Genomic DNA, 115,343 nt, shown 5'->3' on the forward strand with positions numbered 1-115,343 from the left:
CGCCGCGCTCATGGTGTCCGCCCCCCGGCCGGTCGCCCGTTCCCTCGGTCCAGTCGGTCCTACCCGCGCCGCACCCCGGACGATGCGGACCGCGCGGGCCGGCCGCGCCGCGGAGCCACCTTTCGGCCAGCCCGCGGCCGTACCTGGAAACACCCTCCGCCGCCTGTCATGCTCGTCGCTCCATGACATGCCCGATTTCCTCTGCACAGTTCGTCGATGTGGTCGGACCAGCCGGAGGCACTGGTGACTCCACCCACGCGTAAACGCGCGGGCTTCCTACGTCGGTGGCTAAGCCGCCGCGCAGAGGACCAGCCCGGCCCTGTTGAGGACGTTCGTCGCGCCGACGTGGTCCGCGTTCGCCGCGAACCCGCACGCCGTGCATTCGAACCTCGCTTGGGTGACGCGGTTCCCCTTCGCGACGTGCTCGCACTCGGGGCACGTGCGGGAAGTGTTGCGCGCGTCCACCGGGACCACGAGGCGACCGGCACTCTCAGCCTTGTTCGCCAGGATTCCGAGGAACTGCGCCCAACCCGCGTCGAGGATGCTGCGGTTGAGGCCGGCCTTCGCGGCAGCCCCGTTCGGCAGGAACACGCCGGGCTGCTCGGGATCGGCCTTGGGCGCGGGGCTTTTGATCATGCCCGCCGTGTTGAGCCGCTCGTGCGCGATCACGTCGTGGCCGGTGATGAGCGTGCGGGCGGTCTTGTGGTGGAAGTCGGCGCGCTGCCGCCGGATCTTGGCGTGCAGCTTGGCGACCTTTCGGGCCGCCGCGCGGTGGTGCTTGGTGCGCTGCCGGGTCCGCTTCGGGAACCTGGCGAGGTTGCGTTGTGCCACGGCCAGCTCCTCAGCCATCGCGGTGAGGAATCGCGGGTTGGCGACGTGTTCGCCGTCCGAGGTGGTGAGGAAGTGGGCGACACCCATGTCGATGCCGACAGTCGCCCCGGTGGGCGGCAGTTCCTCTGCGGGCACGTTGCCGCAGGACAGGACGATGTACCAGCGGGCTCCCTCCCGCTTCACCGCGATCGTCTTGACCCGGCCGCGCACGGGCCGGTGCTGGTGCACACGGACGTGTCCGACACCCTGGATGCGGACGCGGGTGACGGGATCGTGGGGGGTGGAGTCCCATCGGCAGCCATCGCCGTCCTTGGGGAAGGTGACGGTGTCGAAGTGCCCTGCGCCCTTGAACCGGGGGTAGCCCGGGGCCTGCCCGGCCTTGACCCGGCGGAAGAACGCCTGGAACGCCTTGTCCAAGCGGCGCAGGGTGGCTTGCTGGGAGGAGAACGACCAGCGGCCCTGCCGCTCCGGATCGAACGCCCGGATCTCCTTGAGCTGGGCGGACTGTTCCCCGTAGCGGACGGTGGTCTTGGAGGTGTGCCGGTAGGCGTCCCGGCGTTCCTGGAGGGCGCCGTTGTACAGGGAGCAGTGGTCCCGCAGCATCTCGCCGAGCGCGGCCGTCTGACGGGACGTGGGGCGCAGGAGGAACTTGTACGCGCGGATCACGAGCCGTCCCCGCTCTTCGACGGGCGTTCCCACTGGGTGTCGATGTACTTCTCGACCGTGGCCGCCGACACGGCGCCGACGGAGGCGGCGAAGTACGACGACGACCACAGGGTGGGCATCCGTGACTTCAGGTGCGGGAACTCCTCGCGCAGCACGCGGGATGTGAAGCCCTTGAACTGGTTCGCCACGTACGAGGCCGACGACTTCGGGTCGTGCTTCACGAACAGGTGCACGTGGTCGGGCATCACCTCAAGTGCGATGACCTCCCACCCGCGTTCGTCGGCCTTCTGCCGGATCAGCTCCTCCAGCCGTTCCCCGACCCGTCCGCCGAGGACCGGACGGCGGTACTTCGGGCACCACACCACGTGGAGCCCGAGGTCATACACACCGCCGGAGAATCGGCGAACCTTCCTGGTCACAGCCACACGACGACTATACACACACCGCATGTCTAGCGCGGCAGAAAGGCCGGCTCAGGTGAACAGTGCAGATCCGTACACCCAGTTGCGGTCAGAGCAGGACTCAGAGGCCATTCCCCACCCCGCTGAAGCGGGGCGTCCCCTGGCTAGGTCCTGATGGATTTCCAGCTACTCGGCCCGGTGGGGCTCCGGGTGGACGGTCGGCGGGTGGAACTCGGCTCGGACAAGGAGCGCGCCCTGCTGGCCCTGCTGGCGTTGGACGTGGGCCGGCCGGTGGCGCTGGACGTGCTCGTGGACCGGCTCTGGGACGGTGAGCCTCCGCCGCGCGCCCGCGAGAGCGTGCACAGCTACGTCTCGCGACTGCGCAGGCGGCTGCGGCCGTCCGGCCCGTCGTCCGGTCCGTCGTCCGGCGCCGCGCCCCGCATCGTCAGCCGGGCCCACACCTACACGCTGGAGACCGCCCACGAATGCGTCGACTGGCACCGGTTCCGTCATCTCGTGACCCGGGCCGGCGCCCTCGCCGCGAGCGGTGACGACGAACGGACGGCCGCCGTGCTGGAGCGCGCCGAACGCCTGTGGCGGGGCGAGGCTCTGGCGGGGCTGCCCGGCCAGTGGCCCGGGACCGTGCGCCGGACGCTGGCGGAACGGCGGCTGGCCGCCACCGTCTCCCGGATCGCCGCCGCCCTGCGGCTGGGCCGGTTCGCGGAGGTGAGCGCGGAGCTGCGGGCGCTCGTCGACCGGCATCCGGGCGACGAGACCCTGGCGGGTCAGCTGATGCTGGCGTACTACGGCGGCAACCGCTACACCGACGCGCTGCGGGTGCACCAGGAGACCCGCCATCTGCTGATGACGCAGTACGGCTCCCGTCCCGGTGCCGAGCTGAACCGGATCCACCGCGGCATCCTCGACCGCTCCCCGGTCGCCGACCTGGTCCGGGGCAGACAACCACCCGCATCCCGGCGGACCACGCCCCCGGCTCCGCCCCTGCCTCCGTCCGCGCCCGAGCCCGCGTCTCCGCCCGAGCCCGCGTCTCCGCCTGCCTCCGCGCCCGCGTCTCCACCGGCGCCGAGGAACCTGCCGCACCAGCCGCCGCTGGTCGGCCGTCACACGGAACTGCGGGCGCTGAGCGCGGCGGTCGAGGCGGCGGCCGAGGACGGCTCGGTGATCACCCTGGAGTGCGTCAGCACCATCAGCGGCATGGCCGGGATCGGCAAGACCGCCGTGGCCGTGCACGGCGCGCACCGGCTGGCGGAACGGTTCCCCGACGCCCAGCTGTACCTGGACCTGCGCGGCCACTCCCCCGCCGGCGATCCGCTGGGGCCCGGCGCGGCCCTGGCCACGCTGCTCAGGCTGCTGGGCGCCCCGGCGGACACCATCCCCGTCGAGTTGGAGGCTCGTACCGCGCTGTGGCGGACCATGCTGGCCGGGCGCCGGGCCGTGATCGTCCTGGACGACGCGGTGAGCGCCGCGCAGATCCGCCCGCTGCTGCCGGGCGGCTCGCCGTCGTTGACGATCATCACGAGCCGGCGCCATCTGCCCGGCCTGCCGCACGCCCGGCACATCCCGCTGGACGTGCTGCCGACCGACGACGCCATCGCCCTGTTCCGCACGTTCGCCGGCCGGGAACGCACCCAGGACGCCGGACAGACCGCCCTTATCGTGCGATTATGCGGCCGTCTCCCGCTCGCCATCGAGCTGGTGGCGGGCCGTTTCCGCGCTCATCCGGCCTGGACGCTCAGCACCCTCGCCGACCGCCTGACCCGCACCGAGGGCAGGCTGGGCGAGATCCGGGACACCGAGAAGGAGATGGTCCGCGCCTTCGATCTGACGTACCAGACCCTCACGGAGGAGCAGCGCGCCGCGTTCCGCCGGCTCAGCCTGCACCCCGGTCCGGACCTCACGACGGAGTCGGCGGCCGCCGCACTGGGGCTCGGCCCGACCGCGGCGGAACGCATGCTGGAGTCGCTGCTGGCCTGCCATCTGCTGCGCGAACCGGTCCCGGACCGGTACCAGTTCCACGACCTGCTGCGCGAGTACGGCCACTCCAGGTCCCGGGCCGACGACACCGGCCAGGAGCGCGCCGACGTCCTGCGGCGTCTGCTGGACTTCTACGTCGACGCCGCCGACCGTGCCGACCGCGTCGCCTACCCCCGCCGCACCAGGACCGCCCCGCCGCGAGACCGCGTCCACGACCGGCCGCCGCACTGGCCGGACGCCGAGGCGGCGCGGTCCTGGCTGACCGCCGAGCGGGCGAACCTGCTGGCCGCCGAGCACCACGCGCGCAGCCAGGGCGACCCCGGCGCCGCCGCCCGGCTCGCCTACGCCATGGCCGGTCACCTCGACGAGGAGTGCCACTGGCACGATGCCCGGATCGTGCTGGAGAACGCCGTCGACCACTGGTCCCGGACGGGCGAGCAGGCCGCGCTGTGCCGCGCCCTGCTCCACCTCAGCGCGGTCCACGCGCATACCGCCCGCTACCAGGAGGCCGCCGACAGCGGGGACCGGGCCCTGCGCATCGCCCGCGCGACGGGGGACGCGGAGGCGGAGGCCGAGGTACTGCGCACGCTCGGCACCCTGCACTGGCACCTGGGCGACCACCGGGCGGCACTCGCCCGCTTCCAGAAGTCGTACGCCATCGTCGCGGTGTCCGGAGATTCCCTGGCCCGCGCCCGCCTGCACAACAACATGGCGGTCACCCTGCTGTTCCTCGGGGACCACGACCGCGCACTGGAACATTTCGAGAAGGCGCTGCGCGGCTTCCGCGAGATGGGCGATCACGCGGCTGTGGGCAAGACGCTCAACAACATGGGCGACCTGCACATGCGCCGCGGGGACCTGCGGTCCGCCCGGGGCGCACTGGAGGAGGCACTTTCCATTCTCGAACACGGCGGAAACCGCTACGACCGCGCCACGGTACGCGGCAGCCTGGCCGACGTCCTCACGGAAATGGGGGACATCGCCACGGCTCTCCCCCTTTACCAGGAGACGCTCCTGGAATTCCGTGCGCTCGGCGACCGCAAGAGCCAGGCCGACACCCTGATCGGTCTGGGCGAGGCACACCGGAAGGCAGGCGACGCCGAGAGCGCCGTGGGGCACCTCACGCAAGCCCTTGAGGCCGCGCGCGTGATCGGTGCGGCGCACCAGGAGATACAGGCGCTGAGGCGCATAGGACAGGCGCAGTTCGACGCGGGCCGCCCCGGCCCGGCGAGGGAGCACCTCCAAGCCGCGATCGCCCTGGCCGAACGCACCCACGACCTCGACGAGAAGGCACAGGCGGAAAGCGTTCTGGCAGGCGCCCTGCCCGACAGTAATTCAATGCACAACAAGTGACCTGGTCTCGATTTCTCATCCGAGACGATCATCCGATAAGTTCCTCCGCATTGTTGATCGACATGGAAAGGTGCTGTTCGTGAGCACGATGCGGAGGTGGACCGTCGGTGCCAGCCTGTTCGTCACCGTCGGCGTTCTCGGTGCGGCGGCGCCGAGTGCTTCGGCGGCGGAGCTCGTCTCCGTCACCACGGTCGCCCCGGACAGGTGCATCATGATGCGGACCCTCTGAGGGCCGGCTGACGCACCGGGGTGGCGGCACACGCCGTCACCCCACCCAGCTTCAAGGACTGTTGCGGACGGAAGCCGTACCGACCCAGCGGTGACAGGCGCCCACGTCGACGTTGCCGCCGCACACGACGGTGACCACGTGTCGGCCGGCGCAGGTCGTCCAGGACGGCCGGGATCCTCAAGCTCGGGCACGGCCTCTGGCCGTCGTTCGAATCGCTTGCGCTTGCGCGGGGCGTGAGCACAATCGGCGGGTGCAGATCTTGTCGTTCCCAGAAGCAGCCACTCCCGCCGACTTGCGTGTCCAGGTGAGAGAGATCCAAGAGCAGGCATGGCCGTCCGGGTCCGGGCCGGTCGCTGCTGTTGACACCCCGACCCACGATCCTGCACTGCGCCCGTTGTCGATGCTGCTTGTGGACGAGGGGACCGTGCTGGCCGCGCTGGACATCCTGTGCAAAGAGATCGTCCATGCCGGTCGGCGCTTTTCGGCCGGCGGGCTGAGCACGGTGGTGACGAGCAAGCAGGCACGTGGCCGTGGGCATGGCCGGCAGCTGGTGGCAGCGGCGCGGGAGAGGATGCTCGCCCAGAGCCTGGACCTGGGCCTGTTCACGTGTGATCGCCCGCTGCAGGCGTTCTATGAGAGCGCCGGCTGGCATGTGCTTCCGGGAGCCGTACTCATCGGGGGAACACCGCAGGCTCCCTTCCCCAGCGATCAGCCCGGTTTCGACAAGGTCACGATGTCGGACTTCTTCTCGGCTGCGGGCCGTCAGGCGCAGGCGTCGTTCCATCATTCCCGGATCGAGCTGTATTCAGGGGAGATTGACAAGCTCTGGTGATGTCCGGGCGGAACATGATCGAAGGGCCCCACTAGAACCCAAGTTGCGTGGGGTGGGACCCTTCGATCTGCGACTACGGAGCGGAGCTCCAGTCGGGACGACAGGATTTGAACCTGCGACCCCTTGACCCCCAGTCAAGTGCGCTACCAAGCTGCGCCACGTCCCGGTGCGCCGCACACGGTCGGCCGTGTGATCGCGCGGTCAGTACTTTACCCCACGCGCGGGCCCGGGCCGAAGCGGGCGCGGGGGCGCGGGGGCATAGGGGCGTGGGGGCGCGGGACAATCGGCGTATGGATGACACAGGCTCCAGGCGGCAGGCGGGCGTGCGGGACCGGGACGGTGCGGGGCGGGCGCGCAGCGCGCGGCCCCGGGACGGGCTCGGGCGGCCCCTGCCGTACGGGGCGCGGGGCGTGGCCCGGCAGCCCGAGGGGGTCGTGCGCACGCCGGAACGGACCGTCGCCGAGGCCCAGGAACTGCTGGACGCGGGCAGACCCTTCCACGCGCACGAGGTGTTCGAGGACGCCTGGAAGTCGGGGCCCGAGCAGGAGCGGGGATTGTGGCGGGGCTTGGCCCAGCTCGCCGTGGGGCTCACGCACGCCGCACGGGGGAACGTCACGGGCGGCGCCCGGCTGCTGCGGCGGGGCGCCGGGAACGTCGCGGAGTGGGCGGCGCGCTCGGGGGTGCGGCGGCCGTACGGGATGGATCTCGCGGGGCTGGATGCATGGGCGCGGGAGCTGGCCGATGTGGTGGAGCGGGACGGCGGGGCGGTGGATCCGGCGGCGCGGGCGCCCAGGCTGCGGTGAGGCGGCCCGCCGGGGCGGACGCGATGCGGGTGCCGGCCGGGGCGGACGCGATGCGGGTGCCGGCCGGGGCGGACGCGGTGCGGGCGTTGTCAGTGGCGTGCGGCAGACTCGGGGCGTGCGAAAGATTCATGTCATCGGTATCGGCGCGGGCGACCCCGACCAGCTGACCCTGCAGGCGGTCAAGGCGCTGCGCGGCACGGACGTCTTCTTCGTCCTGGACAAGGGCGAGGTGAAGGACGACCTGACCCGGCTGCGCCGGGACATGCTGGACGCGCACCTGCCGCAGGGGTCGTACCGGGTGGTCGAGGCGCGGGATCCGGAGCGGGACCGCAGCGCGGGCGGGGCGGCCTACTCCCCCGCCGTCGGGGACTGGCGCAGCGCCCGCGCCGGAATCTACGAGCGGCTGATCGCCGAGGAACTGGGCGAGGACGAGAGCGGGGCGTTCCTGGTGTGGGGGGATCCCGCGCTGTACGACAGCACGCTCGGGATCCTGGAGGAGGTGCTGGCGCGGGGCGCGGTCGACTTCGAGTACGACGTCGTGCCGGGCATCAGCAGCGTCTCGGCGCTCGTCGCCCGGCACCGCGTCGGCCTGAACCGGGTAGCCCGCCCGGTCCAGATCACCACCGGCCGGCGGCTCGCGGAGGGGTTCCCGGAGGACGTGGACGACGTGGTCGTGATGCTGGACGCCCACCGGACTTTCCGGAAGTACGCCGACCAGGACATCGACATCTACTGGGGGGCGTACATAGGCACGCCGGACGAGATCCTCGTCTCCGGTCCGATCGCGGAGGCCGCCGACCGCATCGAGCGGCTGCGGGCCGAGGCCCGCGAGCGCAAGGGCTGGATCATGGACACGTATCTGCTGCGGCGGCACCGCGGACAGTAGTGCGGTGCGGGCGGGCGCCGGTCACGGCGCGGTGAGGCCGAGGCGGGCGAGCACCCCGGCCACGTCGGGCACCGCGGTCACACCGGACGGCAGCGGCGGACGCCGTACGACCACGACCGGCAGGGCGAGTTCGCGCGCGGCCGTCAGCTTGGCGGCAGTCGCCTCTCCCCCGCTGTCCTTGGTCACCACCACGTCGGCCAGGAACTCCCGCAGCAGCGCCCTCTCGTCGGCCACCGTGAACGGCCCACGCGCGAGCAGCACCTCGGTGTGCGGCGGCACGGGCGGCTCAGGCGGTTCCACCGACCGCACGACGAAGTGGAGTTCCGTCAGGTGGGCGAAGGCGGCGAGGCCCAGACGCCCGGTGGTGAGGAACACCCGGCGGCCGAGCGAGGGCAGCAGGCCGGCCGCCGCGGTGAGCGACGGGACCGGGTACCAGCGGTCGCCGGGGCCGGGCTGCCAGCCGGGGCGGCGCAGCACCACCGCCGGCACGCCGGTCTCCGCCGCGGCCAGTGCCGCGTTCGCGGTGATCGACTCGGCGAACGGGTGGGTGGCGTCGACGAGGGCGTCCACGCGCTGTTCGCGCAGCCAGCCGGCCAGGCCCGGCGCGCCGCCGAACCCGCCGACGCGCACCTCTCCCGCCAGCGCGCCCGGCCGTTTCACGCGCCCCGCGAGGGATGTGGTGACGCGCGTGCCGGGGCGTGCGGTGAGGACGGCGGCCAGTTCGCGGGCCTCGGCGGTGCCGCCGAGGATCAGGACGTGCGGGGACATGCCAGGAGCGTACGAGGTCCGCGGGCGGACCAGGGCAACGGCCCGCCCGAGGGTGCCGCCGACACGGGCGGGCGGCCGCCCGGGATGGACGGCCGCCCGCGATCACGCTGTCGTCAGCCCTGGCGGGCCTTGAAGCGCGGGTCCTTCTTGTTCAGCACGTAGGTGACGCCCCGCCGGCGGACCACCTGGGCGCCGGGACGGGACTTCAGCGCGCGCAGGGACTTGCGCACCTTCATGGGTGGACTCTCCTCGTTCTCCGGGCCCCCCGGGGGTCTTCCGGGGAGCCCCAGGGGTTCCCCCGGGGTTTCCTGGCGGTTCCCCGGGGTTCCCATCTGTTCTCCCGGGCGCCGGGCGGCGTCAGTGCCGGGCCGTGGCCGTGGCCGGGCGGCGGCCGTAGCGGCGCTCGAAGCGCTCCACACGGCCGGCGGTGTCCAGGACCCGCTGGTTCCCGGTGTAGAAGGGATGGCTCGCCGACGAGATCTCGACGTCGATGACCGGGTAGGTGTTGCCGTCCTCCCACTCGATCGTCCGGGACGAGCCGGCGGTGGAGCGGGTCAGGAAGGCGACGTCCGCGGCGCGGTCTCGGAAGACCACCGGACGGGTGACGGGATGAATGCGGGGCTTCACGGTGTTTCCTTCCTCGTGGCCGTCCGCCGGATGGCGGAGGTTCGTCAGCGCGTCTCCCGGAACGGGACGTGCGCCGCGGCCACCGGGTCGTACTTGCGCAGGACCAGCCGGTCGGGGTGGTTCTGCCGGTTCTTGCGGGTCACGTAGGTGACGCCGGTTCCGGCCGTCGACCTCAGCGTGACGACGGGGCGCGCCTTGCTGCGTGCCATGCGGGTCATCTCCTTTCACCCACGCCACGGACCAGGAACCGATCTTCTTGATCCGAGCATGTCAATCACAGCCGGTCCAACAACGCCCCCCGCCGTCGCATTCCCTCCCCGAACGTCTCCTCACGGCTGTCGTCCCGGCGGTGATGATCGGGGACGACGTCGAGTCGGACGTGCCGGCGGCGCAGGCGGCCGGGATCACCGGGGTGCTGGTGCGGACCGGCAAGTACCGGCCGGACACGCTCCGGGCGGCCGACGGCACCCCGGACCACGTGATCGACTCCTTCGCGGAGCTGCCCGCGCTGCCGCGCGGGTCAGTGCAGCAGTAGCTGCACACCGCCGACCACGGTCGCCGCGATGACGAGCTGCTCGAAGAGCCGCTGGTTGATGCGGGTCACGGCCCATTTGCCGAGGAACGCGCCGGGTACGACGAACACCGCGAGCGCGGCGTCGAGGAGCAGCGAGCGGCCGTCGATCAGGCCGAGACCGGCGCTGAAGGGCAGCTTGGAGACGTTGACGATGAGGAAGAAGAAGGCCGACGTGCCGAGGAAGCCGAGCTTGCGGAAGCCCGCGGACAGCAGGTACAGCGACATCACCGGGCCGCCCGCGTTGGCGACCATCGTGGTGAAGCCGCCGAGGACGCCGTAGGAGCGGGCCTTGAGGCGGCCGACCCGGGCGGTGACCGGGTCGGGCTCCCGGTCGGCGTCGGCCGTGCGCCGCCGCCACACCGTCACCCCCGCCATCAGCAGCAGGATCGCGCCGATGGAGGTCCGCACGACGGCGTCGTCGGCCCACACCAGGAACAGGGTGCCGACGACCACGCCCACGGCGACGGCCGGGAACAGCCGCCACAGCGTGGGCCAGTGGGCGTGCCGCCGGTAGGTGAGGACGGCGAGCACGTCCCCGGCGATCAGGAGCGGCAGCAGTACGCCGGTGGAGGCGCGGGCGGGAAGCACCGCCGCGAAGACGGCGAGGCTCACCGTGTTGGCCCCGCTCACGGCGGTCTTCGAGAAGCCGACCAGAAGGGCCGCGAAGGCGAGGGCGGCGAATCCCCAGCCGGATATGTGCCACAGCGTCATCGTGTCCATGCGGGCACCGATGCTATGCGCAGGCGTCCGGTGCGGTCAGCACCGTCTCGCCAGTCGGCCCGGTCCGCCGCGTCCACCAGGCCGCCCCGCTCAGTGCCGCTCCACGAGTACCGCGCTGCCCTGGCCGACGCCCACGCACATGGTCGCCAGCCCGCGCCGCGCCCGGGTGCGCCGCATCCGGTGCAGCAGGGTCGTCAGGATGCGGGCGCCGGAACAGCCGAGCGGGTGGCCGAGGGCGATCGCGCCGCCGCTCGGGTTGACGAGGTCCGGGTCGATGCCGAGCTGGTCGACGCAGGCGACGGCCTGGGCGGCGAAGGCCTCGTTGAACTCGGCCTCCTCGATGTCGCCGATGCCCCAGCCGACGCGGGCCAGCGCCCGGCGGGTGGCGGGGACCGGCCCGATGCCCATCACGTCGGGGTGGACGCCGGCCGAGGCGCCGGCGACGTACCGGCCCAGCGACTCCAGGCCCAGCTCGTTCAGGGCCTCCTCGCTGACCAGCAGCAGGCCGGCCGCGCCGTCGTTCATCGGCGAGGCGTTGCCCGCGGTGACCGTGCCGCCCGGGCGGAAGACCGGCTTGAGGCGGGCCAGTTTCTCGGGGGAGGTGTCCTCCCGGATGCACTCGTCGGCGTCGACGACGACCCCGTCCGGGCGCCGCACCGGCAGCAGTTCGTCGTCGAAGTGGCCGTTCCCGCGCGCCGCGGCGGCCAGCCGGTGGCTGCGCAGGGCGAAGCCGTCCTGCCGCTCACGGGACACGCCGTACCGCTCGGCGACCTCCTCGGCGGTCTCCCCCATCGACAGCAGGCCGTGCAGCTCCTTCATCGCGGGGTTGACGAGCCGCCAGCCGAGGCGGGTGTCGGCGGTCTCCATGCGGTGCGGGAGGGCCTCGTCCGGGCGGGGCAGCACGAAGGGGGCGCGGCTCATCGACTCGGAGCCGCCCGCGAGCACGATGTCGGCCTCCCCCGCGGCGATGGTGCGGGCGGCGGCGGTGACCGCCTCCAGGCCGGAGGCGCACAGGCGGTTGACGGTGGCGCCGGGGACGGACTCGGGCAGGCCGGCGAGGAGGGCGGCCATCCGGGCGACGTTGCGGTTGTCCTCGCCGGCCTGGTTGGCGGCGCCCCAGTAGACGTCGTCGACGCGCGCCGGGTCGAGGGCGGGCACGTCGGCGACGAGACCGCGGATCACGGCCGCGGCGAGGTCGTCGGGCCGCACGCCGGAGAGGGCTCCGCGCAGTCTGCCGATGGGGGTGCGGCGGGCGGCCGCGAAGTGGACGGGACGCACGAACGGGACTCCTGACCGACAGCACACGGCGACAATTAATTAGCGATGCTAGTTTTGGACTATAGAACGCCGCCTCGCCCGCTGGGAAGATTCCCGGCAGGGACCTGGCCGACACAGCCGGAGGACCGGATGAGACGAGGAGACATGGCCGACTCCCACGTGCGCGTCCTGCCGGGACGCCGCGGCTCGCTCGCCGTGCGCCTGTGGCCGCGGGAAGGGCCCCGGTACGTGGCGCTGGTGGCGCACGGCTACGGGGAACACGCCGGCCGGTACGAGGAACTGGCCGGCGTCCTGGCCGGGCACGGGGCGGCCGTGTTCGCGCCCGACCACATGGGCCACGGCAGGTCGGCGGGCGAGCGGGTGCTGATCGACGACTTCGAGGACGTGGTCGCCGATCTGCGCACGGTGGCGGAACTGGCGCGGGCCGGCTGCCCGGACGTGCCGGTGGTCCTGGTCGGGCACTCCATGGGCGGGCTGATCGCGGCCCGCTACGCCCAGCGGTACGGCGGCGAGCTGGCCGCGCTGGTGCTGTCCGGGCCGGTGATCGGCGCCTGGGAGCTGCCGGGACGGCTGCTCGCCCTCGACGAGATCCCGGACACGCCCGTCAGCCCGGCCGCGCTCTCCCGTGACCCGCGGGTGGGCGCGGCGTACGCGGCGGACCCGCTGGTCTGGCACGGTCCGATGAAGCGGCCGACCGTGGAGGCGTTCGCCCGTGCCCTGCGGGCCGTGGCCGAGGGCGGCGATGTCGGCTCGCTCCCGCTGCTGTGGCTGCACGGCGAGGACGACCGGCTCGTCCCGCTCGCCGGCAGCCGGATCGGTGTCGAGCGGCTCAGCGGCGGCCGGCTCACCGAGCGGATCCGTCCCGGCGCCCGGCACGAGGTCTTCCACGAGACGGACCGGGCGGAGGCCTTCGCGGAACTCACCCGCTTCCTGGACGGCGTCCTCCCCGGCTGAAGGCGGGCTGCGGGCGAGCTTCATCAGGCGGGCTTCAGGCGGCCCAGGGAGCCGCGTTTGCGCCACTTCGCCCAGGGCACCCGCGCCCTCATGGAGTGGTTGCGGAGCGCCGCCTGCGTGGGCGAGGACCCCGAGTTGTTCTTCCCGGTGAGCACGACGGGACCGTCCCGGCGGGACACCGCGGCCGCGAAACGCGTCTGCACCCGCTGCCCGGTGATCACCGAGTGTCTGGCGTTCGCCCTGGGCAGCGGCCGGACGTCGGGCGTGTGGGGCGGAACGTGCGAGGAGGAGCGCGTGACGATGCTCCGCACCTCCGGACGGCAGACGTCCCCGGACGACGCGAGGAAGAAGGCCCCGCTATGACCGTCGTGAAGAGCACCCTGCCCGAAGAGGCCCGGCAGGTGGTCTGCACCGCGCTCCAGGACACGCTCGTCGACCTGCTCGGGCTGTCGCTGACCGGCAAGCAGGCGCACTGGAACGTCGTGGGACCGAGGTTCCGCTCGATCCACCTCCAGCTCGACGAGATCGTCGCCACGGCACGCGCCCACGCCGACACGGTGGCGGAGCGGGCCGCGGCGCTCGGCGCGCCGCCGGACGGCCGGCCGGAGACCGTGGCCAAGGACCTCGGCCTTCCCGTGCCGGCGCCGGGCTGGCTGCGGGACTCCGACGTCGTCCAGCTGATGGTGGACTCGCTGGAGACCGCGATCGGACGGCTGCGCGAGCGCATCGACGCGACCGAGAAGGCCGACCTGGTCACCCAGGACCTGCTGATCACCGTCACCGCCGACCTGGAGAAGCAGCGCTGGATGTTCGCCGCGGAGAACGTGCCGCGCGGCGACTGACCGCGGTCCGGGCCGGAAGCGCAACGGCGACCGGCAACCACAACGGCCCTCGAACGCGTACGACCCACGCCCACGGGAGGGGCACCCGATGACCGACGCCCTCGAACTCGACGCGCTGTGGGAGGACTTCCACCGCGTGGTGAACATGACCTCGCAGGAGCTCGCCGCCTGGCTGCGGGTCCGCGACGCCGCGGAGGACACGGAACCGCTGCCGGACCGGGCGGGCACCGACACCGGGCGGCACGTCCTGGCGATCCTGCAGAAGCGGCGCACCGACCTCACCGAGCACGATCTCGCGGTGATGCGGAAGGTCGTCGACACGGTGACGTCGGGGACGGACCTCGAGAACGAGCCCCACGCCGAGGACACCCGCGGCCGAAACCGGCTGATGACGCTGGGCCACGACCCGCTGAAGCCATGACCGCGCAGCAGAACGTCGTACGGGAGCTCGTCCGCGCCCACGGGACGACGCTCGCCGAGGAGGCGGGCATCACCCTGAAGGACACCCCGCAGCCGCTGTACCGGCTGCTGGTCCTCGCGGTCCTGCTCAGCGCGCGCATCCGCGCCTCCGTCGCCGTCGCCACCGCCCGTGAGCTGCACCGGGCCGGGCTGCGCGACCCGCGCCGGATGGCGGAGGCCGACTGGCAGGAGCGCGTCGACGCGCTGGGCCGGGGCGGCTACCGGCGCTACGACGAGCGGACGGCCACCCAACTCGGCGACGGGGCGGAGCTGTTGATCGAGCGGTGGGGCGGCGATCTGCGCCGGATGCGCGAGGAGGCGCACGGCGAGGTCGCCGGACTGCGCCGACTGCTCCAGAAGGTCCCCGGCATGGGGCCCACGGGCGCGGACATCTTCCTGCGCGAGGTCCAGGACGTGTGGCCGGAGACCGCGCCGTACCTGGACCGCAAAGCGCTGGCCGGGGCGGAGCGGCTCGGGCTGCCGGCCGACCCCGGCCGGCTGGTGGAGCTGGCCGGTGACGTCCGGCCGGCCGCGCTGGCGGCCGGGCTGGTGCGGGCGGCGCTGGACAAGGAAGTGGCCGAGGACAGTCTCCGCCGCGCCGCGTGAGACACCGGCGCCCCATGAGACGCCTGCGCCACTGAGACGCGCGCCGCATGAGACGCCTGCGCCAGATGAGACGCGCGCCGCGTGAGACACAAGTGCCAGGTGAGACGCTGGCGCCGGCCTGCCGCCGGTGCCGCCCGACGCCGACGCCGCCCGGGAACCCGGCGTCGGCGGATCAGAGCCGCACGGGCAGGTCCAGGACGCGCGTGATGGTGCGCAGGACGCCGTTGTCGTTGTTGGAGGGGGCCAGGTGGCGGGCGCGCGCGACGACGTCCGGGTGGGCGCCCGCCACCGCGAAGGACCACTCGGCGGCGTCCAGCATCCCCAGGTCGTTGAGGTAGTCGCCGAACACCATGGTCTGCGCCGGTGTGATGCCCAGCTCCCGCTGGAGCCGGCGCACCGCGGTGCCCTTGTCGGCGGTGCGGTTCATCACGTCGACCCAGTGCTCGCCGGAGACGACGACCCGGTGGGTCGCGGCGAGGTCCGCCAGCGCCGGGGCGGTGTTCCGGGCGGCCGCGCCGAAGTCGAAGAGGGCCACCTTGACGACGTCGTCGCCGACCTCCGTGGCGTCCTCGACGACGCGGTGCTCGACGTAGTACCTGCGCACCTCGGCAAGGAACGCCTCGTCGGCGCGCTCGACGTAGGCGGACCGCTTTCCGCAGACGACGGCGCCCACGTCCACGCCCCGCGCCGCCAGCCGCCGTACGGCGTGCACAACGCGGGCGGCGACGCCGGGGTCCAGCGGGTCGGAGCTCAGTTCCACGCCGTCCCGCACCACGTGCGCGCCGTTCTCCGCGATGAACACCATGCCCTCGGCGACGTCGGCGAAGTCCCGCGCCAGGGTGGCGTACTGGCGGCCGCTCGCCGGGCTGAACACCACTCCGCGCCGGCGCAGTTCGGTCAGGGTGTCCCACAGCCCGGGCGGGATCCGCTTGGCGTCGTCCAGCAGCGTGCCGTCCATGTCGGTGACGACCAGCCGGATGCCGGCGGCGCCGGCGCCGGCGCGGGGGCCGGGCGCGCCGAGGAGGGGCGAGGGGACGGAGGACATGACCTGCTTCCGGTAGGGGACGGCGTCGGTCTCCTCACCCTATGCGAGGGCTCCGCGGCCCAGGTCAGCCGCCCGGGCGGATCAGTCCGGCCAGGTACCGCCACAGCGACGACCGCCGCCTGGCCGCCTGACCGCCCTCGGCGGGCACCGCAAGCGCCCCGGAGGCCGCAGGCGCCGCGGAGGCGGGCGCCGCGGAGGCGGGCGGCGCGGCCTCCTCCGCCGCGGAGGCGGTCGCTCCGTCCCCGTCGTCGACCAGGTGGATGTCCATGTCCGTCCGCCGCCCCCTTCCACACCGACCGCGAATCGGGGGGACCCTGTCCCAGCGTCCGGGCGGGCCGGATCGCGGGGTACTCACCGGTAGCAAGGAGGGCGGACAGGTGACCGTGGCGAATCCCGGGACAGGCTGATCACCGTCACGGCACAATGACGGCGACGGCGAGAGCGGCGCGAGAAGGAGCGAGAACGTGACGGACAGCCACACCCCGTCGGGCAGGTCGGCCAGGCTGAACACCGGTGTGGCGCACAACGCGCGGGTGTGGAACTACTGGATCGGCGGCAAGGACAACTACGAGGTCGACCGGCAGGTCGGCGAGCAGGTCGCCGGGATGATCCCGGTCATCCGGGACATCGCCCGCGCGGACCGCTGGTTCCTGGGCCGGACCGTGCGGTTCCTCGCCGGGGACAGCGGGGTGCGGCAGTTCCTGGACATCGGCACCGGGCTGCCGACGGCCGACAACACCCACGAGATCGCCCAGCGGATCGCGCCGGAGTCACGGATCGTCTACGTCGACAACGACCCCATCGTGCTCGCCCACGCCCGCACCCTGCTCACCGGCAGCCGGGAGGGCGGCACCGACTACATCGACGCCGACGTGCGCGACCCGGACGCCATCCTCCAACACGCCGCCGCCACCCTGGACTTCACCCGTCCCGTCGCGGTCATGATGCTCGGCATCCTCAACTTCGTGCTCGACGAGGACGCGGCGCGGGACATCGTGCGGCGGATCATGGCCGCCGTCCCCTCCGGCAGCTTCCTGGTCCTCACCCACCCCACCTCCGATCCCGAGGTCGGCGGCGAGGGCCAGGTCGCGGCGATGAAGTTCTGGAACGAGAACGCCACTCCCCCGATCACCGCCCGCAGCGGCGCGGACATCGCCGCGTTCTTCGAGGGACTGCGGCTGCTCGACCCGGGGCTGGTGTCGTGCTCACGGTGGCGCGCCGAGCCCGACTCCCCCGTCGTCGTACCGCAGTACGGAGCGGTGGCCGTGAAACCCTGACGCACGACGCCGGTCCGGCCGAGCCCGTCGAGGAGGACGCATGACCACTCTTGCCGACCCCGTCCCCGGAGGGCGCCCCGGTGACGTCGAGCGGGCCACCGCCCTGAGCGCCGAGCTGACCGGCCGGGGAGTGCACGGTGTCGTGCTGTCCTACGTCGACACCGCCGGCATCGGCCGGATCAAGACGGTCCCCACGGCGAAGCTGGCCGCCGCCGCGGCCTGGGGCGTCGGCATGTCCCCGGTGTTCGACACGTTCCTGGCGGACGACTCCATCGTCACCACCGACGTCCTCGGCTCCCCGGACGGGGATCTGCGGCTGTACCCGGACCTCGACCGGCTCACCGTCCTGGCGGCGCAGCCCGGCTGGGCGTGGGCGCCGGTCGACCGGATCACCCAGGAGGGCGAGCCGCATCCCGGTTGCGGCCGCACGGCGCTGCGCCGGATCGTCGCCGGCGCCGCCGAGCGGCACGGCGTCACCTTCAAGGCCGCCATCGAGATCGAGTGGGCCGTCGGACGGGGAGACCGGCCCGGCGGGGCGTTCGTGCCGGCGGTCACGGGTCCGGCGTACGGCGCCGTGCGTCAGGTCGAGTCGAGCGACTACGCGGCCGACCTGCTGGCGGCGCTCGCGGCGCAGGGCGTGGACGTGGAGCAGTTGCACCCCGAGTACGCGGCCGGACAGTTCGAGGTCTCGGTGGGCGCGCTCGATCCGGTCGCGGCGGCCGACCGCAGTGTGCTGGTGCGGCAGACGATCCGGGCGGTGGCCCGCCGGCACGGTCTCGTCGTCTCCTTCTCCCCGGCCGTCCTGGGGCAGGGCGTCGGCAACGGCGGCCACATCCACCTCTCCGCCTGGCGCGACGGCGTCAACCTGCACAGCGGGGGCGGGCGCCGCTACGGCATGACGGCCGAGGCCGAGTCCTTCACCGCCGGGGTGCTGGCCAGGCTGCCGGCCCTGCTGGCCGTCACCGCGCCCAGTCCCGCCAGCTACCTGCGGCTGAGGCCCTCGCAATGGGCGGGGGTGTTCACCGTCTGGGGCCGCGAGACCCGCGAGGCGGCGGTGCGGATCGTCACCGGCACCACCGGGCAGCGTGAGCGGGCGGCGAACCTGGAGGTGAAGCCGGTCGACCTGGCCGCCAACCCCTACCTCGCGCTGGCCTGCGTGATCGCGGCAGGCCTGGACGGCCTGACGTCGTCCGCCGCCCTGCCCGACGAGGTCACCGGCGATCCGGTCCGGCTGGCCGCCGCGGAGGCGGCGGCCCGCGGTGTGCGCCGACTGCCCGCCTCGCTCGCCGAGTCGGTCGCGGAGTTCCGCGAGGACGAGGTGGTGCGCGCCGCCCTGGGCCCGGTCCTCGCGGACGCCGTGATCGCCGTACGGGAGGGCGAGATCGCGGCGGCCGACGGGCTGGACGACGACGGCGTGGCGGCGGCCTACCGCTGGAAGTACTGACGTGGGCGCGGTGCGGGAGGCGCTGGACGCGTTGGCGTTGACGGATCACCACTGCCACGGCGTGGTCGCCGCCGACCTGTCCCGCGAGGAGTTCGAGCCGCTGCTGACCGAGGGCGGGGTGTGGCCCGGCGTCTCCCCGTTCGACAGCCCCGTGGGGGTGGCCGTGCGCCGCCACTGCGCTCCCCTGCTGGATCTGCCGCCGCACGCCCCGGCCGACGCGTACCTGGCCCGGCGGGGCGAACTGGGCGCGCCCGAGGTCGGCCGGCGTTTCCTGACCGCCGCAGGGACGGACGTGTTCTGCGTCGACACCGGGTTCGCCGCGGACCGCCTGACCACGCCCGCGCAGCTCGCGGCGGCCTGCGGCGGGCGGGCCTACGAGGTGGTGCGGCTGGAGAACGTCGCCGAGGCGGTGGCGGCGCGGGGCGTCGAGCCCGGTGAGTACGGCGCCGCGTTCGTCGCGGCCGCGCGGGAGGCCGTGCGGCGGCCGGGCGTGGTCGCGGTGAAGTCGGTGGCCGCCTACCGCACCGGGTTCGACCTGGACCCGGCCCGCCCGGCGGACGCGGAGGTCACGCGGGCGGCGGGGCGTTGGCTGGCGCGCGGCGGCCGGCTGGCCGATCCGGTCCTGACCCGGCACCTGCTGTGGACCGCGGTCGACCTGGGGCTGCCGCTGCAACTGCACACCGGCTTCGGTGACAACGACCTCCGCATGCACCGGGCCGACCCCACCCACCTCACCGACTGGCTGCACCTGACCGCCGGCACGGTCCCGGTGCTGCTGCTGCACTGCTGGCCCTACCAGCGCCAGGCCGGCTACCTCTCGGCGGTGTTCGAGCAGGTGTACCTGGACGTCGGCCTCACCCTGCACCACGTCGGCCCCGTCCGGGCCCGGGCGGTCCTGGAGGAGGCCCTGGAGATCACCCCGTTCCGCAAGCTGCTGTACAGCTCCGACGCCTGCGGTCTGGCCGAGTTCTACTGGCTGGGCGCGCTGGCCTTCCGCCGGGGGCTCGCGGGTCTGCTGCAGGACCGGGTGGACGCCGATGAGCTGAGCCTGCCCGACGCGCTGCGGATCGCCCGGTGGGCGGCAGCGGACAATGCCCGCCGGATCTACCGTCTGTCCGACCCGTCCTGAAAGTATGATCAAGCAATGTCTGATATGACCGACACCACGCCGGGCTGGCTGAGCCCCGACGACCTCGAGATGGCGCGCGCCCGCATGCCGATCCTGTACGTCGAGGCCGTGCCCGTACGCGTCGACGACAGCGGCGAAGTCACCAGCGTCGGCCTCCTGCTGCGGATCGGACCGGACGGCACGGTCAGCCGGACCGTGGTCTCCGGCCGGGTACTGCACCACGAACGCGTCCGGGACGCCCTGCTGCGCCATCTGGAGAAGGACCTCGGGCCGGTGGCGCTGCCCCGCGTCCCGGCCTCGCTGCAGCCCTTCACGGTCGCGGAGTACTTCCCGACGCAGGGCGTCACGCCCTACCACGACCCGCGCCAGCACGCGGTGTCGCTGGCCTACGTCGTCCCGGTCACCGGCGACTGCCGGCCGCGCCAGGACGCTCTGGACCTGGTCTGGTTCAGCCCGCAGGAGGCCCTGTCGCCGGCGGTGCAGAGCGAGATGCCGGGCGGCCAGGGGGTGCTGCTGAAGCAGGCGCTGGCCCACGTGGGCTGCGCGCTCTGACGGTCAGGCGGTGTCCTCCGCCTTGCGCTGGGTGGTGCCGGCCTCGCCGGTGTCGCGGTGCCATTCGACGACCAGTTCGTCCTTGGCGCCGAAGCGGACGAGGTGACGGCCGACGACGTCCTCCAGCCGGGCGAGGTGCTCGGCGTCGGCCTCCACCGCCAGCAGCAGCGCGTCGTCGGCCGCGGTGAGGGAGCCGGTGCCGTCCTGGAAGACCAGGCTGCCCACGCCCGTCTCCTCGTCCCAGCTCGTGGTGGCGCGCCGGCCCAGGTGGGAGGCGAGCTGTTTGGCGTAGCGGTGCGGACGGTCGGTGCGGACGCGGGCTTCGGAACGGGCCATCGGGGACTCCCTGGTGAGGGCGAACGGTACGCACCGATGGTGCCGGACGGCGGGGCCCGGCAGGCCCCCGCCTCGCCCGTCACATGCGGCAACGCATGGATGCCCGCCGCGTCGCGGTGAGTGCGCCGTGTCGAGCCTGGCCCGCCTGCCGCGCGTCGCGGTCAGTGCGCCACGTCGAGTCTGGCTCGCTGGTCCGCGGTCAGTTCCAGGTCGACGGCGGCCAGGTTCTCCTCCAGCTGGGTCACGGAGGACGCGCCGGCCAGCGGGACGATCGGCAGGTCGCCGCCCGTCTGCCAGGCCAGCACGACCTGGTTGGGGGTCGCCCCGGTTTCCCGGGCCACCTCCCGCAGGGCCGCGAGGCGGGCCGGGGTGCCGGGGTGGTCGTACTCGGGCGGCAGCCGGTCCGGGCGGACGTAGCTGCCCTTGAGGAGGGGCGAGTAGGCGACCAGGGTCAGCGCGGGCTCGGCCCGCAGGTAGCTCAGCGTCTCCGGGCCCACCGCGCCGAGGCTGCCGTCGGGGAAGAGGTCGCCGGGCACGTCGGTGCGGGGCCGCAGGTAGCTGTGCTCGTACTGGAGCACCTCGTAGCCGGGCAGTCCGGCCGCGGCGGCCAGCGCGCGGGCCCGTTCGACGCGCCACACGGCGTGGTTGCTGACGCCGAGGAGGCCGACGGTGCCCTCGGCGACCAGTTCCGCGAAGCCCTCGACGGTCTCGCGCAGCGGGACGGTGGTGTCCTCGATGTGGGCGTAGAGCAGGTCCAGCCGGTCCACGCCGAGGCGTTCGCGGCTGCGCTCGGCGGCCTCGCGGATCACCTTGGCGGACAGGCCCTCGGGGTTGTCGACGTAGCCGGTGCCGGGGGCGAGGGGGCGGGCGCCGAGCTTGGTGGCGATGACGATCTCGTCGCCGACGCCGCGGCTGCGCCGCCACCGGCCGAGAAGTTCCTCGCTGTGGCCGCCCTGGCTGCCGTCGGTCCAGAAGGCGTAGTTGTCGGACGTGTCGATGAAGTTCCCGCCGGCCTCGACGTACCGGTCGAGCACGGCGAAGGACGTCTGCTCGTCCGTCCGGGACCCGAACAGCATCGCGCCGAGCGCGAGGACGCTCACCTCGCGGCGGGTGCGCGGGTCGGTTCCGATGGTGCGGTACCTCATGGTGTTCCCTCCCGTACGTGCCCGGGGCTCCGGGCACGCGGGGGAGTCTTCAGCTTGAAGTGCACGCGAAGTCAAGCCGCTTCGCGGTCACTTGCTGAACGGGCCCTCCAGCGCGGCCCATTGGAGCAGCATGATGGTCTTGGCGTCGTTGATCTCGCCGGTACGGATCATCTCCAGGGCCCGGCGGAAGGGAAGTTCGACGATCTCGATGTCCTCGCCCTCCTCGTCGAGGCCGCCGCCCCGGTGGGTGCGGGTGGCGGGGCCGTAGGCGGCGGCGTAGAAGCTGACGCGCTCGGTGACCGAGCCGGGGCTCATGTAGACGTCGAAGACGTGCCGGACCTCGCCGATGGTGTGCCCGGTCTCCTCCACCACCTCGCGTCGGACGGCGAGTTCGGGGTGCTCGTCCTCGTCGTCGAGGAGACCGCCCGGGGTCTCGATCAGCATGCCGTCGGGGTGTCCGTTGACGTACACCGGGAACCGGAACTGCCGGGTGAGCAGCACGGTTTCGCGTTCGGCGTCGTACAGCAGCATGGTGGCGCCGTTGCCGCGGTCGTGGGTCTCGCGCTCCTGGGTGATCCAGGTGCCGTCGGCGCGCCGGAAGTCGAAGGTGGTGGTGCGCTCCACGTACCAGTGGCTGGACAGCAGTTTCACGTCCCGCACCTTCACGCGCGGGTTGCCGGTCAGGTCGCGGCCGGTCCGGTCGAGGCCGGTGCGGCCGCGGCGGTCGGGGGTGTCGATGCCGGCGGTCATCGGACACCGGTCGCACGGGATGCGGGGCGGGAGTTGCTCATGGTCCGCTTCTATCACGACCGGCCCGGCGGGCTCGCCCGACGACGTCAGGGCGTGGGCAGCGGGAAGAGCATGCAGGTGCTGGTGGCGTGCGCGAGCAGGCGGTCCGATCCGTCGAGCAGGCGCGCCTCGGCGAGTGCCGTGCGCCGGCCGCCGCTGAGGACGCTGCCGACGGCGCGCACCTTGCCGGTGTCGACGGTGACCGGGCGCAGGAACTTCACCGCGATGTCGACCGAGGTGTACCCGGTGCCCGGCGGGAGGGTGGACTGCACGGCGCAGCCGGCCGCCGAGTCGAGCATCGTCGCGTACATCCCGCCGTGGACGCTGCCGATGGGGTTGTAGTGCTCCTCGCCCGGCACCAGGGAGAACACCGCGTGCCCGTGGTCCACCTCTTCGAGGGCCATGCCCAGGGTGGCGGCGACCGGCGGCGCGGGCAGCCGCCCGGCGAGGATGTCCCGCAGGAACTCCAGGCCCGAGGCCCGGCCCACGGCGGCCGCCGTGACCGCCGGGTCCTGCCAGTCGTACGTACGAGACCGCTCCATGTCTCCGCCCTTGCCTTCCCCTGATACCTGACTCTGTTCGACGAAGCTAGCCCCGCCCGGAGCTGGCTGTCAATGACAAAGCCAGGCCGCCTGCCTACGATGACTGCCATGGAGTGGCTGGAGATGAGCACGGAGAACTGCACGGTTCAGCGCACGCTCGACCTGATCGGCGAGAAGTGGACCCTGCTCATCCTGCGCGACGCGTTCAACGGGGTCCGCCGCTTCGACGACTTCCGGCGCCATGTCGGGCTCTCCGACGCGGTCCTCTCCGCCCGGCTGCGCAAGCTGGTCGCGGCCGGGATCCTCCGGACCGCGCCCTACCAGGAGCGCGGCAGCCGCACCCGGCACGAGTACCGGCTGACCGCCAAGGGCCGCGACCTGTGGCCCGTCCTGGTCGCCCTGCGGCAGTGGGGCGAGACGCACGTGGCGAACCCGGAGGGGCCGGTGCTGGACATCAGGCACGACGACTGCGGCGCCCCCGTGCGCGTGGTCGTGGAGTGCGCCGACGAGCGCACGGCGCTGTCCCCGGCCGACGTCACGGTCTCGCCGGGGCCCGCCGCGCGGCCCCAACTCTGAGGCGCTGTACAACCGTTGGGGCCCGGCGGGGGTCTCATGGACGGGACCGCGGTTCGCCCGCGGTTCCTCCGACCGCCGCCGACGCTTCACCAGGGGACCCCATGTTCCGTTCCGCCTCCGGCCGCCGCACGCTCCGCCGGTGCACGGGAGCGATGGGGGCGGTCGCCCTCGTCGCGCTGACCGCAGGACCCGCCGTCGCCGACGATCCCGCGCCCGGCCTGGTGCTGGACGGGATCGCCCCGATCGACGGGGTACGGCCGGGCGACACCGTGCCGGTGCCCGCGAGTTTCACGAACACGGGCGCCGAGGCGCTGGAGAAGGTCTACCTGTCGTACTCCGTCACCCGCGGGCTGAGCCACACCGAGCTGCCCTCCAACTGCCTCCGCTACGAGGTCTCCTCCTTCGACGAGGCGCCGAGCAAGTCGGTCGCGGTGTGCGAGTTCGACCAGCGGGTGGAGCCCGGCACCGTCTACGCGCCCGAGAAGGCGCTGACCCTGAAGGTGCTCGGCCACGCGCTGTACGACGACCTCCGCGTCGTCGTCGCCGCCGACGACCCCGCTCCCGGGGACGGCGCCGCCGCGCCCGTGCCCGGGACCGGCCCGGCGGTACGGCTGACCGAGCGGCCGGACGCCACGCCGGCGCCGGGCGGCTCGGCGGAGCACGCCGACTGGGACGCGGCCGACGTGAAGGTGACCTCGGTGAACACGGCGGACTTCCGGGTGACGGGGGCGAAGCTGACGGGGCGGGTCGGGGAGACGGTGGCCCTGGAGGTGAAGTTCACCAACGACGGTCCGGGCTGGGTGCTGCGGGACCTGGGCACGCCCGCGACCGAGGTGCGCGTCACGATGCCCGCCGGCACGACGGTGACGAAGACCCCCGGCTTCTGCGACAAGGTACGGGCCGGCACGTACAGCTGCGGCACCGCGCAGTCCTGGGTCGACGAGGGCGACGGCGAGACGTACGCCTTCAGGCTGCGGATCGACAAGGCGGTGCCCGGGGCCGAGGGATCGGTGAAACTCGCCGGCGCGGCCCGGCCGTTCGACAAGAACAAGGCCGACGACTCGGCCGGCATCACGCTCGACGTCAGCGGGGGCGGCAGCACAGGTGGTTCCACCGGCGGCTCCACGGGTGGCTCCACGGATGGTTCCACGGGTGGTTCCACCGGCGGCTCCGGGTCCACCGGGTCCACGGGCTCGTCCGGCTCCACCGGCTCGACGGGATCCTCCGGCGGCTCCGGCACGGGCAGCTCTTCGGTGGGCGGCGCCCAGGGCGGCGGTCTGGCGAGCACCGGTGCGGGTTCGGCGCTGCCCCTGGCCGGCGCGGCCGCCGGGGCCGTGGCGGTCGGCGCGGGCGCCGTGCTGGTGGCACGCCGCCGCGCGAACCGGCGGTGAGGCCCGGGCCCGGCGACCAGCCGACCCGGCGGAACAGCCGACCCGGCGGAACAGCCGACCCGGCGGAACAGCCGACCCGGCGGAACAGCCGACCCGGCGGAACAGCCGACCCGGCGGAACAGGGGCTGTCGCCCCGTTCCGCCGGCGGGCGGTCAGGCGCCCGGTACGCGGTCCAGGTCGATGTCCGTGCCGGTGACCCAGTCCGGCTCGGTGACCAGGAGGCCGAGCTCCTGCCGTCCGAGGTCGACGTCGACGACGTACCGGAACCCCGCCGCCTCGGCCGCCGTGCGCGCGGCCTGGTCGCCCGCGGGCACGCCGTGCACGACACGGCGGCACTCCGGGTCCGCGCGCAGCACGGCGTCCGCGAGGACACGCAGCAGGCCGGGCAGCAGCGCGCGGGGGCAGTCGTCGCCGACCCGCACCTCCACGTCGTGCGCGCTGACGGGGTAGCTGTCGCGCAGCCGTCCCGCGGCGCAGCGCTCCAGCCGTACCTCGACGCGCACGCCTTCGCCGGCCACCAGGAGGTCGGCCGAGTGGCGTCTGCGGGACTCCCGCAACACCTCCCAGCCCTCCCCGAGCGCCGGTCCTGCGGGAAGCGCGGGCACCGTGATCATGTCAGTTCTCCTCGGTCGCCAGACGTCGGATGACGGTCTTGTCGAGCTTGCCGGAGGCGTTCCTGGGCACCGCGGGAACGAGCTTGAGACGCCTGGGCAGCTTGTAGCGGGCCAGCTGGTCGCCCGCGTAGGCGCGGATGTCCTCCAGGGTGATCGAGGTGTCCCCGGCGACGGTGATCACCGCGGCGACCGCCTCGCCCCACTGGTCGTCGGCGACCCCGACCACGGCGACGTCCACGACGCCCGGCATGGACGACACGACGCGCTCCACCTCCGCCGGGTAGACGTTCTCGCCGCCGCTGATGATCATGTCCTTGAGCCGGTCGACGATGAAGAGGTAGTCGTCCTCGTCGAGGTAGCCGATGTCGCCGGAGTGGAACCAGCCCTCGTCGTCGAAGGCGGCGCGGGTGGCGTCGGGGTCGTTCCAGTAGCCGGCGGTGACGTTGGGGCCGCGGACCACGACCTCGCCGGGTTCGAAGGGCTTGACCGGCTCGTTGGTGACGCTGTCGACGACCCGCACCTCGGTGTAGGGCATGGGGATGCCCGCGGAGCCCAGCTTGTCGAGGGTGTGCTCGGCCGGCAGGTGGGTGGCGAACGGCGCGGTCTCCGTCAGGCCCCAGGCCTGCTGGAGCGAGATGCCGTGGTCGGCGTACTGCTGGACCAGCGAGGGGGGAACCGGCGCGCCCGCGACGACCACGGCGCGCAGCTCGCTGAGGTCCCGGTCGAACGCGCCGGGGACGCGGGCCAGCGCGGTGAACATCTGCGGGACGCCGAACATGGAGTTGACGCGGTGGGTGACCAGGTCGTCCAGGCACTGCTCCGGGTCGAAGGCGCGCCGCACGACGACGGTGCCGCCGCGTACCAGGGTGCGCAGCACGAAGCTGTTCAGGGCGCCGATGTGGAACAGCGGGGCGGCGGCGTAGGTGACGTCGCCGCGCCGGGTGTCCAGCCGCATCTCGACGTTGACGGAGTTCCACCAGGCGTTGCCGTGGGTGAGGACGACGCCCTTGGGGGTTCCCGTGGTGCCGGAGGTGAACATCAGGATCGCCGGGTCGTCGGCGCCCTTCGGCACCAGCACGGTGCTCGGCGGCGCGGCCTCGATCAGCGGGGACCACGGCTCCCAGCCCTCCGCCTCGCCGGCCGGGACCTCGGAGTCGTCGTCGATCAGCAGGAAACGCGTCAGCCCGGTCGCCTCGCGCACGGCTTCGACGCCGGCGCGGTGGCCCTCCTCGCAGACCACGACCCGGGCCCCGCTCTTGGCCAGGACGCGCTCCAGCTCCGGCTCGGCGAGCCGGAAGTTGACCGGGACGTACACGGCGCCGATCCGGAAGACGGCCAGCATCGTGACGAGGAACGACGTGCTGTTGAGCCCGAGGTAGGCGACGCGGTCGCCCTCCCCGACGCCGCCGGAGGCCAGCACGCTCGCCAGGCGCGCCGCCCGGTCGTCGAGTTCGGCGTAGGTGAGGTCTCCCCCCGCGTAGCGGACGACCACGCTGTCGCCCTGGTGGCGTGCGTTGCGGGCGACCGCGGCGGCCGGGTTGAGGTCGACCCGCAGGCCGGAGTTGCGGGGGTGGGGTCTGGTCACGGTCGGCTCCTGGTTGAGCTTCGTCGAGTCGGAGGATCGTCGGGGCCTCGACGGCATCGGGTCATCAGGGGATCGAGGGGTCAGCAGGTCAGGGGTCGGCAGGTCATGTCGACGGGGATCGCGTCGACGGGGATCGGCGGGACGCGTCGTGCGGGGACGCGTCCGCCGGGGTGGGCCGTCAGCCGCTCGTCCGGGCGGCCGGGGCCGTCACAGGTGGTCGCCGCCGGCCGCGGCGGCGAATCCGCGGACGCCGATACCGCCGTCGACGGAGATCGCGTGGCCGGTGATGGGGCCGCTCTGGTCGCGCGCCGCGAGCAGCACGTACGGGCCGGTGAAGTCCCGCGGGTCCGTGCTGGAGTCGTGCAGCGGAATGGGCGGGGGCGGGGTGTCGGGGCCGCGCTTGGCGAAGGACGCGCCGATCGAACGCCCGTCCAGGGACAAGGACTCCGGGCCGCGCAGGTCGGTGTTCATGCCCCCGCAGGCGACGCCGTTGACGCGCACCTTGGGGGCCAGCTCGTAGGCGAGTTCCCGCATCAGGCCCAGGCACGCGTGCTTGCTGGCGGTGTACAGGGGCCCGCCGCCGTTGACGTAGAAGGAGGCGTTGGACAGCGTCATGACGATGCTGCCGCGGGTCTTGACCAGCTCCGGCCAGGCCGCCTCGGCGGCCAGCAGGTAGCCCTTGACGTTGATGGAGAAGATCTCGTCGAACGCCGTGTCGAGCTCCTTGGCGCCGAGCCTGGTCAGCTGGCGCTGGTAGTCCCACACTCCGGCGTTGGCGACGAGCGTGTCCAGCTTGCCGAACCGGTCGACCGTCTCGGCCACGGCCCGGTGCAGCGCGTCGGAGTCGCGCACGTCGGCGGTGACCGGGTGGACGCGGGACGGGTCGGCGGCGCCGCGTACGACGTCGTCGAGCTGGTCGGCGTCCCGGCCGAGGACCGTGACGGACGCCCCCTCGTCAAGGAAGCGCTCGGCGACGGCGCGGCCGATACCGGAACCGCCGCCGGTGATCAGGACGGCGTACCCGTCCAGCCAGCCGCCGCTCATCGCTGCTCCGCCAGGAAGCCGGTGACCAGTTCCTCGAACTCCCGCTGCCGCTCCAGCTGCACCCAGTGGCCGCAGCGGCCGAAGACGTGCAGTTGCACGTCGCGGATCTGCTTCAGCATGAGCTGGGCGCCGTCGAGGGTGATGGTGCGGTCGTCGCGGCCCCACAGCAGCAGCGTGGGCGCCTTGATCTTGTGCAGGTCGCGCCACAGCGGGTCCATGCCGCCGCGCTTGGCGAAGGCCGCGTTGTAGAGGTGATAGAAGGCGATGTGGCTGTCGTCGAGGGACGCCTCGTAGCGGGCGCGCACCACGTCCTCGCCGAACTGCTTGTGGTCGAAGACCATGGTGCGGATGAACGCGGCCATCTTCTTCTCGCTGGGCCCGCCGCCGTTGTAGTAGCGGAACATCTCCTTCTGCCCCTCGGTGGGGGTGGGGCCGAAGGGCAGCCAGCCGCCGCCGGGGGCCATCAGCACCAGGCGCGTGACGCGCTCCGGGCGCTGCTGCGCCATGGCGATCGCGGCCGCGCCGCCGAGGCTGTTGCCGAGGAGGTGGAAGGTGTCGATACCGAGGGAGTCGAGGGCCTGGTACAGGGCGTCGACGGTGATCTGCGTGATCGACCGTTCGGCCAGGTCCTCCTCGGTCGGGCGGTAGCTGGCGCCGAAGCCGGGCTGGTCGGGCAGGACGACGCGGAAGTGCCGGGCCAGCGCGGGGAGGTTCTGGTGGTAGTTGCTGACGCCGGACGCTCCCGGTCCGCCGCCGTGCAGCATCACCAGCACCGGGCCTTCACCGGTCTCGGCCACGGCGATCTCGCCCAGCGAGGTCGCCACGCGGTGGTGCTTGAGTTCGAGGTCGGTCACGACATTTCCCATCGGAGGATTCAGGGGATTCGGAGGAGGGCGGGAGCGGGGCGGGGGCGGCGGCGGGGGTGGCTCAGAAGAACGTGGAGATGTTCTTCGCCTGCAGGATGTTCTGGTCGAGCAGGATCGTCCGGCGCGCCACCCGCAGGCCGTCCCCGACCCGGCGCAGCACGTCGGTGCGGCTGCCGGCGAAGACGTTCTCCTCGCGCTCCAGACGGTTGCGGTAGACCAGGAACGCGGAGCGCACCTGAAGGTCGTCCTCGGTGAAGTGGGGGTGCTCGGCCGGGTCGACGTGCTGGACCATCACGTTCGTCACCAGGTGGCGGGTGCGCGACGGCGGGTCCTCGGACCAGGCCATGCCCGAGTCGAACCGGCGGATGCGCCAGGCCAGGCTGTCCTTGGTCTCGTCGTAGAAGGCCGTGCCGCCGCGCGGGGACACCGACAGCGACTGCTGGCGCCGGAGCCGGTTGGTGCGGGTGGGCGCCCAGTACTCGAGGTCCTCGGCGAGCAGGCCGAGCCAGTCGGCGTAGCGGCCGTCGTCGAGGAGGGCGGCCTCCTCGTAGTAGAACTGCTCGACCTCGAAGTGCGTGTCGCGGTCGGCGCGCCTCCCGGCACGCGACCCGGTCTGCTCGGGGGTTGCGGTGCTCACGGTGTCGTTCGGTCCCTTCTCCACTCGGTGCGGCGCGTCAGCCGCGCATCAGGGCGCGCAGGTTCACGGCGGGGTCGGCCAGCTTCCCGGCGTCCACCGGCACGCGGCGGTCGATCATGCGGCGGGCGGCCCGTACGGCCGTGGAGTCGTCCACGGCGGCGGCCGCGACGACGAATCCGTCGCGCAGGCCGAAGACCGCGAAGGACGGGTCGTCGAAGCCGCCGCGGACGACGGTCGACTCGGCCGCGTCCATGTGGCCGACCGCTTCGACGTGGCGGCCGTGCCGGTCCGTCCAGAACCAGGGGGCCGTCGGTGCGGGCGGCGCGGCGCCCAGCAGGGTGGCGGCGGCGCGGGCTCCGTCGTGCCGGGCGGCCTCCCAGTGCTCGGTGCGGGGCAGCAGGACACCGTCGTGGCGGGTGCGGGCGGGGTCGCCGACCGCGAGTACCGCCGGGTTGGAGGTGACCTGTCCGGCATCGACCACGATGCCCCGGTCGACCTCCAGGCCGGCCCGCTCGGCAAGTTCGGTGTGCGGGACCATGCCGACGCCGAGGACGACGGCGTCGTACGACCGGGCCTCGGACTCGCCCGCCAGGCGGGCCTCGATGCGCTCGCCGCGGTCCGCGAAGGCCTCGACGCCCGCCTGGAGGGCGGTGATCCCGTTCCGGGCGTGCAGGCCGTGCAGCCAGCCGGCCAGGTCAGGGCCGAGCGCGACCGCCAGCGGTACGGCCACCGGGTCGACCAGGGTGACCTCGCAGCCCAGGCGGAGGGCGGTGGAGGCGACCTCGGCGCCGATCAGGCCGGCGCCGACGACCAGGATGCCGGCGCCGGGCGCCAGCGCGGGGCGCAGCCGGTCGGCGTCCTCGGCGGTGCGCAGCACATGGACGCGGTCGCTGCCGATGCCGGGGATGGGCGGGCGGGCGGCGGCGCCTCCGGTGGCGAGGACGACCCGGTCGGCCGGCAGCACGGTGCCGTCCGAGAGTTCGACCTTGCCCTCGGCCGGGTGCAGGGCGGTGACGGCGGTCCTGTTGACGAGGCGGACGCGCTGGTCGTCGTACCACTGCGGGGGCTGGAGGGCGATCTGCTCGGTGTTCTTGACGCCGAGCAGGAAGTCCTTCGACAGCGGCGGCCGGTCGTAGGGGAACTCGCCGGGGTCGACGATCGTGATGTCGCCGTCGAAGCCGCCGGCGCGCAGCGCGCCGGCCGTGCTGACGCCGGCGATGCCGCCGCCCGCGATCACCACGCGTTCGGTCACGGGGTCTCTCCCGGGAAGAGCCAGACCTCGCCGTCGCGGACCTCGACGCGGTGCGGGCAGGCGTTCTTGGTCGCGGGCAGCCCCTGCACCTCGCCACTCTTGAGGCAGAACTTGCTGGAGTGCAGCGGGCACTCGACGTACCCGTCCTCCACCCAGCCCTCGGCGAGCGAGGCGGTCTCGTGGGTGCAGGTGTCGTCCAGCGCGTACACGCTGTCGTCGGTGTCGCGCAGCAGGGCGATGTTGTCGGCCGTGCCGGTCACCGACTTGTCGATCGCGATGCCTTCGCCCTGGGGGATGTCGTCCAGGGCCGCGACGCGGATGCCGTCGCTCATTTCTGCTCCTCGTCGCGGTTCTCGTGCCAGGCGGGGGTGTTCATCAGTTCGCGCCAGCGCCCGTAGAAGTTGCGGCCCGCCGCGTCGCTGTACAGCTCGCTGGTGGTGCCGGGGTAACGGCCGTCCTCACGCTCGGTGCCCATCCCCATCTGGTAGTTGAGGGCCACGTTGTTGGTGATGAAGCCGTGCGAGATCGCCTGGACCTCGCTCCAGTTCTCGCCGTCGTCCTGCTCGAAGATGCCGCTGGGTCCGAAGGTGCGCAGGTTGTACAGGCGCTGCGCCTCCCGCACCTCCTCGGGCATCGACTTGTCGACGATGGTCCAGGCCCAGACCTCCATCTTGTCGGGGCCCTTGGGGTGCCAGACCCGGATGGAGCCGTTGACCGGCAGGTAGGAGAAGTTGGGGAAGACCGTGGCGTGGCCGTTGGTCAGCGGGCCCTCGACCCGGGCGTCGCCGAGCCGCTCGCGCAGCGCGTCGTAGTCCATCCACTTGTGCACGGTCTGGGCGTCGAAGCGGTTCTTCGGGTGCACGGGGAAGCCGGCGCCGTTGCCGTTGGCGTCGGAGTACTGGCGGCCGGTGCGGTGCACGACCTCGTCCTTGGGCTTCTTGCCGGCGGGCGCGAGGACCATGAGCGCGGAGGCGTGGCTCATGATCACGTGGTACCAGTCGGTGGCGAACTGCTCGGCCGCCAGCTTCCAGTTGCCCTCCAGGACCCACTTGTGGACCCCGCCGACGACGACGGTTCCCTGGTCGTCGTGGTCGAGCATGGCGTCCATGTACCAGGCCATGTCGCCGAGCGACTCGCGCAGCGGCACCGGCTCGGGGTTCCACGTGCCGAAGATCAGGCCGTGGTACGTCTCCACGTGCGGCACCTCGACCAGGCCCCACTTGCCGGAGTCGAAGGACTCCCCGTAGGCGTCCTGGTTGGGGACGCTCACCAGCGCGCCGTCCAGGTTGAAGGACCAGCCGTGGTAGGTGCAGGTGAAGTTGCGGGTGGTGCCGGCGTCGGCGCGGCAGACGCGGGCGCCGCGGTGGCGGCAGGAGTTCAGGTAGGCGCGGATCCTGCCCTCGCGGTCGAGGGTGACGATGACCGGGTCCTCGCCCATGTACGTGGTGAAGAAGTCGCCGGGCTTGTGGAACTGGTCGGTGTGCGCGAGGAACAGCCAGCTCGGGGCGAAGACGCGGCGCAGCTCCTGCTTGTACAGGTCCTGGTCGGTGAAGACGACGCGGTCCAGCAGTCCGCCCTCGTTGTCGACGAGGCCGGAGACGTCGATGTTCCGTGCCAGGTCTGCCGGGCGCCGCAGGGCGCCGCTCGGGGCCGTGGTGGCCGCGCCCCGGGGTTCGATCGTCGAGGTCATGGCCCCAGGGAACAGCAGCCTCCCGGCGGTGAGCCATGCGTCGTTCCGCAGGACGGCACGCGCGCTTACGCGGGGTGGGTGACGCGGGGGAGCGTGGCCGCATGCTTGCCGCCACCGCCGTATCCCAGAGCGCGACCGACCCGCTGGCCGGGCTGGTGCTGGGCGACGTTCCCCCGCCCGGGCCCCGGCCCGGCTGGTCGGTCGTCCGGGTCGCCGCCTCCTCGCTGAACATGCACGACCTGTGGACGCTGCGCGGCGTCGGTCACCCGCCGGACCGGCTGCCCATCATCCTCGGCTGCGACGCCGCCGGCTGGGACGAGGACGGCAACGAGGTGCTCGTGTATCCCGTCATCGCCGACCCGGACGCCGGGATGGGCGACGAGACCCTGGACCCGGGGCGGGCGCTGCTGTCGGAACAGCACGACGGCGCCTTCGCGGAGTTCCTGTCCGTCCCCACCCGCAACCTGATCCCCAAGCCGTCCTGGCTGTCCTTCGACGAGGCCGCCTGTCTGCCGGTCGCCTGGGGCACCGCGTACCGGATGCTGTTCACCCAGGCGCGGATCCGGGCCGGCGACCGGGTGCTGGTGCAGGGCGCGGGCGGCGGTGTCGCCTCGGCCGCCATCAGGCTGGCCGTGGCCGCGGGCGCCGTCGTGTACGCCACCAGCCGCAGCGAGGAGAAGCGGGCCGAGGCGCTGTCGTGGGGCGCGCGGGCCGCCGTAGCGACCGGCGAACGGCTGCCGGAGCGCGTGGACGTGGTGATCGAGACCGTCGGCGAGGCGACCTGGTCGCACTCGCTGAAGTCCCTGCGCCCCGGTGGCACCGTGGTGATCGCGGGCGCCACCAGCGGCATGAACCCGCCCGCCGACCTGGGCCGCGTCTTCTACCTCCAGCAGCGCGTCCTCGGTTCCACCGGCTGCACGCGCAGCGAGCTGGTGGCCCTGCTGAAGATGATGGACGCCACCGGCGTCCGTCCGGTCATCGACCGCACGCTGCCGCTGGCCGAGATCCACAAGGGCTTCCAGCTCATGATCGACGGCCGGCTCACCGGAAAACTCGTCGTCCACCCCTCCCCCTCGGCCCCCTGAGGAGCACCGTCATGACCGCCGCCGTTGTCGGCCTGTCCCACTCCCCCCTCATCGGCAAGAACGACCCGGCCCCCGACGTCGTCGCGGCCGTGGACGCCGCCGTCGAAGAGGCGCGCGCCTTCGTCCGCGCGTTCGACCCGGAGCTGGTCGTCCTGTACGCCCCGGACCACTACAACGGCTTCTTCTACAAGGAGATGCCGCCCTTCTGCCTGGCCACCGAGGCGCACGCCGTCGGCGACTTCGGCTCGTCCGCCGGTCCGCTGTCCGTGGACGCCAAGGCCGCGCAGGCCCTGGCGCGCGGTGTGCTGGACCGGGGTGTCGACCTGACCGTGTCGGCGCGGATGACCGTCGACCACGGCTTCACCCAGCCGCTGGAGGTGCTGTTCGGCGGCATCGCCGAGGTCCCCGTCGTGCCCGTCTTCGTCAACGGCGTCGCCACCCCGCTCGGCCCGGTGAGCCGTATCCGCGCCCTGGGCACGGCCGTCGGCGAGGCCGCGGCCGACCTGGACCGGCGGGTGCTGTTCATCGCCTCCGGCGGTCTGTCCCACGACCCGCCGGTACCGGTGCTGGAGGGCGCCCCGCCGCGGGTCGCCGACGCCCTCATCGAGGGGCACCCGCCGACGCCGGAGCAGCGGGCCCGCGGCGAGGAGCGCGTCATCCAGGCCGGCCGGGACTACGCGGCGGGCTCCACGCGGATGATCCCGCTCAGCCCGGAGTGGGACAACCTGGTGCTGGACACGCTGGCCGACCGCGGACGGCTGCCGGAGGTGGACTCCTGGACCGTGGACTGGATGGCCGCCGAGGGCGGCGGCTCCGCGCACGAGGTGCGTACCTGGGTCGCCGCGTTCGCCTCCCTCGCGGCCACCGGCGCCTACCGGATGACCTCGCGCTTCTACACGCCCGTCCCCGAGTGGATCGCGGGCTTCGCGGTGGCGACGGCGCAGCAGGAAGCGAGCTGACGACCACGGACGCCGGAGTGACCGAGGAGGCCGTGCGCCGGCTGGAGGCCGCGGCCGCCGAGCGCCGGCCCTGCGCGCCGGTCCGCGACCTCCTCGGGCGCGAGGACGTCGCGGCCGCGTACGCGGTGCGGCGCCAACTCGGCGTGAAGGGGCGGACTTCGGCGTCCTGTTCGCCGGACATGGACGTGTCCGGCGTCGCCGGGCGGGCGCCCGTGTCGCGTCTGCTGCAGCCGAAGGCGGAGGCGGAGATCACCTTCGTGCTCGGCGCGGAACTCGGGGGGCGCTCGGCCCGATGGCCGTCGTCGCCCCCGGCGTGACCGTGCGCGCCGAGATCTCCGGTCTCCGGACTCGGCACGGTGACCGCCGCTTTCACGGACTCCGGGGACCCCGCGGACCGGTAACGGTCATGGCAGGGGGTCCTGTCCCGGTGGTGGCGTCAACTTGGCGGGACGATTTCCGCCCGGTGAACGGGTAGCGGACGGCATCGGCCGACTGAGAGACCGGTCACATCGGCCGGGCGGACCGCCGCCCGGCCGGGTTCGGGCTGGGTTCCGTCGGGGGTTCCGGCAGGGTTCGGGCGGGGTTCCGTCGGGCTGGGCTTCGGACGGAGCGGCCGGGATTCCGATGGAGTTCCGGCCGGAGTTCCAAGGGGGACTCGGACGGCCGACGCGGCGGAAACGGCGCAGCGCCCGGCCGCCGGGCGCGAAGCGGCCCCGGCGGCCGGGCGGAGTACGCACGTCAGTCGGAGTACGCACGTCAGTCCTGGTCAGCCTTCGTCAGTCCACGTCGGTCCACGTCGGTCCACGTCGGTCGATGGCTGGGGCCGCGGGGTGCGGGTGCCGGCGCGCGGGATCATCCCGTCGGCAGGGCGGTGCGCAGGCCGGTCGGGTGGGCGGCGCGGGGGCGAGGGCCGCGGACCGTCCAGGCGCGGGAGGCCGCCGCGGCGATGCGGCGCATGTCGGAGCTGAGGCGGCGCGGGTCGAACTCGCCGACGCGGCCCGCCACCGACAGTCCCGCGACCGCGCGGCCGCCGTGCCCCAGGACGGGGACGGCCACGCAGTTCAGACCGTGCTGGCTCTCCTGGTCGTCATAGCTCACGCCGGTGCGGCGGATCCGCTCCAGTTCGGCGGCGAGCGCGTCCGGGTCGGTGATCGTGTGCTCGGTGAACCGCTGCAGGGGCGTGGAGGTCACCTGGGCCGCCGCGCGGGAGTCGTAGGCCAGCAGCACCTTGCCGACGGCCGTGGCGTGGGCGGGCAGCCGGCCGCCGATGCGGGAGGGGACCGGCGCCGGCCGGTGACCGTAGAGCTTGGCCAGGTAGACCACGTCGGTGCCGTGCAGGACGGAGAGGTGGACGGTCTGCCGGCTCAGTTCGTACAGGTCGGTCAGGAAGGGCAGGAGCACGTCGCGGATGCCCTCGTACCCCGGGGCGTACACCGCGCGCCCCAGGTCGTGCAGGCGTTCGCCGAGCCGGTAGTCGGTGCCGACCCGCTCCACGACCCCGTTGCGCTCCAGCATGCCGAGCACCCGGTGCGCGGTCGACTTGCTCAGCTGCGCCCGCCGGGCGAGCTCGCTCACGCCTACCCCGCTGCTGGCCCGGTCGCCGAAGGCGATGAGGAGACTGATCGCCTTGTCGACGGCGGCCCGGTCGTCCCGGGACGTGCTGGCGACGGGGGAGGTCATGGTTGGCTCACCTCAGTTTCGAGGGGTCCGCGTCAATTTGAGTACACGGTGTGGAAACATTTACGTGACACAGGATGCGAGCCGGGCGGCGGTTCGTCAACAATGACAACATGCACATTAAAAGTGACGCCCTGGCCCGCGAGAACGAGCTGGTGGCCCGCAACGTCCGGCGCTTCCGGCTGGAGCGGGCCATGTCCCTGGGTGACCTCGCCCGCCGCTCGGGCCTGTCGAAGCAGACCCTGTCGAAGATCGAGCAGGGGTCCGGCAACCCCACCGTGGAGACGCTCTCCCTGCTGGGCGCGGCCCTCGACATGCCCGCCCGGCGCCTGCTCACCGAGTGGGGCACCCCGGTCTACGTCCAGCGGCACACGGAGGGCGAGTGGAGCGACGCCCGCGGCTGGTCGGAGCGCCTGCTCGACGAGACGTACGGCTCCGGTTACGTGCGCACCCTGTCCCTGCGCATCGAGCGCACGGCCGGCGAGCCGGCGGTCGTCGAGCCGCACTCGCCGGGCACGCTGCACCACATCTACGTGATCACGGGCAAGGTGCGCACGGGCCCGGTCGTCGAGCCCGTGGACCTGGTCGCCGGGGACTTCGCCCGCTTCCCCGGCGACGTCCCGCACCGGCTCGCGTGCCTCAGCGACCGGGCCACCCTGCACATGGTCACCACGGTGCCGCAGATCCGCCGCGCCAGGCCCACCGTCGTGAAGGGCGCCGCTCCCGGGCAGGACGGATAGCGACGCTCTCACATGAGGTCGTCGAAGCGGTGGGTGCCGGGGCCCGCGACGGTCCGGGCGCCCCCGGGCAGGCGGACGTCGGCCTCGGTGCCCGGCGGGACCTCCACCGTGAGGGCGAACCTGTCGCCGTGCCGCTCCCAGGCGGAGCGGATGGTGCCGTGCGGGCAGTCGTGCCGGGCCGACGCCGAGGTCAGCCCGCCGCCGGGCCGCGGGGCGATCACGAACCGCCGGTATCCGGCGCTTTCCGCATCGATGCCGTCGGGCTCGTCGGGCTCGTCGGGCTCGTCGGGCAGGCGTATGCCGGCGACGTACCGGTGCAGGAAGGAGACGACCGCGCCCTTGCTGTAGTGGTTGTAGGACATTTTCGGGCGGCCCTGTTCATCGACGCCCTCCCAGTCCTCCCAGACGGTGGTCGCCCCCTTGTCGATCATGGCGAGCCAGGAGGGCGGCGTGTCCCGCAGCAGGAGCTCGTAGGCGAGGTCGAGGTGGCCGTGGTCGGCGAGCACCGGCAGCAGCAGCGCGGTGCTGAGGAAGCCGGTGGACAGGTGGGTCCCGGCCGCGCGGACCAGTTGCGCCAGCCTGCCGGCCGCGTGGGCGCGCAGGTGGGGCGGGACCAGGCCGAAGGCGAGGGCGCGGACGAGGGTGGCCTGGGTGTCGGGGACGGTGGCTCCGTCGGCGCGGACGTACTCGTGGCGCCAGGCGGCGCGGGCGCCGTCGGCGATGCGGCGGTAGCGGGCGGCGTCGTCGCGGCTGCCGAGGAGGGCGGCGACACGGGAGAGCAGGCCGGCCGACCGGCAGAGGTAGGCGGTGGCCACGTCGCCGCGGTCGCGGGCGGGGTCCAGGTCGGGGGCAACGCCGGGTTCGAGCCATTCGCCGAAGTGGAAGCCGGTGTCCCACAGGAACTCCTCGTGCGCCGCCGGATGCGGGCGGGCGGCGGCCCGGTCCGGGTGACGGCGGGTGCGCGCCTGCCCGGCGGCGTACTCGACCCAGGCGCGCATGGACGGGTACTGCTCGCGCAGCAGGTCCAGGTCTCCGTAGGCGCGGTAGATCTCCCAGGGCACGATGACGGCCGCGTCGCCCCAGCCCGCCGAGCCGTTCATGCCGCCCTCGGCGGACGCGCGGCGGCCGGCCTCGCCGGCCGGGTCGGGCACGAAGTTGGGGACGACGCCGTCGGCCCACTGGTCGGCGGCCAGGTCGCGCAGCCACTTGGCGGTGAATCCGGCGACGTCGTAGAGGAAGGCGGCGGTGGGCACGAACACCTGCCAGTCGCCGGTCCAGGCGGCCCGCTCGCGCTGCGGGCAGTCGGTGGGCACGTCGCACGCGTTGCCGCGCAGGCTCCACACGGCGGCCTCGTGCAGCCGGTCGCCGCGTGCGTCGCTGCAGGTGAACCAGCCGGTGCGGGTCAGATCGGTGTGGACGACGACGCCGGTGACGTCGTCGGCGGTCAGCGGTCCGGGATGGCCCTCGACGCGCACGTAGCGGAACCCGTGGGTGGTGTGGCGGGGTTCGAACGCCTCGCCCGGGCGGCCGGCGGAGACGACCGTGTCGACCTGGCCGGCGGGCAGCGGGCGGCGGGTGGCCCAGTCGAAGGCCCGGATGTTGTCGGTGGTGACGTCGCCGTCCTCGTCCAACGCCTCGCCGTGGACGAGGGTGAGGCGGGTGCCGGCCGGGCCGAGGCCGGTCAGCCGGACCCAGCCGTTGATGTTCTGCCCGAGGTCGACGACATGGCGGCCCGGCCGCGGTTCGCTCACCCGTACCGGCCGGATCTCCGCCACCCGCCGTACGGGCGGCGCGGTGGGGCCGGTCAGGCGGGTGAGGTCGGCGTACAGGCCGCCCTCGGCGGGGCGGGCCTTGTCCCAGCCGCCGTCGTCGAAGTCCGGCGTCGCCCAGCGCGGGTCGTGCGCGCGCAGGTCGGTGCGCTGGCCGTCCATCAGGTCCGCGGCGAGGACGGCGCCGCGGGCGCTGCGCCAGTCGGTTCCGGTGCCGATCGTGGTGCGGGCGCCGTCGGTGTGCGTCACCACGAGCTGCACGAGCAGGGCGGTACTGGTGCCGAAGCCGTCCGCCTCGCGGGCGAAGCCGTGCCGGCCCCGGAACCAGCCGTCGGAGAGCACCGCGCCGATCGCGTTGTCGCCGGGGGTGAGCAGGCCGGTGACGTCGTACGTCTGCACCTGGAGGCGGGAGCGGTAGGCGGTGAAGCCGGGGGTGAGTTCGGCGTCGCCGACGCGGTGGCCGTTGAGGAAGAGCTCGTAGACGCCGTGCGCGGTGGCGTACACGCGGGCGGTCCGTACGGGCCTGCCGAGGCCGAAGACGTGGCGCAGGAGGTGGGCCGGGCGGTGGCCGGGCTCGGCCGGCGTGGTCTCCGCGGGTTCGATCCAGTGCGCCCGCCAGTCGTCGGGGCGGAGCAGGCCGGTCTCCCACCAGGACGGCTCCGACCAATCGCTCTCGCCGAGGTCGGTCCACACCTTCACGCGCCACTCGGTGCGGGTGGCGGACGCCGGGGCGGGACCGCCGTAGCGCACGAAGGTGTTGGCGGGTGAGTCGACCCGCCCCGAGTCCCACTCGCCCGCCCGGACGCGGTGGGCGAGCTGGCGTGCGGCGCCGCGCGGCAGCCGCCAGGAGAGGCGGGGCCTGGGCTCGGACGTGCCGAGGGGGCGGTCGAGGTGGTCCACACGCAGGTGGGTGGGGCGGGTCGGGGGCACGGCGGGTCCTTCCGGTGTGCGGTGGCTCAGGCGGCGGGCGCGGCCGGCGTAGGGACCGGAGCGGCCGCGGCCGCCGGCGCCGTCTCCGAGGGGCGGCGCAGCCGCGGGATGGCGAGGGAGACGAGCAGGCCCGCGGCGACGACGGCGGCCATCGCCAGGTAGGCGTGGGTGAACGCCCGGTCCTGGTAGAAGGCGGTGCCCTGCACCACGGTGGAGTCGGCCGCCAGCACGGTGAAGAGGAGCTGGCTGGTCAGGGTGAGGAAGACCTGGGTCAGCAGGGAGGACATGCCGTTGGCGGCGGCCTGCTCCTCCGGCGAGACGACCGACACGATCATGGCCTGCTGGCCGGACATCAGGATGCCGCCGCCCAGGCCCATCACCACCCCGGTCACGATGATCTCGGTTGCGTCGCGGTGGAGGAACGCGGCCAGCACCATGCCGGCGGTGAGGATCGCCAGGCCGAGGTACCAGACGGTGCGGGGGCTGACCCTGCGGACGGCGTTGCCCACGGCGACGCCCGCGGCGAAGGTGACCAGTCCGGCGGGAATGCCCACCACCGCGTTGTGGGTGGTGGTCCAGCCCAGGCCGTCGGAGACGTGCGGGATGGCGGGGAACAGGGCGAGGAAGATCAGGATCGTCTGCGAGGCGAAGTAGGCGGCCTGCGGCACGGAGGATCCGATGAGGACCGTCGCCACCGGACGGCGTCCGAGCATCCGCAGGTCGAGGATCGGCGCGGCCACCTTGAGCTCCAGAACGGCGAAGACGGCGAGCGCGGCCGCTCCCCCGGCCAGCGAGCCGACGACTCCCGCGGAGGTCCAGCCCCGGTCGCGGCCCTGTCCGAGCGCGAAGACGACAAGGGCGAGGCCGCCGCCGAGCAGGCAGGCTCCCGGCCAGTCGAGCCGGCCGGCGGCGGCCCGGCGCGGCGTCTCCGGCACGCACAGCAGCATCGCGACGGCAACGACGGTCGAGCCGACGAGGAACCACAGGGCGCCGCGCCAGCCGAAGGCGTCCAGCAGCCAGCCGGACAGCAGCGGGGTGAGCAGGGCGAGCACGCCCACCGAGCCGGCCACGGTGCCCAGCGCGACGGCCACCTTCCGGGCCGGGAAGAGGTCACGGACCGAGGCGAGCACCAGGACGGCGACCGGTCCGTACAGGCCGCCGATCACCCGGCCGGCGACCATGGCGGGATAGCTCGGGGCGAGGACGGTGATCACGTCGCCGATCAGGCCGGCGGCCGCCAGTACGAGCATGACGCGGCGCTTGCCGTAGGTGTCGCCCAGCCGCACCGCGAACGGCGTCGCCACGATCGTGGCCAGGGTGAACGCCAGGCTGAACCAGGCGATCTGCGTGGTGTGGAAGTGCTGGGCGATCTGCGGCTGCGCGTTGGCGGCGACGATGCCCGCCACCACCAGGAGCTGGCCCGGCCAGATCAGCGCGGTGAGCCTGCGCAGTTCGGTCGCGTTCCAGCGCTCGGTGCCGGTGGTGGAGGTGGCGGCCGTCGGGCCGGTGGCGGTCGTGGCGGGCGTCTGCGGGCGCGCCGGGTCGGACGAAGTGTTCATGGTCGCTCCGGGGGGAGGTCGGCGCATCGTCACGCCGAGGTTTCCGGACGATGATGCGCACTGAAAACCGAGTGCACTAGGTTTTTGAGGAGTGATCCAGGTCACACAGCCGGCGGGGCCGAATGCCACCCGGGCGTTCTCCGGCCCCGCCGAGTGGTTACGGTGAGCCTCATGACGAGCAGCACCCGGGGCCCGCGCGGCAGTTACTCGGTCGGCATCGCCAGACGCCAGAAGATCGTCCAGGCGGCGGCGGAGCGGTTCGCGCAGGAGGGGTACCACCGCACCGCGCTGAGCCGTATCGCCGAGGACGTCGGCATCACCGAGGGCGGACTGCTGCACCACTTCCGCAGCAAGAAGCACCTGCTGCTGGCCGTCATGGAGCACCGCTTCGCCACCGAGGCGGAGTGGTGGGCGGGGCTGCCGGAGGACGCCGCCGGGACGGACGTGCTGCGCGCCATGGTCGCGGCCACCGAACGCCACCTGGCCGAGCCGGGCCTCATCGAACTGTTCGTGCTGACCTCGGCGGAGGCCGCCGACCCGACCAGCGCCGCGCACGCCCTCTTCGCCGACCGCTACCGGCGCGCGGCAGAGGAACTCGCCGAGCTCTTCCGGCGGGCCGTGGAGCGCGGCACGCTGCGCGAGGACACCGACTGCGCGGCGGTCGCCCGGGAGTGCATCGCCGTCAGCGACGGCCTGCAACTGCAGTGGGTCATCTCCCAGGGCTCGCTCGACCTGGCCGACGCCGTACGCCTGCACGCCGACCGCATCGCCCGCACGATCACGCCGGACGGCCGGGGGCTGTGACGTCCTGCCGGTTATGTTCCCGGACCCGGCCGGGGCCGGTCAGGCCACCTCTCCGGACACGCACAGCGCGGCGGCCCACGCAGCTCCCTGTGTCGTAGCTGACCCCGCATCCGGCCGCACCGGCCGGACTTTCGAGTGATCCCAGCTCCCCCGCTCCCCGCTGTCGTGCGACGTCTCACCCGTCCCCGCACGCCGAGGCCGCACTCCCGCGCCCCTCGCCGGCCCCGGCCGTCGTGCAGCCCGTCGCGCACCGGCCCGTCGGCCCGTCGGCCCGTCGGCCCGTCGGCCGGTGGCGTCGGCGCGATGCGCTCGCCGGAAAAGCACTTCGCCGACACGCCGTCACCGCGCGAACGCACCCCGTGCGGACGGGCCGGCGGGGTCCGAGCCCAGTTGGGGCGCGACCAGGTGCCGCACGTCGTGCAGGATCTGTTCGTACTCCTCGCGGTGGAACTCGTACGGCAACTCCAGGCGCAGCTCCGACACCTCGGCGGGACGGGGTCGGCGGTGAGCTGTTCCAGGATCTGCTCGGCGGTTCCTACCACGTCGGGCGCGAGCAGGGTCCGCTTCGGGCCCTTGGACGCCAGCGTCGGTTCGTCGTGCACGAGGTCTCAGCGCGGTGCGTCCGCAGGATCCGGCGCCGCGGCGAACGGGCGTCCCGGCACGGCGGCCAGGAGCTGTCTGGTGTACGGCTCGGCGGGACTGTCGAAGACGGTGCGTACGTCGCCGGACTCGACGACCCGTCCGTCCCGCATCACCAGCACCCGGTCGCTGATGTGGTGCACGACTCCCAGGTCGTGGGAGATGAACAGCAGCGTCACGCCCGTCTCGCGGCGCAGGTCGTCGAGCAGGTCGAGGATCTGCGCCTGCACGGAGACGTCCAGCGCGGACACCGGCTCGTCGCAGACGACGACATCGGGGGCCGGTGCCAGGGCGCGGGCGATGGCGACCCGCTGGCGCTGTCCGCCCGAGAGGTCCCGCGGCCGCCGTGCCAGCACCGATGCGGGCAGCCCCACCTGTTCGAGCAGGGCCGCAGTCCGCGCCCGGCGCGCGCGCCGGCCGCGCACTCCGGCCCGCGCGACCGCCTCCCCGATCACCCGTTCCACGTCGTAGCGGGGGTCGAAGGAACCGAGGGGGTCCTGCTGCACGGCCTGCACGCGCCGGCGCAGCGGCCGCCGCTCCTTCTCCGGCACCCGCGTCCACGCCGAGCCGTCGAAGCTGACGGTTCCCTCGTCCGGTTCGGTCAGGCCGAGCAGGATGCGGGCGACCGTGGTCTTGCCCGAACCGGACTCGCCGACGATGCCGAGGGCCTCGCCGCGGTGCAGGGTCAGGGACACGTCGCGCACGGCGTGGTAAGGGGAGCCGTCGGGCGCCCGGTAGCGCTTGGTGAGGCGCTCGGCCACGATCAGGGGCGCCCCGGGAGCGGGCGTCTCGGAGGTGCCGGCGGCCGGGGCGTCGGGCGTCCGGGCAGGCCGGTCCTGGACGGTCAGCGGGTGGTGGCACACGCTGCCGTACGGGTCGCGTTCCGGCAGCGCGGTGCGGCAGTCGTCGTCCGCGCGGGCGCAGCGGGCGGCGTAGGCGCAGCCCTCCGGCTGTGCGGGGGTGCCGGGCGGCAGGGGTGAGGACAGCCGGGTGCCCTTGGCGTGGGTGGCGGGCACGGCGTCCAGCAGGGCGCGGGTGTATGGGTGGCGCGGGGTCTTCAGCACCTGGCCGGTGGGGCCCTGTTCGACGACGCGTCCGCCGTACATGACGGCCACCCGGTCGGCGAGGCCGGCCACCACCGACAGGTCGTGGCTGATCAGCAGCAGGGCGGTGCCCTGGCCGCGGAGCTTGTCGAGCAACGCCAGGACCTGCGCCTGCACGGTGACGTCGAGCGCGGTGGTCGGCTCGTCGGCGATCAGCAGGTCGGGCCCGGCGGCGACGGCCGAGGCGATGAGGGCGCGCTGTCTCAGCCCGCCGGACAGCTCGTGCGGATACTGCCGGGCCCGCCGGGCGGGCTCGGGCACTCCGACGTCCTCCAGGAGGGAGACGACGCGGGCGGGCACGTCGGCCCGGGGCAGCGACCGGTGGACGCGCAGCGGTTCGGCGATCTCGTCCCCGACGCGGCGCAGCGGATCCAGCGAGACCAGGGCGTCCTGGAGGACGAACCCGATGCGGCGCCCGCGCAGGGACCGCCAGCCCGGTTCCCTCAGCGTGCGCAGGTCCGTGCCGTCGAAGTCGAAGCGGCGGGCGGTGACCGCGGAGCCGCGGCCGGCCAGTCCGGCCAGCGCGCGGGCGGTGACGCTCTTGCCGGAGCCCGACTCGCCGACCAGGGCGAGACACTCGCCGCGGTCGAGGGAGAGGGAGACGTCCCGGACCGCGTGGAGGGGGCCGAAGGACACCTGGAGTCGCTCGACGTCGACGAGGCTCATCCGTCGGTCCTCCGGGTGAAGCGGGCCTGGGCACGCCGTCCGACGACGTTGACGGCGAGGGCGGTGCCGGTGATGGCCGCGCCGGGGAAGACCCCGGTCCACCAGGCCGTGGCGAGGAAGTTGCGGCCTTCCGAGAGCATGGTTCCCCATTCGGGTGAGGGCGGCTGCGGACCGAGGCCGAGGAAGCTCAGTCCGGAGGCGGCGATCAGCGAGGACCCGAAGCCGACGGTGGCGAGCACCAGCATCGGGCCGAGGGCGTTGGGCACGATGTGCCGCAGGATCAGCAGGGGGCGCGGCAGGCCCAGCACGGTGGCGGACTCGACGTACCCGGAGGTGCGCACGACCAGGGTCTCGGCCCGCACGATGCGGGCGTAGCCGGGCGAGAAGGCGACGGCGATGGCGATCGCCACGTTGACCGAGCCCGGCCCGAGGACGGTCACCGCGAGCAGGGCCAGCAGGATCGGCGGCAGGGCGAGCAGGATGTCCGCGAGCCGCATCAGCGTCCGGTCGGCCCACCGGCCGCCGAGGGCCGCGGTCAGGCTGAGGACGGCGCCGCCCACGATGGCGAGCAGGGTGGAGCCGAGGCCGAGGAGCACCGAGGTGCGGGTGCCGTACAGCACGCGGGTGAAGATGTCCCGGCCGAGTTGGTCGGTGCCGAACCAGTGGCCGGGCCCGGGTCCGGCCAGCGCGTGCGCGGGGTCGGTCTCGATGGGCGAGTCGGAGGTGAACAGCGAGGGGAAGGCCGCCGCGAGGGCGATGAGGATCAGGGCGACCGTGGCGATCAGCGGCACCGGTCGGACGGTGCGCGGCCACGGCCGCCCGCGCGGCGCGCGCCGGAGTGCGGCGACGGTGGTGGCGACGGTCATGGGTTCAGGGGCCTTTCTCGCCGGCGGAGGATGATCTCTCGTCGGCGGCGGACTGCGGAGGAGCCGGAGGAGGAGGGCGGCAGGGGCGCCGGGCGAGCGCAGGCGCGGCGGCGCGGTGCACGGAATGCGGGGCACGGGGTGCAGGGCGGCCCGGGCGCGCGGTGGTCCGGCCGGGTGGTCGGGGATGCGCATGTCACCGGGTCCTGAGCCGGGGGTCGATGACGGCGTACAGCAGGTCGATCAGCAGGGACAGCAGCACGAACACGGACGCGGACAGCAGCACCAGCCCGATGACCAGCGGGATGTCCTTGTTCGTGGCGGCCTGGAGGGTGAGCGCGCCGATCCCGGGCCGGCCGAAGACCGTCTCGACGAGGACCGCGCCGCCCAGCAGCGACCCGGTGAGCCAGCCGGTGAGGGTGACCAGGGGGATCGCCGCGTGCCGCAGGGCGTGCCGGAGCCGTACGGCGGTGTCGCCGAGGCCCCGCGCCCGCGCGGTCACCGCGAACGGCTGACCCAGCGCCGTCTCCAGTCCCTCCCGCAGCACCTGGGCGAGAACCCCGGCCAGGGACAGCGCGAGGGTCACCGCCGGGAGCACCAGGGAGGCGAAGTCCTGGGCCCCGGCTACGGGGAAGATCCGCAGCCGGAAGGAGAACGCCGTCAGCAGCAGGATGCCGGTCCAGTACGACGGGGTGGACACCGCGAGCAGTTCGGCGAAGGAGGCCAGGCCCCGCAGGGCGGGGCGGCGGCCGGCCGTCGCCACGGCGAGGACGACGGCGCCGGTGACGGCCAGCAGCAGGGCGAACAGGGCGAGTTGCACGGTGGGCCACAGCTGCTCGCCGATCAGGCCGGCGACCGGCCGTTGCAGCTGGTACGACTCGCCCAGGTCACCGGTGAGCAGATTGCCCAGATAGTGCAGGTACTGCACGGCCACCGGCCGGTCCAGCCCGTAGGTGCGGGTGATCTCCGCCCGCACCTCGGGCGAGGCCGCGTTGCCGGGGCCGAGCATCACCGACACCGGGTCGCCGGGGATGAGCTGGAGCGTCAGGAACGCCAGGGTGGCGGCGCCGAGCAGCACCGCCAGCGCGGCCGCCAGGCGCCCGGCGATCGATCTCAGCAGACCGGGGACGTTCACTTGCCGATCCACGCGTCGTAGAAGTTGACCCAGGTGTTGGGGTCGGTCTTCAGTCCGTGCACCGAGGTGGAGACGCCGGCGACGGACGTGCGGACGTACAGCGGGATCTCCGTGGCGAGTTCGACGACCTTCTTCTGGGTGTCGCCGTACAGCTTGCGCCGGACGTCCTTGTCCAGGGTGCCCTGCGCCTGCTCGGTCCACTTGTCGATGTCGGCGTCCTTGTAGAACGTGGCGTTCTGGCCGCCCTTGCGCGGGTCGCTGGCGCTGTTGAAGTACAGGCGCAGCACGTCCGGGTCGAAGCGGGCCCAGCTGTAGTCGGCGATGCCTTCCTGGCCTCCGTAGACCTTCTTCAGGTAGGTGCCGATGTCGAGACGGGGGCGCTTGATCTCGATGCCGAGCTTCTTCAGGTCGGCCTGGATGGCCTGGCCGAGGGTGTCGCGCTGTTCGCGGATGTACTCCTGCGGCATCAGCGGCCACTCGATGCTCAGCCGCTTGCCGTTCTTGGTGCGGTACCCCTGCGCGTCGCGCTTCTTCCAGCCCGCCTCGTCGAGGTACCCGGCCGCGAGCTTCGGGTCGTAGTCCCAGGTGTCCTCCAGGGACTTGTCGTAGTACGGGGTGGTGGGGCTGACGGCGCTCCAGGCACGCTTGTAGACGCCGAAGTAGACGCTCTTGACGGCGGTGTCGATGTCGATGCCGCGCTGGACGGCCCGGCGGACCCGGATGTCGTCCAGCGGCTTCTGCGTGGTGTTGAGGACCAGGGCGTAGTTGGCGCCGGGCGACTGGGTGGTGAGGGTCCACAGCTGCTGGTTCGCCTTGACCGTCTTGACGTCGGCGGGCGGGATCGGGTCGGCGGCCTGGACCTGGCCGCTGGTCAGGGCACCGACCCTGGTGGCGTCCTGGGAGAGGAAGCGGATCGTCAGCTTCTTGAGGTAGGCCGGGCCTTCGTGGCCGGCGGTGGCGGGCGCCCAGTCGTAGTCGGGGTTGCGGGTCAGGGTGACGCTCTGGCCCTTGGTGTAGCCGGTGAACTTGAACGGGCCGGTGCCCACGTCGGCCGCTCCGCCGGCGCTGAGCCTGCTGCCGTACTTCTTGATCGCGGCCGGGGAGTAGAAGCCGAGGTAGGGGGTGCTGGCCGCCTGGAGGAAGGAGGCGACCGGCGACGAGAACCGCACGGTGACGGTGTGGTCGTCGACGACGGTGGTGCCGGTGTAGGGGCCGAGGAGGCTGGAGGCGTACTGGGACTTGGTGGCGGGATCGACGATCCGGTCGAAGTTGACCTTGACGGCCTGGGCGTCGAAGGGTGTGCCGTCGGTGAACTTCACGCCCTCGCGCAGATGGAAGGTGAAGGACTTCAGGTCGTCGGACACGGTCCACTTGGTGGCCAGCCAGGGGTGGAAGTCGCCCTTGGCGTCCTGGGAGACGAGCGAGTCGAAGACGTTGCGCTGGATGGCGCCGGTGATGTCCTGCGGGCTGGCGTGGATGTCGAACGACACCGGTTCGGTGTCCACGGCGTAGGTGAGCGAGCCGCCGCCGACCGGCTTGCCGGCCGCGTCGGCCTTCCCCGGCTGGGAGGCGCCGGAGCAGGCGGCGAGGAATACGGAACCGACGGCGGTGAGGACGATCGCTCTGGAACGGTCGAGGGGCATGAGGGAACTCCGGTGGGTCGCGGACGGGCGCGCGGCGGACTGCCGACTGGCTGTGACGTGGGGGAATGACGTTGAACGTAATGCGGCGGCCCGGCCCGCACGCCCCTAGCGAACCCCTAGGGAACCCGTACGGGGTACCGGGGCACGGACCGGCGGTGCGCGATCCGCCAACCCTTCGGGGTGCGGACCAGGACGTCGACGTAGTCGCCGTTGTGGACGCTGCCGTCGGGGAGCACGGCGAGGTAGCGGCTGTGGGCGCGGACCGTGCCGTACGGGTCGGCCGGGTCGACGCTGAAGACCGTGTCCAGCGTGTGGTGGTCGGGGGACTGCTCCCCGAGGGCGGCGTTGAACTCCCGGATGGCCGCCAGTCCGTGGAACTCGCGGCCCGGGCCGGCCAGGACGATCACACCGTCCTCGGTGAACACCTCCTCCAGGGCCGCGGTGTCGCCGTTGTCGAAGACGTGGGCGAACCGCGCGAGCAGCCGGCGCAGTTCCTCGATGTCCTCGGGGGTCAGGGCGGAGGTCAGGGTCAAGATCGCTCCTCGGGAAGTGCGCCGCCCGGCGGCAGGCCCGTCCGTGGCGGGGGCCTGCCGCCGGGCGGCGGGGGGTCACTGGTCGGTGTCGGCGAGCTGCCGGATGATGCCGAGTCGGTCGGGCAGCACGGTGTAGCGCACGACCCGGCCGTCGCGGACGGTCAGGGTGCTGATGCTGTGTCCGGTGAACGGCCTGCCGGAGGCCGGCACGCCGAAGATGTCCCCGGCGTGGATGCCCTCGATCCGCCAGAAGACGATCACCCGGTCGCCCTCGGCGACCAGGTCGGTCACCGAGACGCGCAGGTCCTTGACGTTGTCCCACACCCACTGGGCGTGCTGCCGGAAGTCGTCGCGGGTGCCGCTGCCGCCGGGGCCCACCCGGGTCTCGTCGGCGGCGTCCGCGGCGACGATCTCCTCGAGGACGTCGAGCCTGCGGTCGTTGACGAACTCCTCGAAGTAGCGCCTGGCGACGGCCTTGTTGGCCTCGATGTCATACGTGTCAGTGCTCATCGCGCGTCCTGTTCTGCGGGTGTGTGGATGGATGGATGGGTAGTGAGTCTGTGGACATGGGGTGGCGGCCGGGGGTGCGGCTCACTCGGCCGCGGGGCCGGGCGGCGGGGGCAGGATGCCCCCGTTGGCGCTCAGCCCGCCGTCGACCGGGACGGTCACCCCAGTCACGTACGAGGCGGCCGGCGAGGTCAGGAACCAGATGACCTCCGCCTGCTCGCCGGGGGACGCCCAGCGGTGGACCGGGATCCTGCTGGTGATCAGCTCGGAGAAGCGCGGGTCGGCGACCTGCGCGGCGGTCAGCGCGGTCGCGGTGCCGCCGGGCGCGATGGCGTTGATCCGGATACCCTCGGCCGCGTAGTCGATGGCGGTGCCCCGCACCAGGTTGATGACGGCGGCCTTGGTGGCGTTGTAGCCCCAGGTCCCGGGGTCTCCGCGGAGGCCGGAGACGGACGAGGTTGCGACGATCGCACCGCCTCCGGCCGCGCGCAGGGCGGGTACGGCCGCCCGGATGCCGAGGACGACGGAGCGGACGTTGACGGCGAAGAGCCGGTCGAATCGCTCGATCGCGCCGGGCGACTCCAGCGGTCCGGCGCCGCCGGTGCCGGCGTTGAGGACCGCCGCGTCGAGACGGCCGAAGCGGTCCACGGCGAGACGGACTGCTGCCGTGTTGACGTCCTCCTCGGAGACGTCGCCGACGAGTGTGGCCACACCGTCCAGCGCGTCCAGCCCGGCGAGCCCCTCCTTGTCCACGTCCACGGCGACCACCCGGTGGCCGCGCTCGGCGAACAGGCGGGCGGTGGCCGCTCCGATGCCGGACGCGGCTCCGGTGACCAACGCGACCGGCGCCTCCGACGGGGTGCTGTGCGTCATCGTCAGCTCCTTTCCAGTGCTGTGTGCGGGTGTGGGTGACGGCCCTGGTCGCGGGCCGGGCTGTGGTCCTCCAGGGCGTGGAGCCACCGCCGTACCGCGTCGGCGGTGGTGGGGGTGTGCTCCTCGAGGAGGGTGAAGTGGTCGCCGGGGACGTCCTCGGTCTCGTGGGGGACGGGCCAGTAGGCACGCCAGTCGTGGCGTCCCGTCGGGTCGACGACGGTGTGCCGCAGGGGCGTGTCGGCGCGCAGGGCGAGGGTCGGCGCGGCCAGGGCCTGCGGCTGCCAGCCGGCGAAGAGGTTGTTGTAGCCGCCCATCGCGGTGAGGCTGGCGTCGCTCCAGACCATGTCGTACGCCTCGATGCGGTCGACCATGCCGGTGAGCATGGCGGTCATCCACCACTCCCCCATGCCTTCGCGGACGGCGCTGTCGATGGGGTAGGCGTCGACGAGGACGAGTCCGTCGGGGCCTCGCCCCTCCGCCTCCAGGCGGGCGGCGACCGCGTTCGCGAGGCAGCCGCCCATGGAACGGCCGAGGATCACGTACGGGCGGTCGTCGCCGACGGCCCGGCGGACCGTCTCGGCGTGCAGGGCGAGGAAGGTGCCGAGGCTGTCCGGCAGCGGGTCGTCGGGGGCCCAGCCGGGCGAGGGCAGGACGAACAGGTCGCGTTCGCCCTGGAACTCGTGGCCGAAGCGGGCGTACTCGTGGGGGCCGGAGATGGCGCTGAGCGCGGGGAAGCAGACCACGGCCGTCTCCCCCTCGCCCCGCGCCAGGTGCAGGGGCGCCTGACGGTGGCGGTGCCGGTCCTCGGCGGTGAACCGGGTCCGCAGCGCGGAGGCCACGCCGATGAGCGCGGAGGCGTCGGTGAACTTCCCCTCGGCGGCCAGTCGCCGGTAGAGGGTGGACAGGGGGTCGTCGGCACCGGGCCGGGCGGCGCGGGCGGTGGCGTCGGTGGGCTCCCGCTCGGGCGCCGAGCCGAGCAGGTCGTCGACGTGGGCGGCCAGGCCGGCCGGGGTGGGGTGGTCGAAGGTGACGGTGGCGGACAGGCGCAGCCCGGAGACGGCGGTGAGCCGGTTGCGCAGTTCGACCGCGGCCAGGGAGTCGAGCCCGATGTCGTGGAACGGGGCGTCCGCGGTCACGGACTCGGGCCGGGCCGCCAGCACGGCCGCCGCCTCCTCGCGGACCAGGGTCAGCAGGATCTCGCGCCGTTCCCCGGCGTCGCGTCCGGCCAGCCGGGCGGCCAGGGACGGTCCGTCGGCCGCCGCGCGGGCGGTACGGCGGGACGGCCGCACCAGGCCGCGCAGCAGGGCGGGGACCGGCCGCGCGTCCCTGAGCACCGCCAGGTCCAGGGGCGCCGGTACCACCTGGGCGGACGCCGAGGCGACGGCCCGGTCGAACAGTTCGGTGCCCCGGTCGGTGGGGATGAGCCGCAGACCGGCCCGCCGGGCCCGGGCGAGGTCGGCGTCGGTGAGGTGGCCGGTGATGCCGCTGGGCTGTTCCCACTGGCCCCAGGCCAGCGAGTGGGCGGGCAGCCCCAGGGCGCGGCGGTGGGCGGCGAGCGCGTCGAGGAAGGCGTTGGCGGCGGCGTAGGAACCCTGGCCGGGTCCGCCGAGCAGGGCCGCGACCGAGGAGTACAGCACGAACGCCTCCAGGGGGAGGTGGGCGGTCAGCTCGTGCAGGTGCCAGGCCCCGTCCGCCTTGGGCCGCAGCACCGTCTCCAGCCGGTCGGCGGTGAGGTCGCCGACCAGGCCGTCGTCGACGAGGCCGGCAGTGTGCACCACGGCCGTCAGGGGGTGCGCGAGGTCGATGCCGTTGATCACCGCGGCGAGCGCCTCGCGGTCCCCGGTGTCGGCGGCGGCCACCCTCACCTCGGCGCCAGCCGCTGTCAGGTCCTCCGTCAACTCCCTTGCCGTCAGTGCTTGTTCACCGCTGCGGGAGAGCAGGAGCAGGTGGCGCACACCGTGGCGGGCGACGAGGTGGCGGGCGAGCGCGGCGCCCAGGGTGCCGGTGCCGCCGGTGATCAGGACCGTGCCGTCGGGGTTCCAGTCGGTCGGCGGGGCGTCCTCGCCGGTATCCTGCGGCAGGCGGTCGAGCCGGGGCACGAGGGCGGTGCCGCCGCGCAGGGCGAGCTGCGGTTCGCCCGCGGCTCGGGCGGCGGCGACGGCGGCGGGCAGCGCGGCCGGGCCGGCGGGGTCCGTGTCGGTGTCGACCAGCAGGAGCCGGTCGGGCTGTTCGGCCTGAGCGGAGCGCAGCAGGCCCCAGACGGCGGCGGCGACCGGGTCGGGCCGGTCCGTGTCGCGTACGGCCCGGGCGTGACGCACCACGACCACCAGCGGGCCGGGATCGGACTGCCGTTCGCGCAGCACGTCCAGCGTCTCCGCCAGGGCGGCCCGGACCCGGCTCGGGACGTCGGCGGTGTCCGGCGTCCCGGGCAGTTCGACGACGGCCGGCGCGGGCACCGGCCCGGCGGGAACGGGCAGTTCACGCCACACCTCGTGGAACAGGGCGTCCGGGTCGGCGCTGCGGGCGGCGGCGAGCTGCCCGGCGGAGACCAGGCGGGCGTGCAGCGCCGCGACGGTGGCGACAGGCGCGCCGGAGGCGTCAGCGAGGTCGACCGCCAGGCTGTCGGGGCCGGTCCGGGTGAGGCGGACGCGCAGGGCGGTGGCGCCGTCCGCGTACAGCCGGACGCCCGTGTAGGCGAACGGCAGCCGGCTGAAGCCCTCCGGTACGGTCGTCAGGTCGTCGTGGGCGGTGAGGTGCACGGCGGAGTCCAGCAGGGCCGGGTGCAGCCCGAACCGGGCCGCGTCCGGGTGCTGCGGCTCGGGCAGCGCCACCTCGGCGTAGAAGGTGTCGCCGGCGCGCCAGGCGGCGCGCAGTCCGCGGAACGCCGGGCCGTACTCCAGGCCGGAGTCGGCGAGTTCGGCGTACACCCCGTCGACCGGGAGCGGGGTGGCGTCCGGCGGCGGCCAGGCGGACGGGAAGGCCGTCCCGGCCGGGTCGCCGGGGGGCTGGGCGACGAGGGTGCCGGTGGCGTGCCGGGTCCAGTCACCGCCGGCGGTCCGGGAGCGGATGACAGCGTCGCGGGCGCCGTCCGGGCCGGGGCCGCCGACCTCGACCTGCACCTGCACCGCGCCGCTGCGCGGAAGCACGAGCGGTGCCTCCACGACGAGTTCCGCGACGACGTCGGTGCCGGTCTCCTCCCCGGCCCTGCGGGCGAGTTCCAGCAGCGCGGTGCCGGGGACGATGACCGTGCCCTGCACGGCGTGCCCGGTCAGCCACGGGTGGGTGGCCGTCGACAGACTGCCGGTGAGCAGGATCCCGTCGGTGTCGGGCAGCGGCACGGCCGCGGCGAGCAGCGGGTGGTCGACCGGTTCCAGGCCCAGGCCCGCCGGACGGCCGCCGGGGCCGGGGGCCAGCCAGTACCGGCGGTGCTGGAAGGCGTAGGTGGGCAGGTCGGTGCGGCGGGGGTCCCGGCCGGCGAAGAAGGCGGGCCAGTCCACGGGGCGGCCCCGGCCGTGCAGGCGGCCCAGCGCGCCGACCGCGGTCACCGTCTCGTCGCGGTCGCGGCGCAGGGCGGGCAGGGCGAACGCGTCCGGGAGCGTGCCGCGGACCAGGGCGGTGAGGGTGCCGTCCGGGCCGAGTTCGAGATAGGTGCCGGTGCCGGCGGCGTCCAGGGTCCGTACGACATCGGCGAAGCGCACCGCCTCCCGGACGTGGCGCACCCAGTACTCCGGGTCGGTGATCTCCTCGGTGGTGGCGACCCGGCCGGTCACGTCGGAGACCACCGGGATGCGCGGCGGGTGGTAGGTGAGGCTCTTGGCGACCGCGGCGAACTCGGTGAGCATGTCGTCCATGTGCGGGGAGTGGAAGGCGTGGCTGACCGTGAGGCGCCGGGTGCGCCGGCCGCGGTCGGCGAAGCGGGCGGCGACGGCGAGCGCCGGTGTGGCGTCTCCCGAGATCACCACGGACGTCGGGCCGTTGACGGCCGCCACGTCCACCTGTGCGGCGAGGCCGTCGAGTTCGGCGCGCACCTCCTCCTCGTCGGCCTCGACGGCCACCATGACCCCGCCGCCGGGCAGCCGTTGCATCAGCCGGGCCCGGGCGGCGACCAGCGCCGCGGCGTCCGGCAGGTCGAGCACTCCGGCGACGTGGGCGGCGGCCAGCTCGCCGATGGAGTGACCGGCGACGTGGTCGGCGCGTATCCCCCAGGACTCGTAGAGCCGGAACAGGGCCACTTCGAGGGCGAACAGGGCGGGCTGGGTGTACTCCGTGTCGTCCAGGCCCTCGCCGGACGTGGTGACTTCGGCGACCGGACGTTCCAGCAGCGGGTCCAGTTCGGCCGCGACGGCGTCGTAGGCGGCCGCGAACGCGGGATGGGCCGCGTACAACTGCCTGCCCATGCCCGCGCGTTGACTGCCCTGCCCGGTGAACAGGACGGCCAGCGAGCCGCCTGTCGCGGTGAGGGTGTCGAGCGGGCCGCCGCCGACGATGTCCCGCAGCGCGCCGAGGAGTTCGTCCTGTTCCCCGGCGACGACGACAGTGCGCTCCTTGAGCGCGGCGCGGGTGGTGAGGAGGGAGAACGCGGTGTCGGCCGGGCGGGCGGGGCCGCGCGTGAGGTGCTCGGCGAGCCGGGCGGCTTGGGCGCGCAGGGCGTCGGGCGTGTGCGCGGTGAGGACGAACGGCAGCGGACCGGCGGGGCGCCCGGCCGGGCCGGCGTCGGACGGGGACTGTTCCCGGTCGTCCGGCTCGGACGGGGACTGTTCCCCGCCCCGCGCCTCGGGCGGGGGTGCCGCCTCGACGATGACGTGGGCGTTGGTGCCGCTCGCGCCGAACGCGGACACCCCGGCGCGGCGCGGACGGCCCTCCTCGGACGCGGGCCAGGGCCGGGCCTCGGTCAGCAGCCGGACGGCGCCCGCGCTCCAGTCGACGTAGGGAGTCGGTTCGTCGGCGTGCAGGGTGCGCGGCAGGACACCGTGCCGGATCGCCTGGATCATCTTGATGACGCCGGCCGCCCCGGCCGCGGCCTGGGTGTGGCCGATGTTCGATTTGAGTGAGCCCAGCCACAACGGCCGTCCGGCGTCGCGCCGCTGCCCGTAGGCCGCCAGGATCGCCTGCGCCTCGATCGGGTCGCCGAGGGAGGTTCCGGTGCCGTGCGCCTCCACCGCGTCGACGTCCGCGGGGCGCAGCCCGGCCGCGTCCAGGGCCTGCCGGATCACCCGCTGCTGGGAGGGTCCGTTGGGCGCGGTGAGCCCGTTGGAGGCGCCGTCCTGGTTGACGGCGGAGCCGCGCAGCACGGCGAGCACCGGATGGCCGAGCCGCCGGGCGTCGGACAGCCGCTCCACCAGCAGCAGGGCCACGCCCTCCGCCCAGCCGGTGCCGTCGGCGCCGGCGCCGAACACCTTGCAGCGGCCGTCGGGGGACAGCCCACGCTGCCGGGCGAACTCGACGAAGGCCTGCGGCGTGGACATCACGCTCACCCCGCCTGCGAGCGCCAGGTCGGACTCACCGGAGCGCAGCGACTGGGCGGCCAGGTGCAGGGCGACCAGCGACGACGAGCAGGCGGTGTCCACGGTCACCGCCGGGCCCTCGAAGCCGAAGGTGTAGGCGATCCGCCCGGACGCGACGCTGTCCAGGCCGCCGATGCCGAGATAGCCCTCCAGTTCGGCGGGCGCGTCCGGGAGCCGGGGCGTGTAGTCGCCGCCCGCGATGCCCGCGAAGACCGCCGTACGGCTGCCCTTCAGCGAGCGCGGGTCGATCCCGGCACGTTCGAAGGCCTCCCAGGCGGACTCCAGCAGCAGCCGGTGCTGCGGGTCGGTGGCGAGGGCCTCCCGCGGGGAGATGCCGAAGAACTCGGCGTCGAAGTCGCCGACGGTGTCGAGGAACCCGCCGTGCCGGGTGTAGGAGGTGCCGGGGCGCTCCGGGTCGGGGTCGTAGACGGCGTCGACGTCCCAGCCGCGGTCGTCGGGGAACTCGCTGATCGCGTCCACGCCGTCGCGCACCAGTTCCCACAGCTCGTCCGGGGAGGCGACGCCGCCGGGCAGCCGGCAGGCCATGCCGATGACGGCGATCGGCTCGCGGCGGCTCTCCTCGGCCTCCTTCAGCCGCTGGTTGGCCTGCCTGGCGTCGGTGAGCGCGCGCTTCAGGTACTCGCGGAGCTGCTGCTCGGTGGCCATCGGAGTTCGTACCTCTTCCCGTCTGCGGTGATGTCGGTGGATGCCAGTGGATGTCGGTGGACGTCGGTGGATCTGGGCCGGGCCCGAGCGGCCGGTACGACCGCTCAGGGGCGGGGCGCGGCCGGGCGGGCGGTGCCGGCGGCTCCTCCCGCCGGCCGGCACCGCCCCGCTCAGTGCGACCCGGCGTTGCCGTCGACGAGGCGGAACAGCTCCTCGTCGCTGGCCGTGTCCAGGTCGATGTCCGGGAACGCGCCGGGACCGGCGCCGTCCACCGGGGCGCCGCGGTCGAAGCGGCCGACCAGCAGGAGCAGCCGGGACAGCACGTCGTCGGCGTCCGCGCCCGTGGTCAGCGCCTCCTCCAGGGCCGCGAGCGAGGCGTCGACCGTCGGGGCCTGCGAGGACTCCAGCGGGAGTTGCCCGGCAAGGTGTTCGGCGATCTCGGCCGGGGTGGGATGGTCGAAGACCAGGGTGGCGGGGATGTCCAGGCCGACCGCCGCGCCGATCCGGTTGCGCAGCTCGACCGCGGTCAGCGAGCTGAACCCGAGGTCCCGGAAGGCCCGGTCGGCCTCCACCCCGGCGACGCCCTCGGTGTGGCCGAGGACGACGGCGGCCTCGGCGCGGATCAGGTCCGTGAGGGCCGCGACCCGCTCGCCGGCGCCCAGCCCGGCGAGCCGCCGGATCCACACGGGTCCCTGCGCCTCGTCGGGCAGCGGCTCGGCCGGGGCACCGGCGGTGACCACCGTGGTGTTGGTGATCTCGGCGTCCAGCCAGTACCGCCGCCGCTGGAAGGCGTACGTGGGCAGCGGGACGCGTCGCGGTGCGGCCGGCGCGAGCGCGGCCGCCCAGTCGACCGGCACGCCCCGCACGTACAGTTCGGCGGCCGAGGCGAGGAACCGGGCCGGGCCGCCCTCGTCGCGGCGGAGGGTGCCGACGGTCACCGTGCCGGACGCGACGCCGGCCGCCTCCAGGGTCTCCTGGAGCGGAACGGCGAGCACCGGGTGCGGGCTGATCTCGACGAACGCCGTGTGCCCGGTGGCGGCGAGCGCGCGGGCGGCCTCCTCGAAGCGGACCGTCTGCCGGAGGTTGGCCACCCAGTAGGCGGCGTCGAGTCCGGCGGTGTCCTGCCACTCCCCCGTCACGGTCGACAGCAGGGGCACGGTGCCGCCGCGCGGGCGGACGGGGGCCAGCAGGCCGAGGAGTTCGTCGCGCAGCTCGTCGACGTGGGCGCAGTGCGAGGCGTAGTCGACGCGTATCCGGCGGGCCCGTACGCCGTCGGCCCGGCAGGCGGCGACGAGTTCGTCCAGGGCGTCGGTGTCGCCGGAGACGACCACCGAGCCGGGCCCGTTGACGACGGCGACGGACAGCCGCCCGCTCCACCGCTGTTCGACACGCTCGGCGGCCTCGTCGGCCGACAGGGCGACGGAGGCCATGCCGCCGCGGCCGGACAGCGCGGTCAGGGCGCGGCTGCGCAGGGCCACCACGCGGGCGCCGTCGTCCAGGGTGAGCCCGCCCGCCACCGTGGCGGCGGCGATCTCGCCCTGGCTGTGGCCGACCACGGCGTCGGGCCGCACCCCGTGGGACGCCCACAGCTCCGCCAGGGACACCATCACCGCCCACAGCACGGGCTGGACCACGTCGACCCGGTCGAGGCCGGGGGCGCCGTCGGCTCCGCGCAGCACGTCGAGCAGCGACCAGTCGGTGTACGGGGCGAGGGCCTCGGCGCACTCCTCGATCCGGCGGGCGAACGCCGGTGCCGTGTCGAGGAGTCCGACGGCCATGCCGGCCCACTGGGAGCCCTGGCCGGGGAAGACGAAGACGGTCCTGCCGTCGGTGTCGGCCCGGCCCCGGATCAGCCCCGGCGCGGACTCCCCGTCGGCCAGGGCGGCGAGGGCCGCACGGGGGTCGCCGCGGCCGTCGAGGACGACGGCGCGCTCCTCCAGGGCCGCTCGGGCGGTGGCCAGGGAGTGGGCGACGTCGACCGGGTGGTGGCCGGAGCCGTCGAGGTGGGCGGCGAGCCGTGCCGCCTGGCCGCGCAGTGCGGCGGAGGTCCGCGCGGAGAGCACCCATGGCAGGACGGCCGGTGCGGCGCCGCGCTCGGGTGCGGCGTGTGCGGCTGGTGCGGCGGGCGGGGCTTCGAGGATGACGTGGGCGTTGGTGCCGCTCACCCCGAAGGAGGAGACGGCGGCCCGGCGGGGGCGGTCCGCCGTCGGCCACTCGCGTGCCTCGGTGAGCAGTTCCACCGCGCCCGCGGACCAGTCGACGTGCGGGGACGGCTCGTCCACGTGCAGCGTCTTCGGCAGCAGCCCGTGCCGGATCGCCTGGATCATCTTGATCACCCCGGCGGCACCGGCGGCGGCCTGCGTGTGGCCGATGTTGGACTTGAGGGAGCCCAGCCACAGCGGACGGCCCGGGTCGCGCCGCTGTCCGTAGACGGCGATCAGCGCTTCCGCCTCGATGGGGTCGCCGAGGGTGGTGCCGGTGCCGTGGCCCTCCACGGCGTCGACGTCGGCCGGGCCCAGCCCGCCCGCCGCCAGCGCCTGCCGGATCACCCGCTGCTGCGACGGACCGCTCGGCGCGGTCAGACCGTTGGACGCACCGTCCTGGTTCACCGCCGAACCCCGCACCACCGCCAGCACCTCGTGCCCCAGACGCCGGGCGTCGGACAACCGCTCCACCAGCAGCAGACCCACCCCCTCGGCCCACCCCGTACCGTCCGCACCCGCCGCGTACGCCTTGCACCGCCCGTCGGCGGACAGGGCGCGCTGGCGGCTGAACTCCACGAAGGTCGTCGGGGTCGACATCACGGCGACTCCGCCGGCCAGGGCCAGGTCGCATTCGCCGGCCCGCAGCGACTGGGCGGCCAGGTGCAGCGCCACCAGCGACGACGAGCACGCCGTGTCCACGGTCACCGCCGGGCCCTCGAACCCGAACGTGTACGAGATCCGCCCGGAGGCCACACTCCCCGCCGTGCCGTTGCTCAGCCAGCCCTCCAGTTCGGCGGGCACCTCGCGCACCCGGGGCGCGTAGTCGTGGTACATGACACCGGCGAACACGCCGGTGCGGCTGCCGCGCAGGGCCTGCGGGTCCACGCCCGCGTTCTCCAGGGCCTCCCAGGCGGTCTCCAGCAGCAGGCGCTGCTGCGGGTCGGTGGCGAGGGCCTCGCGCGGGGAGATGCCGAAGAACGCGGCGTCGAAGTCGGCGGCCCGGTCCAGGAATCCGCCGTGCCGGGTGTAGGACGTGCCGGGACGTTCGGCGTCCTCGGAGTAGAGGGCGTCGACGTTCCAGCCACGGTCGTCGGGGAACTCGCCGATCGCGTCCACGCCGTCCCGTACCAGTTCCCACAGGTCGTCCGGGGAGGTGACGCCGCCGGGCAGCCGGCAGGCCATGCCGACGATGACGACCGGGTCGTCCTCCGCGGCGGCGGCCCGCTGCACGGCTGCCGGTGCCGGCTGCGGCTCCCCGTCCGGGAGGAGCCGGTCGCGCAGGTGCGCGGCTACGTCGGCCGGTGTGGGGTGGTCGAAGACGAGCGCGGCGGACAGGGTGACGCCGGTGGCGGCGGAGAGGCGGTTGCGCAGCTCCACCGCGGTCAGGGAGTCGACGCCGAGCCCGGTGAACGCCTTGTGGACGCCGACGGAGGCGGGGGCGGTGGCGAGGACGGTCGCGGTCTCGGCCCGGACCAGGTCGAGCAGTGCCGCCTCCCGGGCCGCGGCGTCCGGCAGCGCGGCGAGCCGCTGCGCCAGGCCGGCCGGCTGCCCGGCGGCGTGCGCGGCCGGGCTGCGGCGGACCGGGCGGTGCTCGCGCGGCAGCAGGCCGCGCAGCGGCGGCGCGACCGGCGCGCCGGAGGAGCCGACGGCCGCGAGGTCGAAGGGCGAGGGCACCAGCAGTGCGGCGCCCGTCGCCTCCGCGGCGTCGAACAGGGCGGCGCCCTCCGCGTCGCCGAGGGGCCGCACGCCCAGCCGGGCGAGCCGGGCGAGGTCGGCGGCGGTGAGATGACCGGTGATGCCGCTGGCCCGCTCCCACTGGCCCCAGGCCAGGGACTGCGCGGGCAGGCCGTGGGCCCGCCGGTGCGCGGCCAGCGCGTCGAGGAAGGTGTTGGCGGCGGCGTAGGAGCCCTGGCCGGGGGAGCCGAGGACGCCGGCCACCGACGAGTACAGCACGAACGCCTCCAGCGGCAGGTGCTCGGTCAGCTCGTGCAGGTGCCAGGCGCCGTCCGCCTTGGGACGCAGCACCGTGTCCAGGCGGTCGGCGGTGAGCGCGGTGGTGACGCCGTCGTCGACGACGCCCGCGGTGTGCACGACGGCGGTCAGCGGGTGCGTGTCGCCGATCGCGGCGAGGGTGTCCGCCAGCGCGTCCCGGTCGGCGGTGTCGACGGCCGCGAAGCGGATCTCGGCGCCCAGCGCGGCCAGTTCGGCACGCAGGGCGTCGGCGCCCGGCGCGTCCGCGCCGCTGCGGGAGACCAGCAGCAGGTGCCGTACGCCCCGGTGGGCGACCAGGTGCCGGGCGATCAGGGCGCCGAGGGTGCCGGTGCCGCCGGTGACCAGCACGGTGCCGTCGGGGTTCCACCGCTCCACCGGGGCCCGGCCGGGTCCCGCGGGCGCCAGCCGGGGCACGTGGACGTCACCGCCGCGCAGCGCGAACTGGGGCTCTCCGCCGGCCACGGCGGCGGCCAGCGCGGCGTCGGACGCGGGCGTGCCGTCGGTGTCGGCGAGGACGATCCGGTCGGGGTTCTCGGTCTGCGCGGAGCGCAGCAGGCCCCACACCGCGGCGGCGACCGGATCGGGCGCCTCGTCGGGGTGTACGGCGACGGCGCCGCGGGTGACGGCGACGAGCCGGCCGGACGCCGGGTCGGCGAGCCGGTCCTGGACGGTGGTCAGGGCGTGGGCGAGTACCGCCCGGATCCGCTCCGGGACGCTCCCGGCGGACGCGGCGTCCGGCGTCTCGCCGAGCCGGACCTCGCTCCAGTCGAAAGGTGCGGCGGGCGCGGCGGGCGCGGAGATCGCCGTGTCGGCCGCGAGCGGCGGCCAGGTGAGGGCGTACAGGCCCTCGGCGGTCGCCCGCACCGGTCGGGTGGTGAGGGAGTCCACCGACACCACGGGCGCGCCGGCCGGGTCCGTGGCCAGCAGGGTGAAGGTGTCCGCCGCGGCGGCGGTCAGCCGGACCCGCAGCGCGGTGGCGCCCGTGGCGTGCAGGACGACGCCCCGGTAGGCGAACGGCAGCCGGGTGGGGCCGTCGCCGTGCGCGGAGGCCGTGTGCAGGCCCGGCAGTTGCAGGGCCGCGTCGAGCAGCGCGGGGTGGACGCCGAAGCCGGCGGTCTCCGCCCGGCGTTCCTCGGGGAGGACGACGTCGGCGTAGTAGGTGCCGCCGTCGCGCCATGCCTCGCGTACGCCCCGGAACGCCGGACCGTACTCCAGGCCGGTCGCGGCCAGGGCCGCGTACACCTCGTCCACGGGGACGGACGCGGCGCCGGCGGGCGGCCACACCTCTATGCGGTCGGCGGGAGCCGGCGGTGCGGCGTCGAGGATGCCGGTGGCGTGGCGGACCCAGTCCGCGCCGGGCGTCTGGGAGCGGATGGTCACCGACCGGTTCCCGGCCGCGTCGGGGGCGTCGACGGCCACCTGGATCTTCACAGCACCCTGGGGCGGCAGGGCCAGGGGCGTCTCCACGACGAGTTCGGCCAGCCGGCCGGCGCCGACCGCGTCGCCCGCCCGGGCGGCCAGTTCGACCCAGGCGGCGCCGGGCAGCACGGGCGTGCCCAGCACCACGTGGTCGGCGAGCCAGGGGTGGGTGCGCAGCGACAGGGAGCCGGTGAGGACGAGACCGTCGCTGCCGGGCAGCGGCACGGCAGCCGCGAGCACGGGGTGGTCGACCGCGCCGAGACCGAGCGCGTCCGGGTCGGCGGCCGTGCCGGGCTCCAGCCAGAACCGCCGCCGCTGGAAGGCGTACGTCGGCAGGTCCACGCGGCGGGCTCCGGTGCCGGCGAAGTGGGCTGCCCAGTCGACCCGGTGGCCGCGGACGTGGGCGTGGGCGAGCGCGGTGAGCGCGGTCGCCGCCTCGGGACGGTCCCGGCGCAGCGCGGGTACGGCGACGGCGTCGGCCGTGTCGCCGAGGGTCTGCTTCACCAGGGCGCTCAGGGTGCCGTCGGGGCCGAGTTCCAGGTACGTGGCCACGCCCGCGGCGTCGAGCGCGCGGACCGCGTCGGCCCAGCGGACGGCCTCGCGCACGTGCCGGACCCAGAACTCGCCGGTGGTCAGGTCCTCGTCGGCGGCGATCCGGCCGGTGAGCGCGGAGACCACGGGGATCCGCGGCCGGGTGTAGGCCAGGTTCGCGATGACCGTGCGGAAGTCGTCGAGGACGGCGTCCATGTGCGGGGAGTGGAAGGCGTGGCTGACGGTCAGGTGCCGGGTGCGCCGGCCGCGTTCCGCGAAGGTCGCGGCGAGCGCGTGAACGGCCTCGGTGTCGCCGGAGACGACGACGGAGCGCGGGCCGTTCACGGCGGCGATGTCCGTGCCGTGGGACAGTTCGGCGCGCACCTCGTCCTCCGTGGCCTGGACGGCGGCCATGGCGCCCCGGGACGGCAGTGCGCCGATCAGCCGGGCCCGCGCGGCGACGAGGGCCGCGGCGTCCGGCAGCGACAGCACGCCCGCGACGTGGGCCGCGGTGATCTCGCCGACGGAGTGCCCGGCGACGTAGTCGGGGCTCACGCCCCAGGAGGCGTAGAGCCGGAACAGGGCGGTCTCGAGGGCGAACAGCGCCGGCTGGGTGTAGGCGGTGTCGTCCAGTCCGTCCCCGGAGGCGATCACCTCGGCGAGCGGCCGGTTCAGCAGCGGGTCGAGCGCGGCGGCGACCTCGTCGAAGGCGTCGGCGAACGCGGGGTAGGTCTCGTACAGCTCCCGTCCCATGCGGGCGCGCTGGCTGCCCTGCCCGGTGAACAGGAAGGCGAGCGTGCCCGTTCGTGCGGCCGGACCGGTGATGACCGCGGGCGAGGGGGCGCCGTCGGCCAGCGTGCGCAGTCCCTCCGGGTCGCCGACGACGACGGCCCGTTCCTCCAGCGCGGCCCGGGTGGTGGCGAGGGAGAAGGCCACGTCGAGGGGCGCCTGTCCGGAGTCGCGCAGGTGGTCGGCAAGCCGTGCGGCCTGGGCGGGCAGGGCCTCGGGCGTCCGGGCGGAGACCAGCCACGGCAGCGGGCCGCCGACGGCAGCGTGCCGCCCGCCGGAGTCGGGCTCCGGCGGCCCCGCCTGCAGGGAGGCAGCGGACGTCGGCCGCCCGTCGGAGTCGGGCTCCGACCGGTCCGCCTGCCCGGAGGCAGCGGACGCGGGCCGGGAAACGGAGCCGGGCTCCGGGCGTTCCGGCTGCCGGGGAGCGGCGGGCGGGGCTTCGAGGATGACGTGGGCGTTGGTGCCGCTCACGCCGAACGCCGACACCGCCGCCCGGCGGGGGCGGTCCGCCGTCGGCCACTCGCGTGCCTCGGTGAGCAGTTCCACCGCGCCCGCGGACCAGTCGACGTGCGGGGACGGCTCGTCCACGTGCAGCGTCTTCGGCAGGACCCCGTGCCGGATCGCCTGGATCATCTTGATCACCCCGGCGGCGCCGGCGGCGGCCTGCGTGTGGCCGATGTTGGACTTCACCGAGCCCAGCCACAGCGGGCGTTCGGCCGGCCGGTCCTTGCCGTACGTCTCGATCAGCGCCTGCGCCTCGATGGGGTCGCCGAGGGTGGTGCCGGTGCCGTGGCCCTCCACGGCGTCGACGTCGGCCGGCTCCAGCCCGCCCGCCGCCAGCGCCTGCCGGATCACCCGCTGCTGCGACGGACCGCTCGGCGCGGTCAGACCGTTGGACGCACCGTCCTGGTTCACCGCCGAACCCCGCACCACCGCCAGCACCTCGTGCCCCAGACGCCGGGCGTCGGACAACCGCTCCACCAGCAGCAGACCCACCCCCTCGGCCCACCCCGTACCGTCCGCACCCGCCGCGTACGCCTTGCACCGCCCGTCGGGCGACATCGCCCGCTGCCGGCTGAACTCCACGAACACGGTGGGCGTGGACATCACCAGCACGCCCCCGGCGACCGCGAGGTCGGACTCGCCGGCCCGCAGCGACTGGGCGGCCAGGTGCAGCGCCACCAGCGACGACGAGCACGCCGTGTCCACGGTCACCGCCGGACCCTCGAACCCGAACGTGTACGAGATCCGCCCGGAGGCCACGCTCCCCGCCGTGCCGATGCCGAGGTAGGCCTCGAGTTCGTCGGGCACGTTCTGGGCGCGGCCGGCGTAGTCGCGGCCGGAGATGCCGGCGAACACGCCGGTGCGGCTGCCCCGCAGGGCGGTCGGGTCGATGCCCGCGCGTTCGAGCAGTTCCCAGGTGGTCTCCAGCAGCAGCCGCTGCTGGGGGTCGATCGCCGGGACCTCGCGCGCGGAGATGCCGAAGAACTCGGGGTCGAATTCGGCGACGGAGTCGAGGAATCCGCCGTGCCGGGAGTAGGAGGTGCCGGGCCGGTCCGGGTCGGCGCTGTAGAGGCGGTCGAGGTCCCAGCCGCGGTCGTCGGGGAACTCGGTGAGCGCGTCGGTGCCGTCCACGACCAGCCGCCACAGGTCCTCCGGGGAGGCCACCCCGCCGGGGAAGCGGCAGGCCATGCCGACGACGACGATGGGGTCGTCGTCCACCGCGGCCGTCACGGCCGCCGGGGCGGAGTCCGCCGGGGCGGCCTGGTCGCCGAGTTCGCCCGCCAGCCAGTCGGCCAGCGCGGCGGGGGTGGGACGGTCGTAGACGAGGGTGGCGGGCAGCTGCCGGCCGGTGGCCGCGGAGAGGCGGTTGCGCAGCTCCACCGACATCAGCGAGTCGAAGCCGTGCGCGCGGAAGTCCCGGGCGGGGTCGATGGCGTCCGCTCTCGCGTGCCCCTGGACGGCGGCGGCCTGCGACCGTACGACCGTGAGGAGTTCGCGGCGCAGCTCGGCCGGGCCGAGTCCGGCCCAGCGTCCGGGGCGGACGTCGTCCTCGGCGGTGCCCGCCGACGGGCCGCGCACGCCGAGGAGTTCGGCGGCGAGCGGGTGCGGCCGGCCGCGGAAGAACGCGGGCCAGTCGGCGTCGGCGACGACGAGGTGGTGCTCGCCGTGGTCGAGGATCTGCCCGAGGACGGTGAGGGCGCCGTCGGGCGGCAGGGAGACCAGTCCGTGCCGCAGCAGGGTCTCCTCGGCGCCGTCGGCGGCGATCCCGTCGCCCGCCCAGTGGCCCCAGGCGACCGAGGTCGCGGGCAGCCCGGCGGAGCGCCGCTGGTCGGCGAGCGCGTCCAGGTAGGCGTTGCCGGGCGCGTAGTTGGCCTGGCCGGGGATGCCGCACAGTCCCGCGACGGAGGAGAACAGCACGAACGCCGACAGGTCCGTGTCCCGGGTCAGTTCGTGCAGGTTGCGGGCGCCTGCCGCCTTGGCGCGCAGCGCGCGGTCGAGGTGGTCGGGGGTCAGCTCGCCGATCAGGGCGTCGTGCAGGGCGGCGGCGGTGTGCAGGACGGAGGTCAGCGGCGTGTCCGGCGGGACGAGGGCGAGCGCGGCGGCGAGCTGGTCGCGGTCGGCCACGTCGGCGGCGGCGAAGGTGACGCGGGTGCCGGACTCCTCCAGTTCCGCGGCGAGTTCCCGGGCGCCCGGCGCGTCCTGGCCGCGGCGGCTGACCAGCAGCAGGTGTTCGGCGCCGCGGGCGGCCAGCCAGCGGGCGAGGTGCCCGCCGAGGGCTCCGGATCCGCCGGTGATCAGCGTGGTGCCGGTCGGCCGCCAGCCGTCGGCGGCGGGCGCCGGCGGGAACGGGCCCGCGGGCACCAGACGGCGGGCCAGGAGCCCGGAGGCGCGGACGGCGACCTCGCGTTCCCGGTCCGGGCGGGGGTCGGCGAGGAGGGCGACGACCTGCTGCCAGGCGCGGGCCCCGGGCTCGGCGGGCAGGTCGACGAGGCCGCCGGAGCGTGCCGGGTTCTCGGCGGCGAGGATCGCCCCGAACCCCCACACCAGGGCCTGTTCGGGGTCCGTCACATGGTCCCCGGGGCCGGTGGAGACCGCGCCCCGGGTGAGGTACCACAGCGGCGCGCTTACCCCGGCGTCGTCCAGGGCCTGGGTGAGCGCCACCTGTGCCGCGTAGGAGCGCGGCAGCACGGGGTGGCCCTCGGCGCGGCCCTCGGCGAGGCCGAGCAGGGAGACGACGGCGGTGGCGGTGGACGGCAGGAGCGCGGCCAGGGCGGCGCGGTCGGCGTCCGGCGGGACCGGGACGCTGACCGGGCGGGCGCCCGCGGCCTCCAGCGCGCCGGCCAGCGCCTGTGCGAACGGGTGGCCGGCGTGGGTGTCGGGGACGGCGATGACCCAGTCGCCGCCGGGGCGGTGGGCCGTGCGCGCCGGACGTGCGGGGCGCCAGACGACGCGGTGGCGCCAGCGGTCGGTGGCGGTGGCGGCCAACCGGCGCTCCCGCCAGGACGACAGCGCGGGCAGCACCGGCGCGAGGTCGGGGACCGGCAGGCCCAGCACGTCGGCCAGCCGGTCCTGGTCCCGTTCGGCGACCAGGTCCCAGAAGGCGTCGTCGGCGCTCCCCGCGGGCGCGGCGAGTTCGGGGGAACGGGTGGCGTCCAGCCAGTAGCGCTCGCGCTGGAAGGCGTACGTCGGCAGGTCCACGCGGCGCGGGGCGGGCCCGAACGCGGCGGACCAGTCGACGGGCACGCCCTGCGTGTGCAGTTCGGCGACCGAGCGCAGCCAGCGGCCGGGGCCGCCCTGCCCGCGGCGCAGGGAGCCGGTGACGACCGGGCGGGCGGACGCGGGACGGCTCTCCAGGGTGTCCTGGATCGCGCCGGTCAGCACGGGGTGGGCGCTGACCTCGACGAAGACGGTGTGCCCGGTGTCGGCGAGCTTGCGGGTGGCCTCCTCGAAGCGGACGGTGCGGCGCAGGTTCGCCGCCCAGTACGCGGCGTCGAGTCCGGCGGTGTCCTGCCAGTCGGCGGTGACGGTGGACAGCAACGGGACGGTGCCGGTGCGCGGGGCGAGACCGGCGAGCGTGTCGAGCAGTTCCTCGCGCAGGGCGTCGGTCTGCGGGGAGTGCGAGGCGTAGTCGATCGGGATGACGCTGGTGCGCACGCCCTCGGCCGCGAAGTCGGCGCGCAGCTCCTCGAGGGCGTCGAGGTCGCCGGAGACGGCCACCGCGGACGGGCCGTTGACCACGCCGACGGACAACCGCCCGGGCCAGCGCTCGGCCAGCCGGCGGGCCACCTCGGCCTCGGGCAGCGCGACGGCGACCATGCCGCCGCGGCCCGACAGGCTCTCCAGGGCGCGGGCGCGCAGGGCCACGATGCGGGCGGCGTCCTCCAGGCCGAGGCCGCCCGCCACGTACGCGGCGGCCACCTCGCCCTGGCTGTGGCCGACGACGGCGTCGGGGGTGACGCCGTAGGAGCGCCACAGCTCCGCCAGGGCGACCATCACCGAGAACAGGGACGCCTGCAGCACGTCCGTGCGGTCGGGGTCGGGGGTGTTCTCGGCGCCGCGCAGCACGTCGGTCAGCGACCAGTCGGCGTAGGGGGCGAAGGCCGCCGCGCACTCCTCGATCTTCGCGGCGAACACCGGTGCGGTGTCGAGGAGTTCGGCGGCCATGCCGCGCCACTGGGAGCCCTGGCCGGGGAAGACGAAGACGACCTTGCCGTCGGCGGCGGCCGGGCGGGCGGTGCCGCGGACCGCGTCGGCGGGCTCCTCGCCGCGGGCCAGCGCGCGCAGCGCCCCGGCGGGGTCGGCGGCGAGCACCACGGCCCGTTCGTCGAACGCGGTGCGGGTGGCGGCGAGTGAGTGCGCCACGTCCGCGGGCGCCTCGGCGGTGGCGCCGAGGTGGTCGGCGAGGCGGGCGGCCTGGCCGCGCAGGGCGTCGGCGGTCCGGGCGTAGATCACCCAGGGCAGGACGGCCGTGGCGAGGGCCGCCTCGCCTGCCGTCTCCCGGTCCGGTACGGCGACGGGCGCGGGCGGGGCTTCGAGGATGACGTGCGCGTTGGTGCCGCTCACGCCGAACGCCGACACCGCCGCCCGGCGGGGGCGGCCCGGGTCCGTCTCCGGCCAGGGCCGGGCGTCGGTGAGCAGCCGGACGGTTCCGTCGGACCAGTCGACGTGCGGGGAGGGGGCGTCGACGTGCAGGGACTTGGGCAGCACGCCGTGCCGCATGGCCTGGACCATCTTGATGACGCCGGCGACGCCCGCGGCGGCCTGGGTGTGGCCGATGTTCGACTTCAGGGAGCCGAGCAGCAGCGGCCGGTCGGCGGTGTGCCCGCTGCCGTAGGTCGCGATGAGGGCCTGGGCCTCGACGGGGTCGCCGAGGCGGGTGCCGGTGCCGTGCGCCTCGACGGCGTCGACGTCGCCGGGAGCGAGGCCGGCGGCCTTGAGCGCGTCGCGGATGACGCGCTGCTGGGAGGGCCCGTTGGGGGCGGTGAGCTGGCTGCTGCGGCCGTCCTGGTTGACGGCGGAGCCGCGCAGCACGGCCAGCACGGGCCGGCCGAGGCGTTGCGCGTCGGACAGCCGGGCCAGGGCGATCACGCCGACGCCCTCGCCCCAGCCGGTGCCGTCGGCGGCGGCGGCGAACGGCTTGCAGCGGCCGTCGGGGGCGAGCCCGCGCTGCCTGCTGAACTCGATGAACATGCCGGGCGCGGCCATCACGGTGGCGCCGCCGGCCAGCGCGAGGTCGCACTCGCCGCGCCGGAGCGACTGGGCGGCCAGGTGCAGCGCCACCAGCGAGGAGGAGCAGGCGGTGTCCACGGTGACCGCGGGCCCCTCCAGGCCGAGGGTGAAGGCGATGCGGCCGGAGGCTACGGAGGTGGTGGTGCCGGTCAGGACGTATCCGTCGGTCTGCTCGGCGGGCCGGTGGTGCAGGCTGGGCCCGTACTCCTGGGCGATGACGCCCGCGAAGACACCGGTGCGGCTGCCGCGCAGGGTGGTGGGGTCGATGGCCGCGTTCTCCAGGGCCTCCCAGGACGTCTCGAGCAGCAGCCGCTGCTGTGGGTCGGCGGCCAGCGCCTCGCGGGGCGAGATGCCGAAGAAGGCGGCGTCGAACTCGCCCGCGTCGTAGAGGAATCCGCCCTCGCGGGCGTAGGTGCGCCCGGCCGCGTCCGGGTCGGGGTCGTAGAGGTGGTCCAGGTCCCAGCCGCGGTCGGCGGGGAACGCGCCGATGACGTCGCGTTCCTCGCTGACCAGCCGCCACAGGGCGTCCGGGGTGTCGGCGCCGCCGGGGAAGCGGCAGGCCATGCCGATGACGGCGATGGGCTCCTGGTGGCCGTCGGCGGCCTTGGCCTCGGCCTCCTGCAGGCGCTGCCGGGTGTGGTGCAGTTCGGTGGCGACGCGGTTGAGATAGTCGCGCAGCTTCGCCTCATGCGTGGTCATGTGCGGGTGCCTCTCCTACGAAATGCCGAGCTGCTGGTCGATGAGGTCGAAGATCTCGTCGTCGGCGGCGGCCGTGATGAGGGCCGCCACGTCGGCGGGTGACGCGGACGGCTGCCGCGTGTCGTCGACGGTGACGCCGGGGTCCGGTGCGGACGGGGCGAGGAGTTCGTGCAGGTGGGCGGCGAGCGCGGCCGGGGTCGGGTGGTCCAGGACGACGGTGCTGGGCAGCCGCAGTCCGGTGGCCGTGCCGAGCCGGTTGCGCAGTTCGATGACGCCGAGGGAGTCGAAGCCGCTCTCCATGAACCCGTTGCCGGGCCGGACGGCCGTGGCGTCGGGGTGGCCGAGGACGCCGGCCGCGGTCTCCCTGACGAGGGCGAGCAGCAGCCGCGTCCGGTCGGCCGCGGAGGTGGATGCCAGGTCGCGGCGCAGGGCCTCGGCGGGGTCGGTGCCGCGGGCCGCGGCGGGCTTGCGGGGGCGTGCGGTCCGGTGGGCGGCCGCGAGGTCGCGCACCACCGTGGACAGCCCTTCCGCGTCCGGCCGGCCGGCGTCGATCTCGGCGGCCACGAGCACCGTCTCGGGTGCGGTCAGGGCGGCGTCGAAGAGGGCGAGGGCGGTCTCGTCGCTCATCGGTGCCAGGCCGGTGCGGGCGAGCCGGTCGGTCTGGGCCGCGTCCAGTCCCCCGGCCATGCCTCCGGCCTCGGCCCAGTGCCCCCACGCCAGGGACACGGCGGGCAGGCCGCGCACTCTGCGGTACTGGGCGAGCGCGTCCAACTGGGCGTTGGCGGCGGCGTAGTTGCCCTGCCCGGGGTTGCCGAGGACGCCCACGGCGGAGGAGAACAGCACGAACGCCGACAGGTCGAGGTGCTCGGTGGCGCGGTGCAGGTGCCAGGCTCCCTCCGCCTTGGGCCGGGCGACCCCGGCCAGCCGCTCCGGGGTGAGCGAGGTCAGCACGGTGTCGTCCAGCACGCCGGCCGCGTGCACGACCGCGGTCAGCGGACGGTCCGCGGGGACGGCGGCGACGAGCGCGGCCACCGCCTCCGCGTCACCGGTGTCGAGGGTGGCGACGGTCACCTCGGCGCCCAGCGCGGTCAGTTCCGTCACCAGGGCGTCGGCGCCGGGCGCGGCGGGCCCCCGGCGGCCGGTGAGCAGCAGGTGCCGTACACCGTGGCGGGTGACCAGGCGGTGGGCGACGCGCCGGCCGAGGGCGCCGGTGCCGCCGGTGACCAGGACCGTGCCGTGCGGGGCCGGCGGGGGCGGCGGGTTGGTGAGGACGAGCTTGCCGGTGTGCCGGGCCTGGCTGAGACGGCGCAGGGCCCGCGGGGCGTGCCGCACGTCCTCGGCGACGAACGGCAGCGGCCGCAGGACGCCGTCGGCGAAGAGCCGGAACAGGTCGGTGAGCATCTGCCCGACACGGTCCGCGTCGACGTCGAAGAGGTCGAAGTCGAGGTAGGCGGCCCCGTCGTACTCGGCGGCCACCGCGGCGGCGTCCCTGAGGTCGGTCTTGCCCATCTCCACGAACCGGCCGTCGGGCGCCAGCAGGCGCAGCGAGGCGTCGGTGAACTCGCGGGCGAGGGAGTTCAGGACGACGTCGACGCCCCGCCCGCCGGGTGTGGCGGCGCGGAAGGCTTCCTCGAAGTCGAGGGTGCGGCTGGACGCGATGCGCTCGTCGGGCAGGCCGAGTCCGCGCAGGACGTCCCACTTGTCGGGGTGCGCGGTGGCGTACACCTCGGCGCCCAGGTGCCGGGCGAGCCGGACGGCCGCCTGGCCCACGCCGCCGGCCGCCGAGTGGATCAGGACGCTTTCGCCGGGCCGGAGTTCGGCGAGGTCGACGAGGCCGTGGTAGGCGGTGAGGAACACCACGGGCACGCCGGCGGCCCGGGCGAAGCTCCACTCCTCGGGGATGCGGGCGAGGAGCCGGTGGTCGGTGACGGCGACCGGTCCGAGGGTGCCCTGGACCAGGCCGGTGACCCGGTCCCCGGGGGCGAGGCCGGTGACGCCTGGGCCGGTCTCCAGGACCACGCCCGCGCCCTCGGCGCCGATCCGGGCCCGGCCCGGGTACATGCCGAGCGCGATGAGGACGTCGCGGAAGTTCAGGCCGGTGGCGCGCAGCGCGACGCGGACCTGTCCGGGGCGGAGCGGGGCCTCGGCCTCGGGTGCGGGCAGCAGGGCGAGGGCGTCGAGGCTGCCGCGCGGCTCGGCGTCCAGCCGCCAGGCGCCGGTGCCGGGCGGCGGGGTGAGGACGCCGGCGCCGGTGGCCGGGCGCAGCCGCGGCACCAGCAGGTCGCCTCCTCGTACGGCGAGCTGGTCCTCGCCCGCGGCGAGGGCGGCGGCGGGCAGGCTCCCGGCGTCGGCGCCGTCCGCCAGGTCCAGCAGGGCGAACCGGCCGGGGTGTTCGGCCTGCGCGGCGCGTACCAGGCCCCAGACCGCGGCGGCGGTGACGGAGACGTCCTCGGCGGAGTGGGTGGCGACCGCGTCGCGGGTGACGACGACGAGCTGCCGGCCTTCGGCGGCCGGTTCGGCGAGCCAGCGCTGGAGCAGGCCGAGCACCGTGACGGCGTCCGGTCCGGCGGCGGCCACGGGCCCGCGCGGTCCGGTGCGGGCGAGGGCGGCGGGGTCGGGCACGGCCTCTACGAGCCGCCCGGTGGCCGCTGCCGGCGCGTTCCGCAGGGGGTCGCCGGGGTCGTCGAGGAACGTCCAGGCGGGCGCGGGCTCCTCGGGTGTCCCGGGCAGGTCCGCGGGGACCCAGTCGAGCAGGTGGGCCGCGGACGTCTGCGGCCGGGGCGCGGCGCGCAGGGTGAGTCCGGCGATGTCGGCCACCGGGGCTCCGGAGGCGTCGGCGATGCGGAGGGCCACGGTGTCGGTCCCGGTGGGCCGGACGCTGACCCGCAGCGCGGACGCTCCCCCGCGGTGGAGCGTGACGCCTTCCCAGGCGAACGGCAGCCTGAGCCGCGCCGAGCCGGGGACGAGGGCGACGACGGCGTGCAGGGCGGCGTCGAGCAGCGCGGGGTGCAGGACGTGGCCGGGGCCCGCCGTGGTCCCGGCCACGGGGCCGACCTCGGCGTGGATCTCGTCGCCGAGCCGCCAGGCCGCGGTCAGCAGCCGGAACCCGGGGCCGTACTGGTAGCCGTCGTCTGCGAGACGGTCGTAGACGTCCGTCAGGTCGACGGGCTGGGCTCCGGCCGGAGGCCATGCGGCGTCGGGGCCGCCGGCCGGCGCCGGGGCCCGGTCCGGGGCGTCGGCGGTGAGGCCGGTGGCGTGCCGGGTCCAGGGCGCGTCGGTGTCCTCCGGGCGGGAGTGCACGGTCAGCGGGCGGCGGCCGGAGTCGTCCCGGGCGCCGAGGGCGACCTGGAGCCGGACGGCGCCCTCGGCGGGCAGCTGGAGCGGCGCCTCCAGCGTCAGCTCGTCGAGCCGGCCGCCGGTGTGCAGGGCGAGGTCGACGAAGGCGGCGCCGGGCAGCAGGACCCGGTCGGCGATCGTGTGGTCGGCGAGCCAGGGGTGGCCGCGCAGGGTGAGGCGTCCGGTGAACACCGTGCCCGTGTCGTCCGGGAGGTCCAGCGCCGCGCCGAGCAGGGGGTGCCCGGCCGGGTCGAGGCCGGCCTGCGTGGGAGCGCCGCCGCCGGGGGCGTCGAGCCAGTGCCGGTGCCGCTGGAAGGGGTAGGTGGGCAGGTCGAGGCGGCGCACCGGCAGTCCGGCGAAGGCGGCCCGCCAGTCGACCGGGACGCCGTGGACGTGCAGCCGGGACAGCGCCTCGGTGAGCGTCCGCGTCTCCACACGGTCGGGCCGCAGGACCGCCACGGCGGTGCGGTGCGCCGTCGGCGCCGCGTCCTCGAAAGCGTCGTCGAGGCCGGCCGCGGTGAGCGCGGTGAGCACGGTGTCGGGGCCCAGTTCCAGGAACGCCGACACGCCCAGGTCGCGCAGCGCGCGCACCCCGTCGTGGAAGCGGACGGCCTCCCTGATGTGCCGTACCCAGTACTCGGGGTCGGTCAGCTCGCCCGGTGCGGCGAGCCGTCCGGTCAGGTTGGAGACCACCGGCACGCGCGGTTCGGACAGGGTGACGCCGGCGGCGACCGCCCGGAAGTCCGCCAGCGCGGCGTCCATGTGCGGGGAGTGGAAGGCATGGCTGACCGTCAGGACCTTGGACCGGTGCCCGGTCTCGCGCCGGGCGGCGGCGATGCGGTGCACGTCGTCGGCGTCGCCGGAGACGACCACGGAGTCCGGGCCGTTGACGGCGGCGATGCTCACCCGGCCGTCGGCCGGGGCGATCAGTGATGCGGCCTCCTCCTCGGTGGCCTGGAGCGCCGCCATGGCTCCGCCCGCGGGAAGCGCCTGCATCACCCGGCCCCGGGCGGCGACCAGCCGTACCGCGTCGGGCAGGGACAGCACTCCCGCCAGGTGCGCGGCGGTCAGTTCGCCGATCGAGTGCCCGAGGTGGGCGTCGGCCCGGAAGCCGAAGGACTCGGCCAGCCGGTACAGGGCGACGCCGAGCGCGAACAGGGCGGGCTGGGTGTAGGCGGTGGTGTCGAGCAGGGCGGCGGCCGGAGTGCCGGTCCCGGCGAACAGCACCTCGCGCAGGGATGTGTCGAGTTCGGCGTCGAAGAGGCCGGTCACCTCGTCCAGCGCCGCCGCGAAGACGGGGTACGCGGCATACAGTTCCTTGCCCGCGCCGGGGCGCTGGCTGCCCTGTCCGGGGAACTGGGCGGCGACGCGGACGGTACGGCTGAGGACCGTGCCGCGCGTCAGGCCGGGGGCGTCCGTGCCGTCGGCGAGGGCGCGCAGGGCGGCCAGGCGGGCGGCGCGCGAGTCGCCGACGACCACCGCCCGGTGGTCGTGCAGGGCCCTGGTGGTGGCCAGCGACCAGCCGACGGAGGCGTCGTCGGCGGCGTCCGGGCCGTGCTCGGACGCCAGGTGCTCGAGGTGTTCGATCAGGCGCCGGGCCTGGGCGTTCAGGGCGTCGTCGGCGCGGGCGGACAGGATCCACGGCAGGGACGAGGGAGACGACAGGGACGACGGAGACGACGGAGACGGCTTCCCGGGGGCGGCCGGCACGCTGCCGTGGGGTGCGGTGCCGTCCGACGTGGCGGGCGGGTCCTCGGCCGTGGCCGGCGGGGCGGCTTCGAGGATCAGATGGGCGTTGGTGCCGCTGATGCCGAAGGACGACACCGCGGCGCGCCGCGGGCGCCCGTCGTGGTCCGGCCAGGCGGTGGTGCCGGTGAGCAGGGCGACCGTCCCGGACGACCAGTCCACGTGCGGGGTGGGCGCGTCGACGTGCAGGGTGCCGGGGAGTTCCCCGTGTTCCAGGGCCTTCACCAGCTTGATCACGCCGGTGACGCCGGCGGCGGCCTGGGAGTGGCCGAGGTTGGACTTGGCCGAGCCGACGAGCAGCGGGCGTTCCGGGTCGCGGTCCTGGCCGTACACGGCGATCAGCGCCTGCGCCTCGATGGGGTCGCCGAGGGTGGTGCCGGTGCCGTGCGCCTCGACGGCGTCGACGTCGGCGGGGCGCAGCCCGGCCGTGGCGAGGGCCTGGCGGATGACGCGTTCCTGGGAGGGGCCGTTGGGCGCGGTGAGGCCGTTGGACGCGCCGTCCTGATTGACGGCGGACCCACGGACCAGGGCGAGCACCCGGTGGCCGTTGCGGCGCGCGTCGGACAGCCGCTCCAGCAGGACCAGTCCGACGCCCTCGGACCAGGCCGTGCCGTCGGCGGCCGCCGCGAACGGCTTGCAGCGGCCGTCGGGCGCCAGTCCCCGCTGTCGGCTGAACTCGGTGAACATACCCGGATGCGCCATGACGGTGGCGCCTCCGGCGAGCACGAGGTCCGACTCGCCCGAGCGCAGCGACTGGACGGCCAGGTGAAGGGCGACCAGCGAGGAGGAGCAGGCGGTGTCGACGGTGACGGCGGGGCCTTCCAGCCCCAGGGTGTAGGCGATCCGCCCCGAGGCGACGCTGGTGAGCGCGCCGGTGAGGGCGTGCCCCTGATGGCCCTCGGGGGTCTCGTGCAGGCGGGGTCCGTAGTCCTGCGGCATGACGCCGACGAAGACGCCGGTCCGGGTGGACCGGAGCGTGGCGGGCACGATCCCGGCCCGTTCGAGCAGTTCCCAGGACGACTCCAGCAGCAGGCGCTGCTGTGGGTCCATGGCCGCGGCCTCGCGGGGGCCCAGCCCGAAGAACGCCCCGTCGAACCGGTCGGCGTCGTACAGGAACCCGCCCTGGCGGGCGTACGAGGTGCCGGGGCGGCGGCCTTCCGGGTCGTAGAGGCCGTCGAGGTCCCAGCCGCGGCCGGCCGGGAAGTCGCCCACGGCGTCGCGGCCTTCGCGCAGCAGGTCCCACAACTGTTCGGGGGTGCGGGCGTCGCCCGGCCAGCGGCCCGCGAGCGAGACGATCGCGATCGGGTCGTCGTCCTGTCCGGCGCCCTGCCCGTGGCCGACCGGCGCGGCGGCCTCCGGGGCGCCGGCGCCGGTGAGGCGGGTGCGGACGTGGTCGGCGACCGCGCGGGCGGTGGGCCGGTCGTAGGTCAGCGTGGACGGCAGGTCCAGGCCGGTGGCGGCGGCGAGCCGGTCGCGGAACTCGACGGCGGACACGGAGTCGAAGCCGAGGTCCTTGAACGGCAGGTCCGGGTCGACCGCCTCGGGAGCGGGCTGCCCGAGGACCAGGGCGGCGCTGGCGAGCACCACCTCCAGCGGATCGGCGCCGGACGGGACGGCGGCCGGGCGGGCGCCGGTGTCCGGCCCGTCGGAGGGCCGGGGCGCCGGCGGCGCGGTCCTCGGCGGCTCGGTCGTCGCGGGGGCGGCGGCCGCCGTCCGCGGGGGCGCCTCGGGGCCGGGCAGCGCGTCGGACCACACCCGGCGGCGCTGGAAGGCGTACGTCGGCAGCGGCACCCGCCGCGCCCCGGCCCCGTACAGGCGGGTCCACTCCACGGTGCCGCCGCGGGTGTGCAGGTCGGCGAGGGAGGTGAGGAAGCGGCGCGGACCGCCGTCGTCACGGCGCAGGGTGCCGGTGACGGCGGCGCCGGGCAGGTCGGCGAGGCCGAGGGTGAGCACGGGGTGCGGGCTGACCTCGACGAAGGCGCGGTGACCGGCGGCGTACGCGGCCTCGACGGCTTGGCGGAAGCGGACGGTCGAGCGCAGGTTGCGGTACCAGTACTCGGGGCCGAGCGCGGTGCCGTCGAGGAGACCGCCGGTGACGGTGGAGTAGATGGCGACCTGGGCGGGCCGCGGCCGGATCGCCGTGAGCAGCGCGGGCAGGGTGTCGCGCAGCGGTTCGACCTGCGCGGAGTGCGAGGCGTAGTCGACCGGGATTGCCCTGGCGCTGACGCCTTCCGCCGTGTACCCGGCGACGAGGGCCGCGACAGCTTCCCGGTCGCCGGAGACGACGGTCACGGAGGGTCCGTTGACGGCGGCCACGTTGAGGACACCGGCGAAGGCGTCGAGCCGCGCCCGCACCTCCGCCTCGGGCAGGGGGACGGAGGCCATGCCGCCGCCGCTGACCGTCGCGGCCAGCTCGGTGATCGCGCGGGAGCGCAGGGCGACCAGCGCGGCGGCGTCGTCGAGGCTGAGCGCGCCGGCGACGTGGGCGGCGGCGATCTCGCCCTGGGAGTGCCCGATCACCGCGTCGGGGCGCACGCCGTGGGCCTGCCACACCGCGGCGAGGGAGACCATCACCGCGAACAGGGCGGGCTGGACGACATCGGCGCGTTCCAGCGGCGGGGCGTCCGGAGCGCCGGTCAGCAGGTCGTGCAGCGACCAGTCGAGGTGCGGGGCGAGGGCGTCCGCCACGGCGGCGATGCTCGCGGCGAAGCCCGCGTCGGAGGCGAGCAGTTCGCGGGCCATGGCGGGCCACTGGGAGCCCTGCCCGGGGAAGACGAACACGGTGCCGCCGGGTTCGCCGGCCCGTGCGGCGCTCAGGCCGGCCGTCTGGGCGCCGGTCTCCAGTGCTTCGAGTCCGGCGAGGAGCGCGTCGCGGCCGTCGCCGGTCAGCACGGCCCGGTGCGGGAGGGCGGTACGGGTGGTGGCCAGCGAGAAGCCGATGTCCCGCGGCGTGAGTCCGGGGTGCCGGGTGACGTGTGCCCGCAGCCTCGCCGCCTGGTCGCGCAGGGCCTGGGGGGTGTGGGCGGACAGGGGCCACAGCAGCGGCCCGGCGGCAGCGGAGGCGGAGTTTGCGGATGCGGAGTCCGCGGAGGCGGATTCGGCGGAGGCGGACCGGCTGTCACCGGTGGCCGCGTCCTCGTCGGCCGGGGAGGACCGCCGTGCGCGGGCCTCCGGAGGCGCCTCGCCGACCAGGACGTGGGCGTTGGTGCCGCCGACGCCGAAGGAGCTGACTCCCGCCGTCAGCGGCCGGTCGGGGCTGGGCCAGGCTCGGGTGCCGGTGTTGACCCGCAGTCGTAGCCGGTCGAAGGGGATGCCGGGGTTGGGCTCGGCGAAGTTGAGGCTGGCCGGGAGCCGGCCGTGCCGGACGCTGAGCACGGTCTTCAGCAGTCCGACGATGCCGGAGGCGCCTTCGAGATGGCCGACGTTGGTCTTCGCCGAGCCGACGAGCAGGGGCCGGTCGGGGGCGCGGCCCGCGGCGAAGACGTCCCCGAGCGCGGCGGCCTCGACCGGGTCGCCGACCCGGGTGCCGGTGCCGTGCAGTTCCACGTACTGCACGTCGGCGGCGCGCACCCCCGACCGGTCGAGGGCCCGGCGGATGACGTCAGCCTGGGATGCGGCGCCGGGGACGGTCAGCCCATCGGTGGCGCCGTCGTGGCCGACGGCGCTGCCCAGCAGAACGGCGTGCACCGGGTCGCCGTCGGCGAGGGCCCGGGTGAGGGGCTTGAGCACGAGGACGACGGCGCCCTCCCCACGGGCGTAACCGTTGGCGCGCGCGTCGAAGGTGAAGCAGGCGTGGTCGGGCGACAGCGCGCCGAAGCGGTCCACGACCAGGGTGCTGTCGGGAGCGAGGTTGAGGTTGACCCCGGCGGCCAGGGCGATGTCCGACTCGCCCGAGCGCAGGCTCTCCAGCGCCAGGTGCACGGCGACCAGGGAGGAGGACTGCGCCGCGTCCACGGTGAGGCTGGGGCCGCGCAGATCGAGTGCGTACGACACCCGGCCGGCGATGATTCCCTTGCTGAGGCCGGTCAGGCTGTGCCGGGTGATCGCGTCGCCGCCGCGGCCGTGCACGAGGGCGGCGTAGTCGCCGGCCATCGCCCCGACGAAGACTCCGGCTCGCGAGGCGCTCAGGGCGCGCGGCAAGATTCCCGCGTCCTCCAGTGCCTCCCAGGCGAGTTCGAGGACCAGGCGCTGCTGCGGATCGGTCGCGGCGGCCTCGGCCGGGGACATCGCGAAGAATTCCGGGTCGAAGAGATCGACGTGGTCGAGAAATCCGCCGGGGCGTACGTCGCCCTTTTCCGGTGATCCCCGAAAACGACCGGGGGGCACGCCTCCGACCCGGCTCTCGCCGTGGTCGAGAATTTCCCAGAAGGCGTCGGGGTCGGGGGCGCCGGGGAGCCGGCAGGCGATCCCGACGACGGCTGTGGCTTCATTCACCGGTGCAGACATGCTGATCAGCCTGGTGCACCCGGCGCCGTCGGTGACCCCTACCGCCCCCCTGCCACCCCCCTAGGGGCCTTCTGACCGTGAACCCCTAATCACCTCGGGGAATCACCGGGAAAACACGCACGGGTGTCTTCCTGGCCTGCCCTTTCCCACCCGCCGGCACCGCCCCGGCCCCGTTCTTCCGTCGTCATCCGGCGAGTCCCGGGCGGGATTCCAGGGAATGCGAAAGGTCCATTCTGCGGCGGACCCCGAGTTTGCGATAGACCTTCGTCAGGTGCTGTTCCACGGTGCTCACCGTGATGAAGAGCCGCTTCCCGATCTCGCGGTTGGTCAGACCGCACGCGGCGAGTTCGGCCACCCGCCTCTCGGCCTCGCTGAGTTCGTCGTCGCGGACCGGTGCCGGGGCGGTGCCGGAGACCCGGGAGAGGTGACGGGCCCTGCGGTCCGCGGTCCTGGCCTGCTCGGAGTCGCCGAGCGCGCTGTGCGCGGCGCTCAGTTCGACGAGGGCTGCGGACAGTTCGAGCTGGTCGCCGGACTCCTCGAGCGCCCTGACGGCCCGTTCCAGCAGGCCGGCTCGTTCGGCGGGCTCCGCCGCGGCCGCTCCGGTGCGCAGCGCCATGCCGCGGGTGCGCGACTGCTCGCCGCCCAGGGTCCGCAGCTGGCGTTCGATGAGGGACCGGGCGGCGTGCGGCCGGCCGAGGGCGAGTTCGGCGCGGGCGGCACCCACGCGCCACGGCACGAGCGCGGGCAGGTGTTCCAGGCCCCAGAGCGCGGTCGTCCTGCCGCAGGCGCGGTAGTCGGAGAGGGCGGTGCGGGCATCGCCGGTCGCCAGGTGGTGCCCGGCGCGGGCGTACAGGTAGTGCAGGCCCGCGGGGGTGCGGAACATCGCCTCCGGCACCGGCATGGCCAGATAGCGTGCGGCGTCCTCGTGCCGCCCCAGCGCGGTCCGCGCGCCCACCATGGTGGCGAGCGGGAAGCCGGCCCCGATGCCCCACTGCCGGGGGGTGACCTCCTGGAACGCGACGCGCGCGTATTCCTCGGCGATCCGGATGTCGCCCTGGCGCAGCGCGGCCTCCGCCGTCAGCGCCGCCAGCAGCGCGTCCTCGGTGCTGTCGCTTCCCCGGCTGGGCCGGTTGGTCACCGCGGCGCACCAGCGCGCGGCGCGGCCCGGCTGGTCGGCGTAGAGGAGCACGGTCAGCGCGGCGGTCAGGGAACGGGCGGGGATGTCGGTGACCCGGCTCTCCCGCAGGATGTGCTCGGCGCGAGAGACGGCCTCCCGGTGCGGCAGGCCTGCCAGCAGGGCGGTGAGCACGCGCATGCCGTCGAGGAAGGTTCCGCCGGCGTCCGCGCCGTCCGGTTGGGAGCCCCGCCCGGTGTGCGGCAGGAGGGTGGGGTACCAGTAGCCGATCCAGGTCCGCAGCCCGACGATGCCGTCCGGTTCCTGCGGGTGGTCGGCCTCGTAGCGGGCCACGGCCTCGAGGCCCTCGTCCACCCGGCCCTCCCAGAACAGGTGGCGGACGGCTGCCCGCTGTCTGCTGGGGGTGAGCGGCTCGTCCGTGCCCGTGCCGGGCAGTCCGGGCAGCACGGGGACGCACTGGATGACGACGTCCTCGGTCCGGTCGGCCCCGCGGTCGCCCGCACCCACGGTCTCCGGGCGGGTGTCCGCCGCGTTCTCCCGGTCGGCAGGCGAGGTCGCGGGGGACGGGGCGGGTGCCCTGTCGACCGCCCAGGGGGCTCTGACCTGGCCCTCGGCGGCACGGTACTGCTCGGCGACGTGTTCGGCGGAGGCGCCTGTGGTGGCGAGCAGGTCGGCGGCCCGGCGATGGAGTGCGGCGAGTTCCGCGGGCCGCATCGCCGCCAGCAGGTCACCGCCGCCGCTGCGATGACGGAAGTCGCCGTCCGCGAACAGGCCGGCCGCGTGGAGCAGGTACAGGGCGCGGGGCGGCGAGTCGTTGGCCAGGAGCAGCAGTTCGGCCAGCAGCGAGGCGTCGGCCGGGCGGCCGAGCGCGGCCACCCCCCGGGCCACCCGCAGGGCGAGCGGGTCGATCCGGTGCAGGCAGTGCATCACGCCGCGCCGGTAGTTCTCGCCGATCACCAGTTCGGTCCGGGGCTCATCGGGCTGCTGGTCCTCGATCACGGCACGGACGAGCAGCGGGTTGCCCCCGGTGAGTTCCAGGACCTGGGCCGCGTGCCGCCGTGCGGCCTGCGTTCCGAGCCGTTCGCTCAGCAGGCCGGCGACGATGTCGTGGTCGAACAGGCGCAGCCTGACCCGTTCGTGGTCGGGCCGGCCGGCCAGTTCCACTTCGAAGTAGGGATCGCGGGGTGTCATGTTCTCGCGCGAGCAGAGCACCGTGAGGATGCGCGCGCCGCGGGTGCGCCGGGTGAGGTAGAGCAGGAATTCCAGGGACTGCACGTCCGCGTCCTGCCGGTCGTCCACCGCGAGCAGCACCGGGACGTGCCTGGCGTACTCCAGCAGCAGGCTGCTCAGCCGGTGCAGCAGGTGCGGGGTGGGCCGCATCAGGACGTCGGCCTCCGTGCTGCCCGGTTCGGACCAGGCCGGCGACGGGGCGGGGGCGAGTCCGTTGTCGACCAGCCGGGCCGCCTCCACGGCGATGTCGGACGGCAGGAGCGGGCTCTGGAAGAGCTGACGCACCACGCCGAGCGGGAAGTCGCGCTCCAGTGGCGAGCCGGCGGCCATGAGCACGTGGGCGCCCTGCGACTCGGCGAACTCACCGAAGGCGTCCAGGAGTTCGGTGCGGCCGGTGCCGACGGGGCCGTGCAGGGTCACCACTCCCCCCTTGCCGTCGCGGCAGCGTTCCCACGCCGCCTGGAGCCGGCCCGACTCGTGCCGACGTTCGCTGACGGTGAAGGAAGAGGCGGTGCGGTGCTGTGGCGCCGAGTACATGAACATGCGCTCTCCTGGGGCGCGGGCACATGACCGGAATGCGCTGCTGTGCTGTCCCCATTGTGTGAAGTTCGGTCTGGGTGCGAAAACGCGCCACCGCGGCACGGGGCCGGGCGCGTGAACGGGCGTGCGACCCACCGGCTGTCCGGCCGGGTCACGTCCCAGGGATCAACGACAGAGAGAGCTCGCGAGGCGGCGGAGGTCGACGTCCAGTCTGGCCACCAGTCGGAGCGGTGCGGCACCGCTGTGCACGCGCTGCATGACCGTCCCCATCCTCAGGCCCGTGTGTCCGGACGCACCCCTCCACCGGGAGGAATGCGTGGCCGACCGGGATTTCATCGGTCGGCACGCGTCGTACGAGCGAGTGTAGGAACACGCCATTTACCCGTCAACGAGCGCCCGGCATACGGACGTTCACGCCATCGGTGGGGGCGGAGCGGCGTCGGAGACGCTCGGCAGGAGCCACCTGGGCCGTCCGGGCCGCCGGGCCGTCCAGGGAGGCGGGAAGAACCGCGGGAGGATGCCCGTATGAAAAGAGGGCCTTCGCAGACTCTCGTCCGCGAAGGCCCTCCGCACCGTCGGGACGACAGGATTTGAACCTGCGACCCCTTGACCCCCAGTCAAGTGCGCTACCAAGCTGCGCCACGTCCCGGTGCCCGTCTGACCTGGGGTTTCCCCCGGCCGAGCGCGCAGAAGAACAATACCGCACTCGGCTCGGTGATCGCGCACCGCTTTCCGCCCCGGGCCACCACGGCCTCACCCGCGGCGTTTGACCTCAAGTTTGGTCGAGGTTGCAGGATCGATCGCATGACGATCACCCACGAACACCGCCACTCGTACACATACCAGGATCTGCCCCGGCTGATGGGGCTGATGACCGGCGACGAGAAGCACGGCCCGGCGGCGACGTCCACGCTGGACGCGCTGTGGGTGCTGTACGACCGCGTGCTGCGGGTGACCCCGGAGCGCGCCGAGGATCCGGAGCGGGAGCGGTTCCTGCTGTCCAAGGGCCACGGGCCGATGGCGTACTACGCGGTGCTGGCCGCGAAGGGCTTCCTGCCCGTGGAGTGGCTGCCGGGCTTCGGCTCCTACGACTCCCCGCTCGGGCACCACCCCGACCGCCTGCTGGTGCCGGGCGCCGAGATCGGCAGCGGATCGCTCGGGCACGGGCTGCCGATCGCCGTCGGCACCGCGCTGGGGCTGCGCGCGCAGGGCCTGCACGAGCCGCGCGTCTGGGTGCTGACCGGGGACGCCGAGCTGGACGAGGGCAGCAACCACGAGGCGATCGCCTTCGCCGGACCGGCCGGCCTCGGGCAGCTGCACACCGTCGTCGTCGACAACGCCTCCGCCAGCCACGCCCGGCCGGGCGGCATCGCGGCCCGCTTCGAGGCCGCGGGCTGGTCCGCGGTCACCGTCGACGGCCGCGACCACCGGGCGCTGTACGAGGCGTTCACCGCCCCGCATCCGGGCCGCCCGCACGTGGTGGTGGCCCGGGTGGAGCCGAAGTACTCCTGACCGACAAGAAGGGCTCTGATCTTCATGGACACCATGCGTGACCGTTTCGCCTACGTCGCCACCAGGCTGCTGGACGAGGATCCACGCGTCGCGGTGGTCATCGCCGAGGTCGGCAAGGACGGCTTCGCCGAGGCACTGCGGCGGCACCCGGACCGGTTCGTCAACGTCGGCATCCGCGAGCAGCTCCTGGTCGGGGCCGGCGCCGGGCTGGCGCTGACGGGGCTGCGGCCCGTGCTGCACACGTTCGCCGCCTTCCTCGTCGAGCGGCCCTTCGAGCAGGTCAAGCTGGACCTCGGGCACCAGGGCGTGGGCGCGGTGCTGGTGAGCGCGGCGGCGTCCTTCGACTGGCCGGCCGGTGGATACACGCACATGGCGCCGGGCGACGTGGCGCTGCTGGACACCCTGGACGGCTGGACCGTGCACGTGCCCGGGCATCCGGACGAGGCCGAGACGCTGCTGCGGCACGCGGTCGCCGCGGGCGACGACAAGGTGTACGTCCGGCTGTCCCTGCAGTCGAACGCCCGGCCGCGCGAGGTCGACGGGCAGCACTTCCGCACCGTCCGCGAGGGCGGCCGCGGTGTGGTCGTCGCCGTCGGGCCGGTCCTCGACGACGTGCTCGCGGCCACGGAGGGGCTGGACGTGACCGTGCTGTACGCGACGACCGTGCGGCCCTTCGACTCGGCCGCGCTGCGCCGGGCCACCGGGACGGCCGGGACCGACGTCGTCCTGGTCGAGCCGTACCTGGCGGGTACGTCGACGGCCGCCGTGAACGACGCGCTGGCCGATCTGCCGCACCGGGTGCTGGGCCTGGGCGTGGGCCGCCGCGAACTGCGCCGCTACGGCCGCCTCGAGGAGCACGTCGCCGCTCACGGCCTGGACGCGGGTTCCCTGCGGGAACGGATCGCCGGCTTCGTCACCGGCGGGCGGGTGCCGACGGGGGCGTGAGGCGGCGGGGGCGTGGGGCGGCGGGGGCGTGAGGCGGCGGGGCGTGAGGCGGCGGCTCCGCGACCGGCTCCGGTACGTGCGTGGGTGGCAGCCGGAGCCCCCTCCGCTCCGGCTGCCACACTCGTCCCGGATCATGACACGCGGCACTGACAACGCCCCCGGCGTCTCACTCCGCGGCCGGCAGGCCCAGTGCGGGGTGGGCGTCGAGCAGCTGCGGCGGGGCGGCCTGGCGCCAGGAGTCGGCGAGGATGTCGCGCAGTTCCTCCTCGTCCTCCAGCGCGGCGAGGCGCACCCGCACCCAGGCGAACTGCGCCTCGTGGCCGGCGATCCAGAACTTCCCCGGCTCGGCCAGGACCAGTTCGTCGCGCTCCTCCTTGGGGCAGCGCACGGCGATGGAGGTCTCGTCCTCGGGCAGCGTGGCGAACATCTTCCCCGCCACCCGGAACGTGGGCATGCTCCAGGCGGTCTTCTCCGTCGTGTCCGGCAGGGACAGGGCGATACGGCGTACGTCTTCGGCGTCCGGCATGTCTCGCACCGTAGTCCCTGGCACTGACATCGAGTCACCTGGTCACAGCGGTGCCCCGGCCGGCCCGGCGGCGCCGAGCCGCTTGTAGTAGACCGAGGTCGGCCGCAGCGCGCCGTCGGGGGCTGCCGCGTAGTCCGGGATCGCGCCGACGCGGGTCCAGCCGGCCGAGCGGTAGAGGTGCTCGGCGAGGCTGTCGGTCTCGGTGTCCAGGTGCAGCAGGGTGATGCCCGCGGCGGCGGCCGCCTCCTCGGCGGTGGTCAGCAGCCGGCGGCCGAGGCCCCGGCCGCGGGCGTCGCGGTGCACCATCAGCTTGACCAGTTCGGCGCGGTGGCGGCTGTTGGGCTTGTCCGGGAAGACCAGGCTGACGGTGCCGAGCGTCCGGTCGCCCTCGCCGGCCTCCCACACCGCCAGCCGTCCGCCCGCCGCCTCCGCGGCGCGCTCCGTCCACCAGGCGAGGGCCGTCGCCCGGTCGAGCGGCGCGAGGAAGCCGATCGAGGCGCCGCCGTGCACGGTGTCCACCAGCAGGTCGGCCAGCTCCTCGACGCGTGCCGCCAGCGCGGCCCGGTCCAGCCGTCGCACGATCACGGCCCCACCACCACCAGCGCGTACCGCACGCCCTCGGGGCCGGGGCACCGGAACCGCGTCGGCCCCCACACCCGCAGCCGCAGGCAGTCGCCGGCGCCGAGGCGGTGCTCGACGTCCTGCGCCGTCACCTCGAGCGCCCCTTCCAGCACCCAGATGTGCTGTTCCAGGCCGGGCACGGGCGGCCGGTCGTAGGCGATGTCGGCGCCGGCGGCGAGCCGCCCCTCGACGAGTTCGCCGCGCAGCCCGGCGTGCGGCGGCGACACGGAACGCCGTACGAAACCGGAGTCCCGGTCCCGCCACACCGGCTGGTCGGCGGCGGGCACCAGCAGCGCGTGCTCCGCCTCCACCTCGCTGAGCAACTGCGACATGGTCCGCCCGTAGACGTTGCACAGGCGGTTGAGGAGGGCGGCGGTCGGGCTGATCTCCGCCCGCTCGGCCCGGGACAGGGTCGACCGGCTGACTCCGCTGCGCTCGGCCAGCTCACCGAGCGACCAGCCCCGTTCGGCCCGCAGCTCGGCCAGCCGGGCGCCCAGCCGGGCATCCACGGGGTCGGGCTCCGCCCCGACAGCATGTTGTTTCATATCCGGGAGGATATCCCGGATTCGAGACGCAACAGTACGGGTACGGGTGTCTCAGTCCCGCCCGCCGAATGCCGCGAGCGTGCGTTCCAGCGCGGGGAGCGCCCGCACCACCCGCTTCGACCGGATCAGCAGGTCCCACGCCGGCTCGAACTTCTTCCACCCGCCGGCGTACGCGAGGTGCCGCAGCCGCTCGTGCCGGCCGGGCTGGGCGGCCGAGCCGCGCCAGATGTTCGACCAGCGGTAGAACTCGCGGTACGCCCGCCAGTAGCCGTCCTCGAGCTGACGTGCCGTCATACCCTGTGGCCGGTAGACCACGTGACGGGTGTCGTAGAGGTCCCAGTCGCGGTGGAGGATGCGCCCCTCGGCGTCGAGCTGCCGCCACAGGCCGGTCGACGGGTACGGCGTCATGATGTGGAAGGTCGCCGTCTCGATGCCCTGCGCGACCGCCCAGTCCACCGTGCGGTCGAAGACGTCCGGGCCGTCCTGGTCCAGCCCGAACACGAAGCTGGCGTTGACCATGACCCCGGCGTCGTGCACCCGTCGTACCGCCGCCGCGTAGTCGGCGCCGATGTTCTGGTCCTTGCGGCGCTCGGCGAGGTTCGCGTCGTTGACCGTCTCGAAGCCGACGAACAGGCTGCGCAGCCCCGCCTCCACGGCCCGCTCCAGCAGCCCTGGCTTGAGGATGGAGTTGACCGTGGCCGCCGCCTGCCACAGCCGGCCCGACCCGCGCATGCCGTCGAACAGGGCCTCGGCGAAACGGCGGTTGCCGAACAGGTGGTCGTCGAGGAAGTAGAGGTGCCGGCCGGGCAGCCGGTCGATCTCGGCGAGGGCGTCGTCGACGGCCTGCGTGTAGAAGGACTTGCCGCCCTCGAAGAAGGCGTCCTTGTAGCAGAAGTCGCAGTGGTGCGGGCAACCGCGCGACACCACGATCGAGTTGGGGACCAGATACAGGTGACGCTTGATCAGGTCCCGTCGTACCGGCGGCAGTCCGGCGAGGGTGCGCCGTGTGGAGTCGTAGCGGCGGGCGGGGGCGCCGTCGCGGAAGTCCTTCAGGAACTGCGGCCAGGTGTCCTCGCCGGGGCCGGTGAAGACCGTGTCGGCGTGTGCCGCGGCCTCGTCGGGGAGCGAGGTGACGTGCAGGCCCCCCATCGCCACGTGGACGCCCCGGGCCCGGAAGTGGCCGGCTATCTCGTAGCTGCGCCGGGCCGAGGTGATGTACGGCTGGATCACCACCAGGTCGGGTGTGCCGAGGGCGTCGAGGTCGAGGCGCTCCACGTGTTCGTCGTGGAGGGTGACCTCGTCGCCGGGGTCCAGGTAGCCCGCGAGGGTCGCGAGGCCCAGGGGCGGGAACAGCGAGTACTTGACGGGACGGAACAGCGGGCTCGTCGCCTCGGTCAGGGCCGGGAGGATCATCGTCACACGCATGACGTCCGAGACTGTGTCCGACCGGTCGCCGGTTCCCTCGGGCCCTGGGGGGTCCTGAGGAAGAGGTTTTGGGGGTCCTACGCCCGCGCCGCCGCGCCCAGCGCCTCGAGCACCGGCCGGATCAGCGGATGTCCCTCCGCCCCGCGGCGGACGGCCGCGAAGACCCGGCGGGTGGGCGCGACCCCGTCGACCGGGCGGACGACCACCCCGGTCAGGTCCGTGCCCCGCAGCGCCGAGCGCGGGACGAGGGCGACGCCCGCGTCGGCCGACGCCAGCGCGACGACGGCGCGGAAGTCGTCCGAGGAGTGCTCCAGGCGGGGCTGGAACCCGGCCGTCTCGCAGGCCAGGACCACCACGTCGTGGCACGGATTGCCGGGGTAGGGGCCGATCCACGGGTCCTTGGCGAGGTCGGCGAGCGGTATCTCGTCCGCGTCGGCCAGCCGGTGGCTCACCGGGACCACCGCGTCGAAGGGTTCGGCGTACAGCGGCACGTGGGTCAGCCGCGGATCGTCCGCCGACGGCGCCCCGCGGTACTCGACGGCGACCGCGACGTCGACCTGCCGGTCGAGCACCATCGGCAGGCTGGCGTCGCCCTCGGCGTCCCGTACCCGGATGCGGATGCCGGGCGCGGAGCCGGCGAGGCGGGCCACGGCGGGCGCGACGACCTGGGCGATGCCGGTCGCGAAGGCGGCGACGGTGACCGTCCCGGCCGCGCCCGAGCCGTACGCCGCCAGCTCGGCCTCCGCCCGCTCCAGCTGGGCGAGGACCGCGTTGGTGTGGCTGAGCAGGATCTCGCCGGCCGGGGTCAGCCGTACGCCTTTCGCGCCGCGTTCCACCAGGCGGTGGCCCGTCTCCTGCTCCAGGGCCGTGAGCTGCTGGGAGACCGCGGAGGGGGTGAGGTAGAGCGCGGCGGCAGCCGCCGTCACCGTGCGGTGGTCGGCCACCGCACGGAGAATGTGGAGCCGCCGTGCCTCGATCATGGATGGGATTATCGCAAGGGTTCCGGCCGGTCAGCCGTCAGCCGTCAGCCGTCCAGTTCCGCCCGCGCCGCGACGAACGCGTCCACGGCGCGGTCGACGTCGGCGGCGGAGTGCGCGGCGGACAGCTGGACGCGGATGCGGGCCTGGCCCTGCGGGACGACCGGGTAGGAGAAGCCGATCACGTACACGCCGCGTTCCAGGAGGAGTTCCGCGAGTCGGGCCGCCCTCGACGCGTCGCCGATCATCACAGGCGCGATGGGGTGGTCGCCGGGCAGGATCTCGAAGCCCGCCTCGGTCATCCGGCGGCGGAACAGCGCCGTGTTCTCCGCCAGCCGCACCCGCAGGTCGTCCGCCGACTCCAGCAGGTCGAGCACCTTCAGGGAGGCGGCGGCGATCACCGGGGCGAGCGTGTTGGAGAACAGGTACGGGCGCGAGCGCTGCCGCAGCAGGGCGACGATCTCGGCGCGGGCGGCGACGTAGCCGCCGGAGGCGCCGCCGAGCGCCTTGCCCAGGGTGCCGGTGACGATGTCGACGCGGTCCATGACGCCGTGCAGCTCGGGCGTGCCGCGGCCGCCGGGGCCGACGAAGCCGACGGCGTGCGAGTCGTCGACCATGACCATGGCGTCGTAGCGGTCGGCGAGCTCGCAGATCTCGCGCAGCGGGGCGACGTAGCCGTCCATGGAGAAGACGCCGTCGGTGACGACCAGGCGGCGGCGCGCGCCGGACGCCTCCTTCAGCCGCGTCTCCAGCTCCGCCAGGTCACGGTTGGCGTAGCGGAAGCGGCGCGCCTTCGACAGGCGGATGCCGTCGATGATCGACGCGTGGTTGAGCGCGTCGGAGATGACCGCGTCCTCCGGGCCGAGCAGCGTCTCGAAGACGCCGCCGTTGGCGTCGAAGCAGGAGGAGTACAGGATCGTGTCCTCCTGGCCGAGGAACGCGGACAGGCGAGACTCCAGTTCCTTGTGCACCTCCTGGGTGCCGCAGATGAAGCGCACGGACGCCATGCCGTAGCCCCAGCGGTCCAGGGCCTGGTGCGCGGCGGCGATCACCTCGGGGTGGTCGGCCAGACCCAGGTAGTTGTTGGCGCAGAAGTTGAGTACCTCGCCGGGCCGGCCGCCCGCGATGACCCGCACGGTCGCGGACTGGGGGGTGCCGATCACCCGCTCGGGCTTGTGCAGCCCGGCGGTGCGGATCTCGTCGAGGGTGGCGCGCAGGTCGTCTCGGACGGAATCGAACATGAGGGGGCTCCTGAAGGTGCCGACGAAGGAGGGGGTCACACGGTCCAGTCGAGGATGATCTTGCCGCCGGTGCCACTCGCCGCGTCGGCGAAGGCCGCCTCGAAGTCACGGTAGCCGTAGCGGCCGGTGATCACGGGGGCGAGGTCGAGGCCGCCTTCGAGCAGCACGGACATCGCGTACCAGGTCTCGAACATCTCACGGCCGTAGATGCCCTTGATGGTGATCATCGAGGTGACGATCCGGGCCCAGTCGACGGGGAACTCCTGCGCGGGCAGACCGAGCATGGCGATCCGGCCGCCGTGCGTCATGTTGGCGATCATGTCCCGCATGGCCTCGGGCCGCCCGGACATCTCCAGGCCGATGTCGAAGCCCTCGCGCAGGCCCAGTTCCCGCTGCCCGTCGGCGATGTCCGCCCGCGACACGTTCAGCGCGAGGGTCACGCCGATCTTGCGGGCGAGGTCCAGCCGCTCCTCGCTGACGTCGGTGATGACGACGTTGCGGGCGCCCGCGTGGCGGGCCACCGCCGCCGCCATCAGGCCGATCGGTCCGGCGCCGGTGATCAGGACGTCCTCGCCGACGAGCGGGAACGACAGGGCCGTGTGCACCGCGTTGCCGAACGGGTCGAAGATCGCGGCGACGTCCAGTTCGACGGGGACCCGGTGCACCCAGACGTTGGCGGCGGGCAGGGCGACGTACTCGGCGAAGGCGCCGTCGCGGCCGACGCCGAGCCCGACGGTGGCCCGGCACAGGTGACGGCGCCCGGCCAGGCAGTTGCGGCACTTGCCGCACACCAGGTGGCCCTCGCCGCTCACCCGGTCGCCGGCCTGGATGTCGGTGACGTCGCGGCCGGTCTCTACGACCTCGCCGACGAACTCGTGCCCGACCGTCAGCGGGGTGCGGATCGCCTGCCGCGCCCAGCCGTCCCAGGCCCGGATGTGCAGGTCGGTGCCGCAGATGCCGGTCCGCAGGACCTTGATCAGTACGTCACCGGGTCCCACCGCGGGCTCGGGTACGTCCGCGAGCCACAGGCCGGGTTCCGCCTTCTGCTTGACCAGCGCCTTCAACGCTACGGCTCCTGTGGGTGAGGTGCCGGGCGCGGGCATGCCGAGGCGGCCGCGTCCGGGCAGGCGAGTGGGATCGCCCCGCAATCTGCCGTACCGGGGCCTGCCGGGTCCATCGATCTTTTCTTAAGCCGCGCCGCAGCTTTCCTTCACGCCCGCCGCCCGCGCCTCCGGCAGGGGCACCTGCGTGCGGCGCGCGGTGCGCACAGCGGGCACGGTGGGCGCAGTGAGCACGGTGTGCACAGTGGGCGCGGTGGCCCGGGTTCGGGGCGCGGGTTTCCGTGAGCGCACGGCAGCGCGCCCGGCCGGCGGTGACAATCGATGCTGGAGGGCCGGCCGCGCGGGCCGGCCGCTCCCCCGCGCACCGCATCCGGCCGACCGACGTGGAGCCGCCCATGAACACCGCTCGGGATCTCGCGATTCTCGCCCTGGACGTGCCACCGGGCCGATCGGTGGGACAGGGCGACCTCTCGCTCGCACTCGCCGGCGCCGAGGTGCTCGACCTCGTCGACGCCCTGGCCCTCTTCGTGGACGGTGACCGTCTCGTGCCCGCCGCGCAGTCGGTGACGGGCGACCCCCTGCTGGACCGGGCCGCGTCCTCGCTGGTGCGGCAGGAGCCGTACGAGACCGTCGAGGACTGGCTGTGGCGCCGGGGACGCGGACTGGCCGAGGTCTACGCCGACGCCATGGAGCGCGAGGGGCTGACGACCCGGCCTCGCGGCCGCCGCATTCCGCTGCGCACCGGGCGGACGGTGCTGGTCGACTCGCCGGCCCGCAGCCGCGCCGAGGCGCGCCGCGCGGCGGGCGAACCCGTCCTCGCCGCGCTGGCCGCGGCCGTCGGCCTCCTGGACCGGCCGACCGGGCCGACCGGTTCGGCCGATGTGCCGGTTTCCGACGGTTCGCCTGGTTCAACCGGTTTGGCCGGTCCCCTCCCCGACGAGGGCACCGACGCCGACGACGTGGTCACGACCGTGCTGGCCGCCGTCGGCGACGCGGTGATGGAACTGGAGGCGGTACGGCAGCGGCGGGCCGTCGAGAAGTCCGCCTACGCCAATCTCTGGCGAGGTCAGTGACGGGTCGGCGGCGGGCGCCCGGCCGGCCCCTCCGCGTCACAGCGGAAGCCCGTCGGCCCGCCGTCGCTCCAGTCGTGCGACGAGTTCAGCCGCCGCCGACTTGATGGTCTCCAGGCCGGGCTGCCCCCAGGCCCGCGGCCGTACGTCGGCGACGCACACCGTGCCGAGCACCATCCCCGTGCTGTCGACGAGCGGCGCGCCCAGGTAGGAGCGGACGCCGAAATCGTCGACGACCGGGTTGCCCGCGAACCGCGGGTAGTCGCGGACGTCCTCCAGGGCCAGCGCCCTGCGCCGGACCACCACATGGGGGCAGAACCCGTGGTCGCGGGGCAGCAGGCGGCCCCATTCCGGCCTGCTGCCGTCAGCCCTCACCACCGGCGGCCCGTCGGCCGGGACGTGCAGGCCCGCGAAGAACTGCCGTTCCTCGTCGATGAAGTTGACCATGGAGTACGACGCGCCGCTGAGTTCCGCGAGGCGGTCCGCGTAGGCGTCAAGCGCGGGATCCGGCTGCTCGCCCAGGCCGAGGCGGCGCAGGTGCCGGGTGCGCGCCGGGGCCTCCTTGTCCTCGGGGGTGAGCAGCAGACGGCCGGCCGGGCGCGACGGGTCGTACCTCATGTGCGGGCTCCGTCCCTGTGAGCGCGTGTCATGCGGGGCTCCGTGGGGGGTGTGCGGCGGGGTGTGCGGGTTTCACCTGCGGGCGCCCTGGCTCGGCGCGGGCGCCGGGGCGTGGGCGATGAGGTGCCGGACCAGGGTGAGCAGCGTCTGCACGCCGGAACTGGAGATGCGGGCGTCACAGCGCACGACCGGTGTCCCGGGGGCCAGGTCGATGGCGGCGCGCACCTCCTCGGGGTCGTAGCGGTAGGCGCCGTCGAACTCGTTGATCGCGACGATGAAGCCGAGGCCGCGCTGCTCGAAGAAGTCGACGGCCGCGAAGCACTCCTCCAGGCGCCGGGTGTCGGCGAGGACGACCGCGCCGAGCGCGCCCTCGGACAACTCGTCCCACATGAACCAGAACCGCTCCTGCCCGGGCGTGCCGAACACGTACAGGACGTGTTCCCGGTCGAGGGTGATCCGGCCGAAGTCCATGGCCACCGTCGTCTCGGCCTTGTGCTCGACCCCGTCGAGGCTGTCGGTGGCGGCGCCGACCGTGGTGAGCAGTTCCTCCGTGCTGAGCGGGGCGATCTCGCTGACGGCGCCCACGAAGGTGGTCTTGCCGACCCCGAAACCGCCCGCGACCAGGATCTTCAGCGCGGTCGGGAACGGGTCACAGCTGTCGTCGTAGTCCATCGAGCACTGCCTCCAGAAGGGCCCGGTCAGTGGGGTTGTCGTGGAACGCGGGGGGTTTGGCGGTCAGCGCCCCGCAGTCGACGAGGTCCGACAGCAGCACCTTGGTGACCGCGGCCGGCAGCCTGAGATGGGCGGCGACCTCGGCGACCGGAACGGGCGCGCGGCACAGGTCGAGGGCCTGCGCGTGTTCCGGCCCGAGATAGCCGAGGGGGCCGGCTCCGGTGACCATCACCTGCGACATGAGGTCGAGGGCGATGGTGGGCCGGGTGCGGCCGTTGCTGACCGTGAAGGGGCGCACGAGGCGTCCGGCCGCGTCGTCCAGCCACGGCCCGTCGCCGGCCGCCACCACGCTCAAGGCCTCATACCCGTGGGTTCGACGGCGTGCCGCCTGGGCGCGGTGACCAGGTAGGGGCGGACGCTCTTGACCAGCATCGCCATCTCGTAGCCGAGCACCGCCGCGTCGGCCTCACGGCCGGCCAGCACGGCGAGGCAGGTGCCGGATCCGGCGGTGGTCACGAACAGCAGGGTCGAGTCGAGTTCGACGACGACCTGCCGGACGTCCCCGCCGTCGCCGAAGCGGACTCCGGCGCTGCGGCCGAGGGAGTGCAGGCCGGCGGCCAGCGCGGCCATGTGGTCGGCGCTGTCGGCGTCCAGGCCGTGGACCGACTTCACCAGCCCGTCGCAGGACAGGAGTACCGCGCTGGTCGTGTGCGGTACGCGCTGCACGAGGCCGCTCATCAGCCAGTCGAGATCGGTCGCGTGGCTGGTCGGCGCGTCGCTCGCCATGGTGGATCGACTCCTTGGGGTGCGAAGGTCCGCGGGCGCGCCGGGGGCGCCGGGGGCGGGGGTGGAAGCGGGAAGGGGGGTGTTCATCCGGCCGGCGCGCTCCCGTCGTGCCGGGTGAGGTGGTCGGTGCCGCTCGACGGCTCCATGGGCGGGGGCTCGCTGTTGTGCGGGTCCGCGGGGCCGGGGGCCGGGGGCAGCGGGGCGGTCTGGAGCGGGTCCGTGGGGGCCGGCGCTCTGTCCAATGCGGCCATGTGCGGTCCGGGCATGTGCGGTCCGGCCATGTATGGCGAGCTCATGTCGAGTGGCCCCATGTCGGGCGACCCCATGTCGAGCGCCCCCATGTCGAGCGGCTCCGTGTCGGGCGCCCCCACGTCGAGCGGCGTCGGGTGTGGAGCCGCCACATGGTGCGGTGCCAGGTGGGTCGGCGTCGGGCGAGTCGGCGCCGGGGAGTCGGCGTCCAGGTGCTGCTGGGCCTCGGCGAGGCCGACGCCGCGCTGGAACGCCGCCATCAGGCCCGGGTCGTGGCCGGCCACCTGCTCGCTGTCCTGGCGCGGCAGCGGGCCGTCGCGCAACTGGGGGGCGATGTGCTCCTGGGCGCGACGCCGGGGCAGTCGGGGTTTGCCCATGATGCCGCGGACGGTGCCGACGCGGGGCCTGGGCAGGGTGCCCGTGTGCTCCGCGAGGAGATGCCGGACCTCGGGCCTGATGCCGGGCAGCGCGTCCGCGGGGGTGGGCCGCTCCTGGTCGGCACTGCGCACCGGCAGCGGTGCGGTGTGCGCGGGCCCGCCGTGCTGCCCGACGAAACCGGCACCGGAACCGGCACCGGTATGGGCGGCGGAGCCGGTACCGGGCGGCAGCGTCGGCGGCTGCACGTCCCCCTGCGGCACGGCCGCCTCCGGCTGTCCCTCGCCGCCCAGCGGCTGCGCCGCGTCGCCGGGGTCGCCCGGCGCCGTGCCCAGCAGGATCTGCGGTACGACGAGCACCGCCTGGACGCCGCCGTAGATGTTCGTCTGCAGCCGGACGGTGATGCCGTGCCGCCGGGCCAGCTGGGAGACGACGAACAGCCCGATGCGGCCGTCCGCCAGCAGGCCGGCCACGTTCACCTGGTCGGGGTCGGCGAGCAGGGCGTTCATCTTGGCCTGTTCGCCGACGGGCAGGCCGAGTCCGCGGTCCTCGACCTCGACGGCGAGCCCGGAGGTGACGAGGCCGGCCCGCAGCAGGACCTGGGTGTGCGGGGCGGAGAACACCGTGGCGTTCTCCACGAGTTCGGCCAGCAGGTGGATGACGTCGGCGACGGCGTGCCCGCGCAGTTCGCCTTCGATCGGGGGCACGAGCTTGACCCGGGAGTACTGCTCCACCTCGGCGATGGCGGAGCGCAGCACCTCGGTCATGGGGACCGGGTGGCTCCACTGCCGGCGCGAGACGGCGCCGCCGAGCACGGCCAGGTTCTCGGCGTGGCGGCGGACGCGGGTGGCCAGGTGGTCGACGTGGAAGAGACCCTTGAGCAGGTCGGGGTCCTCGATCTCGCTCTCCAGCTCGTCGAGGATGGAGATCTCGCGGTGCACCAGCGACTGCAGGCGCCGGGCGAGGTTGAGGAACACCTCGAGCTTCTGCTCGCTGCCCGTCTGGCTGGAGAGCTGGGCGGCCTGGACGACGGCGGTGACGGCGCCGTCGTGGGCGCGGGCGAGGTCGGCGGCGAGCAGGTCGAAGTCGTCTGCGTCCTCGGACGGTCCGCTGCGCGGCTTGCGCTCGGGCGGGCCGTCGCCGCGGCGCAGCGTCTCGACGACGGCGCGCAGTTCGGCCTCGCCGCGGGTGGTGCCGCGGCGCAGGGCGGCGACGCGGTCGCTGACCGAGCGGGCGGCGCGGGCCGCGGCCACGGCCGCGACCAGGACCCCGGCTACGGCGACGCAGCCGGCGCCGGCGAGCACGCCCCACAGGGCGGGGCCGGGCCGAGCGCCGGTGGAGCGGACGGTGAACAGGACGGCGGCGCCGGCGGCGAGCGCGACGGCGACGGGTGGCAGCACGGCGAGCCGCAGCAACTGGGGCCGTATCCGGGTCTCGGGGGGCGCGGGCACGGGTCGGGCGACCGGCCGTCCGTGCCGCCCGCCCTCGCGGCGGTCTGCGCGTGCGGCCGGTGCGCGAAGCTGAGACATCGGTGTCCTCGTACTGGTCCGTCGGTGCCGGGGCGCACGGTCTGCGCCGTCCGGGCATGCGCCATGGGTGTCGGCCGAGGGGCCGGCGATCGGCCCCACGTCGCCCGACGGACACTCACAGTAGTTTCCTGAGGCTCGTGCGCGGCGCGCAGTCGGCAAAGTCCCCCGGGAAACGTCCCGCTCTGGTATGACCTCTCGCACACCAGACCGATGAGCCCTTCCGAGGTCCGCTCAGATGACGCAATCGAACGATCAGACCTGGTCGGAAGCGGTCACGAAGGAAAGGCGAGGGGCGGCCGGCTCCCGAGCCCCGCCCCGCAGCCCCGGCCCCCATGCCCACCCGCACCCGCCCGGCCGTCATGCCGGCGGGCCGTTCGAGCCCGCCGACGACACCCCCAACCCCTCCCCTGAATATCACCCAGCGTGTTCATCGGGCGTCGCGGCGCCCTGCACTCCGCGGCGCGGCTCCCGGCGCCGTCAGCCCGTACTCCGCCGCAGCGCGCCGAGATCGGGTCCCGGCAGATGGATCCAGCCCTCCCGCCGGGCGGCCGCGCGCTCCTCGGGCGACCGCGGCCACCGGGTGTCCCCGGCCAGTACGGCGCGCGCCACCAGCGCGCAGACCAGCGCGTCGAGATGGTCGTGGCTGTCGGCGCACCGTGCGCGCAGCGGTTCGGGGAGGGTGCGGGCCAGGCCGCTCTCCAACTCACGGACGACGTGTTCACGGGCCGAGCGGGCCTCGGGAGCGGCGCTCTTGTAACTGCGGTCGAGGCGGATGCCCCACAGCCGCAACGCGGCGGCGGGGTAGACCTCGGCGACGGCGCCCGACCCGTCCCGCGGCACGGGCGTGCCGGCCGCGGCGAGGGCGTCCAGGAGACGGGCGGCGCGCAGGGCCACGACTCCGAGGAGGTCGGTGGAGACGGACAGCGGAGGACGCGTCGCGGTCGCCTTCCAGGTCAGGTCGTCCGTCAGCCGGTAGCGCAGGGGGTCGAGGCCGGGCCTGCCGTCCGTCCGCTCCGCGAAGCGCGCCACGGGCGGCAGCCGCAGGCCCTGGTGGTGGGCGACGACCGTGGCGACGAAGTCCGAGGGCCAGCCGAGCGGGCAGTCCAGCCCGGTCTTGGCCGCCTCCCGGACCATCGCCAGCAGGTCCTCGTCCCCGTCGGGCACCACGAACTCCGCCGACGACAGGCCCTCCCGCGTCCAGACTGCCCGGCACACGGCGGTCCGCCGCGCGCTCGCGGCGAGGTCCACGCCGAGCGTCACCGTCAGCGCCGCCGAACCGTCCGGACCCTCTTCACCGTCCACGGGCTGCCGTCCGTTCTGTCCCCCGCCGTCCGGCCCCGTGCCGTCGGGCGCGCGGCCGGTCAGCCCGCCGCTACCGGGTCGGGTTCCCCACTGCCTCCTGTCTCGAACCGGTCCCCCGCCGCAACGCCGGCCGCGCAGCCCCGCGGCCCAGCGGCCCGGCGGTCCGGCGGTCCGCCTCAGGAGTCCGGTGCCGAGTCGTGGGCCACGAACCTCAACTCCGAGGTGTACCGGCGGCCCTGGTCGTCGCTGAGCCAGGTCTGCTCCGGCGTCGGCAGCATCTCGGTGATCGTGACGACGGCCTCCGGGTCCTTGCGGGCCAGGCGGCGCAGGGCCTTGGCGAGGATGGTGACGTAGACCGGGCTGTCGAAGTCGACGTAGAACGGCCGGGACTCGGTCGGGGAGACGACGAACACATAGCGGGGCAGGCCCAGTTCGGTGCGCCAGCGGCGGGCCCCGACGAAGCGCCGGGCCTCGTCCTTCTCGTCGGCGAACCGCGCGCACGCCGCGGACGGCCGCCAGGTCTCCCGGGCGATCACCATGCGGTCGACGGTGACCCGGGGGGTGTGCTCCGCCTGGGGCAGCACTCGGACGAGATCCATCGCCAGGGTGGTGAGCACGTGGGAGAGCACGTCGACCGCCGGGAACCGCGAGCCGTCGGGAAGCCGTACGACGAGGTCGCCGCCGTGTTCCTCGACCGTCGCGTCGGCGGAGCGCACGACCCGGGTGCGGGCCGGGTCGGCGGTGAGGTCGGCCAGGGCGACCTGGTGGTCCTGGGGGCGTACCAGCGTGTGGCGGACCCGCGCCGAAAGGCGGGCCCGGTGCTCCTTGGGGATCAGGGGCATCAGGCGCGGGCCAGGATGGTCCCGGTCGGTCAGCCGGAACAGCTCCGACACGTCCGGGTGCTGGTGGGTGAACAGGGAGGCGCCCAACGTGTTGGAGGCGACGTGGAGTTCGCCGAGTACGACGGTGAAGTCGCCGCGTGCCACCGCCTCCGCGCCGTCGGCGGCGATCATCAGGTCCGGGCTCAGATAGCGGGCCGCCGTCCAGCCGCCGGCCGTGTCGCCGAACTCCGCGCGCACGGCCGCTTCGATGTCCGCCGAGCGTACGGTCACCCGGCGGGCGTCCGCCGGCACCGCCAGGACGCGCTGCCAGCGCGCGGCGAACTCCCCTTGGAGTTCGGTGGCGGTGGCGCGCGCGGGGCCGTGCAGCACCGGCAGGCACCCGAACCAGAACGACGCCAGATCGACCGGGCCCTCGGCGGCGAGGCGGTCGTACACGCGGCGGGTCTCGGCCGTGACCGCCGCGGCGAGCCGGGAGGTGAGCCAGCCGGCGCTGTCCATCAGCAGCCGCAGCGGGCGCAGCGCGTCGAGGACGGCCGGGCCGAGCCGGACGGTGGCGGAGCGGCGGGTGTCGGAGTAGACCAGCGCGCGGCAGGGCGCCGTCGACGCGGACTTCTCGCGCACGGCGGCGGTGGCGGTGAGCTCGGTGAACTCCCGCTCGAGTTCCGCCATGGCGTCGACCAGGCCGTCCACGTCGCGGGCCGCCGCCACCCGTGCGCGGCCCCGCTCCAGCCGGTCCAGCGCGGCGAGGCCCCGCCGGCGCGGCTCGCTCGCACCGACACCTTCCAGCCACGCCCGCAGGTCGCGGTCCGGGTGGGTGCCGGCGGGGACCTCAAGACGCCACGCCACCCAGCGGCGGGCCACCAGGTCGGCCAGTACGGCGGGCACGTCGGTGCCGGGCAGTTCCTCAGCGATGGCACGGGCGGGCCGGACGCCGTCGCAGCGGGCGAGGACGGCCGCCGCCTCGGCGGACACGGTGACCGGGCGCCGGCCCGGTATCCGGACCCGGTCCCCGTCGAGGGCGACGAACGGCACGCGGCGCGGGGCGATCCACTCCCGCAGGCCGGGATCGGCGTCCAGGGTCCGCGCCAGCGCGTCGATGCCCCAACTCGCCCAGTACACGGCCGACTTCTCGATCAGTCCCGCGCCGGTGTCAACGACGAGCCCCGGTGCGGCCGGGTCCCAGCGGCCCCAGCCGACCGGGCCGAAGAAGCCGATGGTGTCGTTCTTCACGCAGAACCGCTGCCAGTAGTGCGCGACCAGTTCCTCGCGCTGGCGGGGCATGCTGCTGCGGCTGTCCTTCCCCGGGGTCCAGCGCAGGAACGGCGCGATGCCGGAGCTGAGCACCGGCCGGTTCTGCCAGGCCACCGCCTCGCGGAAGGCCGGTGTGCGGGCGATGTCCTGGAGGGTGTGCGCGGTCTCCACGGCGGCGTCCGCGAAGAGCCGGGAGAAGTCCTCCCAGCGGTCGCCGTCGAGGGGGTCGTCGGCGGCGAACTTGTCGGCCGCCTGGGCCAGTCCGGCGGGAGCCAGCCGCAGCACCCCGTCGGCGGGGAAACCGGGCCCGCGCAGGGCGAACTGCTCCCACAGCCGCCAGCGGCCGAGGGACGGCACGAGGTCTTCGGTCATGGCACGGCTCTCCTTGGGTGGCGCGGATGGACGGTACGGGCCGACCCGGCCGACGCGGGAGGGGCGGCACGGTTCGGCCGGCCGGTACGGGTCGGTGCCTGGCCGGCCGGTGCGGTTCGGCCGGCCGGGCCGGTCAGGCGGTGCCGTAGTCCGCGTCGACGACCTCGGCCAGTTCCCGCGGCGTGGGGTAGGCGAAGACCAGCGAGACGGGGACGTCCGCGCCGAGGATCTCCTGCAGTCGGCCGGTGATCTGGAAGGCGGTGAGCGAGTCGCCGCCCGCCTCGTAGAAGTCGGTGTCGGGCGTCAGCTCGGGCAGGCGCAGCACGTCCCGGAAGATGCCGACCAGGACGTCGACCGTGTTCTGGGCGGTGTCGGTGGCCGTGGCGGTGGCGGTGTTCGTGGTCATGTCCGTTACTCCTCGTTCGAAGTGATCAAGCGTCAGTTGTCAGTTGCTGTCTGGGGGTCGGTGTGCGTGCGGGTGGGGTCGTGGTGGACGGAGCGCAGCCGGGCGGGGGTGTTGCCGCCCGAGACAATGGCCACGGCCCGTTCGCGGCGGCCGGCGCGCAGCGCTCCGGCCAGGGCGACCGCGCCGCTCGGTTCGGCGTCGACGCCGTGCCGGGCCAACAGGGCGGCGGCGGCCAGGATTTCGGCGTCGTCGACGGCGATCAGCTCGTCGACGCGGTCGCGGACGATCGGGTAGGGGACGGCCCCCGGACACTGGCCGCGCAGACCGTCGGCGACCGTGGCACTGGGCGGCAGGCGGACGGGGCGGCCGGCGGCCAGGGAGCGGGCGTAGCGCGGGGTGCCGGACGGTTCCACCCCGACCACCCGGACCGGGCGGTGCAGGGCGGCGAGGCAGACCCCGGCGAGCAGCCCGCCGCCGCCCGTGGGGACGTAGACGGTCTCGGTGTCGGGTGCGTCGGCGAGCAGTTCGGTGCCGACCGTGCCCGCCCCGGCGACCACCAGCGGGTGGTCGGACGACGGGATCAGGACGGCGTTCCGCTCGGCCGCCAGGGCGCGGGCGCGTTCCTCGCGCTCGGCCACCCCTCCGTCCACCTGGACGGTCTCGGCGCCGAGGGCACGGACGGCGGCGGCCTTCGCCGGTGCCGCTCCCGCGGCGAGGACGACGGTGAGCCGGATGCCGAGGGTGCGTGCCAGCCGGGCCAGCGCGAGCGCGTGGTTCCCGGAGGAGCCGGTGACGATCCGGTCGGCGCCCAGGGCGAGGACCGCGTTGGCGGCACCCCGCATCTTGAACGACCCGCCGTGCTGGAGGTGTTCGGCCTTCAGCAGCAGGCCGGGGCCGAGGGCGTCGGTCGCCGGGCCGCGGAGCAGGGGCGTGCGGACGACGTGGGAGGCGATGCGGGCGGCGGCGTCCCGCAGGTCGGCGACGCCCGGCCCGGGGCCGGCGGCGACGCCGGGCTTCGGCGCCGATGGTTTCGTCGCCGTGGCGGACAGCTGCGGTGCCGTCGCGGTCCGCCGCAGGTCGAGGGCGGTCATGCGGTGCTCCCGGTGGCCAGGAGCCGGCGGTCCGCCTTGCCGCCGCGGGTGGTGGGCAGGGTGTCCAGGCGCAGGAACCGACGCGGCATCAGGTGCGGCGGCAGGGACCGGGCGAGGTGGCCGCGCAGCTCGGCGTCGGTGGTGCCGGACAGGTCGCCGGTGAGGTGGGCGAGCAGGTGCACGCGCCCCCGGTCGTCGGTGTGGGCCGTGACCACCGCCCCGGTGACCCCCGGGTGGGCCAGCAGGCAGCCCTCGACCTCCGCCGGGTCCACGCGGTAGCCGCGGATCTTGACCTGCCGGTCGGTGCGGCCGGCGTAGTGCAGTCCCCCGGGCCCCCACCAGGCGAGGTCGCCCGTGCGGTAGAGGCGGGCGCCGGGCGGGCCGTAGGGGTCCGGGACGAAGCACTCGGCGGTGCGGGCCGGGCGTCCCCCGTAGCCGCGGGCCACGCCCACTCCCCCGATGTACACCTCGCCGACCGTGCCGTCGGGGACCTGGGCCAGGTCCTTGTCCAGCACCCGCACCACGGCGCCCGCGCGGGGCGTGCCCACCAGGTCGGCGGAGGGGTCCGGGGAGGCGGGGACGCTGTACCGGGTGGTGGTCATCGTGCACTCGGTCGGGCCGTACTGGTTGACGAGCCGCCCGGGGACGAGCGTCCGTCCGCCCGCGGCGAGGAAGGGGCGCAGGGACTCGCCGCTGGAGGCGACCAGGGTGACGCCGGCCAGCGGGTCGGTGAGCTGCGGCTGCGCCGCGAGGTGGGACAGGAAGAAGGGGGTGACACTGAGCAGGGCCGTGACCCGGTGCTCGCGGACGGTGTCGGCGAACTCCTCGGGGCGCAGCAGCCGGGCGCGGTCCACGATGACCAGGCGGGCCCCGGCCAGCAGCGGTGCGAAGGTGTCCCGGATGGAGGCGTCGTAGCCGAGCGGTGCGGTCTGCAGGGCCACCGTGTCCGGGCCGAGGCCGAACGCCTCGGCGGTGTCGCGCAGATAGGCGTCCAGGGCGTGGTGCTCGACCAGGACGGCGCTGGGCCGGCCGGTGCTGCCGGAGGTGTGGCTGACGTAGGCGAGCGCACGCGGGTCGACCGGTCCCGGCGGCGGGCCCGGCGGCGGGCTCTGGACGGCCCCGGGCCGGTCCAGGAGGACCGGCGGGACGCCCAGGTCGAGGGCCGGGGCCAGGGCCGCGTGGGTCAGCAGCAGGCGGGCGCCGGCGCTGCGGACGAAGTCGGTCAGCCGGTCGCGGGGCTGGCCGATGTCCAGGGTGAGGAAGGCGGCGCCGCAGCGCAGTACCGCGGCCATGGCCGCGACGGCGTCGGTGCCGTGCTCGACGGCCACGGCGCAGACCGTCTCCGGGCCGGCGCCGTGCGCCCGCAGCAGGCCGGCGATCTCCTCGGTCCGGGCGGCGAGCCGGGCGTACGTCACCTCGCCCGCCGGGGTGCTCAGCGCGACCCGGTCGGGGTGCCGGGCGGCGTGTGCGGCGATGTCGTCGGCGATGGTGCGCATCACGCGTCCCCCTCGCCGGTGACGGTCCGGTCGACGGCGACGAACCGGAGTTCGCTGGTGTAGCGGCGGCCCTCGGCGTCGGTGAGCCAGGCCTGCTCGGGGGTGGGCAGCATCTCGCTGACCTTGAGCCGGGCGTCCGGGTCCTTGCGGGCGAGCCGACGGGCCGCCTTGGCGAGGATGGTGACGTACACGGGGCTGTCGAAGTCGACGTAGAAGGGGCGGGGTTCGGTCGGCGAGACCACGAACACGAAGCGGGGCAGCTCGTGCCGTCGCTGCCAGTGCCGGGCGCGTACGAAGCGGGCGGCCTCCGCCTTCTCGTCGGCGAAGTCGACCTCGGCGACGGGCAGTTGCCAGGTCTCCCGGGCGACGATCATGCGGTCGACGGTGATCCGGGGGGTGTGGACGCCCTCCGGGCGGAGGGTGAAGCGGTCCATGACCCGCTGGGTGAGGGTGTTGGCGTAGACGTCGAGCAGGTCGTACGCGGTGCCGTCGGGCAGGACCGCGGTCAGCCGGCCTTCCCGGTCCTCGACCGTGACGTCGGCGCCGAGCAGGGTGCGCGGGCGGTGCGGGTCGCCGGTCTGGTCGACCAGGGCCACGTAGTGGTCCTCGGGCCGGTCCAGCGAGGGCCTGCTGCGGGTGGACCACTTCAGCGGCAGCTCCTTGGGCAGCATGGGCAGCAGGCGGGGGCCGGGGAAGTCGCGGGTGGTCTCGGCGAGCAGCGCGCCGGGGTCGGGATGCTGGTGCACGAAGAGGGATGCGCCCATCGTGTTCAGCGCGCAGTGCATCTCCCCGAGGACGAGTTGCACGTCGCCCCGGGCGAGGGCGGCCTCGTCGTCGGCGATCACCAGTACGTCGGGGCTGATGTACCGGGCCAGCGACCAGCCGTCGCCGGGCTCGTCGAACTCCTGGCGCACCCGTTCGGCGAGGTCGGCCGTGGCCAGCCGGACCCGGCGCACGCCGGCCGGGAGGTCCAGGACGCGGGCCCACTTGGCGCGCAGTTCGGCCTGCACGGCGTCGATGAGGTGGCCGGCGTCGGGGTGCGGCGAGGGCAGGGTGTGCAGCCACAGCGTGCCCAGGTCCACCGGTTCGCCGGTGGCGCTCAGCCGGTCGTGGACGGTGCGCAGGCGGACGCGGATGGCGTCGGCGAAGCGGTTGGTCATCCAGCGGGCGGCCGTCAGGCACAGTTGCAGCGGCTCCAGGTGGGCCAGCAGCCCGGCGCCGGCCGTGGCGGTGGCCGCCCGCCGGGCGTCGGAGTACACCAGTCCCCGGCACGGCGCGGTCCGTTCGCCCTTGGCCCGCTGCGCCTCGCTGTCGGTGAGCGTGGCGAAGTCCGCCTCCAGGGCGCCGACAGCGGCGGTCAGCGCGGCGGCGTCGGTGCCGGCGGCGCGTACGGCGTCCCGGCCGCGTTCCAGCACGGCGAGCCGGTCCAGTGCCCGCGTGCGGGCGGCCTCGTCGGGGACGCGTTCGAGGATGCGGCGCAGGGCGCGGTCGGGGTGGGTGGCGGCAGGCACCTCCAGGCGCCACTGCACCCAGCGGCGCTTCACCAACTCGCGCACGGTACGGGCCGCTTCGTCCGCGTCCAGGCCCAGCTCGGCGGCGATGGCGGCCGGGTGCCGGGTGCCGTCGCACAGCTTCAGCACCGCCAGCTCGGCCGCGCCGACCGGCTGGGCGGGGCGCCCGGGGACGTGGACCGTGCCGTCGGCGCAGCGCACGAAGGACACCCGGCGCGGCGGGATCCAGCGCATCAGCTCCGCATCCTCGGCGAGCACCTTCGCGAGGGCGTCGACAGCCCAGCCGGAGAAGTACACCTCGTGCGCGGCGAGGAAGTCCCGCCCGGGGTCCACCGCGACGGCTCCCGGCACGGACAGGTTCCAGCGGCCCCAGCCGACCGGGCCGAAGAAGCCGATGGTGTCGTTCTTCACGCAGAACCGCTGCCAGTAGTGCGCGACCAGTTCCTCGCGCTGGCGGGGCATGCTGCTGCGGCTGTCCTTCCCCGGGGTCCAGCGCAGGAACGGCGCGATGCCGGTGCGCAGCACGGCGGGGTTCTGCCAGGCGAGGGCGGCCTGGAAGCGGGGCTGCGCGGCGATCTCCTGAAGGTGCCGGGCGGTGTGCACGGCGGCCGTGGCGAGGTCGTCGGCGAAGGCCTGCCACTCGGGTCCGGACAGCTCGGCGTCGGGGCCGAACTTGTCGGCAGCCTGGGCCAGTCCGGGCGGGGAGAGGCGCAGCACGCCGTCGGCGGGGAAGCCGGGGCCGCGCAGCGCGAACTGCTCCCACAGCCGCCAGCCTCCGCCCGGCAGCAGGACAGGTGCGTGCTCGTCCGACATCGCGTGCTCCTTCCGAAACGGGGGGTGCGCGGGAATCGCGCGGCTCGGCCGGGCGGCGGGCGCCGCCGGGGTGCCGGGCGCCCCGCGACCGGACAGCACGGTCCCGCGCCGCGGCCGTACGTCACCAGAGAAGATCCGGCAGCAACGCGTGCCTCGGGTTCGGCGCGTTCGTCCCTGACCGGGGCGGCCGGCGGCGGGCACGCTGACCCCGTCGGCCCTGACCCGCGGGCCGGCCCCATCACCTGCGGGAGGTCACCGTGACGCAAACCGATTCCGCGACCGGCACGGGCGGCGAGGAGGTCCGCCCGGACGCCGAGGACGTGTACCTCGTGGTGCGCAACGACGAGGAGCAGTACTCGATCTGGCGGGCGGACCGCGAGCTGCCGGCCGGCTGGCACCGGGAGGGCCGGCGAGGCACCCGGCAGGAGTGCCTGGACCACATCGACGCCGTCTGGACGGACATGCGCCCGCTCAGCCTGCGGCGTCGGCTGGCCGGGGCCGATGTCTGAGTCCCGCCCGGGTCCGCCGCTCGCCGTGTCGGCGCACGCCCCGCCGGCGGAGCCGCCGCCCGGACGGCTGTGCCCGGACGTCGTGGATCTGTCCGGGCTGCACTCCACCGCCCGTCTCCCCGGCCCGCGTGCGCCGCGTCGGCCGGTGGAGCTGTACCTGGCCGAGGTGGGCCGGCAGGACCCGCTCGCGCTGCGGCGGGCCCGGGAGTTGCTGGACGCCGACGAGCGGGCGCGGGCCGGCGCCTTCCACCGGCCCCGGGACCGCGACGCGTACGTGGTGGCGCACGCGACCCTGCGCGGTGTGCTGAGCCTGCTGCTGGGCGTCCCCGCCGACGCGCTGCCGCTGGTCCGCGAGCCGTGCGCGGGCTGCGGCGGGCCGCACGGCCGGCCCGCGCTGCGTACCCACGGGGTGCACTTCTCGCTGTCGCACAGCGGGGACCTGGTGATGGTGGCGCTCGCCCCGACCCCGGTCGGCGTCGACGTGGAGGGGCTGGCCACCGCTCAGGCGGTGCTCGGCGCGCAGTCCGCGCTGCACGCGGCGGAGGCGGCGGAGCTGGCGCGGCTGCCCGCGCACGAGCGCCCGGCGGCGTTCACCCGGACCTGGGTCCGCAAGGAGGCCTACCTCAAGGGCCTGGGGACCGGGCTGGTGCGCGATCCGGCGCTGGACTACGTCGGCACCGGGCCGCGGCCGGCCGCTCCGGCGCCGGAGTGGACCCTGCGGGACGTCCTCGTCCCGGCGGGGTACGCGGCGGCGGTGGCCCTGCGGACGGGGTGAGGGCGTCCCCACGAGAGCGACCCTCACGAGAGCGGCTCTGACGAGAGCGGCTCTGACGAGAGAGCGGGGACCGGCCAAGTGGCCGGTCCCCGCTCTGTTCTGGGTGTGCCGGGGGCGTGCGCCGGTGGTCCGCGCCGCCTTCCCGGATTCCCTCCGGCCGCCGGAGCGGTCGCGCTACGATCGCGCGCGTGACCGCTGCCGAACCGACCATCCTCGCCACCTCCGGAGGGCACCGCGTCGGCACGCGGACCCGGCTGCTCTTCGACGCCCTGGTCCACCACGCGGTGGACCTCTCCGGCGTGCACGGCAGACGTCCGCGTGTCCTGTACGTCGGCACGGCCACCGGGGATGCCGAGCACGTGACGGCGCGGGTCGCGGAGGCCGCCCGGGCGGCGGGCTTCGACCTCACCCCGCTGTACCTGTTCCCCATGCCGAACGTCGAGGACGTCGAGGGCACGGTCCTGGACCACGACGTCGTATGGGTGATGGGCGGTTCGGTGGCCAACCTGCTCGCCGTGTGGCGGGTGCACGGCCTGGACGCGATCATGCGGCGCGCGTGGCGGGCGGGCGTGGTGCTCGCCGGGGTCAGCGCGGGTTCGCTCTGCTGGTTCGAGGGCGGCGCGACCGACTCCTACGGGCCCGGACTGCGGCCGTTCACCGACGGGCTGGGCCTGCTGCCGTACGGCAACGGCGTGCACTACGACTCCGACCCGGGCCGGCGCCCGCTGATCCACCGGCTGGTCGCCGAGGGCGCCTTCCGCACGGCCCACTGCACCGACGACGGGGTGGGCCTGGTCTACCGGGGCACCGCACTGGTCGAGGCCGTCACGGAACTGCCTGGCAAGGGCGCCTACTTGGTCAGCCGCGAGGGCGACGGGGCGGTGGAGGGGCGGATCGAACCGCGGTTGCTGCCGACGCCCCGGTTCTGACGCGGTACCCCGCGATCGGCCGCGTGGCGCGTACCCGCGATCGGCCGCGTGGGGCGTGCCCCATGATCGGCCGCGCGGGGCGACGGGTGCGGCGTGCTCGCCGGCCATGTCACCCGTCCCCCGCGTCCGCGTCGGCATCGGCATCGGCGTCGTCCAGCGGCCGGTCAGACCAGGCCGTGGCGTACCGCGTGGGCGACCGCGTGGGCCCGGTTGCGGGCCTGGAGACGCGCCATGACCTCGTAGATGACGTTCTTCACGGTGTGTTCGGAGCAGTCCAGCAGCCGCGCGATGTCCGCGTTGGCGTGTCCGTCGGCCATGAGGCGCAGCACCGAGGTCTGCCGCGCCGTCAGGGTCGGCGGCCGGCTCTCGCTCCGGTCCGGCCGGCCGGGCGGCGGGCCGCCGTTCAGCAGGTGGGACAGTTCCGGGTACGGGATGCACGGGTGCGGGTGCCCGGCGCGCCGGACGGCCGCCGTCAGCGTCTCCGGCGTGAGGTCCTCGCTGCGCAGGACGACCGCGCCCGCGCGCAGCGCCCGCAGCAGCCCGGTACGGCTGACGGTGTCGCACACCAGCAGCAGCGGGCCGGCGTTCCACGGGCCGCGCAGGGCCTCCTCGGCGTCGTGTGCGACGACCACCGTGACGGTCCCCTCCTCCGGGGGCCCGTCGACGCAGCTCAGGCCCGCGCGGCGGGCGAGAGCACGGACCCGGTCCGCGCCGCGCGCGGGCAACACGCACAGCGTCGCCGCAGCGGGGGCCACGGCGGGCGCGAGGGGCGCGGCAGGCCTCGCCGAGTGGACGGGTACGGCGGATGCGACGCGCCCGGCGGGCAGACCGGCGGGTGCGGCGGACGCGAGGGACCCGACGGGTACGGCAGGCCCGACCGGCGCCGGTTCGAGGGGCGCGGCGGGTCCGAAAGGCGCGGACGCTTCGGAAGGCGCGACGGGCATGAGGGCGGCTGCGGCCCCGAGAGCACCGACTGATCCGGCGGATCCGGCGGAAGCCGCGGGTCTGTGGGACCCGGCCGGCGCGACGGGCTTGCGGGACTCCAGGAGCGCCGCAGGCGCCAGGGTGGCCGTCACAGCAGACCCGCCCGGAGCGCGTAGGCGACCGCGTGCGCGCGGTTGCGCAGCCGGAAGCGCTGGGTGATGTCGTGCACGACGGTCGTGACGGTGCGCGGCGAGTAGGCGAGGCGCTGGGCGATCTCCGCCGTCTCGTGCCCGTCGGCGACCAGGCGCAGCACCGACCGTTCCCGGTCCGACAGGGTACCGCCGGCCCAGTCGCCGCTGCCGTGCCGGGCATCGGCCGGGCGGTCCAGGACCTGTTCCAGCAGGCCGGTGGGCAGGGTGCAGTCGTCCTCGGCGGCGGCCAGCACCGCGTGGCCGAGGCGGGATGCGTCGGCCTCGCGGCGCAGCAGCAGGCCGCGGGCGCCGGCGGCGAGGGCGTGCAGGGCGTCGCCGGAGGCGAGGGCGCCGGCCACCAGGACGACGGCGGGGCGCTGCCGGTGTGCGCGGGTGACGCGCACCATGTCCAGTTCGGCCGGTCCGAGCCGGTCCACGGTCAGCACGGCGACCCGGGCGTCACCGGGCTCGCAGAGGGTCAGTTCCGGGCAGGCGAGGAGGGTACTGCGGGTGCCGGCTTCCAGCACCGGGTCGAGGGCGACCACACCGACGGGTACAGGTGCTCCCATCTGCTGCTCCTTGGAAGGTCGTCCGCCCGGTGGTGAGCACGGCGGGCGGTCTGGGGGGTTCTGCACGACACCGTGCGCCCGGCGGGGCCCCGGGAGCATCGGTAGTCGGTCCCCACCTTTTCCGTCCCCCTCCCCCGGGGCGGGCGGCCCGGCTCCGGTCGCCCAGCGCGCGGCGGTCCCGCTCGGGCCTGCTCGGGGCTGTTCGGGCCTGGTCAGGCGGTGGGGGCGCTGGGGACCCCGTACCAGGCGGGCGCGGCGAGCGGGGATGGGGGACGGGCCGCCCGGAGCGGGTGGGACACGCCCGTACACGGGGTCCTGGGCAGGGCCCGTACGGGGGTCGGCCCGTCCCCTGCCAAGGGACCTCGGGCACGCCGCTGACCTGCGGTTCTCCCGGCTGCGGCGCGCGATCATGCGCACCGCGCGGTGTCGCCGCGGCAGCCGTTCCCCACCCGGTGGGGCGGGCCCGCAGGGAATATGGGGGCCACTTCCCCATGTGGGGGTCGTAGGGCGTCTGCCACCTTCGGTGACGTGACTGAGACCGCCACCAGCCTCCCGACTCCCCGGAGCGCCGGCCTGCCGCTCGCCTGGTGGGCCCCGGCGCTGTCCCTCGCGGAACGGCTCGCCGCCCCCGGACTCCCGGCGGCGCCCGCCGGCTCCGCCGCCTCCGGGCGCACTCCCTGGGCCGCCGGGGACAGCGAGGGCTTCGCGCTGCGGCTGGCCCACCTCCAGGTGGACGGGGCGACCGCGGCGGCTCTCGCGGCGGAACCCGCCGGACTGCTCGCCGCCCGCGCGGCCAAGCCCCGCTGGGCCGGGTACGCCGAAGCGGCCCTGGAGGCCGCCCCGGAGAGCCCGGACGACGTCCAGCCGAGCGCGGACGGTACGGGTCCCGAGGTCTTCGCCACCGTCGTACGGCCGTTCGTGACCCCGGCCGCGGACCGCCTCGCCCGCCTCATGCCGGGCGTCCCCGCCGCCGAACGGGCGGTGTGGCAGGCGGCGTTCGAGCGGCGGCTGACCGAGCAACTGGTCCGGCAGGCCGCCCGCACCCTGGTCCACGAACTCTCCCTCGCCCGGCGTGCCCGGCGGCTCGCCGGAGCGGACCCGAACGAGCGGTTCGCCTCGTTCGTCACCGCGACCGGCACCCGGCGGGGACTTACCGGACTCGTCGCCGCCTACCCGGTGCTGGCCCGGATGCTCGCGCAGACCGCGCTGGACGCGGCGGACGCGGCGGCGGAGCTGGCGGCCCGGTTCCTGGCCGACCGGGACGACCTGGTCGCCGGCCTCCTCGACGGGCGCGAGCCCGGGGCGCTGGCCGGGGTGGACCTCGGACTCGGCGACGCCCACCAGGGCAACCGGGCGGTCGCGATCCTGCGCTTCACCGGCGGGGACCGGCTGGTCTACAAGCCCCGCCCGCTCGGCCAGCACGCCCTGCTCGACGACCTGGTGGGCTGGCTCAACGCCAAGGTGCCCGGTCTGGCGCTGCGCACACCGCGCAGTGTGCGCCGCCCGGAGTACGGCTGGCTGGAGTTCGTGGAGCACCGCTGGTGCCGCTCGATGGCCGAGACCAACGCCTTCTACCGGCGCCAGGGGGCGCTGCTGGCCCTGCTGTACGCGGTGGACGGCGCCGACATGCACTACGAGAACGTCATCGCCTGCGGCGACCAGCCGGTCCTGGTGGACGCCGAGACGCTGCTGCACACCGGGCTGCCGCAGGCCATGACGGCCGGCGCCGACCCGGCCGCGGACGCCCTGCACGCCTCCGTGCACCGCACCTGCCTGCTGCCCCACCTGCTGATCGGCGAGCACGGCGCGCTGGACATCTCCGCGCTCGGCCGGTCCACCGACGGCACCTTCCCGAGCGAGGGCCTGCGCTGGGAGGACAGCGGCAGGGACACCATGCGGGCCGTACGGGCCCCGCTGCCCAGCCCTGCCGCGCAGAACCAGCCGCTGCCCGACGGTGCGCCCCTGGAGGCGGCCGACCACCGGGCGGCACTGCTGGAGGGATTCCGCACCGGCTACGCGGCCCTCGCCGCCCACGGTCACGAACTGCTCGCCCCGGGCGGGCCGTTGGCGGTACGTGCCGACAGCCCGGCCCGGCTGATCGTCCGCTCCACCCGCCTGTACGCCACGCTGCTGGAGGAGTCCACGCACCCGTCCCTGCTCGGGGACGCGCTCGCCCGGGAGGGCGTGTTCGCGGTGCTGTGGACCGAGTCCGAGCACGACGAGGCACGCCGGCGGCTCGTCGAGCAGGAGACCGCGGACCTGTGGCGCGGCGACGTACCGCTGTTCGTGCACCGGCCGTCCGGTACCGGGGTCCGGGCGGCCGACGGCGCCTGGCTGCCGGAGGTGCTGCCCGTGACGAGCCTGGCCGCGGTCGGCGCGAAGCTCGCCCGGATGGACGAGGTCGACTGCCACGACCAGGAGTGGATCATCTCCGCCACGCTGGCGGCGCGCAGTGCCGGTTCACCCCCGGCGCGGCGGTCCGAACTCGCCCTGGCCCCGGTCCCCGAAGTCGTGCCCGACGCATCCCGGCTGCTGGCCGCCGTGTGCGGGATCGCCGACGAGATCGCCGCCCGCGCGATCCACGGCGGCGGCCGCACCAACTGGCTGGGCCTGGAGCAGGTCTCCGGACCGCACTGGGCGGTGCTGCCGATGGGCGCCGGGCTCGGACAGGGCTACAGCGGCGTCGCGTTGTTCCTCGCCCAGACGGACGCGCTGACCGGCGCCGGGCGGTACGCGGCACTGGCCCGGGAGGCGGTCCTGCCGCTGCCCACACTGATGAAGGCACTGGCCGCCGACCCGGAGCTGAGCGCGGCGGCCGGACCCGGCGCCTACGACGGGCTGGCCGGCATCGTCCACGCGCTGCCGAGGCTGTCGGCGCTGCTCGGGGAGGACCTGACGGGGTGTCTGCCCGACGCGCTCACCGCGCTCGGGCACGCCGTCGCCGCCTGCCCCGACCCGGGGCTGGCCGCCGGTACGGCCGGGGCGCTGGCCGCCGCCGTCGCCGTACACGAAGCGACCGGGGCGCCGGAGGCCCTGCGGCTGGCGGACACCGTGGCGGACCTGCTGCTGGCGACGGCCTGCGGACCGGACCGGACCGCCGCGGCCTCGGCCGCGGGTCACGGCACGGGTGCCACCGGCGCGAGCACGGTCCCGGGCGGCGCGGCCCCGGTCCGCGGTCCCGGTTTCGCCGACGGGGCGGCCGGGATCGGCTGGGCGCTGCGGCGCTACGCCGGCCGTCGCCCGGAGCGCGCCGCCGCACACGCGAGCGCCGCCGACGCCCTGCTCCGTACCGCGGTCCGGGACGTGCCGTCCGCGCACGCGGACCCGTCCTGGCTCTCCGGGGCCGCCGGTGTGGCGGCCGCCGCCGCACTGCCCGCCGCCGCCGCACTGCCCGCCGCCGGCGCGCTGTCGGCCGGGCTGGCGGACGTCGAGGTCGGCCCCGGTCTGAGCCTCGGGCAGGGCACCCTCGGCACGCTGGAGGCCCTGGCGGTGCTCGCCGAACACGGCGACGCGGCCGCCGCGGCGACGCTGAGCCGGCGTACCGGACAGGTGCTCGCGCTCGTCGAGGCGCAGAGCCACCGTTGCGCCACCCCCGACCACGTTCCCTCCCCCGGGCTGCTGACCGGACTGTCCGGCATCGGCTACGGACTGCTCCGCCTGGCCCACCCCGAAACCGTCCCGTCCGTCCTGCTCCTGGGACAGCCGGGTCACTGACCACTCGCTCTCCTCCGCACCACGGCACCACGGCACCTCCTCCACCTCCCACCGTGCTCGACCGCACGAATGCCAGAAGGGGATCTCACCGTCATGGACAAGCACCTCGCCTCCACCGCCGCCGACGTCACCGAGACCGCCGCCGACGAGCAGGACGCCGCGGGCGGGATCACGCTCAAGGGGCGCAACCGCGCCTGCGCCCGCGCCCGCGTCCTGGCCGGCATGGTGCTCACCAGCGGCATCGTCATCACCCTCAGCACGCTCGACACCTCGGTCTCCGCACCGCAGTGACACACCGTCAGTCCTGACACCCCTGACAGTCCTGACAGTCCTGACGCAGACGATGGCGCGGGCCCGCCCGGCGGGCCCGCGCCGCCGTGTCGGCACCGCCATGTCGGCACCGCTCCCCGCGGCGGTGGCGGCGAAACGGGTCCGGGCCCGTGCGACCTGCCGCGGGCCCGGGTGTTCCGGTTACTATCTGCGCTCATGCGTTCCCATGCGCCTTCCCTGGTCGGACGGGGCTCCCAACTGGCCCTGCTCGAACGTGCCCTGGCCGATGCGCGACAGGGCCGCGGCGGTGTCGTCTTCCTGATGGGAGAAGCGGGCGTCGGCAAGTCGCGGGTCGCCGCGGAGGCCGTCGGGGAGGCGCTGGGCGCCGGGATGCGGGTGCTACGGGGCCGCAGCAGCACCACCGGCCCGGCCGTGCCGTTCCGGCCGCTGACCGAGGCTCTGATGTCGCTGTTCCGCGGCGGCGAACCCATGGACGACCTGGCCCTCGGCCCCTACCGGCCGGTGCTGGGGCGGCTGATCCCCGAGTGGAACACCGGTGAACGGGACAGCAGTTCCATGGTGATCCTGGGCGAGGCGGTGCTGCGGCTGCTCATCGCCGCCGGGCGCGGGCAGGGCCAGTTGCTGCTGCTCGAGGATCTGCACGACGCCGACCCGGAAACCCTCGGCGTCCTCGAATACCTGGTGGACAACCTCGAGTACACCCCCGTACTGCTGCTGGCCACGGTCCGGACGGACTTCAGCGACGCCCTCGACCTGGCGCAGTCCGCCCGCCGGCGCGGCGCCGCCACCGTGCTGGAACTGCCGCCGCTGACCCGCCCCCAGGCGTACGAGATGATCGCGACCCAGCTCGGTGCCGACGGCCCGGACGAGGTGCCCGCGGCGGTGCTGGAGCGGCTGTGGGAGGACAGCTCGGGAAGCCCGTACCTGATCGAGGAACTGCTGCAGTCGATGATCGGGGCCGGCACGCTGGTGCAGGGCCCGGAGGGCTGGCGGGCGGTCGGCGACCTCCGCAGTGACGTTTCGTCCACGCTGGCGCGCGGCATACTGCGCCGCATCGACCGGCTCGGCGCGCAGGGTCTGACCCTGCTGTCGGCCGCCGCCGTGCTCGGCCGGCGCTTCCCGCTCACGGTCCTGCAGCGCATGACCGGCATCGACGACCGGGCCCTGCTCAGCCATCTGCACGCCGGGGTGGCCGCGCGGCTGGTGGTTCCCGACGAGCCGGCCCCCGACTGGTACTCCTTCCGGCACTCGCTCACCGTGGAGGCCCTCTTCACGCAGATGACCCCGACCCGGCGCGCGGAGCTGGCCCGGCGGGGCGCGGAGGCGATCGAGGAGCTGCACCCGGGTCTGCCCGGCGACTGGTGCACGCTGGCCGCCGGGCTGCGCGGCGCGGCCGGTGACAAGGTGCCGGCCGGCCTGCTGTTCGCGGACGCCGGCGGGCGGGCGCTGGCGGCGGGGGCGCTCGGCTCCGCCGTGACCCTGCTCGGCCGGGCCGAGAACCTGCTGGCCGACGCGGGCGACCCGCAGGCAAGGGCCGCGGTGCTGGAGAACCTGCTGCCGGCGCTGGCCGAGGCCGGCGACTTCGCCCGCGCCCTCGACCTGGCCGAGGACCTGCACGCACTGGACGGCTCCGGGCTGAGCCCGGTCCGCCTGGCCACCCTGCACACCCGGCTGGCCAAGGTCGCCCACACGGCGGGCCGGTGGAGCGACGGCAACCGGCAGACGGCCCGCGCGCGCGAGGTGCTGGCGGCCGCCCCGGACGAGGCGGCCACCGCGGCCGTCGACGTCACGGCCGCCTACCTGGCCCTCGACACACCCGGCCCCGACCGCACCCAGCACGCCGAGAAGCTCGCCCGGTCGGCCGCCGACACCGCCGAACGGTATGGGCTGCCCGTCGTCGCCTGCCAGGCCCTGGAACTCCTCGCGACCGTGGCCCGCAAACGGGATCCGGAGGAGTCGGAGGCGATGCTGGAGCAGGCCCTCGCCACGGCCGAACGCCATCGCCTGCCGCT

General features: G+C 74.7%; 86 protein-coding genes, 2 tRNA genes and 2 pseudogenes (1 of these 90 running past the window's edge). 31 read left to right on the plus strand and 59 right to left on the minus strand.

The genetic code is table 11. The annotated features are described in order from the left end of the window. Positions 1–288: 288 nt before the first annotated feature. Together ACZ5GT_RS04995 and tnpA are read right to left on the minus strand one after the other, a co-directional pair. Positions 289–1,497 carry an RNA-guided endonuclease InsQ/TnpB family protein gene (locus tag ACZ5GT_RS04995; RefSeq protein ID WP_469014285.1) on the minus strand — a complete coding sequence of 403 codons (1,209 nt, stop codon included), beginning with the start codon at positions 1,495–1,497 and terminating at the stop codon, positions 289–291. Further along, positions 1,494–1,922 (minus strand): IS200/IS605 family transposase, encoded by a 429-nt coding sequence (gene tnpA / locus ACZ5GT_RS05000; RefSeq protein ID WP_469014287.1) that lies wholly within the window; start codon positions 1,920–1,922, stop codon positions 1,494–1,496. The genes ACZ5GT_RS04995 and tnpA overlap by 4 nt, the downstream gene beginning before the upstream one ends. Before the next feature lie 150 nt (positions 1,923–2,072). Here tnpA and ACZ5GT_RS05005 point away from each other — a divergent pair, with 150 nt between their 5' ends. The 3 genes from ACZ5GT_RS05005 (at position 2,073) to ACZ5GT_RS05015 (ending at position 6,307) form a co-directional block, all read left to right on the plus strand. After that, positions 2,073–5,246: an AfsR/SARP family transcriptional regulator gene (locus ACZ5GT_RS05005; protein ID WP_469014288.1), complete on the plus strand. Its 3,174-nt coding sequence runs from the start codon at positions 2,073–2,075 to the stop codon at positions 5,244–5,246. A gap of 79 nt (positions 5,247–5,325) precedes the next feature. Continuing rightward, on the plus strand, positions 5,326–5,475 hold the full coding sequence (locus ACZ5GT_RS05010; protein WP_469014289.1) for a hypothetical protein: 150 nt from the start codon (positions 5,326–5,328) through the stop codon (positions 5,473–5,475). Positions 5,476–5,725: 250 nt separating this feature from the next. Beyond that, a complete protein-coding gene (locus ACZ5GT_RS05015; RefSeq protein ID WP_469014291.1) occupies positions 5,726–6,307 on the plus strand; it encodes a GNAT family N-acetyltransferase in 582 nt (193 codons plus the stop codon). A gap of 92 nt (positions 6,308–6,399) precedes the next feature. Here the strand turns inward: ACZ5GT_RS05015 and ACZ5GT_RS05020 are convergent. Beyond that, a tRNA-Pro gene (locus ACZ5GT_RS05020) sits at positions 6,400–6,473 on the minus strand. Positions 6,474–6,597: 124 nt separating this feature from the next. Here ACZ5GT_RS05020 and ACZ5GT_RS05025 point away from each other — a divergent pair. Together ACZ5GT_RS05025 and cobF are read left to right on the plus strand one after the other, a co-directional pair. Further along, complete coding sequence (locus tag ACZ5GT_RS05025) at positions 6,598–7,110, plus strand: DUF309 domain-containing protein (RefSeq protein WP_469014293.1); 513 nt, start codon at positions 6,598–6,600, stop codon at positions 7,108–7,110. A gap of 115 nt (positions 7,111–7,225) precedes the next feature. Next, entirely contained in the window at positions 7,226–7,996 is a 771-nt protein-coding gene (gene cobF, locus ACZ5GT_RS05030) for a precorrin-6A synthase (deacetylating) (protein WP_469014294.1), read from the plus strand. A 21-nt stretch (positions 7,997–8,017) separates the two neighbouring features. On the opposite strand, the gene ACZ5GT_RS05035 is transcribed toward cobF, so the two are convergent. From ACZ5GT_RS05035 to rpmG, 4 genes are all read right to left on the minus strand, one after another. After that, the gene (locus ACZ5GT_RS05035; protein ID WP_469014296.1) at positions 8,018–8,764 is read right to left on the minus strand and encodes a cobalt-precorrin-6A reductase; all 747 of its coding nucleotides are present in this window, start codon (positions 8,762–8,764) and stop codon (positions 8,018–8,020) included. Positions 8,765–8,877: 113 nt separating this feature from the next. Continuing rightward, positions 8,878–9,000, minus strand: coding sequence for a type B 50S ribosomal protein L36 (ykgO, locus tag ACZ5GT_RS05040; protein WP_351889361.1), 123 nt, complete (start codon positions 8,998–9,000; stop codon positions 8,878–8,880). A 121-nt stretch (positions 9,001–9,121) separates the two neighbouring features. Further along, positions 9,122–9,391 (minus strand): type B 50S ribosomal protein L31, encoded by a 270-nt coding sequence (locus tag ACZ5GT_RS05045; RefSeq protein ID WP_469014298.1) that lies wholly within the window; start codon positions 9,389–9,391, stop codon positions 9,122–9,124. Between the two features lie 44 nt (positions 9,392–9,435). Further along, the gene (gene rpmG, locus ACZ5GT_RS05050) at positions 9,436–9,600 is read right to left on the minus strand and encodes a 50S ribosomal protein L33 (RefSeq protein WP_324785832.1); all 165 of its coding nucleotides are present in this window, start codon (positions 9,598–9,600) and stop codon (positions 9,436–9,438) included. Between the two features lie 137 nt (positions 9,601–9,737). On the opposite strand from rpmG, the pseudogene ACZ5GT_RS05055 reads away from it, so the two are divergent. Next, positions 9,738–9,926 (plus strand): annotated as a pseudogene (locus ACZ5GT_RS05055) (HAD hydrolase-like protein); the annotation flags it as partial. On the opposite strand, the gene ACZ5GT_RS05060 reads toward ACZ5GT_RS05055, so the two are convergent. Together ACZ5GT_RS05060 and ACZ5GT_RS05065 are read right to left on the minus strand one after the other, a co-directional pair. After that, on the minus strand, positions 9,912–10,685 hold the full coding sequence (locus tag ACZ5GT_RS05060; RefSeq protein WP_469014301.1) for a sulfite exporter TauE/SafE family protein: 774 nt from the start codon (positions 10,683–10,685) through the stop codon (positions 9,912–9,914). The pseudogene ACZ5GT_RS05055 and the gene ACZ5GT_RS05060 sit on opposite strands and share 15 nt — an antisense overlap. Positions 10,686–10,775: 90 nt before the next feature. Next, on the minus strand, positions 10,776–11,963 hold the full coding sequence (locus ACZ5GT_RS05065; RefSeq protein ID WP_469014303.1) for a thiolase family protein: 1,188 nt from the start codon (positions 11,961–11,963) through the stop codon (positions 10,776–10,778). A 144-nt stretch (positions 11,964–12,107) separates the two neighbouring features. Here ACZ5GT_RS05065 and ACZ5GT_RS05070 point away from each other — a divergent pair, with 144 nt between their 5' ends. The 5 genes from ACZ5GT_RS05070 to ACZ5GT_RS05090 all read left to right on the plus strand — a co-directional run bounded on the left by ACZ5GT_RS05070 (position 12,108) and on the right by ACZ5GT_RS05090 (position 14,824). Continuing rightward, entirely contained in the window at positions 12,108–12,917 is an 810-nt protein-coding gene (locus ACZ5GT_RS05070; RefSeq protein ID WP_469014306.1) for an alpha/beta hydrolase, read from the plus strand. A gap of 90 nt (positions 12,918–13,007) precedes the next feature. Continuing rightward, complete coding sequence (locus tag ACZ5GT_RS05075; protein ID WP_469014773.1) at positions 13,008–13,280, plus strand: WhiB family transcriptional regulator; 273 nt, start codon at positions 13,008–13,010, stop codon at positions 13,278–13,280. Beyond that, on the plus strand, positions 13,277–13,759 hold the full coding sequence (locus tag ACZ5GT_RS05080; protein ID WP_469014309.1) for a Dps family protein: 483 nt from the start codon (positions 13,277–13,279) through the stop codon (positions 13,757–13,759). The genes ACZ5GT_RS05075 and ACZ5GT_RS05080 overlap by 4 nt, the downstream gene beginning before the upstream one ends. Positions 13,760–13,847: 88 nt before the next feature. Further along, positions 13,848–14,180: a DUF3140 domain-containing protein gene (locus tag ACZ5GT_RS05085; RefSeq protein ID WP_469014312.1), complete on the plus strand. Its 333-nt coding sequence runs from the start codon at positions 13,848–13,850 to the stop codon at positions 14,178–14,180. Continuing rightward, positions 14,177–14,824, plus strand: coding sequence for an HhH-GDP family DNA glycosylase (locus ACZ5GT_RS05090; RefSeq protein ID WP_469014315.1), 648 nt, complete (start codon positions 14,177–14,179; stop codon positions 14,822–14,824). The genes ACZ5GT_RS05085 and ACZ5GT_RS05090 overlap by 4 nt, the downstream gene beginning before the upstream one ends. 172 nt (positions 14,825–14,996) lie before the next feature. Here ACZ5GT_RS05090 and ACZ5GT_RS05095 read toward each other — a convergent pair whose 3' ends face one another. Then, positions 14,997–15,869 carry a Cof-type HAD-IIB family hydrolase gene (locus ACZ5GT_RS05095; RefSeq protein WP_469014317.1) on the minus strand — a complete coding sequence of 291 codons (873 nt, stop codon included), beginning with the start codon at positions 15,867–15,869 and terminating at the stop codon, positions 14,997–14,999. Between the two features lie 64 nt (positions 15,870–15,933). Next, positions 15,934–16,137: a hypothetical protein gene (locus ACZ5GT_RS05100; protein WP_469014321.1), complete on the minus strand. Its 204-nt coding sequence runs from the start codon at positions 16,135–16,137 to the stop codon at positions 15,934–15,936. 196 nt (positions 16,138–16,333) lie between these two features. Here ACZ5GT_RS05100 and ACZ5GT_RS05105 point away from each other — a divergent pair, with 196 nt between their 5' ends. The 4 genes from ACZ5GT_RS05105 to ACZ5GT_RS05120 are packed head-to-tail and all read left to right on the plus strand — an operon-like array spanning position 16,334 to position 20,271. Then, the gene (locus tag ACZ5GT_RS05105) at positions 16,334–17,146 is read left to right on the plus strand and encodes an SAM-dependent methyltransferase (protein WP_469014325.1); all 813 of its coding nucleotides are present in this window, start codon (positions 16,334–16,336) and stop codon (positions 17,144–17,146) included. A gap of 40 nt (positions 17,147–17,186) precedes the next feature. Further along, a complete protein-coding gene (locus tag ACZ5GT_RS05110) occupies positions 17,187–18,590 on the plus strand; it encodes a type I glutamate--ammonia ligase (RefSeq protein WP_469014328.1) in 1,404 nt (467 codons plus the stop codon). 1 nt (position 18,591) lies between these two features. Continuing rightward, a complete protein-coding gene (locus ACZ5GT_RS05115) occupies positions 18,592–19,719 on the plus strand; it encodes an amidohydrolase family protein (protein WP_469014331.1) in 1,128 nt (375 codons plus the stop codon). 24 nt (positions 19,720–19,743) lie between these two features. Beyond that, positions 19,744–20,271 (plus strand): NUDIX hydrolase family protein, encoded by a 528-nt coding sequence (locus tag ACZ5GT_RS05120; protein ID WP_469014776.1) that lies wholly within the window; start codon positions 19,744–19,746, stop codon positions 20,269–20,271. 3 nt (positions 20,272–20,274) lie between these two features. On the opposite strand, the gene ACZ5GT_RS05125 is transcribed toward ACZ5GT_RS05120, so the two are convergent. From ACZ5GT_RS05125 to ACZ5GT_RS05140, 4 genes are all read right to left on the minus strand, one after another. Continuing rightward, positions 20,275–20,607, minus strand: coding sequence for a DUF2218 domain-containing protein (locus tag ACZ5GT_RS05125; RefSeq protein ID WP_469014335.1), 333 nt, complete (start codon positions 20,605–20,607; stop codon positions 20,275–20,277). Positions 20,608–20,768: 161 nt separating this feature from the next. Beyond that, the gene (locus ACZ5GT_RS05130) at positions 20,769–21,752 is read right to left on the minus strand and encodes an aldo/keto reductase (protein ID WP_469014337.1); all 984 of its coding nucleotides are present in this window, start codon (positions 21,750–21,752) and stop codon (positions 20,769–20,771) included. An 87-nt stretch (positions 21,753–21,839) separates the two neighbouring features. Further along, positions 21,840–22,502 carry an NUDIX domain-containing protein gene (locus tag ACZ5GT_RS05135; protein WP_469014339.1) on the minus strand — a complete coding sequence of 221 codons (663 nt, stop codon included), beginning with the start codon at positions 22,500–22,502 and terminating at the stop codon, positions 21,840–21,842. Between the two features lie 86 nt (positions 22,503–22,588). Further along, positions 22,589–23,083 carry a PaaI family thioesterase gene (locus ACZ5GT_RS05140; protein WP_469014341.1) on the minus strand — a complete coding sequence of 165 codons (495 nt, stop codon included), beginning with the start codon at positions 23,081–23,083 and terminating at the stop codon, positions 22,589–22,591. A gap of 108 nt (positions 23,084–23,191) precedes the next feature. Between ACZ5GT_RS05140 and ACZ5GT_RS05145 the strand changes: the two genes are divergently transcribed. Continuing rightward, complete coding sequence (locus ACZ5GT_RS05145) at positions 23,192–23,659, plus strand: winged helix-turn-helix transcriptional regulator (protein WP_469014344.1); 468 nt, start codon at positions 23,192–23,194, stop codon at positions 23,657–23,659. Between the two features lie 101 nt (positions 23,660–23,760). Beyond that, a complete protein-coding gene (locus ACZ5GT_RS05150) occupies positions 23,761–25,050 on the plus strand; it encodes a hypothetical protein (RefSeq protein WP_469014347.1) in 1,290 nt (429 codons plus the stop codon). 152 nt (positions 25,051–25,202) lie between these two features. Here the strand turns inward: ACZ5GT_RS05150 and ACZ5GT_RS05155 are convergent, their stop codons facing one another. From ACZ5GT_RS05155 to ACZ5GT_RS05190, 8 genes are all read right to left on the minus strand, one after another. Then, positions 25,203–25,664, minus strand: coding sequence for a hypothetical protein (locus ACZ5GT_RS05155; protein WP_469014349.1), 462 nt, complete (start codon positions 25,662–25,664; stop codon positions 25,203–25,205). A gap of 1 nt (position 25,665) precedes the next feature. Beyond that, positions 25,666–27,249, minus strand: a complete 1,584-nt coding sequence (locus ACZ5GT_RS05160; protein ID WP_469014352.1) for an acyl-CoA synthetase — start codon at positions 27,247–27,249, stop codon at positions 25,666–25,668. 207 nt (positions 27,250–27,456) lie between these two features. Further along, positions 27,457–28,293: a 3-(cis-5,6-dihydroxycyclohexa-1,3-dien-1-yl)propanoate dehydrogenase gene (gene hcaB, locus ACZ5GT_RS05165; protein ID WP_469014354.1), complete on the minus strand. Its 837-nt coding sequence runs from the start codon at positions 28,291–28,293 to the stop codon at positions 27,457–27,459. Continuing rightward, positions 28,290–29,159, minus strand: coding sequence for an alpha/beta fold hydrolase (locus ACZ5GT_RS05170; RefSeq protein WP_469014356.1), 870 nt, complete (start codon positions 29,157–29,159; stop codon positions 28,290–28,292). Before ACZ5GT_RS05170 ends, hcaB begins: the two co-directional genes overlap by 4 nt. Before the next feature lie 61 nt (positions 29,160–29,220). Further along, positions 29,221–29,796: a 3-phenylpropionate/cinnamic acid dioxygenase subunit beta gene (locus ACZ5GT_RS05175; protein ID WP_469014358.1), complete on the minus strand. Its 576-nt coding sequence runs from the start codon at positions 29,794–29,796 to the stop codon at positions 29,221–29,223. A 37-nt stretch (positions 29,797–29,833) separates the two neighbouring features. After that, entirely contained in the window at positions 29,834–31,048 is a 1,215-nt protein-coding gene (locus ACZ5GT_RS05180) for an NAD(P)/FAD-dependent oxidoreductase (RefSeq protein ID WP_469014361.1), read from the minus strand. Beyond that, positions 31,045–31,380: a non-heme iron oxygenase ferredoxin subunit gene (locus tag ACZ5GT_RS05185; protein WP_351889416.1), complete on the minus strand. Its 336-nt coding sequence runs from the start codon at positions 31,378–31,380 to the stop codon at positions 31,045–31,047. Before ACZ5GT_RS05185 ends, ACZ5GT_RS05180 begins: the two co-directional genes overlap by 4 nt. Further along, the gene (locus ACZ5GT_RS05190) at positions 31,377–32,738 is read right to left on the minus strand and encodes an SRPBCC family protein (RefSeq protein ID WP_469014365.1); all 1,362 of its coding nucleotides are present in this window, start codon (positions 32,736–32,738) and stop codon (positions 31,377–31,379) included. The genes ACZ5GT_RS05185 and ACZ5GT_RS05190 overlap by 4 nt, the downstream gene beginning before the upstream one ends. 101 nt (positions 32,739–32,839) lie before the next feature. Here ACZ5GT_RS05190 and ACZ5GT_RS05195 point away from each other — a divergent pair, with 101 nt between their 5' ends. From ACZ5GT_RS05195 to ACZ5GT_RS05205, 3 genes are read left to right on the plus strand one after another with little or no spacing between them, the layout of a single operon-like run. After that, on the plus strand, positions 32,840–33,823 hold the full coding sequence (locus tag ACZ5GT_RS05195; protein WP_469014368.1) for a zinc-binding dehydrogenase: 984 nt from the start codon (positions 32,840–32,842) through the stop codon (positions 33,821–33,823). 11 nt (positions 33,824–33,834) lie between these two features. Beyond that, entirely contained in the window at positions 33,835–34,782 is a 948-nt protein-coding gene (locus ACZ5GT_RS05200; protein WP_469014371.1) for a 3-carboxyethylcatechol 2,3-dioxygenase, read from the plus strand. A 17-nt stretch (positions 34,783–34,799) separates the two neighbouring features. Then, a complete protein-coding gene (locus ACZ5GT_RS05205) occupies positions 34,800–35,099 on the plus strand; it encodes a hypothetical protein (RefSeq protein WP_469014373.1) in 300 nt (99 codons plus the stop codon). 535 nt (positions 35,100–35,634) lie between these two features. Here ACZ5GT_RS05205 and ACZ5GT_RS05210 read toward each other — a convergent pair. Then, the gene (locus ACZ5GT_RS05210) at positions 35,635–36,462 is read right to left on the minus strand and encodes an IclR family transcriptional regulator (protein ID WP_469014375.1); all 828 of its coding nucleotides are present in this window, start codon (positions 36,460–36,462) and stop codon (positions 35,635–35,637) included. 110 nt (positions 36,463–36,572) lie between these two features. On the opposite strand from ACZ5GT_RS05210, the gene ACZ5GT_RS05215 reads away from it, so the two are divergent. Then, positions 36,573–37,199, plus strand: coding sequence for a helix-turn-helix domain-containing protein (locus tag ACZ5GT_RS05215; RefSeq protein ID WP_469014378.1), 627 nt, complete (start codon positions 36,573–36,575; stop codon positions 37,197–37,199). Positions 37,200–37,207: 8 nt separating this feature from the next. On the opposite strand, the gene ACZ5GT_RS05220 is transcribed toward ACZ5GT_RS05215, so the two are convergent. Continuing rightward, positions 37,208–39,898 (minus strand): family 78 glycoside hydrolase catalytic domain, encoded by a 2,691-nt coding sequence (locus tag ACZ5GT_RS05220; RefSeq protein ID WP_469014381.1) that lies wholly within the window; start codon positions 39,896–39,898, stop codon positions 37,208–37,210. Positions 39,899–39,924: 26 nt separating this feature from the next. Further along, a complete protein-coding gene (locus tag ACZ5GT_RS05225; RefSeq protein WP_469014384.1) occupies positions 39,925–41,457 on the minus strand; it encodes an MFS transporter in 1,533 nt (510 codons plus the stop codon). A 171-nt stretch (positions 41,458–41,628) separates the two neighbouring features. On the opposite strand from ACZ5GT_RS05225, the gene ACZ5GT_RS05230 reads away from it, so the two are divergent. Further along, complete coding sequence (locus ACZ5GT_RS05230; protein ID WP_469014391.1) at positions 41,629–42,261, plus strand: TetR/AcrR family transcriptional regulator; 633 nt, start codon at positions 41,629–41,631, stop codon at positions 42,259–42,261. A gap of 339 nt (positions 42,262–42,600) precedes the next feature. On the opposite strand, the gene ACZ5GT_RS05235 is transcribed toward ACZ5GT_RS05230, so the two are convergent. The 13 genes and pseudogenes from ACZ5GT_RS05235 to ACZ5GT_RS05295 all read right to left on the minus strand — a co-directional run bounded on the left by ACZ5GT_RS05235 (position 42,601) and on the right by ACZ5GT_RS05295 (position 82,842). After that, entirely contained in the window at positions 42,601–42,744 is a 144-nt protein-coding gene (locus ACZ5GT_RS05235; protein WP_469014395.1) for a hypothetical protein, read from the minus strand. A gap of 125 nt (positions 42,745–42,869) precedes the next feature. Next, positions 42,870–44,669, minus strand: coding sequence for a dipeptide ABC transporter ATP-binding protein (locus ACZ5GT_RS05240; protein WP_469014399.1), 1,800 nt, complete (start codon positions 44,667–44,669; stop codon positions 42,870–42,872). Continuing rightward, positions 44,666–45,535 (minus strand): ABC transporter permease, encoded by an 870-nt coding sequence (locus tag ACZ5GT_RS05245; RefSeq protein WP_469014401.1) that lies wholly within the window; start codon positions 45,533–45,535, stop codon positions 44,666–44,668. The genes ACZ5GT_RS05240 and ACZ5GT_RS05245 overlap by 4 nt, the downstream gene beginning before the upstream one ends. 193 nt (positions 45,536–45,728) lie before the next feature. Further along, the gene (locus ACZ5GT_RS05250; protein WP_469014403.1) at positions 45,729–46,667 is read right to left on the minus strand and encodes an ABC transporter permease; all 939 of its coding nucleotides are present in this window, start codon (positions 46,665–46,667) and stop codon (positions 45,729–45,731) included. Further along, positions 46,664–48,310, minus strand: a complete 1,647-nt coding sequence (locus tag ACZ5GT_RS05255) for an ABC transporter substrate-binding protein (protein WP_469014405.1) — start codon at positions 48,308–48,310, stop codon at positions 46,664–46,666. Before ACZ5GT_RS05255 ends, ACZ5GT_RS05250 begins: the two co-directional genes overlap by 4 nt. 116 nt (positions 48,311–48,426) lie before the next feature. Then, positions 48,427–48,843, minus strand: coding sequence for a nuclear transport factor 2 family protein (locus ACZ5GT_RS05260; RefSeq protein WP_469014410.1), 417 nt, complete (start codon positions 48,841–48,843; stop codon positions 48,427–48,429). Between the two features lie 75 nt (positions 48,844–48,918). Next, entirely contained in the window at positions 48,919–49,353 is a 435-nt protein-coding gene (locus tag ACZ5GT_RS05265) for an ester cyclase (protein ID WP_469014419.1), read from the minus strand. Between the two features lie 81 nt (positions 49,354–49,434). Then, positions 49,435–50,223, minus strand: coding sequence for an SDR family NAD(P)-dependent oxidoreductase (locus ACZ5GT_RS05270; RefSeq protein ID WP_469014427.1), 789 nt, complete (start codon positions 50,221–50,223; stop codon positions 49,435–49,437). Between the two features lie 2 nt (positions 50,224–50,225). After that, complete coding sequence (locus ACZ5GT_RS05275) at positions 50,226–56,465, minus strand: type I polyketide synthase (RefSeq protein WP_469014778.1); 6,240 nt, start codon at positions 56,463–56,465, stop codon at positions 50,226–50,228. A gap of 338 nt (positions 56,466–56,803) precedes the next feature. Next, a pseudogene (locus ACZ5GT_RS05280) lies at positions 56,804–69,718 on the minus strand (type I polyketide synthase); the annotation flags it as partial. Positions 69,719–69,775: 57 nt separating this feature from the next. Beyond that, positions 69,776–79,288, minus strand: coding sequence for a type I polyketide synthase (locus ACZ5GT_RS05285; protein ID WP_469014433.1), 9,513 nt, complete (start codon positions 79,286–79,288; stop codon positions 69,776–69,778). 184 nt (positions 79,289–79,472) lie between these two features. After that, positions 79,473–82,196 carry a helix-turn-helix transcriptional regulator gene (locus tag ACZ5GT_RS05290; protein WP_469014438.1) on the minus strand — a complete coding sequence of 908 codons (2,724 nt, stop codon included), beginning with the start codon at positions 82,194–82,196 and terminating at the stop codon, positions 79,473–79,475. A 572-nt stretch (positions 82,197–82,768) separates the two neighbouring features. Further along, positions 82,769–82,842: transfer RNA gene (locus ACZ5GT_RS05295), tRNA-Pro, on the minus strand. A gap of 155 nt (positions 82,843–82,997) precedes the next feature. Between ACZ5GT_RS05295 and ACZ5GT_RS05300 the strand changes: the two genes are divergently transcribed. Then, a complete protein-coding gene (locus ACZ5GT_RS05300) occupies positions 82,998–83,705 on the plus strand; it encodes a transketolase (RefSeq protein WP_469014442.1) in 708 nt (235 codons plus the stop codon). A gap of 24 nt (positions 83,706–83,729) precedes the next feature. Next, complete coding sequence (locus ACZ5GT_RS05305) at positions 83,730–84,650, plus strand: transketolase family protein (RefSeq protein WP_469014445.1); 921 nt, start codon at positions 83,730–83,732, stop codon at positions 84,648–84,650. A gap of 166 nt (positions 84,651–84,816) precedes the next feature. On the opposite strand, the gene ACZ5GT_RS05310 is transcribed toward ACZ5GT_RS05305, so the two are convergent. The 7 genes from ACZ5GT_RS05310 to tdh all read right to left on the minus strand — a co-directional run bounded on the left by ACZ5GT_RS05310 (position 84,817) and on the right by tdh (position 91,049). Continuing rightward, positions 84,817–85,176, minus strand: a complete 360-nt coding sequence (locus ACZ5GT_RS05310) for an MmcQ/YjbR family DNA-binding protein (protein ID WP_469014448.1) — start codon at positions 85,174–85,176, stop codon at positions 84,817–84,819. A gap of 42 nt (positions 85,177–85,218) precedes the next feature. Continuing rightward, complete coding sequence (locus ACZ5GT_RS05315) at positions 85,219–85,761, minus strand: GNAT family N-acetyltransferase (RefSeq protein ID WP_469014452.1); 543 nt, start codon at positions 85,759–85,761, stop codon at positions 85,219–85,221. Continuing rightward, a complete protein-coding gene (locus ACZ5GT_RS05320) occupies positions 85,758–86,342 on the minus strand; it encodes a helix-turn-helix domain-containing protein (protein ID WP_469014455.1) in 585 nt (194 codons plus the stop codon). Before ACZ5GT_RS05320 ends, ACZ5GT_RS05315 begins: the two co-directional genes overlap by 4 nt. 51 nt (positions 86,343–86,393) lie before the next feature. Then, positions 86,394–87,767: a B12-binding domain-containing radical SAM protein gene (locus ACZ5GT_RS05325; protein ID WP_469014458.1), complete on the minus strand. Its 1,374-nt coding sequence runs from the start codon at positions 87,765–87,767 to the stop codon at positions 86,394–86,396. Between the two features lie 77 nt (positions 87,768–87,844). Beyond that, on the minus strand, positions 87,845–88,747 hold the full coding sequence (locus ACZ5GT_RS05330; RefSeq protein ID WP_469014461.1) for a LysR family transcriptional regulator: 903 nt from the start codon (positions 88,745–88,747) through the stop codon (positions 87,845–87,847). 44 nt (positions 88,748–88,791) lie between these two features. Then, positions 88,792–89,985 carry a glycine C-acetyltransferase gene (locus ACZ5GT_RS05335; RefSeq protein ID WP_469014467.1) on the minus strand — a complete coding sequence of 398 codons (1,194 nt, stop codon included), beginning with the start codon at positions 89,983–89,985 and terminating at the stop codon, positions 88,792–88,794. 35 nt (positions 89,986–90,020) lie between these two features. Beyond that, the gene (gene tdh / locus ACZ5GT_RS05340; RefSeq protein ID WP_469014472.1) at positions 90,021–91,049 is read right to left on the minus strand and encodes an L-threonine 3-dehydrogenase; all 1,029 of its coding nucleotides are present in this window, start codon (positions 91,047–91,049) and stop codon (positions 90,021–90,023) included. Between the two features lie 392 nt (positions 91,050–91,441). On the opposite strand from tdh, the gene ACZ5GT_RS05345 reads away from it, so the two are divergent. Next, positions 91,442–92,119: a GOLPH3/VPS74 family protein gene (locus ACZ5GT_RS05345; protein WP_469014479.1), complete on the plus strand. Its 678-nt coding sequence runs from the start codon at positions 91,442–91,444 to the stop codon at positions 92,117–92,119. Between the two features lie 36 nt (positions 92,120–92,155). On the opposite strand, the gene ACZ5GT_RS05350 is transcribed toward ACZ5GT_RS05345, so the two are convergent. From ACZ5GT_RS05350 to ACZ5GT_RS05400, 11 genes are all read right to left on the minus strand, one after another. Then, positions 92,156–92,734 (minus strand): GAF domain-containing protein, encoded by a 579-nt coding sequence (locus ACZ5GT_RS05350; protein ID WP_469014487.1) that lies wholly within the window; start codon positions 92,732–92,734, stop codon positions 92,156–92,158. Positions 92,735–92,806: 72 nt separating this feature from the next. Beyond that, positions 92,807–93,406 (minus strand): GTP-binding protein, encoded by a 600-nt coding sequence (locus ACZ5GT_RS05355; RefSeq protein ID WP_469014492.1) that lies wholly within the window; start codon positions 93,404–93,406, stop codon positions 92,807–92,809. Beyond that, the gene (locus ACZ5GT_RS05360; protein WP_469014784.1) at positions 93,384–93,755 is read right to left on the minus strand and encodes a DUF742 domain-containing protein; all 372 of its coding nucleotides are present in this window, start codon (positions 93,753–93,755) and stop codon (positions 93,384–93,386) included. The genes ACZ5GT_RS05355 and ACZ5GT_RS05360 overlap by 23 nt, the downstream gene beginning before the upstream one ends. Before the next feature lie 2 nt (positions 93,756–93,757). Beyond that, positions 93,758–94,192, minus strand: a complete 435-nt coding sequence (locus tag ACZ5GT_RS05365; protein ID WP_469014496.1) for a roadblock/LC7 domain-containing protein — start codon at positions 94,190–94,192, stop codon at positions 93,758–93,760. An 83-nt stretch (positions 94,193–94,275) separates the two neighbouring features. Beyond that, positions 94,276–96,345, minus strand: a complete 2,070-nt coding sequence (locus tag ACZ5GT_RS05370) for a sensor histidine kinase (protein ID WP_469014499.1) — start codon at positions 96,343–96,345, stop codon at positions 94,276–94,278. Positions 96,346–96,822: 477 nt separating this feature from the next. Continuing rightward, positions 96,823–97,647: a DUF429 domain-containing protein gene (locus tag ACZ5GT_RS05375; protein WP_469014503.1), complete on the minus strand. Its 825-nt coding sequence runs from the start codon at positions 97,645–97,647 to the stop codon at positions 96,823–96,825. A 176-nt stretch (positions 97,648–97,823) separates the two neighbouring features. Beyond that, on the minus strand, positions 97,824–100,112 hold the full coding sequence (locus tag ACZ5GT_RS05380) for a lantibiotic dehydratase (RefSeq protein ID WP_469014509.1): 2,289 nt from the start codon (positions 100,110–100,112) through the stop codon (positions 97,824–97,826). 133 nt (positions 100,113–100,245) lie between these two features. Next, positions 100,246–100,518: an acyl carrier protein gene (locus ACZ5GT_RS05385; RefSeq protein WP_469014517.1), complete on the minus strand. Its 273-nt coding sequence runs from the start codon at positions 100,516–100,518 to the stop codon at positions 100,246–100,248. Between the two features lie 32 nt (positions 100,519–100,550). Beyond that, a complete protein-coding gene (locus ACZ5GT_RS05390) occupies positions 100,551–101,609 on the minus strand; it encodes a threonine ammonia-lyase (RefSeq protein WP_469014522.1) in 1,059 nt (352 codons plus the stop codon). After that, positions 101,606–103,105, minus strand: a complete 1,500-nt coding sequence (locus tag ACZ5GT_RS05395) for an amino acid adenylation domain-containing protein (protein WP_469014525.1) — start codon at positions 103,103–103,105, stop codon at positions 101,606–101,608. Before ACZ5GT_RS05395 ends, ACZ5GT_RS05390 begins: the two co-directional genes overlap by 4 nt. After that, the gene (locus ACZ5GT_RS05400) at positions 103,105–105,429 is read right to left on the minus strand and encodes a lantibiotic dehydratase (RefSeq protein WP_469014531.1); all 2,325 of its coding nucleotides are present in this window, start codon (positions 105,427–105,429) and stop codon (positions 103,105–103,107) included. The genes ACZ5GT_RS05395 and ACZ5GT_RS05400 overlap by 1 nt, the downstream gene beginning before the upstream one ends. A 320-nt stretch (positions 105,430–105,749) precedes the next feature. On the opposite strand from ACZ5GT_RS05400, the gene ACZ5GT_RS05405 reads away from it, so the two are divergent. The 3 genes from ACZ5GT_RS05405 to ACZ5GT_RS05415 all read left to right on the plus strand — a co-directional run bounded on the left by ACZ5GT_RS05405 (position 105,750) and on the right by ACZ5GT_RS05415 (position 107,642). Further along, positions 105,750–105,938: an MbtH family protein gene (locus tag ACZ5GT_RS05405; protein ID WP_469014789.1), complete on the plus strand. Its 189-nt coding sequence runs from the start codon at positions 105,750–105,752 to the stop codon at positions 105,936–105,938. Beyond that, entirely contained in the window at positions 105,931–106,713 is a 783-nt protein-coding gene (locus ACZ5GT_RS05410) for a 4'-phosphopantetheinyl transferase family protein (protein WP_469014537.1), read from the plus strand. The genes ACZ5GT_RS05405 and ACZ5GT_RS05410 overlap by 8 nt, the downstream gene beginning before the upstream one ends. A gap of 188 nt (positions 106,714–106,901) precedes the next feature. Beyond that, the gene (locus ACZ5GT_RS05415) at positions 106,902–107,642 is read left to right on the plus strand and encodes a Type 1 glutamine amidotransferase-like domain-containing protein (RefSeq protein ID WP_469014541.1); all 741 of its coding nucleotides are present in this window, start codon (positions 106,902–106,904) and stop codon (positions 107,640–107,642) included. Positions 107,643–107,806: 164 nt separating this feature from the next. Here ACZ5GT_RS05415 and ACZ5GT_RS05420 read toward each other — a convergent pair whose 3' ends face one another. After that, the gene (locus tag ACZ5GT_RS05420; protein WP_469014544.1) at positions 107,807–108,367 is read right to left on the minus strand and encodes a helix-turn-helix transcriptional regulator; all 561 of its coding nucleotides are present in this window, start codon (positions 108,365–108,367) and stop codon (positions 107,807–107,809) included. A 347-nt stretch (positions 108,368–108,714) separates the two neighbouring features. After that, a complete protein-coding gene (locus ACZ5GT_RS05425) occupies positions 108,715–109,326 on the minus strand; it encodes a helix-turn-helix transcriptional regulator (RefSeq protein WP_469014549.1) in 612 nt (203 codons plus the stop codon). 528 nt (positions 109,327–109,854) lie between these two features. Here ACZ5GT_RS05425 and ACZ5GT_RS05430 point away from each other — a divergent pair. The 3 genes from ACZ5GT_RS05430 to ACZ5GT_RS05440 form a co-directional block, all read left to right on the plus strand. Further along, complete coding sequence (locus tag ACZ5GT_RS05430; protein ID WP_469014554.1) at positions 109,855–113,040, plus strand: type 2 lanthipeptide synthetase LanM family protein; 3,186 nt, start codon at positions 109,855–109,857, stop codon at positions 113,038–113,040. Between the two features lie 93 nt (positions 113,041–113,133). Continuing rightward, positions 113,134–113,331, plus strand: coding sequence for a hypothetical protein (locus ACZ5GT_RS05435; RefSeq protein ID WP_360747495.1), 198 nt, complete (start codon positions 113,134–113,136; stop codon positions 113,329–113,331). A gap of 195 nt (positions 113,332–113,526) precedes the next feature. Next, a protein-coding gene (locus ACZ5GT_RS05440) for a helix-turn-helix transcriptional regulator (RefSeq protein ID WP_469014560.1) crosses the window boundary here: on the plus strand, positions 113,527–115,343 show its 5' portion. The gene runs 1,099 nt beyond the window's last position; only the first 1,817 of its 2,916 coding nucleotides appear in the window; its start codon is at positions 113,527–113,529; its stop codon lies beyond the right edge, outside the window.

This window comes from Streptomyces sp. NPDC031340 (assembly GCF_055569945.1).

Excerpts from the sequence above, each read along its gene's own strand:
- ACZ5GT_RS05240 (WP_469014399.1), bottom strand. The coding sequence starts at position 44,669 with ATGAGCCTCGTCGACGTCGAGCGACTCCAGGTGTCCTTCGGCCCCCTC.
- ACZ5GT_RS05005 (WP_469014288.1), top strand. The coding sequence starts at position 2,073 with ATGGATTTCCAGCTACTCGGCCCGGTGGGGCTCCGGGTGGACGGTCGG.
- ACZ5GT_RS05080 (WP_469014309.1), top strand. The coding sequence starts at position 13,277 with ATGACCGTCGTGAAGAGCACCCTGCCCGAAGAGGCCCGGCAGGTGGTC.
- ACZ5GT_RS05060 (WP_469014301.1), bottom strand. The coding sequence starts at position 10,685 with ATGGACACGATGACGCTGTGGCACATATCCGGCTGGGGATTCGCCGCC.
- ACZ5GT_RS05265 (WP_469014419.1), bottom strand. The coding sequence starts at position 49,353 with ATGAGCACTGACACGTATGACATCGAGGCCAACAAGGCCGTCGCCAGG.
- ACZ5GT_RS05320 (WP_469014455.1), bottom strand. The coding sequence starts at position 86,342 with ATGAAACAACATGCTGTCGGGGCGGAGCCCGACCCCGTGGATGCCCGG.
- ACZ5GT_RS05410 (WP_469014537.1), top strand. The coding sequence starts at position 105,931 with ATGTCTGAGTCCCGCCCGGGTCCGCCGCTCGCCGTGTCGGCGCACGCC.
- ACZ5GT_RS05285 (WP_469014433.1), bottom strand. The coding sequence starts at position 79,288 with ATGTCTGCACCGGTGAATGAAGCCACAGCCGTCGTCGGGATCGCCTGC.
- ACZ5GT_RS05110 (WP_469014328.1), top strand. The coding sequence starts at position 17,187 with ATGACCACTCTTGCCGACCCCGTCCCCGGAGGGCGCCCCGGTGACGTC.
- ACZ5GT_RS05190 (WP_469014365.1), bottom strand. The coding sequence starts at position 32,738 with ATGACCTCGACGATCGAACCCCGGGGCGCGGCCACCACGGCCCCGAGC.
- ACZ5GT_RS05300 (WP_469014442.1), top strand. The coding sequence starts at position 82,998 with ATGACGATCACCCACGAACACCGCCACTCGTACACATACCAGGATCTG.
- ACZ5GT_RS05305 (WP_469014445.1), top strand. The coding sequence starts at position 83,730 with ATGGACACCATGCGTGACCGTTTCGCCTACGTCGCCACCAGGCTGCTG.
- ACZ5GT_RS05150 (WP_469014347.1), top strand. The coding sequence starts at position 23,761 with ATGTTCCGTTCCGCCTCCGGCCGCCGCACGCTCCGCCGGTGCACGGGA.
- ACZ5GT_RS05370 (WP_469014499.1), bottom strand. The coding sequence starts at position 96,345 with ATGTCTCAGCTTCGCGCACCGGCCGCACGCGCAGACCGCCGCGAGGGC.
- ACZ5GT_RS05070 (WP_469014306.1), top strand. The coding sequence starts at position 12,108 with ATGGCCGACTCCCACGTGCGCGTCCTGCCGGGACGCCGCGGCTCGCTC.
- ACZ5GT_RS05435 (WP_360747495.1), top strand. The coding sequence starts at position 113,134 with ATGGACAAGCACCTCGCCTCCACCGCCGCCGACGTCACCGAGACCGCC.
- ACZ5GT_RS05345 (WP_469014479.1), top strand. The coding sequence starts at position 91,442 with ATGAACACCGCTCGGGATCTCGCGATTCTCGCCCTGGACGTGCCACCG.
- ACZ5GT_RS05075 (WP_469014773.1), top strand. The coding sequence starts at position 13,008 with ATGGAGTGGTTGCGGAGCGCCGCCTGCGTGGGCGAGGACCCCGAGTTG.
- ACZ5GT_RS05085 (WP_469014312.1), top strand. The coding sequence starts at position 13,848 with ATGACCGACGCCCTCGAACTCGACGCGCTGTGGGAGGACTTCCACCGC.
- ACZ5GT_RS05335 (WP_469014467.1), bottom strand. The coding sequence starts at position 89,985 with ATGTTCGATTCCGTCCGAGACGACCTGCGCGCCACCCTCGACGAGATC.
- ACZ5GT_RS05325 (WP_469014458.1), bottom strand. The coding sequence starts at position 87,767 with ATGCGTGTGACGATGATCCTCCCGGCCCTGACCGAGGCGACGAGCCCG.
- ACZ5GT_RS05215 (WP_469014378.1), top strand. The coding sequence starts at position 36,573 with ATGCACATTAAAAGTGACGCCCTGGCCCGCGAGAACGAGCTGGTGGCC.
- ACZ5GT_RS05225 (WP_469014384.1), bottom strand. The coding sequence starts at position 41,457 with ATGAACACTTCGTCCGACCCGGCGCGCCCGCAGACGCCCGCCACGACC.
- ACZ5GT_RS05200 (WP_469014371.1), top strand. The coding sequence starts at position 33,835 with ATGACCGCCGCCGTTGTCGGCCTGTCCCACTCCCCCCTCATCGGCAAG.
- ACZ5GT_RS05100 (WP_469014321.1), bottom strand. The coding sequence starts at position 16,137 with ATGGACATCCACCTGGTCGACGACGGGGACGGAGCGACCGCCTCCGCG.
- ACZ5GT_RS05425 (WP_469014549.1), bottom strand. The coding sequence starts at position 109,326 with ATGGGAGCACCTGTACCCGTCGGTGTGGTCGCCCTCGACCCGGTGCTG.
- ACZ5GT_RS05140 (WP_469014341.1), bottom strand. The coding sequence starts at position 23,083 with ATGGAGCGGTCTCGTACGTACGACTGGCAGGACCCGGCGGTCACGGCG.
- ACZ5GT_RS05390 (WP_469014522.1), bottom strand. The coding sequence starts at position 101,609 with ATGACCGCCCTCGACCTGCGGCGGACCGCGACGGCACCGCAGCTGTCC.
- ACZ5GT_RS05120 (WP_469014776.1), top strand. The coding sequence starts at position 19,744 with ATGACCGACACCACGCCGGGCTGGCTGAGCCCCGACGACCTCGAGATG.
- ACZ5GT_RS05125 (WP_469014335.1), bottom strand. The coding sequence starts at position 20,607 with ATGGCCCGTTCCGAAGCCCGCGTCCGCACCGACCGTCCGCACCGCTAC.
- ACZ5GT_RS05155 (WP_469014349.1), bottom strand. The coding sequence starts at position 25,664 with ATGATCACGGTGCCCGCGCTTCCCGCAGGACCGGCGCTCGGGGAGGGC.
- ACZ5GT_RS05270 (WP_469014427.1), bottom strand. The coding sequence starts at position 50,223 with ATGACGCACAGCACCCCGTCGGAGGCGCCGGTCGCGTTGGTCACCGGA.
- ACZ5GT_RS05380 (WP_469014509.1), bottom strand. The coding sequence starts at position 100,112 with ATGACCGAAGACCTCGTGCCGTCCCTCGGCCGCTGGCGGCTGTGGGAG.
- ACZ5GT_RS05355 (WP_469014492.1), bottom strand. The coding sequence starts at position 93,406 with ATGGACTACGACGACAGCTGTGACCCGTTCCCGACCGCGCTGAAGATC.
- ACZ5GT_RS05210 (WP_469014375.1), bottom strand. The coding sequence starts at position 36,462 with ATGACCTCCCCCGTCGCCAGCACGTCCCGGGACGACCGGGCCGCCGTC.
- ACZ5GT_RS05385 (WP_469014517.1), bottom strand. The coding sequence starts at position 100,518 with ATGACCACGAACACCGCCACCGCCACGGCCACCGACACCGCCCAGAAC.
- ACZ5GT_RS05310 (WP_469014448.1), bottom strand. The coding sequence starts at position 85,176 with ATGCCGGACGCCGAAGACGTACGCCGTATCGCCCTGTCCCTGCCGGAC.
- ACZ5GT_RS05350 (WP_469014487.1), bottom strand. The coding sequence starts at position 92,734 with ATGAGGTACGACCCGTCGCGCCCGGCCGGCCGTCTGCTGCTCACCCCC.
- ACZ5GT_RS05230 (WP_469014391.1), top strand. The coding sequence starts at position 41,629 with ATGACGAGCAGCACCCGGGGCCCGCGCGGCAGTTACTCGGTCGGCATC.
- ACZ5GT_RS05130 (WP_469014337.1), bottom strand. The coding sequence starts at position 21,752 with ATGAGGTACCGCACCATCGGAACCGACCCGCGCACCCGCCGCGAGGTG.
- ACZ5GT_RS05195 (WP_469014368.1), top strand. The coding sequence starts at position 32,840 with ATGCTTGCCGCCACCGCCGTATCCCAGAGCGCGACCGACCCGCTGGCC.
- ACZ5GT_RS05330 (WP_469014461.1), bottom strand. The coding sequence starts at position 88,747 with ATGATCGAGGCACGGCGGCTCCACATTCTCCGTGCGGTGGCCGACCAC.
- ACZ5GT_RS05035 (WP_469014296.1), bottom strand. The coding sequence starts at position 8,764 with ATGTCCCCGCACGTCCTGATCCTCGGCGGCACCGCCGAGGCCCGCGAA.
- rpmG (WP_324785832.1), bottom strand. The coding sequence starts at position 9,600 with ATGGCACGCAGCAAGGCGCGCCCCGTCGTCACGCTGAGGTCGACGGCC.
- ACZ5GT_RS05365 (WP_469014496.1), bottom strand. The coding sequence starts at position 94,192 with ATGGCGAGCGACGCGCCGACCAGCCACGCGACCGATCTCGACTGGCTG.
- ACZ5GT_RS05255 (WP_469014405.1), bottom strand. The coding sequence starts at position 48,310 with ATGCCCCTCGACCGTTCCAGAGCGATCGTCCTCACCGCCGTCGGTTCC.
- ACZ5GT_RS05145 (WP_469014344.1), top strand. The coding sequence starts at position 23,192 with ATGGAGTGGCTGGAGATGAGCACGGAGAACTGCACGGTTCAGCGCACG.
- ykgO (WP_351889361.1), bottom strand. The coding sequence starts at position 9,000 with ATGAAGGTGCGCAAGTCCCTGCGCGCGCTGAAGTCCCGTCCCGGCGCC.
- ACZ5GT_RS05185 (WP_351889416.1), bottom strand. The coding sequence starts at position 31,380 with ATGAGCGACGGCATCCGCGTCGCGGCCCTGGACGACATCCCCCAGGGC.
- ACZ5GT_RS05090 (WP_469014315.1), top strand. The coding sequence starts at position 14,177 with ATGACCGCGCAGCAGAACGTCGTACGGGAGCTCGTCCGCGCCCACGGG.
- ACZ5GT_RS05245 (WP_469014401.1), bottom strand. The coding sequence starts at position 45,535 with ATGACCGTCGCCACCACCGTCGCCGCACTCCGGCGCGCGCCGCGCGGG.
- ACZ5GT_RS05400 (WP_469014531.1), bottom strand. The coding sequence starts at position 105,429 with ATGTCGGACGAGCACGCACCTGTCCTGCTGCCGGGCGGAGGCTGGCGG.
- ACZ5GT_RS05170 (WP_469014356.1), bottom strand. The coding sequence starts at position 29,159 with ATGGGAAATGTCGTGACCGACCTCGAACTCAAGCACCACCGCGTGGCG.
- hcaB (WP_469014354.1), bottom strand. The coding sequence starts at position 28,293 with ATGAGCGGCGGCTGGCTGGACGGGTACGCCGTCCTGATCACCGGCGGC.
- ACZ5GT_RS05095 (WP_469014317.1), bottom strand. The coding sequence starts at position 15,869 with ATGTCCTCCGTCCCCTCGCCCCTCCTCGGCGCGCCCGGCCCCCGCGCC.
- ACZ5GT_RS05025 (WP_469014293.1), top strand. The coding sequence starts at position 6,598 with ATGGATGACACAGGCTCCAGGCGGCAGGCGGGCGTGCGGGACCGGGAC.
- ACZ5GT_RS05290 (WP_469014438.1), bottom strand. The coding sequence starts at position 82,196 with ATGTTCATGTACTCGGCGCCACAGCACCGCACCGCCTCTTCCTTCACC.
- ACZ5GT_RS05395 (WP_469014525.1), bottom strand. The coding sequence starts at position 103,105 with ATGCGCACCATCGCCGACGACATCGCCGCACACGCCGCCCGGCACCCC.
- ACZ5GT_RS05135 (WP_469014339.1), bottom strand. The coding sequence starts at position 22,502 with ATGACCGCCGGCATCGACACCCCCGACCGCCGCGGCCGCACCGGCCTC.